The following is a 108,315-nucleotide window of genomic DNA, read 5'->3' as shown; positions in this document are numbered from 1 at the left end:
CCTCGGCGACGACTGCATCGTCGAGGCCGGCCTGTACGTCACCGCCGGCACCAAGGTCGGGCTGCCGGACGGCTCGATCGTCAAGGCGGCCGAGCTCTCCGGGCGGGACTCGCTGCTCTTCATCCGCAACTCGCTCACCGGCGGTGTCGAGGCGCGCGACCGCGATGGTCAGGGCATCGCGCTCAACGACGCCCTGCACACCAACACCTGAGGTGACCGAGCACGACCGGGCCGGCGACGCCCGACCACGGTCGCCGTGGCCACGGGTCGTCGCGGGAGTCGTGGCGCTCGGCCTCGTCGCCGGCGGCACCTGGGCATGGACCGAACGGGACCGGCTGCGCTTCCTCGTCGGCGGCGAGGAGTGCCGCGCCACCGCCCTCGGCGAGGACGTGAGCTTCACGCCCGACCAGATGAACCACGCCAGCACCATCGTCGCGCTCGGGATGCGGCGTGACCTGCCCGCACGGGCCGGCAGCATCGCCGTCGCCACGGCGATCCAGGAGTCGAAGCTGCGCAATCTCACCTACGGCGACCGCGACTCCGTGGGCCTCTTCCAGCAGCGCCCGAGCCAGGGCTGGGGCAGCGTCGAGCAGCTCCAGGACCCGGTCTACGCGACCAACGCCTTCTACGACGAGCTCACCGCGATCGACGGCTGGCAGGACATGCGCGTCACCGAGATCGCCCAGCGGGTGCAGCGCAGCGCCTACCCGGAGGCCTATGCCGACCACGAGCACGAAGGGCGCACCATCGCCTCGGTCGTGGCCGGCCACTCCCCCGCCGGCATGGCCTGTCGCCTCGACGCACCGAGCGAGCCCGGCCGGCCGGACCTGCTGGTCGCAGCCCTGCGGGAGCAGACCGGTCAGCGGGCGAGCATCTCGGGCGACACCGTCGAGGTGACCGCCTCCGACGAGCGTCACGCGTGGGCCGTCGGCGCCTGGGCCGTCGCGCAGGCCGAGGCCCGCAGCATCACGTCGGTGACGGTCGGGGGCCGCACCTGGTCCCGCGGGGGCGGTGACCCGATGTCCTGGGCAGACGCGGACGACCCGGCCCCATCGGGCCGGGTCGTCATCACGCTGCACCGCTGAGGGTGCCTCAGCTCCCGCTCAGCGCTGGTCCATCGGGACGTAGGAGCGCTCGGTGTAACCGGTGTAGACCTGGCGCGGGCGGCCGATCTTGGTCTCCGGGTCCTTGATCATCTCGCGCCACTGGGCGATCCACCCGGGCAGCCGACCGATCGCGAAGAGCACCGTGAACATCTTCGGCTGGAAGCCCATCGCGGTGTAGATCAGACCGGTGTAGAAGTCGACGTTCGGGTAGAGCTTGCGCTCGACGAAGTAGTCGTCCGCGAGCGCGATCTCCTCGAGCTTGCGGGCGATGTCGAGCAGCTCGCCGCCGCCGGTCTTCTCGAGGATGGTGTCGGCGGCCTGCTTCACGATGGCCGCGCGCGGGTCGTAGCTCTTGTACACCCGGTGGCCGAAGCCCATCAGCCGGACGCCGTCCTCCTTGTTCTTGACCTTGCGCATGAAGGACTCGGCACCGTCGTCGGAGGCCTGGATCTCCTCGAGCATCGAGAGAACCGCCTGGTTCGCGCCACCGTGCAGCGGGCCGGAGAGGGCGTGGATGCCCGCGGAGACCGAGTTGAAGAGGTTCGCGTGGGCCGAGCCGACCATGCGCACCGTCGAGGCGGAGCAGTTCTGCTCGTGGTCGGCGTGCAGGATGAAGAGCTGGTCCAGCGCCTTGACGATCTCCGGGTCCAGCTCGTACGGCTCGGCCGGGAAGCCGAAGGTCATCCGCAGGAAGTTCTCGGTCAGGCTCAGCGAGTTGTCCGGGTAGAGGAAGGGCTGGCCGAGGCTCTTCTTGTGGGCGTATGCCGCGATCGTCGGCAGCTTGGCGAGCAGCCGCACGGTGGAGATCTCGACCTGCTCGTCGTCGAAGGGGTCGAGGCTGTCCTGGTAGAAGGTCCCCAGCGCGGAGACGGCCGAGGAGAGCACCGGCATCGGGTGCGCATCCCGCGGGAAACCGTTGAAGAAGGCCTTGAGGTCCTCGTGCAGCATCGTGTGCCGGCGCAGCCGCGCCTCGAAGTCACCCAGCTGGGCGGCGGTGGGCAGCTCTCCGTAGATGAGCAGGTAGGAGACCTCGACGAAGCTCGACTTCTCGGCGAGCTCGGCGATCGGGTAGCCGCGGTAGCGCAGGATCCCGTTCCCGCCGTCGATGTAGGTGATGTCGGACTTGCACGAGGCCGTGTTGACGTAGCCCGTGTCCAGCGTGACGTTGCCGGTCTCGGAGAGCAGCTTGGAGACGTCGTAGCCGTTGTTGCCCTCGCTGGCCTCGACGAGCGGGAACGTCAGGTTCTTGCCGGCGGCGGAGAAGGTGGCGTCATCAGTCATGCGGTATCAAACCCTTCGTTCGGTGCCGTGCCGCGGAGGTGGTGACCTCGGGCATTCGGATCTACCGTCGAAAATACCCCAGCCGTGTGCTGCGTCACCACACCGGGTCCGTGCCCGGAAGCGGGTGACGTCCGACGGCGGCCGGGTCACGCGCGCAGGCGCGCCGCCCCCTTCGCCACCCGCTCGTCGGTGGCCGTGAGGGCCACGCGCACGTGCCGGGCGCCGCGGGGACCGTAGAACTCGCCGGGTGCGACGAGGATCCCCCGCTCGGCCAGCCGATCCACCGTGCTCCGGCACGGTTCGTCGGCGGTGGCCCACAGGTAGAGGCCCGCCTCGGAGTCCTCGATCCGCATCCCGAAGGCCTCCAGCGCCGGGGCGAGCAGCTCGCGGCGGGCCCGGTAGACCGCCTTCTGCTCGGCCACGTGGCCCTCGTCGCCGAGGGCGGCCAGCAGCGCGCGCTGCACCGGCCACGGCACGATCATCCCGGCGTGCTTGCGCACCTCGAGCAGCCGCCCCACGAGGGCCGGGTCGCCGGCGACGAAGGCCGCGCGGTAGCCGGCGAGGTTGGACTGCTTCGACGTGGAGTAGACGGCGAGCAGCCCCTCGTGGGAGCCGCCCGTGACCCGCGGGTCCAGCAGGCTCGGCGTCGTGGGCAGCTGCTCGTAGGACTCACCGCGCTCCTCCTCGGAGCGCCAGTCCAGCTCGGCGTAGCACTCGTCCGAGGCGACGAGCACGCCACGCCCACGTGCCCAGGCGACCACCTTGGCGAGGTGCTCCACGCCGAGCACCTTGCCGGTGGGGTTGCCGGGGCTGTTGAGCCACAGCAGCTTCGGCGCGCTGGACGGGGTCGTCGGGCCGAAGGCGGTCGTCGCATCGGCCGCGAAGGGGGTGGCTCCCGCCAGTCGCGCACCGACGTCGTAGGTCGGATAGGCCACACGCGGCAGGCCGACGACGTCGCCGGCGCCCAGACCGAGCAGCGTGGGCAGCCACGCGACGAGCTCCTTGGAGCCGATCGTCGGCAGCACCCCGGCCGGGTCGAGGTCGGGGACGCCGCGTCGGCGGGCGAACCAGTCGACGACCGCCTCACGCAGGTCGGGCGTCCCCGCTGTCTGCGGGTAGCCGGGCGCGTCCGAGGCCTCGGCGAGCGCCTCCCGGACCACCGCGGGCGTCGGGTCGGCGGGCGTGCCGACGGACAGGTCGACGATGCCCTCCCCGAGCGCGGGGTCCGCGGAGGTGTAGGCACCCGCCCGCTCCTTGGCGGCGGCGAGCGAGTCCCACGGGAAGTCAGGCAGGGACAGCACGGGTGGCCTCCCGGAGGATCATTCGTCGTGCTCCTGCGGGGGCAGCGCCGCGATGATCGGGTGGTCCTTCTCGATCATGCCGAGCTTGGCGGCGCCGCCCGGGCTGCCGAGGTCGTCGAAGAACTCGACGTTGGCCTTGTAGTAGTCGGCCCACTCCTCGGGCGTGTCGTCCTCGTAGTAGATCGCCTCGACGGGGCAGACCGGCTCGCAGGCACCGCAGTCCACGCACTCGTCGGGGTGGATGTAGAGACTGCGCTTGCCCTCGTAGATGCAGTCGACGGGACATTCCTCGATGCAGGCCTTGTCCTTGAGGTCCACACAGGGCTGCGCGATGACGTAGGTCATGTGACCTTTCCTTCTCGGGGCGGGCATGCGTCCCCGGTCCTGGGACGCATCACTGGGATCATCGTATGCCGGGCGCCGCGCCGGGAGACGGGGGCCCCGCGGGGCCGTCGGGACGTGCAGGACCCCGGCGGCACAATGTGTGTCCATGGACGACCTCCCCATCGGCTCCCGCGTCTCCCTCCGTCGGCGGTTGGCGCCGGAGGAGGTGACCCCCGAGTACTCGATGACGGACGTGACCGGCCAGCTGGTCGACGCCGACGAGACCCACCTGTGGGTCGAGACCCGTCGGGGACGGGTGCAGGTGGCCCGGGCCGACCTCGTCGCCGCCCGGGTGGTCCCGCCACGGCCGGCGCGTCGGGGTGCGCCCCACCGTGCCGTCGGCATCGGCGACCTGCAGCGCATCATGACCAAGGGGCAGCCGGGGATCGAGCAGGAGTGGCTCGGCGAGGAGTACCACGGCTGGCTGCTGCGCTCTGCCGGGAGGTGGACCGGCCGGTCCAACTCCGTGCTCACGGTCGGCGAACCGGGGCTCCCGCTCGAGGAGGCCGTCGCCGCGGTCGAGCACTGGTACGCCGACCGCGAGGCACCCGCCCTCTTCATGCTGCCCCGGCCGACCGGGGCGGGCGCCGCCGAGGACCCGCTCGGCGAGCTGCTGCTCGACCGGGGCTTCGTCGAGAGCCCGCCGGTCGACGTGCTCACCGGCCGGGTGAGCGACCTCGTCGTGGCCGGCGGGCAGCCGCCGGGCCTGCGGCTCGCCACCTCCCCCACCCCCGACGAGGACTGGCTGCGCGGCTGCGGGCCGCGGCTGCAGGAGCACCTCGGGACCGCCCGCCGCGTGCTCACGATCCCCCGCCGGCAGGTCTTCCTCACCGCCCACGACGACGAAGGGGGCGTGGTCGGCGTCGTGCGCGTGGCGATGGACGACGCCTGGGCCGGCGTCTTCGGCCTGCACGTGGCGCCGGAGCGCCGCAGGGAGGGCATCGGTCGCTGGCTCACCCGCGAGGCGGCCCTAGCGATCCAGGCCGCGGGGACCGATCTGGTCTACCTCCAGGTGGAGCGGGACAATGCCCCGGCGCGGAGCCTGTACACGGCGCTGGGCATGGAGGTCCACCACGAGTACGCCTACCTGCGCCCGCCGCGGTGACCGCTCAGCCGGTGCAGACGACCTCGTCCTCGGGGACGTAGTGGGTGAAGAAGTCGGAGGTCTTCACGACCTTGCCGTCGTTGATGAACTGCCGCTTGACGGTGATGTCGAAGCCCGGCGTCGGTGACTGGCTCACGCAGTCGGCGGAGTCATCGACGATGCGCTCCGGTTCGGTGATGTTGCGCCGTTCCCCCATGTCGGCCCTGACGTCGTCGTAGGGCGCCCGCCCGTGGAAGGTCACGGTGACGTCGTCGCCCTCGACGTGGGCCTTGATGAGGATGCCGGCACCGGTGTCGTTGGTGAACTTCTGGTCGACCTCGGGCCAGGAGATCGTCGCCTCGCGCCCCTCCGGGTAGCGCGAGATGTACCAGGAGTGGGGGTGGAACTCCTCGATCTTCGCCCCGGAGAAGAAGACCGCGTTGAAGAGCGTCGTCGACAGCTGCGAGATGCCGCCGCCGTAGTCGTCGACGAGGCGGCCGTTCTCGATGACCGGCGCGGCGTTGTAGCCCTTGGCGGCGGTGCGCTCACCGAGCCGGGCGTTCAGCGAGAAGGTCTCCCCCGGCTTGACGTAGGTGCCGTCGAGGCGGCGGGCCGCGGTGTCGATGTTCTCGGTACGCTCGGCGTCGTCGGTCAGGTGGGTCGTGAAGGTGGAGATCTCCTCCTTCGGGAGGGTCTTGCGGGCCTGCGCGGTGGTGAAGTCCGCGGTCGTGACCCGGGAGTCGATGGTGACCGTGCGCTCCTTCGCGCCCCGGTGGGCCATCGCCTCGGAGACGGTGCCTGCCATCCCCTTCGTCTGCAGGCCGAAGCCCTTCGCCGAGGGCCGGACCCGGTAGTCGTCCTCGCCCTCCCAGGTCACGCTCGCGTCCCGCGCGGGCACGAACTCACCGGACTCCTCGGCGGCCACCTCGACGGCCTCCACGAGCTTTTTGTCGTTGATCCGTGCCTGCAGCTCGCCCTTGGTGGAGTGGACTGAGACGGCGTCGGCCAGCTGCTTCGGCGCGACCCGGAAGGAGATCTCGGCAGCCTCCCCCTTCGCCGTGGGGTCGGTGCTGTGGACGGTGATCGGCCCGGAGAGCAGCGGCTCCAGCTCGTCGCTCACGAAGGCCTCGACCTCGGACTGGGTGATGTCGGCCTCGACCTGCTCCGTGGGGGCGGCGAAGGTCCGCTCCTGCGGCCAGTCCTCCTCGATCTGCTCGGCGAGCTCCTCCTGGTCCACCGAGCGGCCCGGCCTGGCCTTGCTCTGCCGGATGTCGGTCCCCTTGAGCGTGACGGTGCCGTCGACGGGCTTGCGGTCGACCTTCGCGGCGGCCTTGCCGATCGCCGCATCGAGGGCCGTCCGGTCCACCTCGGTGCGGATGGGGCGCTCGGAGCCACCCACCACCCGGTCCACGAGGTCCACAGGGTTGGCGCTGAATCCGGTCAGGCCGGCCACGGACGCCTCGTAGTCGTAGGAGAGCCCCGCCTTCTCCGGGTCCAGCCGGACCTTCTTGGAGCCGGCCGTCACGGTGACCGAGCGGTGCTCCTCCTCGCCGAGCCGGTTCTCCAGCCGCTGCCGGGCCGCGTCCTCGGACAGCCCGCCGACGGCCACACCCCCGATCCTGGTGTCCGAAGGCAGCTTGCCGTCCGCCCACAGCACCGTCGCGGCGTAGGCGCCGGCGACGAGCAGCACGAGGACGAGGCCGATGATGATGCCTCGGCCCCGTCGGCGGCCGTCGTCCATGGTGTCCCCCTGTTGCGTCATCGTCACTCCACGCCCGTGTAGCGGCTTCGGTAGTAGATGAGTGGGTCACCGCGCCGCGGGTCGGCACTGGTGGCCACGACCTCACCGACGACGATCGTGTGGTCGCCGGCCTCGTGCATGTCGGCGGTGCGGCACTCCAGGGTCGCGAGCGCGTCGTCGAGGAGGGCGACACCGAGCTCGCCGCGGTGGTGCGGGATGCGCTCGAGCTGCCCCAGCAACGGCCGGCCCCCGGTGCTCAGCCAGGTCGCCGCCGGCCGGCCCGAGGCCGGCAGGATCGAGACACCCCAGATCCCGGCCTCGCCGACCGAGTCCCGCCAGCTGTTGTCGGTCCCGACGCACACGAGCATCATCGGCGGCTCGAGGGAGACCGAGCACAGCGAGTTCGCCGTCATCGCGTGGTCGTGCTCGTCGGCGAGGGTCGTCACGACCGTCACCCCGCTCGCGAAGTGCGCCATCGCGTTGCGCAGCGTGGTCGGCACCAGGTCCTGGCTCATCGCCGCACCACCAGGGCCTCCCGGCCGCCCTGGGGTGCGCCGGGCAGCGGCTCGCCGGTGCCCGGGTCGAGCAGCGCGTAGCCCTCGCGCCCCGGCAGCAGCGCGGCGATCTCGTTGGAGAGGGCGAAGGTGTGCTCCGGGCCGAGGCTGACCTGGGTGCGGTGGTGCCGCAGCGCGGCGACCTGCCGCTCCCGGGCGCTCTCGTCGCGGACCTCGTGGGTGACGACCGCGTCGTCGACGACCGAAGGGGGGAAGTTCCCCGTCGGCAGGCTCCAGCCGAGTCCCGCCAGGTGGCCCTCGCTCTCCAGCTGCGCGATCCGCTCGCGGTCCTCCTGCGCCCAGGAGCGCGGGGTGAACACCCCGTAGAGGGCGGGGCGGCTCCCTTCGGCCACGGCGGCGACGGCCCGCCGGGTCACCTCGTGGGTGCGGATGTGGTCCGGATGGGCGTAGCCGCCGTGGGAGTCGTAGGTGAGCACGGCGTGCGGCGCGATCTCCTCGATGACCGCGCCGACCGCCGCCACGGCCTCCCCGGAGTCGGAGCCCACCCACGCGCGCGGGTCGCGGGCCGAGGGGGTTCCGGCCATGCCGGAGTCGCGCCAGCGCGAGGCGACCCCGGCTCGGGTGTCCTCCCCGAGGACCCGGTGGTGGGCACCGATCGTCTCCATCGCGCCCCGCAGCTCGTCCCGGCGGTACTCCCCGAGGGTGTCCTCGTGGTCGGCGTCCAGGTGGGCCAGCTCCGGCGGGATGACCTCGCCCTGCTCACCGAGGGTGCAGGTGAGCACGTGCACCTCGTCACCGGCCGCGACGTGGTGGGCCAGCGCCACCCCCGTCGCGAGCGTCTCGTCGTCGGGGTGGGCGTGGACGAAGAGCAGCCGGGCGGCGGAGGCCACGGCCGGCGTCCCGGCGCTCACGAGTTGCGGGCGCGGGCGGCCGCGCGTGCCCTCAGGGAGTGGTCCAGCTCGACCTTGCGGATGCGCACCGCGTCCGGGGTGACCTCGGCGCACTCGTCCTCGCGGCAGAACTCGAGGGACTGCTCCAGGCTGAGCCGGCGGGGCGGGACGACCTTCTCGAAGTTGTCGGCCGACGACGCGCGCACGTTCGTCAGCTTCTTCTCCTTGGTGATGTTGACGTCCATGTCGTCGGCGCGGGAGTTCTCCCCGACGATCATGCCCTCGTAGACCTCGGTGCCCGGCTCGACGAAGAGCGTCCCCCGCTCCTGGAGGTTGACCATCGCGTAGCCGGTCACCGGCCCGCTGCGGTCGGCGACGAGCGACCCGGAGACACGGGTGGTGATCGTCCCGGCCCAGGGCTCGTACCCCTCGAAGACGTGGTGGGCGATGCCCGTGCCACGGGTCTCGGTGAGGAACTCGGTGCGGAAGCCGATGAGCCCGCGCGAGGGCACGAGGAACTCCATCCGGACCCAGCCGGTGCCGTGGTTGGTCATCTGCTCCATCCGCCCCCTGCGGGCGGCGAGGATCTGGGTGACCGAGCCGAGGTGTTCCTCGGGGGTGTCGATCGTGAGCCGCTCGACCGGCTCGTGGACCTTGCCGTCGACCTCCCTGGTGACGACCTGCGGCTTGCCGACGGTCAGCTCGAAGCCCTCGCGGCGCATCTGCTCGACGAGGATGGCCAGCGCCAGCTCACCGCGCCCCTGCACCTCCCAGGCGTCGGGGCGGTCGATGGGCAGCACGCGCAGCGAGACGTTGCCGATGAGCTCGCGGTCCAGACGGTCCTTGACCAGGCGGGCGGTCACCTTCGTCCCGCGGGTCGGGCCGCGCCCGACGAGCGGGGAGGTGTTGGTGCCGATCGTCATCGAAATCGCCGGCTCGTCGACCGTGATGACCGGCAGCGGGATGGGGTCCTCCGCGTCGGCGATCGTCTCGCCGATCATGATGTCGGGGATCCCCGCGATGGCGATGATGTCGCCGGGGCGGGCGGTGGACGTCTCCATCGGCACCCGCTCCAGGCCCTCGGTGATGAGCAGCTCGGTGATCTTCACCCGCTGCTGGCTGCCGTCGGTGCGACACCAGGTCACCTGCTGGCCCTTGCGCAGCTGGCCGTTGAAGACACGCAGCAGCGCCAGCCGGCCGAGGAAGTTGCTCGAGTCGAGGTTGGTCACGTGCGCCTGCAGCGGCGCCTCGTCGTCGTAGGAGGGCGCCGGGACGGTCTCCATGATCGTGCGGAAGAGCGGCTCCAGGTCGCTGCCGCCCGGCAGCTCGCCGTCCGCGGGGCGCTCCATGCTGGCCACGCCGGCCTTGGCCGAGGCGTAGACGATCGGGAACTCCAGGGCGGCCTCCGGGTCGGCCGCCTCGTCGCTGAGGTCCATGAACAGCTCGTAGACCTCGTCGACGACGCCCTCGATGCGGCTGTCCGGGCGGTCGACCTTGTTCACGCAGAGGATGACCGGCTTGCCCGCCGCGAGCGCCTTGCGCAGCACGAAGCGGGTCTGCGGCAGCGGCCCCTCGGAGGCGTCCACGAGCAGGACGACGCCGTCGACCATCGACAGGCCGCGCTCGACCTCGCCGCCGAAGTCGGCGTGGCCGGGGGTGTCGATGATGTTGATCGTCACGCCGTCGGGGGCGCCGTGGGCGGCCGCGGAGGGGCCGTTGTAGTGGATCGCCGTGTTCTTGGCGAGGATGGTGATGCCCTTCTCCCGCTCCAGGTCACCCGAGTCCATCGCCCGCTCGTCGACGTGGTCGTGCTCGCCGAAGGCGCCCCCCTGCCAGAGCATCTTGTCCACCAGGGTGGTCTTGCCGTGGTCGACGTGGGCGACGATCGCGACGTTGCGCACGTCGCTGCGAGAAGTCAGGGGCATGATCGCGATTGTCTCAACAGGGTGCCATGTCGCCCAAATGGAGACACCACGGCAGCGCGAAGGGGGTGCCCCACCGGTGATCGGTGGGGCACCCCCTTGCGGAGCGCCGGCTCAGGCGCCGGCGGTGGAGGTGTCCACGGACGGGCCCCCGGGCTCGGTGCCCTGACCGGCGGCGAGGGCGTCATCGTCGTCCCGCTCCCCCTGGCCGGCGAAGAGGCTGTCCCGCTTCGCCCCCGAGACGTCCTCGGTCTCGACGATCGTGCGCGGCTCGGCGAAGTGGCACCGGGAGAGGTGCTCCCCCGCGCCGTGCGGACGCAGGATCAGCTCCGGGGTGGGGTCCTCCTTGCAGATGTCCTGCGCCTTCCAGCAACGGGTGTGGAAGCGGCACCCGGCCGGCGGGTTCGCCGGCGAGGGGACGTCGCCCTGCAGGACGATCTGGTCCCGCTGCCCCCGCAGCGTCGGGTCCGGCACCGGCACCGCGGAGAGCAGCGCCTGGGTGTAGGGATGGGTGGGCCGGGAGTAGATGTCGTCCTCGTCGCCGACCTCGACCATCCGGCCGAGGTACATCACACCGACGCGGTCGGAGATGTGACGCACCACCGAGAGGTCGTGGGCGATGAAGACGTAGGACAGGCCCAGCTCGTCCTGGAGCTTCTCCATCAGGTTGATCACCTGCGCCTGGACGGAGACGTCCAGCGCCGAGACCGGCTCGTCGCAGATGAGCACCTTCGGGTTCAGCGCGATCCCGCGGGCGATGCCGATGCGCTGGCGCTGGCCACCGGAGAACTGGTGCGGGTAGCGGTTGATGTGCTCCGGGTTGAGCCCGACGAGCTCGAGGAGCTCCCGGACCCGGTCCTTGCGCTTGTTCCGCGGGACGACGTCGGTGTGGATCGCCAGCGGCTCGCCGACGATCTCACCGACGGTGTACCGCGGGTTCAGCGAGGTGTAGGGATCCTGGAAGACGATCTGGATGTCGCGGCGCATCCGACGCATGGTCGCGCCGCGCTGGGCGTGCATGTCCACGCCGTCGAACTCGACGCTGCCCTCCGTGGGCTCCTCCAGCCGCATGAGCAGCCGGCCCAGGGTCGACTTGCCGCAGCCGGACTCACCGACGATGCCGAGGGTCTCACCCTTGTAGAGCTCGAAGTCGACGCCGTCGACCGCGCGGACGTGGCCGACCGTGCGGCGGAGCACGCCGCCCTTGATCGGGTAGTGCTTCTTCAGGCCGGTGGCCTTGAGGATGACCTCGTTCTCAGGCATCGAGCACCTCCTTGCTGAAGTGGCAGGCGGACTGCCGGTTCGGCCCCACGTCCAGCAGCTCCGGGTCGTCCGTGCGGCAGACGTCCCGCGCCAGCACGCACCGCGGGTTGAAGGCGCAGCCCGGGGGGATGCGGGTCAGGTTCGGCGGGAGGCCGCCGATCGCCGAGAGCGTCTGGCCCTTCTGGTCCAGCCGCGGGATCGACTCCAGCAGGCCCTTGGTGTACGGGTGGGCCGGCTTGCTGTAGACGTCCTCGACATCGGCACGCTCGACGATCCGTCCGGCGTACATGACCGCGATCCGGTCCGCCACGTCGGCGACGACACCCAGGTCGTGGGTGATGAGGATCAGGCCCATGTTGTGCTCCTCCTGCAGCTCCTGCAGGAGGGACATGATCTGGGCCTGGACGGTCACGTCCAAGGCGGTCGTCGGCTCGTCGGCGATGAGCACCTTCGGGTCCAGGGCGATCGCCATGGCGATCATGATCCGCTGGCGCATGCCGCCGGAGAACTGGTGCGGGTAGGCCTTGACCCGCTCCCGGGCGGCGGGGATGTTGACCCGCTCCATGAGACGGATGGCCTGGTCGTAGGAGTCCGAGCGGTTCATCCCCCGGTGGATGCGGAACATCTCACCGATCTGCCACCCGACCGGGAAGACCGGGTTCAGCGAGGAGAGGGCGTCCTGGAAGATCATCGAGACCCCCGGACCACGCCCCTTGCGGCGCTCCTCGTCCGGCATCGTCAGCAGGTCGCGCCCCTGGAAGAGGACGCGCCCGCCCGTCAGGTGGGCCGGGGGCGTGTCGAGGATGCCCATGATCGCCTGCGCGGTCACGGACTTGCCCGAGCCGGACTCACCGAGGATGGCCAGGGTCTCCCCCTCGTCGAGGGAGAAGTCGACGCCGTTGATGGCCTTGGCCACGCCCTCGGGGGTGCGGAACTCGACGTGCAGGTCCTCGACCCGGAGCAGGCGCTCGTCGTCGGTTGCTTCTGTGCTCATGTGCTCACTCACGTGTCTCACCGCCGCTTCGGGTCGAAGGCGTCGCTGATCGCGTCACCGAACATGATGAACGCCAGGACGGCCAACGAGAGGAAGAGGGCGGGGAAGAAGAGGATGTAGGGCTCGGTGCGCAGCGCGATCTGGGCGTCGGTGATCATCACGCCCCAGGAGACGGTCGGGGGCCGCAGCCCGATCCCCAGGTAGGACAGAGTCGCCTCGACGCTGATGAAGACTCCGAGGTTGATCGTGCTGACCGCGATGACCGGGGCCATCGCGTTGGGCAGGATGTGCCGCCTCGTGATCCGCAGCGGGGAGGCGCCGAGGGCCCGCGCCGCCTGGACGTAGTCGTTGGGCTTGACCTGCAGCACCGAGGAGCGCATCAGACGCATGATGCTCGGCCAGCCGAAGAGCCACAGCACGAGCACGACCTGGAAGATCACCCCGAAGTAGCCCTGGATCGGGATCCCGAGGAAGGTCTCCTCCTCCTGCATCGCGGCGAGGAAGATGATGCCGGCCAGCAGCAGCGGGATGGCGAAGAAGATGTCGCCGAACCGGCTGATGAGGGTGTCGGCCCAGCCGCCGAGGTAGCCGGCGAGCAGGCCGAGGAAGCTGCCGAGGACCATCGTCCCGAGTGCCGCGAAGACGCCGACGAGGATCGAGGCACGCGCCCCGTAGATCACCCGGCTGTAGATGTCGTAGCCCTGCCGGTCGGTCCCGAACCAGTGCTGCGCACTCGGGTCCTGCACGGCGCGGCTGAGGACGCCGTAGTGCGGGTCCTGGTTGGTGAAGAGGGAGGGCCAGATCGCCATGATGACGAAGATGACGACGAGGACGCTGGAGACCCAGAAGAGCGGGTTGTGCCGCAGCGCCCGCAGCGCGTCCGCGGTCAGCGACCGGGCCGAGACGGCGTCGTCGGCCGGGCGCACCAGCCCCTCCCCCGGGGTCTCCCGCTCGGGGCCGGGTGCCTCGGTCTCGAGATCCTGCATGTTCTTCTCAGTCATGGCTGATCCTGGGGTCGAGTACGCCGTAGAGCAGGTCGACGATGAGGTTGACGATGAGGTAGACGATGACCAGCGCGGTCACCGCGCCCACGACGGCCATGCCGTCCCGGTTGTGGATCCCCTCGAAGATGTAGCCGCCGACGCCGTGGATGTTGAAGATGCCCTCGGTGACGATCGCGCCGCCGAGCAGGGCGCCGAAGTCGTATCCCATGAAGGTGATCACCGGGATCATCGAGTTGCGCAGCGTGTGCACCCCGATGATGCGCCCCTGGGAGAGCCCCTTGGCCTTGGCGGTGCGCACGTAGTCGGACTTGACGTTCTCACCGATGTTGCTGCGCATCAGTCGGGCGATGTAGGCCATCGACAACGAGCCCAGGACGACACCGGGCAGCAACAGGCTCATGAAGGTCGGATCGGACCCGACGAGCGCGGGGACGATCTCCAGGTTCAGGCCGAGGACGTACTGCAGCACGAAGCCGGTGACGAAGATGGGCACCGAGATGACGATGAGGGTGCTCACGAGCACGAGGTTGTCGATGAATCCGCCCCGCCGCAGGCCGGCGAGCACGCCCGCGGCGATACCGATGACCCCCTCCACGATCAGGGCCAGGACCGCGAGCTCACCGGTGACGGTGAAGCGGTTCTTCAGGTCCTCGGAGACCGGGATGCCGTACTGGTTCTCGCCGAAGTCGCCCTGGAGCACGTTGCCCATGTACTTGCCGTACTGGATCACCAGCGGGTCGTCGAGGTTGTACTTCTCGTTGAAGGCCGCCACGTAGGCGGGCGGGCAGGGACGTTCACCACACTTGCCGGCCGTGGGGTCCCCCGGCATGGCAAAGACCATGGCGTAGATCAGGAACGTGGCCCCGATGATGACCGGGATCATCTGGAGCAGTCGCCGGATGATGTATTTGCTCACGTTCACCTCCTTGTAAATTCGGGTGCCACCGCTCTGGGGCGCCGGCAGAGGGTAACCCATTGCCTTGTGCGGCAACGGCCCTCTCGTGGGAAGGCCGTCGGCCGGCCACGTGGGTGGCCGGCCGACGGCGGGTGCGCCGGTCCTGGACCAGCGGCTGGATCAGTTGACGGTCACCTCGTTGAGCACCGGGTTGCCGAAGGGGTCGGACTTGACGTTGTCGACGTCGTCGGACCAGCCCATGATGGCCTTGCCGTACCACAGCGGGATGGCGACCATGTCCTTCTCGAGGACCCGCTCAGCCTTCTGGTAGAGCTTGTTGGCCTCCTCCTGGTCGTCCGCCGCTGCAGCCTGCTTCAGCAGCTTCTCGAACTCCGGGTTGTCGTACTGGTAGTAGTTCGAGGACGCGCCCTTGCTGAAGATCGGGGTCAGGTAGTTCTCGATCGAGGGGTAGTCCATGACCCAGCCCATGCGCCACATGCCCTTGAGCTCGTTCTTGCCGAGCTTGGTCAGCATCGTCGCGAAGTCCACCGTCGGGGTGGCGACGCAGTTGATGCCGATGTTGTTCTTGATCTGGTTGCAGACCGCCTCGGTCCACTCCTTGTGGCCGCCGTCACCGTTGTAGGTGAGCTCCAGCTTGCCGTCGTAGCCGCCACCCTTCTTGAGCAGCTTCTTGGCCTTGGCCGGGTCGAAGGTGCAGTACTCGCCGCACTGTCCCTTCTTGAAGCCGTCGACCACGGGGGAGACCACGCCGGTGGAGGGCTCGTAGGCGCCGTCGAAGATCTGCTTGGTGATCGTCTTGCGGTCGATCGCCATCGAGATCGCGCGCCGGACGTTGACGTCGGAGAGCTTCTTGTCGACGTGCGGGTTCATCCCGACCCACTGCGAGGTGGAGTTCGGCTCCTCGAGGTACTTGCCGTCGCCGAGGTCGGACTTGAACTTGTCGCCGACGAGGGCGTTGCTCGGGACCTGGTCGATGATGTCGATCTCGCCGCCGAGGAGAGCGGTGTAGGCCGCCTCCTGGGTCTTGAAGATCTTGAAGGTGATCTTGTCGGCCTTGCCGCCGAACTCACCGGAGTAGTCGTCGAACTTGCTCAGCTTGATCGACTGGTTCTTGGTCCAGGAGTCGAACTTGTAGGGGCCGGCGGCGACCGGGTTCTGGCCGGCCTTCTCCGGGTCCTTGAAGAAGGAGTCCGGCTGCGGGGCGAAGGCGGTGTAACCCAGGCGCAGCGGCAGGTTGGAGACCTTCTCGGTGGTCTCGATGGTGAAGGTGTGGTCGTCGACGACCTTCAGGCCGCTCAGCTTCTTGCTCTTGGCCTTGTTGCCGCTGCCCTTGCAGGGGTCCTCCTCGTCGTCACCGGTGCACTGGGTGTCCGCATAGCCCTTGATGGGCTCGAAGAAGTAGGAGCCCTGCTGCGCGTTCGGGCCGTAGGCGGTGTAGTTCCAGGCGTCGACGAAGTTCTTGGCCTTGACCTCGGTGCCGTCGTGGAACTTGTAGCCCTTCTTGAGCTTGACCGTGAAGTGCTGGTTGTCCTTGGTGTCGATGGACTTGGCGATGTCCATCTCCGGCTCGGCGGTCTTGGAGTCGTAGTGGATGAGCTTGGCTGTGATGGTGTCCAGCACGTTGCCGCCACAGGTCTCGGCCGTGTTGCCCGCGACCAACGGGTTCTCCGGGGTGCAGCCGTTGACGACGACCTCGCCGCCCGAGCCACCCTCGCCGCCGCCACCGTCATCGCTGCTGCCGCCGCACGCGGTCGCGAGGAGCGCGACCGCCGAGATACTGGCAACTGCCATCGAGCGAGACTTCACTCGCATGGATGTCCTCCTACGTCTGCCGCCCGTGGGCGGGTGAACCGGCGTCACCGGCTTCTCCCGGCTCCACCTCCTGGTGAGCAGCGCATCAGCGGCTGCTCGGAACATCTAAGACCCGTTGGGCGTTGAAGACCACGACTAGGTGTGGGGTGAGACACAACTGTGACTCTTTGGTGACCTGACACCGACTCGTCGCAGGAGATGCAGGGTTATCCCTCGAATCGCGAAAACCTTGCGGTCGGGGTACCTCGAGGCGATGGCCGTGAGCCCCAGCGCTCCGGGTGGGTAGCATCGCCGGTGTGAGCGACCTGCAGATCGTGGCGCCGCGGGAGGTTCCCCCGGGACACCCCTCCGGGGTGGCGGCCTCGCGCACGCTCCCTTCGCGCCACCGGCGTCACGTCGGTGCCTGGTGCCTGCTGGACCACTACGGCCCCCACGAGGTCCCCGCCGGCGGCCTCGAGGTGCCGGTCCACCCGCACACCTCGCTGGCGACGGTCTCGTGGCTCTTCTCCGGGGAGCTGGAGCACGGCGACTCCACCGGCAGCCGCGCCCTCGTCCGCCCCGGCGAGCTGGGCCTGACCACCTCCGGCCGCGGGGTGAGCCAGTTCGAGCGCTCCGCGCCCGGCGCCGAGACGCTGCACGGTGTCCGGCTGTGGTTCGTGCTGCCCGAGCACCTCTCCGACACCGAGCCGGGCTTCGTCCACCACGTCCCCGAGCCGATGTACGTGCCGGGTGGCATCGCCTATGTCTTCCTCGGGCGGCTCCTGGACATCGAGTCACCGGTCCTCACCCCCACCCCGCTGCTCGGTGCCGAGCTGCTCCTGGACGCCGATGCCGAGATCGTGCTCGACGTGCCGACGGGCCACGAGCACGCGGTGCTCCTCGACGCCGGCGACGTCACCCTCGCCGGCGACCCGGTCGGTCCCGGCGAGGTCGGCTACCTCCCACCCGGCCGGGAGCAGCTGCGGCTCACCTCGGCCGGAGGCTGCCGGGTGCTCGTGCTCGGCGGCGAACCCCTGGCCGAGCCCATCGTCATGTGGTGGGGCTTCGTCGGGCGCAGCCACGAGGAGATCGTGCTGGCCCGCGAGGCCTGGCTGGCCGAGACCGGACCCGAGCCGCCGGCCGAGCGGCGCTTCGGCCCCGTCCCCGCCGGCGCGCCGGGGCCGATGCCCGCGCCCTCGCTGCCTGGAGGACGGCTGCGACCGAGGAGGCCCGCATGCCGATGATCACCCCCCGCGCCAGGACGGTCTTCATCCACGGGCGGGGGCGCAGCGGCGCCCGGGCCTGGCCGCTGCCGGCGCAGGAGGCCGCCCCGGACCACGTCTTCCTGGAGCGCACCGGCACCTCGGACCAGCCCGAGCGCGACGCCGACCGGGTCATCGACCTGCTCACCACCCCCGGTCACGTCGTCGGGCACTCCTACGGCACCGTGACCGCGGTGCTGGCCGCCCAGCGGCGCCCCGACCGGCTGCGCAGCCTCGTGCTCATCGAGCCCGCCTGCTACGACCTGGCCCGCGGCGGCCGCTACGTCGAGCGGCACGTGCGGGCGATGGCCCCCGTCTTCGCCGTCGCCGACGACCCGGATGTCGACGGGCCGGAGTTCCTCGCCCGCTTCGCGGCCGGCATGGGCGATGCGCCGCCCGACCTGGACACGGACAAGGCCGAGCAGGTCGCCGCCCGGATCCGCACCACACCCGCGCCCTGGGAGGTGGACCTGCGCGGCGACACCCCCAGGATCGTGCCGACGCTCGTCATCACCGGCGAGGAGCGCAGCATGTACGAGGAGGTCGCGGCCGCGCTGGCGGCGAAGGGAGCCGAGCGCCTCGTCCTCCCCCGCGCCGGGCACCGCCCCCAGGACACCGAGGAGGGCATGGCGGCGATGCGGGACTTCTGGGCCCGGCACTGAGCCGCCACCCGCGGCCTCGCCTCAGCCGCGGTGGTGCAGCACCGCCACGGGGCAGGTGGCCAGGGCGAGCACCCGCTGGGTGACCGAGCCGAGCAGCATCCCCCGGAAGCCGCCGCGGCCACGGGAGCCGATGACGACGAGGCCCGCGCCGTCGCCGACGCTCGTGATCGACTCGGCGGCCCGCCCGTGCATGACCCGCACCTCCACCGGCACCTCCGGGTACTGCGCGCGGATCGCGGCGATCGTGTCCTGGGCCATGGCGCCGTAGCGGCGCTCCACCCGCTGCCACTGCTCCGTGTCGGGCTCGGTGACGACCACCCCGTCGACGACCTCGACGTTCCACGAGGTGACGGTCGTGACCGATCCGCCGAGGGCCCGGGCCGTGTCCATCGCGAACTCGAAGGCGAGTCGGCTGTGCTGGCTGCCGTCGACGCCGACGACGATCCGGCCGTCACCCGCGAGCGAGGCCCCCTGCGGGACGAGCACCACGGGGCACGGTGCGTGCGCGACGACGCTGAGCGAGGTCGTCCCGAGGACGACGCGCTCGGCGCGGTTCTTGCGGGCGGACCCCACGACGAGCTCGTGCGCGCCCTCGGACGCCGTGATGATCGCGCCGGCCGGTGACCCGGTCGGCATGGCAGAGGTGAGGGCGAGGTCGGGGTGGTCCCGGGTCACGATCTCCCGCGCGTCCGTGACGACGCGGGTCGACTCCTCCTCGACCTTGTCCACGATGTCGGGGCTGGTGAGCAGCTCCCCGTACGCGGACAGCGGTGTCCCGAGGTCGACGGCGTGCACCAAGTGCAACGGGGCGCCCAGGTCACGCGCCCGGGTGGCCGCCCAGGCCAGGACCGCGGGGTCGCGGTGGCTGCCGTCGAGACCGGCGACGATCGCGCCGGCCGGTGTCGGGGTGTCATCGATGCTCACTTCGTCGACCATGGTCGCAGCATCCCATCCCCCACCGGGCCGCGGAAGGGGAACTCACCAGTCGGTGAGTCCGTGCCGGTCGAAGTCCCCGCCCGGCCACACCGCGCGCACGATCCCCGCCGCCGCCAGCGCCTTCCGGCACCCCGGGCAGGGCTGGTCCGTGATGTAGGCCGTGGCCCCCTTCGTGTCCCTCGTGGCGAAGAGCAGGGCATTGACCTCGGCATGGATGGCGATGCAGAAACCGGGGGTCCCGGGCCGGTCGTAGTCGCCCAGTCCCGGGACCGTGTCGTAGTCCAGCCGCCCACGGGGGCACGCGCCCTCGAGGCAGTCGGGCTCGCCGGGCGCAGCGCCGTTGTAGCCGGTCGCGATGATGCGGTGCTCGATCGTCAGCACCGCACCGACCCGGCGGCGGGTGCACTTGGCCCGGGCCGCGACGGCGTCGGCGATGCCGAGGAAGTACTCGTCCCAGCCGGGGACCGGCGCGGGCGGGACGGCGGGTGCGCTGGTCATCGCCGGTGATCCTACGGGCTGCCCCGCGGGACGGATGTGCCGACCAGTGCCTGTGGGTGATAGACACCGGACGTGAGCAGCCAGGACGTTCCGGGGACGAATCCCCGCTTCGGCGTGTGGCTGACCTTCCTCGCGGTCGCGCTCATCTCGGTCAACCTGCGCCCCGGGGCGACCTCCATCGGGCCGCTGCTGGAGGAGGTCGGCCAGACCCTGGGGATGGGCAGCGCCGCGGCCGGCGCGCTGACCTCGCTCCCCGGCCTGACCTTCGCCGTGGCCGGTGCCGGCGCGGTGGCGCTGGCCCGGCGGGTCGGTCTCTCCCGGGGCATCATGTTCGGCCTCGTGGCGATGGTCCTCACCCTGCTGATCCGGGTCACGACGGACTCCGCGGCGATCTTCCTGCTGCTCTCCACCCTCGGGCTGGCCGGCATGGGGCTGGGCAACGTCCTCGTCCCGGCGTGGATCAAGCGCCACTCGAACGGCCGGCGCGAGGTCCAGCTCATGACCATCTACAGCATGGGGCTGACCGTGGGCGGCGCCGTCGCACCGCTCATCGCCACGCCCGTCGCCCACTCCCTCCCCGGTGGGTGGCGCCCCGCCCTGGGCCTGTGGGGCGTGGTGGCCTTCGTGGCGCTGCTGCCCTGGCTTGTCGTCGCCGCCCGGGACCGGGTGCACCGCCGCACCGACACCGAGACCCCCAGCCTGCGGCTCGGCCGCTCCCCCACCGCGATCGCCCTGACCGCACTCTTCGGCATCCAGTCGGCCAATGCCTACATCCAGTTCGGGTGGCTGCCGCAGATCTACCGGGACGCCGGCATCTCCCAGGCGACGTCCGGGGTCTACATGTCGATCGTGACCGGGATGGGCATCATCGGGGGCCTGATCATGCCGACGATCATCGACCGGTCGCCGGACATCTCCCGGTGGATGATCGCCTTCGGCGGCTTCGCCTCGCTGGGATACCTCGGCCTGCTCCTCGCCCCCGCCTCGGCGCCGTGGCTGTGGGCGATCCTGCTCGGCATCTCGGGCTTCGCCTTCCCGGCGGCGATCGCGCTCATCACCGCGCGCAGCCGGCACTCGCACGTGACCGCGCAGCTGTCCGGCTTCGTCCAGCCGGTGGGCTACCTGCTCGCCGGTGTCTTCCCCTTCATCATCGGCCTGCTGCACGACAGCACCGGCGGCTGGGCCGTGCCCCTCGTCGTGCTGATCCTCCTCGGGCCCGGCATCACGATCTCCGGGCTGCGGGTCTCCCGTCCGGTCTTCGTCGACGACGAGGTCGGCTGAGCCGGATCGGCGCGGGTCAACGGGCGAGCCGGGGCGCTTAGCGGGTCAGCAGGTCCCGCAGCACGACGGCCTGGTTGTGCTCGCGGTCCTTGGCCCCGAAGAGCAGGGTCACCCGGCCGTGCTCCGCCACCAGCTGCTGCAGGGTCCGCCACTCGTCGTTGTCCGCGAGCTCCTGCTCGTAGCGCTTCGCGAACTCCTCGAACTTCTCCGGGTCGTGGCCGAACCACTGTCGGAGGTCGTTCGAGGGGCCGACGTCCTTGAGCCACTCGTCGAGGGCGGCCGCCTCCTTGCTCACCCCGCGCGGCCAGATGCGGTCGACGAGGACCCGGAAGCCGTCCCCGTCGGCGGGCTCGTCACGGACCGACCTGATGTGCACCTGGGTTGTCGTCGCCATGTCCGGACCGTACTCCCCCGGCACCACCCGGCCGGAGCCAGGAACGCGCCATCGAGACCGCCGCGAAGAGCCACGCCGCGGCCCCGACCCACAGCCACGCGGCGCCGATCGACTCCACGAGCGGGAGGGCGTCCGCCCCGCCGATGTACATGCTGGCGACGGCGTACATGCCGAGGGGGAAGACGATGCTCCACCAGGTCGCCTCGTAGGCGAGCGGGATGCGGTGCCACCAGTGCCGCCACAGGCCGATCGCGAAGAGGACCGGGATCAGCCAGGTCGCCCACGCCCAGCCGAGCACGAGCAGCCCGGAGATGAGCCCGGAGGTGGCCGTGACGATCGGTGTCGGGGTCATCTCGACGACCTTCGCCCCGGCGACGACGGTGATGGCCATCGCCCCCATCGACACCCAGTAGGGCGGGTTCAGGTCGGCCGGCGTGATCGGGTACAGCATGACGCGCAGCGAGACGAAGACCGCGCAGGCCGCGTAGAGCACGACACCCACCGCCCAGGCCGCCACCGCGAGGGTGGCCACCTCCGCCCGGCCGGCGCCCACGTGCGGCTCGATGCTGGCGGCGGTGGTCGCCACCGACTGGCTCGCGACGACCCAGATGAACCAGGTGCCGTTGACGTGCCGCAGCACCGGTCGGTCGGCCCGCGAGAGCACGGCCGCCCACGGCACGGCGTACCCGAGCGGGATCCCGACGATCGCGGCGAAGGCGAGCATCACCGCGCTCGTCTGCCAGTGGTGCTCCACGAGCCGGGTCGCGACGACGTCGGTCCCCGCGACGAGGGTGAAGAAGCCGAACGCCACGACGGGGTCGCGCAGGTCGGCCACGACCCGGTCGCGGTGGCCCACCAGGCGCAGCACGGTCGCGACGATCAGGAGCACCCAGGCGAGCACGGCGATGCCCAGCAGGGCGCGCGAGATCAGCGTGAAGCCCTGCTGGCCCATGCCGATCGAGACGATGCCCGTAGCCATGACGAAGGCGAAGGACCCCGGGTGGAGGGCCTTGACCGTCTCGTGGATGCGCCCCATCAGCCCGCCACGTCGTGCACGTGGTGCTCCACGTCGTGCAGCAGGTAGCGGCACAGCTGGGTCACGGTGAAGCGGCGGCCACCCCCGCGCTGCCCCGTACGCTCCCAGTCGGTCACCTCGCCGAGGACCTGGACGGTCTCCGCGGTGCGGGCCGCGACCTGGTCGGCGACCACCGTCGGGTCGGCTCCCCAGAACTCCTGCCGCACGGCCTCGGCCTCCCCGTCGTAGTCGGCGAAGGGAGGGTCCTCCCGGCTCGTCATCAGCGCCACCCGCTCGCCGAGGACCCGCACGAGGTCGCGGGAGTGGCTCGCGTACTCCACCGGCGACCACACCCCCGGCTCCGGGCGCCGGGTCGCGTCGGGACGCCGCAGCACCTCCGCCCAGCGCGGGACGAGTGCCTCGAGCCGGGCACCGGTCTCCCTCGGGTCGTGCGGGCGGTAGCCGCACTGGGAGCACCCCTGGTCGACGACGAAGGTCCAGTCGGTGGAGTCGTGATCTGCGGGAGAGGGTGCGGCGTCCATGTCCACATGGTGCCAGCGTCCGGGCCGGCGTTCAGGGACCGCTCAGCAGCGGGACGAACCGGTAGTGCCCGTGCCGGGTGATCGCGGTCCCCGACGGCCTCCGGGCGACGCGGGTCATCACCCCCGCCACCGGCAGCACCATGACCCCCTCCGGGGCCAGCTGGTCCACCAGCTCCCCCGGCAGCTCGGCGGCCTCCGCGGAGACGAGGACCCGGTCGAAGGGGGCGTGGTCGGGGGCGCCGAGCAGGTCCGGGTCGGCGCGGCGCACCGTGACCCAGGACTGGCCGTGCCGTTCGATCGCGGTGCGGGCGGACGCGACGAGCTCGGGGACGCGCTCCACGCCGAGCACCCAGCCGGCCTGCCCGACGAGGTCACCGAGCAGCACGGTGGTCCACCCGGAGCCGCTGCCCACGTCGAGGACGTGCTGGCCGGGACGCACGTCGAGCAGCCGCAGCATCGCCGCGACCGTGCTCGGTTGGGAGTTCGTCTGCTCGTGGCCGATCGGCACGGGGGCATCACGCTCGGCCGCGGCGCGCTGCGACGCCGGCAGGAAGTCGGTGCGGTCACGCCGGCGCATGGCCTCCGCCACCGGATCGGTCGCGCCCGTCTGCGAGGTCTCGGACATCGGTGCCACCTCCCTGCCACCAGTCTGCCGCGCGCAGCCCACCCGCGGCGAGGATCCCGAGGACCACGGCGAGCCCGTGCTGGTCGTGCGCGGTCAGGAGCACCGCCGCCGCGACGAGCGCGATGCCCAGGGCGGGGAGCGCCGCCTTGGCGGGCACGCGCCCGAGCGTCCCCAGGAGCAGCACGATCACGGCCATCGAGCAGCCCGCCCCGTCGGGGCCACCGAGCGCGATCGTGGCGAGGCCGGCGAGCACGCCACCGCCGACGAGCAACGGCAGCCACGCCCGTGGCCGCAGCCACCGGCGTACGAGCACCAGCGTGACGGCGAGGATCCCGAGGTTGAAGGCGCCGCCGAGCCACCCACCGTCCTGGAGCACCAGGGCGGTGACCAGGCGCCAGACCTCCCCTTCGCCGATCACCGCGGCGTCCCGCCGTCCGGCCCTCAGCAGGCCGGGCGCCACGCCGAGCTGGACCAGGCTCGGCACGGCGACGAACAGCCAGGTGATCACACCGGCGGCGGGAGACACCCGCCGCCGGCGCGGGCCGGGGTCGGTGCGCAGCGAGAGCCAGGCCGGGACGATCACGGCCCAGACGGCGAGGACCGCGAAGGTGGACACGGTCTCACGGTATGCCGCTACGGTGGCTCGGGTGAGGCAACCGACCAGCCAGCAGCAGGCGCCGGGACTGAGCGACGTCGAGGCCGACCGGGTCCGTCGCCGGGTCCGGCTGCTCGTCGACATCACCTCCCGCGTGGCGGAGTACCGCGACGGGCTGCGGAGAGCGGCGGACCGGCTCACCAGGCACGAGGCGACGATCATCGCCGACCTGGAGCAGCACGGTCTCGACGTGACGCAGCTGCGCGAGGTCCTCTGGGGCGGACACGTGCTCGTCGACGACCCGGACCTCTACGAGGCCTGGCGCTTCCCGAAGAGCCGGGAGCGACTCTCCAGCCACCACAAGAGCGTGGACAAGGAGACCTACCCCGATCTGGGGCTGAAGGGTCCGCTGGTGCGCGAGAAGCTGCACGGGCGCACCAAGACCGGCACCTGGGTACAGCTGGAGAAGACCCCCGCCGCGATGGGCGACGGCTTCCGGCTCCCGACGTGGAACGACGTGCTCCACCTGTGCGACTTCGTCGTCTACAAGATCACCAAGAGCAACGTCGGCCCGTGGGGCCTCTCCAAGCAGACCGAGCGTCGCCCGCTGTACCTCTCCCCCTCGCTCGCCGGAAGCGTGCAGGTGCCCGAGGCCGCCCGGCCGGAGCTGGCCCGGGCGCTGCAGCGGACGGAGGCCGCTGACGACACCTCGTCCACCTCGCCCGACCTGGCCGCCCTCTTCCCGCCGCCGGAACGCACCTCGGCCGAGGCCGAGCTCGTGCACCGGCCGGGGACCCGCAACGGGCGCGGTCTCTTCGGCGCCTCGGACGTGCACACCGACGGGCTCGCCGACACCGACGCCGGCCGGGCACTGCGCGACGCGCGCACCACCCCGGACTGGACCCTGCCAGAGGCGGGCCGGACCGAGGCGATCACCCTGCGGGGCAAGGGCAAGCAGATCAGGACCGTGGTGCGCCGGGTGCCGGCCACCGAGCAGCAGGAGGACATGTGACCAGCACGGCAGAGCAGTCCAGCGTCCCGCAGGAGACCCTGGAGGCGATCGTCGAGCTCGTGGGCACCGGCCCGGTGCTCCTCGGCGGCTACACCCTCGCGGAGATCGACGCCGTCGGCGCGATCAGGCACCTGCAGGAGGCCAATCCGGACGGCGCGCTCGTCACGGAGGCCGCCCGCTCGCTCGCCGCGCGCAACCTCATCAGCACCGACCGCGGTTCGGACGCGGTGCAGATCCGTGGCGACCTGGGCATCGCCATCTCCTTCCAGTACCGCTCGCGGGTGACCATCGACGCCCGGGTGACGGGCACCGAGCCGGACGAGCCGTGGCGCTTCATCCTCATGCCGCAGCCCGAGGGCATCACCCTCGAGGTGCTCATCGACGCGCTCGGGATCCACCTGTACTCGCTGCGCACCGCGGAGGAGGCCCTGGAGCGGCTCTGGGAGCGGCTGCCCTCCGGTGATCGCGGCCCGCAGGACGCGGACGCGAAGGCCACTCTGGAGGCGAGCCCGAGGACGGCGCTGATCAGCGTCAACCGCTGGGACGAGCAGGGTGACCTCGACACGGTGGACCTCGCCCTCGCCGAGCAGGACGGGACCTGCCACTCCTTCGTCCGCGACGAGCAGGACCCCTCACGCCTCGTCCCCGCCGCGATGGACGAGGACGAGTGGCGCGACCTGGTCACCGAGCGGGCACGGCCATAGGCTGATTCTCCGACCGGGTCTCCGGCCGGAGAACAGCAGGAGGCAGTCATGGCAGACCGGGTGTACAACATCACCGAGATCGTCGGGACCTCGCCCGACGGCATCGAGGCGGCGGTCTCCAATGCCGTCGCCGAGGCCTCGAAGACCCTGCGCCACCTCGACTGGTTCGAGATGCAGTCGGTGCGCGGCCACCTCTCCGGGGGCGAGGTCGCGGACTGGCAGGTGACGATCAAGGTCGGCTTCCGGCACGACGCCTGAGGCCACCCGGGAGACGGCGCGGAGCCCGCACGCACGATCGGTGCGGGCGGGCTCTGCGCTGCGGGTCAGGCCGGGTTGATCACGCGGCCCCAGGTGGACTTGTTGCCCCAGATGTTCTGCCGCAGCCCCTCCAGCTGGAGGATCTGGCTGTGGTCGACGAAGAGGTTCACCTCGTTGCCGTAGTTCTTGACGTACCACTCGAAGACCGGCCCGTCGGCGGCCTCGAACATGACGTTCTCGATCCCGAGGCCGTTCATGATCGCCGCGGCGGCCCCGGTGTTCCACCGGTGGACGTTCTCGGTGATGCCCTCGGACTCGATCATGATGATGTCGGCACCGGCCTCCAGGGCCTTGCTGCCCCGGTCGATGAGGTCACCGATGTCCTTGGCGCCCTCGGCGGCCAGCTCCTCCTCGGAGGAGTCGCCCCCGGAGCCGATCTGGATGCCCAGCTCGGGCTTGGCCTTCAGGCCGGCCCGCACGACCTTCTCGACGAGGCGTTGCAGCCCGGAGGTGGGCAGCATGATGAAGCCGGTCGAGATCTCGATGGTGTCGAAGCCGACCTCCTTGGCCTCCTTGAGGTAGTGGTCGACCGCGTCGTCGCCGTAGCGCAGCACGGTCTCGATCCAGCCCCCCGAGGAGACGTAGGCGTCGTGCTCGTGGGCGATGTCGCTGAAGGCGCGCACCTGCTCCGGTGGCACGAGGGCGAAGGAGCCGCCCGCCCACTTGATGCCGTCGACCCACTGCCCCGCGACGTCCATGACGTCCTGCAGGTGACGGGTGCCGAAGGTGGAGTAGTACGGCGCGCGGATCTCGGTGATGCCGTGGGTGCGCGGCTTGGTCGGCCGCACCGCCCGGGGCACGAAGTTGAAGCTCACGTCGAAGGGAATCTCGTTGCTCATCGTTCCTTCTCCTTGGTTCTCGTGGTGGTCAGGCCGCGGCATCGCCGCGGGTCGTGGCGACCCGGGCGAGGGCGGCGGTGAGGTCGGCGACGGAGTGGGACTCCAGGTCGCGGACGATCCCGGCGATCTCGTCCCGCAGTGCGGCATCGGCGAAGGGGGCCGCCAGCAGGTCGAACTTGCGCCGGGCGCCGTCCCAGTCCAGCGGGTGGGTGTGGAAGCCCTCGTAGGCCGAGCGGGTGGCGTGGAAGGTCGTGCCGTCGGTGAGGGTGACGGTCAGGTCCGCGGGCATCTCCTCGGGGAAGCGCCGTGAGAAGTCCTCGTCCGGACGCACCGCGACCGTGGTCATCAGCTGCTGCACGTCCTCGGCGAGGATCCGCTCCGGCGCGTACTGCGCGGGGGTGAGCTCACCGTCGAGGAGCACCACCGCGAGCATCCAGGGCAGCGAGTGGTCGGCCTCCTCCTTGGTGCGCACGGTCCGCTTGTCGCCCTCCTCGCCGCCGCCGATGATCGAGTGGGCGACGTCGAACGTGGTCAGCGACACCGACTCGACCGCGCCGGCGTCGAAGCCCTCCCGGTCACGGATCTCCTGGGCGGCGTCGAGCGCGGACTGGGAATGGATCTCGGCGTTGTGCCGCTTGATGATCGAGCGGCGCACGGCCTCGAGGTCCTCGGCCGACCAGTCGAGGGTGAAGTCACCGGCGATGGTCTCCTTGAAGCCCTTGTTGCCCTCGAAGACCGCCTCCGGGCCGGTGAGGTCGCGGCCCGCGAGGAGCGCCGCGAAGGTGCCCTCCTTGGCGACCTGCGGGTAGGCCAGCCCCTTCCAGTGGCTGAGGTTGCCGGTGCGGGTCACCCGCAGCGCGTTGTTCGCCGTACCGGAGATCGCGACGGCATTGGCGATCTGCGCGGTCGGCAGACGCAGCGCCTTGGCGGCCCCGGCCGCCGCGGCGTATGCCCCCTGGACGGTGTGGTCGAAGCCGGCTGCGCGCACCGGCGCCATGTCGGACAGGCGCGACTGGACCTGGTAGGCGACCGCCAGTGCGGTGAGCAGCTCCTTGCCGCTGCCGCCGACGGACTCGCTCGCGGCGAGCACCGCCCCGAGGTTGTCGGAGGGGTGGCCGGTCTCCCCCTTCGCCAGGTAGGAGTCCATGAAGTCCAGGTAGCGCGAGAGGGCGCTGGTGAAGAAGGCGGCACGCTCGGGCGAGGTGCGGCCGCCGCCGATGAGGGTGCTGGAGGGGGCTCCCCCGAGATCGTCCAGGAGTCCTCGGATGGCGCGGATCGGCTCGGCGTCCAGGGCGCCGATGGCGACCCCGAGGGTGTCGAGGACGCGGATGCGCAGCTGCTCGAGGGCCTCCTCTCCGATGTCCTCGAAGCGGGCGCGATCGACGAACTCGGCGAGCTCGAGGACCTCGGTGCGGGCGGTGGAGGTGGTCATGGGATCGTCCTTCCCTTCTCGGTCCGTGGCAACCGTTCCGTCTGGTTAGGCTTACCTAACCCGACACCTCCACTATGCTCCTGATTTATCTTGATGTCAAGAGATATGCGTTCGGCCCCGGCCGGGCACCCCCTTCGCATGACAAACCGCCGGTTCGCAAGAGTGTGAAACCCGTGCGAACCGGCGGTTTCTCGGGGCACCCGATCATCGTCGTCGGGCAACCGGCGGTCACCGGCGCGGCTGGCTCTCCCTGATGAAGAAGGCGCCGATGAAGCCGAGGACGCCGATGAGGCCGGCGACGACGAAGGAGACGTTGGCGCCGTGGATGAGGCCCTCGACGCCGTACTCCTTCGGGTCCCTCGCGGTCGTGGCCATGACGGTGACGAGGACGGCGGTGCCGACCGCCGCCGAGATCTGCCGGAAGGTGTTGTTCAGGGCCGTCCCGTGCGGGATCAGCCGGGGCGGGAGCTGGTTCAGCGCCGCGGTGGTCACCGGCATGATGATCATCGCGGTACCGAACATCCGCACCGCGTTGACGACGGCGATGTAGGTGAAGGAGGTCTCCGGGGAGAGCCGGGCGAACAGCAGCGTCGTCGTGGTGAGCAGGACGAAGCCGGGGATCGCGAGCCACTTGGCCCCGAACTTGTCGAAGATCCGCCCCGTGACCGGGGACATCAGGCCCATGACCGCTGCACCGGGCAGCAGGGCGAGCCCGGACTCCATCGCCGTGAAGTCGGACATGTTCTGCATGAAGAGCGGCAGGATGAGCATGCCGCCGATCATCACCATGAAGACACACATGCCCAGGGCGGTGTTGAGCGTGAACATCGGGTAGCGCAGCACGCGGAACTCCAGGATCGGCTCCTCGAGCCGCAGCTGCCGGCGGATGAAGATGACCAACGTGAGGATGCCGACGATCAGCGGGACGTAGACCCGGGGACTGAACCAGCTGGCGTTGCCCGCCGCGCCGAGACCGAAGAGCAGCCCACCAAAGCCGATCGAGGAGAGCACGATGGAGGCGATGTCCAGGCGCGGGTGGGTCCGCTCGGTGACGTTGCGCAGGATGAAGTACGCGATCGCCAGGTCGAGCACGGCGAAGGGCAGCATCATCCAGAAGAGGGTGTTCCACGGCAGGTGGTCCACGATCCACCCGGACAGGCTCGGGCCGATGGCGGGCGCGAAGGCGATGACCAGACCGAAGGTCCCCATCGCGGTCCCCCGCTTCCCGAGCGGGAAGATCGCGAAGAGGATCGTCTGCATGAGCGGGATGATGATGCCCGCTCCGCTCGCCTGGATGATCCGGCCGATGACGAGCACCGGGTAGGTCGGCGAGACCGCGCAGACCAGGGTCCCCACGATGAACAACCCCATGGCCGTGAAGAACAGGCCCCGCGTCGTGAACTTGTTGATGAGGAAGGCCGTGACCGGGATCATGATCCCGTTGACGAGCATGAAGATCGTCGTCAGCCACTGCGCCGAGCTCGCGGTGATCCCGAAGTCCTTCATGAACGCCGGCAGCGCGGTGTTCAGCAGGGTCTGGTTGAGGATCATCACGAAGGCGCCGGAGACGAGCACCGCCAGCACCACGTTGCGGTTGAAGGGGGCCGGGGCAGCCTCCTCGCCGCCGTCTCGATCGGTGACGGCGGTGGGTCCGGGGGTGTCGTGGGCCAAGCGGGTGTCTCCTTCGTTCCTCTTCAGCGTGGTGGGCCGGCCGGGCGGGTCGGTCAGCCGGGCGGGTCGGTCAGGACGCCGTCGTGGAGCAGGTCGAACGCCCGGGAGATGACCGTGACGAGCGGCTCGGAGCCGTCGGCGCTCCAGCGCCCCATCGCCGCGCGGAGCACGCCCTGGGCCAGCGCGGCGAGCACCGCGGGACGCAGGTCCTCGCCCGCGTCGACGCCCATCCGCTCGGCGAGGACCTCGACGAAGGTCCGCTCGATGACGGCGAACTGGGCCAGCTGGCGCGCGGCGAGCGAGGGGTGGGCCTGGATGAGCCGCTGGCGGGCCAGCGTCTGCTCCCGACCGGACTCCGCCGCGATCATCGAGTCGCTCTCGGTCAGGACCGCGCGAAGGGTGTCCAGCGGCACCTCGTCGAGTGGCCGGGCACGGGCCCTCTCCCGCAGCTGGTCGGCCAGCTCGGTGCCGTCGGCGACGAGTGCGTCCTCCTTGCACCCGAAGTAGTTGAAGAAGGTCCGGGGCGAGATGTCGACGGCCTCGGTGATCTCGGTGACGGTCAGGTGCTCGACGCCGAGCTCGAGGGCTCGCTCGAGCGCGGCGTCACGGATGGCGCGCCGGGTCTCGGCCTTCTTCCGCTCCCGGCGCCCCTGCGATTCGACGGTGGCGGTCTCCTGGGGCACCCGTCGACACTACGCGCATGTTTGCAGTCCCTGCAAAAATGCGCGCTGTGAGGTCAGTCTCCGGTGGCCAGACCCCAGCCGTGCGCCGAGGCGAGCCGCTCGATCGAGGCCTGCAGCCGCCCGGTCGTCGTGCTCCGGGCGCGCTCGAAGCGCCTGGGGTCGGTCAGCCGGGTCCAGTCGTAGGTGTGGGTGACCTCGGTGCTCCCGTCGGCCGTGGGAGACAGCTCCCAGCGCCACAGGTGACCGAGCGGCTCGGCGCCGGGCTCGGCGGGGCACCAGGCGATGCAGCGGCCCTCCTCGAACTCGACGACGTGGTTGTCCCGCCGGACCCCGTCCTTCGTCAGCGTCATGACGAAGACGTCCCCGACTGCCCGCACCCGCTGGCCGGGCGCCGCCTCGGCCAGGTTGTCGTTGCCGTCCCACGCCGGCTGGCGGCTCGGGTCGGCGATCTCCTCGAAGATCACCCCGGTCGGAGCATCGATGACGGCGCTGGCGTGAACGACCGTGGTCTCGTCCATGGGCACTCCTCGGGTCGGGCGGTCGGGCTAACGGCCGGCCTGCGAGGAGCCGACGATGTCGCCGGCCTTCCAGTCCTCCCAGCCGGGCTGGTCGGCCATGAAGCCCTCGATCGTCTCCTTGTCCGCCTCGAGCTTCGGGTCGTGACGCAGGTAGTGCCGCGTCTCGCGGGCCACGAGGCCGGAGAGCACGAGGATGCCGATGAGGTTCGGCAGCGCCATGAGGCCGTTCATCACGTCGGAGAAGGTCCACACGACCTGCAGCTCGGAGGTGCAGCCGACGAAGACGATCAGCGAGAAGATCACCCGGAAGGGCAGCACCGCCCGGCGCCCGAAGAGCCGCTCGATGTTGCGGTCGCCGTAGTAGGACCAGCCGAGCAGGGTGGAGAAGGCGAAGAGCACGATCCCGAGCGTGACCACCCAGTGACCCCACTCCCCGGGCAGGCCGTGGGTGAAGGCCTCACCCGTCATCAGCGCAGCGGAGATCTGCTCGCCGGTCTGGGGGTCGACCTGCTTCCAGGTGCCGGTCGTGATGATCGTCAGGCCGGTGAAGGTGACGACGATGAGGGTGTCGATGAAGGTCTGGGTCATCGAGACCAGGCCCTGGCGGACCGGGTGGTTGGTCTGCGCGGCGGCCGCCGCGATCGGGGCGGAGCCGAGGCCGGACTCGTTGGAGAAGAGGCCACGGGCGACACCGAACTGGATCGTGATGGCGATGGCCGATCCGGTGAACCCGCCGACCGCGGAGGTGCCGGTGAAGGCATCGGTGAAGACGAGCGCGATGGCCTCGGGAATTGCCTCGACGTTCGCGACGAGGATGTAGATGCCGGCGGCGACGTAGAAGACGATCATGATCGGCACGAGGCCGGCGGTGACCCGCCCGATCGACTTGATGCCGCCGACGAGGACCACGAGGGTCAGGATCGTCAGGACGAGGCCGGTCACCCACGCCGGGATGCTCCAGCTGGCCTCGACATTGCTCGCGATCGAGTTGCCCTGGGTCATGTTGCCGATGCCGAAGCAGGCGAGCGTCGCGAAGACGGCGAACATCAGCGCCAGGGTCTTGCCGAAGCCGTTCGGGATGCCGTGCTCGAGGTAGTGCTGCGGGCCGCCGGACTTCTCACCGGCGGCGTCGGTGCGGCGGAAGCGGACGGCGAGGAAGCCCTCGGCGTACTTCGTCACCATGCCGAGGAGGCCGGTCATCCACATCCAGAACAGCGCGCCGGGGCCACCGATGCCGATGGCGGTGGCGACACCGACGATGTTGCCGGTCCCGACGGTGGCCGCGAGCGCGGTCGTGAGCGCCTGGAACTGGGAGATGTCCCCCTCGGAGTCCGCGTCCTTGCGCTTGAGGATGCCCAGGCGCATGGCCGCGCCGAGCTTGGTGAACTGCAGTCCGCCGAGGCGGAGGGTCAGGTACAGCCCCGTACCCAACAGGAGCGGGATGAGGACCCACGGCCCCCAGATGACCTCGCTGATCTCGCCGAGGACCTTGGTGATGGCGTCCACCTTGTCCCTCCCTCTCACGCGTCGGTGGCCCGTGGCGCGGGCCGAAGCGTGTGCAGACTATGACGGGGAGTGGCGGTGGTGCGCGGCGACGCGCCGAGCCGCTGCGGCCCGGATCAGCGCACCGCGGGCTCCGAGACCTCGATGACGATCTTGCCCCGCGCGCTCCCCTCGCGGCTCGCGGCGAAGGCCTCCGGCACCTGCGCCAGCGGCAGCCCGCGGTCGATGTCGACCTCGAGCCGGCCGCCCGCGACCTCGTCGAGCAGCCGAGCGAGGCGCTCACCGTCCGGGCGCACCCACACCCACCGGCCACCGTGATCCTCGACGGTGGGGTCGGCGATGGAGGCGAGGCGGCCCCCTTCGCGCAGCACGGCGAGGCTGACGTCGAGGACGCCGCCGACGAGGTCGGCCACGGCGTCGACGCCCTCCGGGGCCACCTCGCGCAGCCGTGCCTCGAGGCCGTCTCCGTGTGCGACCGGGATGACGCCGACCGCCTCGAGCTTGTCGTGGTTGGTCGGGGACGCGGTGCCGATCACCCGGGCCCCGCCGGCCACCGCCAGCTGGGAGGCGAGGTACCCGACGCCCCCGGAGGCGGCGTGGACCAGGAGGGTCTCCCCCTTCGTCACGGCGAGGGTCTCCAGGACCCGCTGCGCGGTCAGCCCGGTGAGCGGCAGCGCCGCGGCGACGTCGTCGCCCACGCCGCCCGGCACGGCGGCGACGTCCTCGGCCCGCACCGAGACGTACTCGGCGAAGGTGCCGGCGGAGACCACGCCCTTGCGGGCGTAGGAGGCCACCCGGTCACCCGGCGCGAACTCCGGGGTGTCCGGGCCGACCGCGTCGACGACGCCGGCGACGTCCCAACCCGGGACCACGGGGAAGTGGGCGTCCATGAGGGCGTCGAGGCCGCCGGACATGACCTTCCAGTCCACCGGGTTGACCGCCGCCCGGGTCACGCGGATGCGGACCTCGCCCGGCCCCACCTTCGGGGTCGGGAGATCACTCTCGCGGAGGACGTCGTCGCTGCCGTAGGACTCGTAGGTGATCGCACGCATGTCGGGGGCAACGAGCGCGGACGGCGGGGGTATTCCCCCTCAGGGCTTGCGGAAGTGGAAGATCCCCCACGCGAGCAGGCCACCCTCGCCGGCGTCCACCCAGTTCGCCAGGCCCTGCATCATGTGGTCCAGGAAGTCCTCGTCGGCGGCCTGCCGCAGCTCCGCCAGCCGCTCCCGGCTCTCCTGCAGGACCCGTCCGTAGTGGGTGGCGAGCTGCTCGGTGTGGTCCTCGAAGCCGACCTCCTCGAGCCCGGCCGCCTCGGCGTGCGCCCGGTAGGCCGCCGGCGACCCGAGCGAAGGGAGGTGCAGCCGGTCCAGCACCGGCCCCAACTGGTCGGCCGGTGCCCCGTCCGCGGCCATCGGGTCGGTGAAGAGCAGCTCACCGCCGGGGCGAAGCACCCGCGCCGCCTCGGCGATCGCGACCTCGCGCTCGTCGGAGTGGAGGAAGGCGTCCTGGGACCACGCCAGGTCGAAGGAGGCGTCCGCGGCCGGGACGCCGGTGTAGCTGCCCTCGACCACGGTGATCGCGCCGCTCGCACCGGCGGTCTCGTTGAGGCTGCGGGCGCGCTCGTTCTGGGTGCCGCTGACGTTGACGGCAAGGACGTCGGCGCCGAAGCGCTCGTGGAGGAAGCGGGCGGCGCCGCAGTAGCCGGAGCCGAGGTCGACGGCGCGGGCGATGCGCTCCTGCGTCACCTGCTCGGCCATCCGCTCCATCGTGCGATGGCTGGCGGCGGCGATCGACTCGCCGGGGCCCCGGTACAGCCCCAGGTGGATGTCCTGCCCACCCCAGATGCGCGAGTAGAACCAGTCCGCGCCGGGGTTGTCGTAAGTGGCGCGGGCGACGTCCTCGGAATTGGTCGGCACGATGCTCCTTCGCGGTCGGTTCCGGTCCGCCACCAGCCTAGGACCGAAGGGGGCGCGCCTCCCGGCACAATGGGGCGCGATGGAGAGGAGCCCGATGACGCGCGACCCCGCCCCCTTCGAACCCGTCGTCGCCGCGGAGGAGGACGTCGACCGCTACGACGCGGACTACCGCAGGTGGCTGGCCGATGCCATCCGAAGGGTGCGTGCCGATGCCAATCGGTCGGCTGACACCCACCTGGTGCAGGTGCCGCTGCCGACGACGTGGGGCGTGAGCCTGTACCTGAAGGACGAGTCGGTGCACCCGACGGGCTCGCTGAAGCATCGGCTGGCGCGCTCGCTCTTCCTGCACGCACTGTGCAACGGGTGGATCCGGCCCGACCGGCCGGTCATCGAGGCTTCGAGCGGATCGACGGCGGTGTCCGAGGCCTACTTCGCCTCGCTCATCGGCGTCCCCTTCTACGCGGTCATGGCGCGCTCGACGAGCCGGCAGAAGGTGGACCTCATCGAGTTCCGCGGCGGCACCTGTCACTTCGTGGACAACGCCGATCAGGTCTACGCGGTGGCGGCGCAGCTCGCCGAGGAGACCGGCGGGCACTACATGGACCAGTTCACCTACGCCGAGCAGGCCACCGACTGGCGCGGGAACAACAACATCGCCGAGTCGATCTTCCAGCAGCTGGCCATGGAGGAGCACCCCGAACCCGCGTGGATCGTCGCGACCGCCGGCACCGGTGGAACCTCGGCGACCCTCGCCCGGTACGTGCGCTACACCGGCCGGGACACCGGGATCTGCGTCGCGGACCCGGAGAACTCCGCCTTCTTCCCCGGGTGGCGCGACCACGACCCGTCGGTGACGACCTCCATCGGCTCGCGCATCGAGGGCATCGGGCGCCAGCGCGTCGAGTCCAGCTTCATCGCCGCGAGCATCGACCGGATGATGCGGGTGCCGGATGCCGCGGCCATCGCCTCGGTCCGGCTGCTCGAGTCGCTCATCGGGACCCGGGCGGGTGCCTCGACCGGCACGAGCCTCTGGGCGGCGCTGCGCATCGTCTCCGAGATGGTCGCGGCGGGTCGGCGCGGCAGCATCGTCTCGCTCATCTGCGACCCCGGCGAGCGGTACCTGGACAAGTACTACTCGCAGGAGTGGCTGCAGGAGAACGACATCGACATCGAGCCGTACGAGCGGCGGCTCGCCGAGCTCCTGGAGACCGGCCGGCTGCGATGACCGCTGTCGAGGAGCACCTCGCCGCGCTGCGGGCCGGTCGGGTGGTGCGCCTGCCGCTCTCCCCCACCCGCGTCCTGGGCCAGACGCTGCTCGTCGTGCTCGTGTGCGTCGTGGGCGCCCTCTGCGGACTGGGGCTCGTCCTCGACGGGGACGTCCGGAGTGAGCCCTCCCTCGGGCTGACCGTCCTCGGCTGGGTGCTGCTCGCGGGCGGCACCTGCGCGCTCGCTCTCTTCGCGTTCATCGCCGTGTCCCGCCTGAGGGGTCGGGAGGAGCTCATCCTCTCCCCGGACGGGCTCATCGAGGTCTCCCGGACGGGGCGGACGCTGTGGCTCCAGTGGCACGAGATCCAGACGGTGGAGGTCGTGTGGATCGGCGGCAAGTGGCCGGCCAGGGGCACCCCCTTCGTCGTGTGCCGGATGACGGGCCCGCGGACCGTGTGGCTGGGTCGCGACTACACGGTGCGCAAGAAGGCCCTCCTCGAGCTGCTCGAGTCGGCGAGGCGGTGGTACCTGGGGCTGCCGGACTGAGCGGGGACGCCGCACGCACAATGGGCGGGATGCCCCCTTCGCTGCTCTGGTACGTCAGCTACGGCTCCAACATGTCCCGGCGCCGGCTCGGCTGCTACCTCGCCGGCGGTCGACCCCCGGGGTCCGCCGTCTCCTGCGTCGGGGCCCGGGACCGCACCATGCCGGCGGCCGACCACGCGGTCACCCTGCCCGGCAGCCTGTACTTCGCCGGGGAGTCGCGGACGTGGGGTGGTGGCGTGGCCTTCTACGACCACGACTCCCCCGGCAGCACTCCCGCCCGGGCGTACCTGATCACGATCGGGCAGTTCGTCGACGTGGCCGCCCAGGAGATGCACCGCCCGCCCCGGCCGGACGACCCGTTGGAGCAGGTGCTGCGCGAGGGGCTGCCGGGTGATCGGTACGCGGCCGGGCCCGGGGAGTACGAGACGCTGATCGACGTCGGCCGCCGCGAGGGCCGTCCGATGCTGACCTTCACCGCGCCGCACGGCATGGCCGACGTACCGCACACCCGCCCGAGCCCTGCCTACCTGGCGATGCTCGCCGAGGGGCTGCGCGAGGGGCACGGCTGGGACGCGGAGCAGAGCAGCGCCTACTTCGCCCGCGTGACCGGCGGGTGACCCGGGTTCACCTCACGCGGTCGGGCAGTGCACCCGCTCAGGCCGCGTGCTCCAGCTGCAGCAACGTCGTCTTGGCCTCGGGGCCACCGATGTAGCCACCGAGGCTGCCGTCGCTGCGCAGCACCCGGTGGCAGGGCACGACCACCGGCAGCGGGTTCGTCGCGCACGCCGTACCGACGGCGCGGACCGCCTTCGGGTTGCCGACGAGCTCGGCGACCTCCGCGTAGGAGCGGGTGTGTCCGTAGCCGATGTCCGGCAGGTGTCGCTGCACGCGCTGGCGGAAGCCCGAGGACAGCGAGTGGTCCAGGGGCAGGTCGAAGGAGTGCCGGGTGCCGGCGAAGTACTCCTCCAGCTCGGCCGCGACGGCATCCAGTCGGCGGGGCGCCTCCAGCACGCGCGGGCTGATCCGTGTCGCGAGCGAGGCCAGGACCTCGTCGAAACCCTCCCGCTCGAAGGCGACACGCACCAGTCCACGCTCGGTCGTGGCCAGCAGCAGCCGCCCGACCGGGCTGTCGATCGTGCGGTGCGCGACGTCGAGCAGTCCGCTCTCGCCGGCCTGCTCGGTCAGGCGCGAGCGCAGGTCGGCCATGGCGCCGTCCTCGATCGGGAAGAGGTCGGTCGTCTCGCTCATCGGGGTGCTCCCTTCGTGCACTCTGCGGCGCTGTGGGTCCGTCGCAGGCTCTTGATGCCGTCGGCCGCCGCACGCCTCACGGCGTCCGTGCTGCCGCCGATGAGCTCGGCGGTCTCGGCGTGCGGCAGGCCGCCGAGGTAGTGGTAGGCGATCGCCAGGCGTTGCCGCTCCGGCAGGGCCGCCACCGCCGTCCAGACCCAGCGGCCGTCGTCACCGGGGTCGGCGCTCGGGCCACCCGGCGACGTGTGCGCGGGCAATCCGTCGGTGGGGATCGGTTGTCGCGCACGGGTCCTCGTGACGTCGATCGCCTTGCGGTGGGCGACCCGGACCAGCCAGGCCTCGACATTGGTCTCCTCGGGCAGCTCCGGCCAGGCCTGCAACGCGGCGAGGAAGGTCTCGGACCACGCGTCGTCGGCGTCCGGGCCGGGACCGAGGACTGCTCGGCAGACCCGCAGCACGGTCTCACCGTGCTGCTGGACGGCCTGCTCGAAAGGGCGCTTCATCGTCATCACACGGTAGACGCGCCGGAGGGGCCGGACGTGAGATCAGGTCTCAGGGGCGCACCGCCGTCACCCGGCGGTGTACATCGCCCGCGCGGTGTTGATGAGGCCCATGACCTCGCCCTCACCGAGACCGGCCACGCCCGGGACGTAGATCCACTCGTGCCGCTTGTTCCAGAAGGGTCCGTGTGCCGGCGAGATCCGGGAGCGCAGGTGCTCCGGCAGCCCCACGTTGACGTTGTGGAAGCCGGACGGGGTCAGGAGCATGACGGCCCGTCGCGTGTACCCGCTGTCGTGCTCGGCGGGCACCATCCGGTGCTCGGCCGGCCAGAAGTCCCACCACGGGATCGGGCCGACGCCCCGCAGCGTCAGGCCGGACGCGTCGAGCACCACCGGCAGGAGCTCGACCTGCGCGTAGCGGTTCAGGCTCCGACGCCACCACAGCACCAGGGCCATGAGGAGGGTCAGCATGGCAAGCGCCATGGCAAGGCCCAAGATGGTCGCCGCGGTGACCTCGACGGCGCCGGTGGCGATCACGACCACCCCGAAGGCGAGCCCACCGACGGCCACAAGAGCGATGAGCCCGACGAGGACGAGGGTGAGGCCGCGCAGCAACCGGGAGGTCCACGCGGGATGTCCGTGCAACCGCACCCTCCCCGTGGCGCGCAGCTGCTGCAGTGCGCCCTGCATCGTCACGTCCCCCGGCATCGCTGAACGATGCTACCCACGATCACGGGGTCGGCCCACGGCCACCTGCCCGCATGCCTAGGCTGAAACGCATGGATCTGAGGAACAGGGTCGCTCTCGTCACCGGCGGAGGGCGCGGCATCGGGCGGGGCATCGTGGAGGTCTTCCTCGAACAAGGCGCGCGTGTCCTCGTCGCGCAACGCTCCCCCCTCGACGCAGAGCTGGCTGCGGATGCGCGGGTGGCCCACGTCGGAGCGGACTTCTCCCGCGACACGGATTTCACGGGGGTGGTCGACAGCGCGATCGCCGCCTTCGGGCGGCTCGACATCCTGGTGAACTGCGCCGGTGTCATGGTCGAGCGCGATCCCGCCGATGCTGTGCCGGCGGAGTGGGAGCAGACGATGTCGGTCAATCTCCGTGCTCCACTGTTCCTCACTCAGGCGGCGCTGCCCCATCTCGCCGACGGCGGCAGTGTCGTGAACATCGGTTCCATCGAGGGGCTGGGCGCGAACCCCGGCCACGCTGCCTATGCGGCCTCGAAGGGCGGCCTGCACGCGATGACCCGTGCACTCGCCGTCGATCTCGGCGCACACGGGGTCCGCTGCAACGCCATTGCACCCGGGTGGATCGAGTCCGACCTGAGCGAGAAGTACGTCGCGTCGATGGACGACCCCGAGGCCGCCCGAGCGGAGCTGCACCGGCTGCACCCTGTCGGCAGGCTCGGCAGGCCCCGCGACATCGGGCAGGCGAGCGCATTCCTGGCAAGCGACCAGGCGTCCTTCATCACGGGCGAGGTCCTCGTGGTCGACGGCGGTCGCACCGCGAAGCTGCCCACGCCCGCCTGACGGGTCCAGCACCATCCGGCGGGGATCTGCGCGTTCGCACGCACCCGCTGCAGACGGAAGGGCGGCGTTCGAGCTCGCGGGCATGTACGACTCGATGGGATTCGAGGCCGGAGCGGGCGTGCTACCGACCTTCGATGCGCAACTACGCGGCCGCTCTCACCGAGTCGATGACTTCCGGTCATCCTGCTGAACGCTGAAGCGGCGAGGATCGCGTCTGCGAAAGCGGCTCTGACCGGGTCTTGGATCGGACAGCCAACCGCGTCACAAATCATCGCTGCTCGAGGAGAGCAATGAGCGTCTCCGCGATCTCGCCCGGAGCATGAGCAGATGTGTCGAGCTCCAGGACCTCGTCCGACCACGCGGCGTACTCGGCGCGACGGCGCTGCACGTCTGCCCAGGTCGGCTCACCAACCAGGACAAGGCCACGATCCCTGCTGCTGAGCCGCCGCTCGTGCTCCTGCACATCGGAGATCACGAGGTCACGAAGTCGATGTGCGCGCCGGTCCGGGCGGCCGCAGTTCGCCAGGTCTGCCGCGCCTCCTCGCTGTCGTTGACAGCATCGACGACGACATCGTGAGCGAGCCGCAGGTTCTGCTCCGCCATCGCACGCGCCGCCTCGTACGCCGCGACGCCGACCTGCCACCCGGGAGGTAGACCACAGGCAAGGATCGCCTCCTCGACCGCGTCGATGGAGAGGTGGACGGACCCCGTCTGCGCAGCGACGGCCTCAGCGATGCTCGTCTTCCCGACCCCGGGGAGGCCGGAGACGACGATGAGTTGACCGGTCACGCGACCTGCAAGGGCTTGATCGCGTCGATCTGCTCCCCGGCCCGGTCCTGGGCGCGGTCGAGGTCGTAGTGGCTCGGCAGATTGATCCAGAACTCCGCCGACGTGCCGAAGTACTTCGCGAGCCGCAAAGCGGTGTCCGCCGTGATTCCGCGCTTGCCGTGCACGATCTCGTCGATCCGCCGGGGCGGGACGCCGATCGACACGGCGAGCTCGTGCTGGGTGATGCCGAATCCCCCGATGCTTGTAGTCAACGATCTCCACCTCCTTCGGTCCGGCGAGCGTCAATAACGCTAGACGTTGAACCGGAACTCCACCACGTCACCATCGACCATGACGTAGTCCTTGCCCTCCATGCGCACCTTGCCGGCGGCCTTGGCCTCGTTCATCGACCCCAGCCGGTCCAGGTCATCGAAGGAGACGACCTCGGCCTTGATGAAGCCCCGCTCGAAGTCGGTGTGGATCACGCCGGCCGCCTTGGGGGCGGTGTCGCCGCGGTGGATCGTCCACGCCCGCGACTCCTTCGGTCCGGCGGTCAGATAGGTCTGCAGCCCCAGGGTGTTGAAGCCCTTGCGCGCCAACTGGTCCAGCCCCGGCTCGTCGATGCCGACGCCCTCGAGCAGCTCCCGGGCGTCCTCGTCGTCGAGCTCGGCGACCTCCGACTCCAGCTTGGCGTTGAGGAAGATCGCCTCGGCCGGCTCCACGAGCGCCTGCCACTTGGCCTGCAGCTCGGTGTCGGTCAGCTGGCCCTCGTCGACGTTGAAGACGTAGAGGAAGGGCTTGGTCGTGAGCAGCCCGAGCTGTCGTGCGATCTCCATGTCGACCCCGCCGGCGGCCCCCTTCGCAAAAAGCGTGTCGCCGGCCTCGAGCACCTCACGGGCGGCGACCGCGGTGTCGAGGACGGACTTGTCCGTCTTCTTGCCCTTGACCTCCTTGTCGAGCCGCGGGATCGCGGACTCGAGGGTCTGCAGGTCGGCGAGCACGAGCTCGGTGTTGATCGTCTCCATGTCGGAGGCGGGGTCGATCCGTCCGTCGACGTGGGTGACGTCGTCGTCCTCGAAGGCGCGCACCACCTGGCAGATCGCGTCAGCCTCGCGGATGTTGGCGAGGAACTTGTTCCCCAGCCCCTCCCCTTCGCTGGCGCCGCGCACGATCCCGGCGATGTCGACGAAGGAGACGGTGGCGGGCAGGATCTTCTCGCTGGCGAAGATCTCCGCGAGCCGCCCGAGGCGGGGATCCGGCAGCGGAACGACACCGACATTGGGCTCGATGGTCGCGAAGGGGTAGTTCGCGGCGAGGACGGTGTTCTTGGTCAGGGCGTTGAACATCGTCGACTTGCCGACGTTGGGGAGACCGACGATTCCGATGGTGAGTGCCACGGGATCGGGAGTCTACCGCCGGAGCGAAGGGGGCGACGAACCGCCCGAGGGCCGGCCGGGGAGCCGGGTCAGGACGCGACGCCGAGCTGCGCTCGCAGACTGGCCACGTCGTCCTTGTTGATGCCGAGGCCGAGGGAGACGATCCGCTTGTTCGTCGGCACGTGCCGCAACGTCTTGCCGTCGATGACCAGGTCCTGCGGCGAGGTGACCGGGTAGCGCTTGAGGACCATGCCCAGCGGGTTGCGCAGCTGCACCTCCTCCGGAGTGATCCGCACCATCGGGTTGACGAGGGTGAGGATCCCCAGCACGGTCAGCACCGCCCCTGCGGCGAGCGAGATCCACGCCTGGGTGAGCACCGACGTGGCCATGAGGAGGATGCCGACGACGAGCCCGGCAACGGCCATGGCCCGGCTGTACCTGATGTCCAACGACTGCATGCGCCGCATGCTACCCAGCGCGGGCACCTCCGGAGCGCGTCACGAAGGGGGCGAATCGGCCCTGCGCCGACCGGTCACCTGCTCACCTCCCGGATGACGAAGCCGGACCGCGGCAGGGCGGGCATCCGGCGCAGGTCGACGGTGAGGTCCTGGGCGGGCACGCGGTAGTGCATGCGCCGGGTGAGCTGGCGCACCGCCTCCTCCATGAGCGCGATGGTCGCCGGCTCACCGGGGCAACGGTGGTCGTCCTCGTAGCGTCCGCCGCCCTGCGGCACGAGCGACTCGGGATGGCCGGTCCGTCCGCGGAAGCGCTCCGGCACGAAGGCCTCGGGATCTTCCCAGGCGCGGGGGTCGTGGTTGGTCCCGTAGAGGTCCAGGAGCACCCAGTCCCCCGCCGCGAAGGGGTGCCCGTACCACTCGAAGGCCTCGCGGGCCCGTCCTCCGATGACGGGGAAGAAGGGATAGCGCCGGCGCACCTCCTGGACGAAGGGGCGCAGGTCGGTCTCGTCACCCGACGCGAGCTGCTCCCGCCAGCGAGGGTGACGCAGCAGCGCGAGCGCGGCGAAGACGACGAACCGGCTGACCGCCACGACGGGTCGCAGGACGTTGAGCAGCTCGACCGCTGCGGTGTCCGGCTCCAGCCGCTCCCCGCCGAGGTCCTCGTGGTCGGCGAGGACGCGCAGGAAGCTGCCCTCAGGAGGAAGGAGATCCCCCGCGCGCACCCGGGAGACCAGGTCCGCGGCCCAGGTCTCGGTCCGGCGACGGGCCAGCTGCGCGGCCCAGTTCGCCGGGCCGAAGCTGCCCGCCCTGCTCACCATCCCCGCGAGCTCGCGGGTCCGGCGCGTGGCGTCCAGCTCGTCCGCCGGGATGCCGCACCACGACGCGCCGGTCCGGGTGAGCACCTCGGTCATCTCCTCGTGCAGCACCACCTCGTCCGCGACCTGCCACCGGCTCAGGGCCTGGGACCACTCGTGCGCGAACACCTCCGGCAGGCGCGCGGCGGCGGGGCCCTGCAGAGAGTCCAGGAACATCCCCTTGCGCTGCCGGTGGTCCTCGTCGTGGAGCGTCTGGACGCTCCCCTCGTCCTGGAGCAGGTGGACGACTGTCGGGGGCATCGCGCCGGCGCGGGTGAAGCGGCCACCGCCGTAGAACCTCGCGGCCGCCTCCGCACCGCGCAGGCAGGTCACCGGGCGCCCGACCAACCGGGTCCGGAAACCGTCGGTCCCGAGCCGGTCGCACCGCCGGGAGATGAAGGTGTAGCCCTCCCGGAGGAAGCCGATCGTGCTGTCGGCACCGGGCAGCGCGGGAAGCATGGGTCTCCCTTCGTCGGGGTCGTGTCCCAGCCGTCTACCCGCCTGCGACCCCGGTCAACCGCGCCCGGCCGCCACCCAGCGCAGCAGCAGGATCCGCAGCACCCACCAGATCACGACGAAGAGCACGAGCAGCCCGATCAGCCGCCACCAGTGCCCGCCGTCGACCGCGAGCACGAGGACGTAGCAGAGGCACACGATCACGGGGATCGACGCGACGATCAGGACCATGTCCTTGACCGTCTCCCGCCCCCACATCTGGAAGAGCGACGGCGGTGGCGTGCGGCTCATGCCCCACGCCCGGCAGAGTTCTCCAGGTAGGCGACCTGCTCCCGGTGGCCCATCGCGACCTCGCTGATCATCCGTGCGGTGTACGGCGCGACGTTCGCGTCGATGGTCTCGGCGTCGGCCCAGTGGACGGACCGGATCTCCCGCGGCTCGAAGGTCATCTCCTCGACGAGTGCCTCGGGTGCGTGGCCGAGGTCGAAGAGGCACAGGAGGGCGTCGTCCCAGCCCCGGTAGGGCGGCAGCCAGTTGACGGCGAGCAGCCTCCCGACGGTGACCTCGATGCCGAGCTCCTCGCGGATCTCGCGCGCGACGCAGTCGGCGGGCGACTCCCCGGGGTCGACGACGCCGCCGGGCAGGTCCCACGCCTGCTTGTAGGTCAGTCGGCACAGCAGCACCCGGTCCCCGTCCGTGCGCAGCAGGCCCTGGGCGATGATCCGCTTCTTCGGCAGTCGGGAGTTGAGCACCTTGTTGAAGGCCAGTCGGCCGCGCTCGGTGCCGAGATCCGGTGCTGCGGTGACCTCCTTGACCTCGTCCTCGGTCGGCTCCTGCGGGGTCATGCCACCGAGGCTACCCGGCGCGTCCGACACCGCTGACCCCTTGGTCTCGGACGGGTGCGTTGTCGGTGCCGACCACCACCATGGGTACACGTGTTCGAAAAGTCATGAGAGGGGTGGTGACCATGACGGTCACCGACATCGACACCGGAGCGCCGGGAGCGGGGAGCACCCGGCAGGAGGGGGACGAAGGGGGCCCGCCCGCCCCCGAGACCACGAGGGGCCCGTTGGCTATCGCGAAGGGACTGTTCCGGGACACCCGGGAGGACGCCCTGACGGACGCGGTCGCGCTGGACGACGCGGGCCTCGAGGAGATGTTGGTCGCGACCGAGGCCGCGCGTCGGTCCGCCGACGCCCTCGAGCTGGCCCTCGTGGCGGAGGTCGGTCGCCGCGGTGAGGAACGCGGGCCCGACGGGTTCTACCGCGACGTGCGCCTCGAGGCGGGACGGGTGGCCGAGATGGCTCCGGACACGGTCGCGCTGGCCATCGGTGTCCGGCCGAACGAGGCCACGCGGCGGTGCGAGCTGGCGGCCCGCGCTGCGACCGACCTCGCCGACGTCGCGACGCTCATGGCCGAGGGGCAGGTGTGCCGGCGGGCGCTGGAGCAGGTCCATCGGCACACCCGGGACACCGACCCGGGGACGACGGCGGCGATCGTCGCCCACCTGCTCGCCGAGCGGCGCGGGCGCCCCGGCTCGACCCGGATCGCCGAGATGGAGCCGCACGAGGTCGCCAAGACCTGTCGCCGGCTCGTCACCCGCCTCGAGCCGGAGCTGATCCGGCAGCGGGCGGAGGCCAACCGCAGGGAACGGCTCGACGTGCGCACCGAGCCGGGAGCCATCGGCACGAGCGAGCTCTCGGCCACCCTGCCGACGGAGATCGGGGCCGCGCTGAAGTCGGCCGTGGACGAGGCCGCCCGGCTGCGCCGCGAGACGGATCCGGACCTGCCCGTCGGCACCGCCCGTGCCCTCGGTCTGGCCGACCTGGCCCTGCGGGGTGTCGAGGTCCGGGCCGAGGTGCGGCTGGGCATCCCGGTCATCGCCTCGGCGGCCTCGCGGCTGACCTTCGCCCCCGCGGGTGGGGACGAGTGCCGCTGCCACGGCCGGAGCAGTCCCACCTCCCGGATCGTCTTCGGTTCGAGGGCCGACGCGGTGGAGGTGCTTGCCGAGGAGTGGCTCCCCGGTGTCACCTCCCAGGCACTGGGCCTGCTGGGGCCGGAGGGCCCGGCCGCGTGGATGTCGGGGACGATGATCCCGGGCGTCGGCTTCGTCCCGCCGGACGTCGTCGCCGCCATCACGAGCCGGCTCGACACCCGGGTCTCCCGGGCCCTGCTCGACGCCCGCACGGGCACCCTGCTGGAGACGCGCAGCCCGCGGTACGCGGTCCCGACGGCGCAGCGGGACTTCGTCGCGGCGCGCGACGGCACCTGCCGGATGTGGGGCTGCGACCGGCCGGTGCACACCACGCGCCTGGGGTGGAAGGCGGACGTGGACCACGCGACCCCGTGGCCCGCGGGCGAGACGAGCCCGGCCAACCTCTCCGCCCTCTGCCGGCACCACCACCGGGTGAAGCACTCCGGCCGCTGGAGCCACCGCCTCGCCGAGGACGGCAGGACCGAGTGGGTGACCCCGGGCGGGACGGTCGCCTTCACCTTCCCGGTGCACTCGGTGGCCGATGACGGAGGGGGCGGCGCTCCCCCTTCGTCCCCGCCCGTGGGGACCAACGCTTCGTCCCCACTGGTGGGGACGACGGCCGGGTCCCTGCCCGAGGAGCCGCCCTTCTGACCGGCACCCGCAGAGGTCCCGGCGTTGTCGGTGCCTGGTGATTGGCTGACGACATGGACATCACGACCCTGTTGACCGGCCTGGTGCTCGGCGCCCTCGTCGGGGCGCTCGTGGCCTCCCTGGCGACCCGTGCCCGCGTCGTGGGCCTCACGGCCCAGCGAGACGGCCTGCGCGAGCGCGTGACCGACCTCGAGGCGAGCCTCGCCGATGACGCGGAGACCGCCGCGGCGCTGGCCCCGATGGGTGAGACGCTGCGCCGGGTCTCGCGGACGGTCGAGCAGCTGGAGCGGGACCGGGTGGGCCAGTTCGCCACCGTGCGCGATGCCCTGGGTCGGGTCGAGCAGACGACGACCCGGGTGGGGCACGAGGCGGCCTCGCTGGCCTCCTCCCTGCGCGTCTCCTCGGTCCGCGGGGCCTGGGGCGAGGTCCAGCTGCGCCGCGTGCTCGAGGTCTCGGGTCTGCTGGCGCGCTGCGACTTCGAGGAGCAGGCGAAGGGGGTCACCGCCGCGGGCCGGGACGTGCGCCCGGACGTCGTGGTCCACCTGCCCGGGGACAAGCACCTGGTGATCGACGCCAAGGCGCCGATGAGCCACTGGTTGCAGGCCCAGGCGGAGGACATCGACCCCGAGGAGCAGGCCCGCCTCCTCGAGGGCCACGCCGCCTCGCTGCGCGGCCACGTCGCCACGCTGGCGGGCAAGGCGTACTGGAGCGCCTTCGACCCCTCACCGGAGATGGTCGTGTGCTTCGTCCCCTCCGACGCGACCCTGGCAGCGGCGCTGTCGCAGGCGCCGGGGCTGCACGAGGAGGCGATGGCGAGCAAGGTCGTCCTCGCCTCGCCGAGCACGCTGCTCGCGCTGCTGCGCACGGTCGCCTTCACCTGGCAGCAGGACGCCGTCACTCGCGACGCCCGCGAGCTGTTGGCCATCGGCCGGGAGCTCTACACCCGCCTCGGCACGCTGGGTGAGCACGCCACCCGGATGGGTCGGTCGCTGCAGCGCTCGGTCGAGGACTACAACCGGCTCGTCGGCTCGCTCGAGTCGCGGGTGCTCGTCAGCGCCCGCCGGATGGGTGAGATCGGGCTGAGCACCGACCCCATCGACGAGGTCCCACCCGTGACCGTGACCTCTCGGCCGCTGACGGCGCCGGAGCTGCTGGACGCGGTGGCCGCCGACGACGCCCGCCCGGAGCTCGACCTCGGGCTGGCGCACGCGGACGAGCAGGAGGAGGGTGGTCGCAGGACACGCTCGGAGGAGGCCTCATGACCGACGAACCCGACAGCCCCGACTGGGAGTCGCCGCTGACGGGCACCGACGCCGAGCAGGTCGTCGCCGCGCTCGACCGCCAGCGCTCGACCTTCCGGTGGAAGACCGACGGCCTCGATCGCGAGGGCCTCACCCAGCGCATCGGCGCCTCGTCCCTCACCCTGGGTGGCCTGCTCAACCACCTCGCCTTCGTCGAGGACCTCTACTCCGGCCACGAGCTCTCGGGTACCGAGGTGGACGCTCGATGGCACAGCCTCCAGCAGGAGGGCGGGTGGACGGCGCACTTCAGCCCGGACGCGACGCCGGAGGAGCTCTATGCCCTCTACGACGGTGCAGTGACCCGCTCACGCGAGCGCATCGCCGACGCGCTCGAGCGCGGTGACCTCGATCAGGCCACGCACATGGGCATCCCCGAGGTGGGCCAAGCCAACCTGCGCCGGCTCCTGCTCGACCTCCTCGAGGAGTACGGACGCCACACGGGGCACGCCGACCTCCTGCGTGAGGCGGTCGACGGCCGCGTCGGCGAGGACCCGGATCCCACGTGGGTCACGCCCTGGGACCGGGGAGGGTGAGCGCCCCGCCCTCAGACCTCCAGCGCCCTGGCGATCGGCACACCCGCGCGGTAGCTGAGGTGCAGGTGGTTCGGCGCGTCGAGCACCGTCAGGTCCGCCCGGGCGCCGACCTCGATCCGGCCGATGTCTTCGCGCCGCAGCGCACGCGCACCACCTCGTGTCGCGGCGAGCACCGCCTCCGTCGGCGTCATGCCCATCTCCCGGACCGCGAGCGCGATGACGAAGGGCATCGAGGAGGAGAAGCAGGTCCCCGGGTTGCAATCGCTCGCGAGCGCCACCGAGACCCCGGCGTCGAGGAGGGCACGCGCGTCCGGGTACGGCGACTTCGTCGAGAACTCCACGCCCGGCAGCAGCGTCGCCGTCGTCGTGGCCGCACTGTCGACGAGCGCGTCGACGTCATCGGCGGAGAGGTACGTGCAGTGGTCCACGCTCGCAGCGCCCAGCTCGCAGGCGAGCGCCACCCCCGGGCCGTGATCGATCTGATTCCCGTGCACCCGCAGCTCCAGACCCGCCCCGCGCCCGGCCTCGAGCACCCGGCGGGACTCCTCGCCGGTGAAGGCGTGCGGTGAGTTCGGCTCGCAGAAGACATCGACCCACCGCGCATGGGGCGCGCACTCGCGCAGCATCTCGCCGGTGACGAGGTCGACGTACCCGGCGCGGTCCTCGCGCATCTCCGGCGGCACGAAGTGCGCCCCGAGGAAGGTGACCTCCTCGGTGACCTCCGCGGCCAGCCGCAGCGCGCGGGCCTCGTGCGCGACGGAGAGGCCGTAGCCGGACTTCACCTCGACCGTCGTCGTGCCCTGGGCGCGCATCTCGGCGATGTGGGTCGCCAGGCCCTCGCGCAGCTGCTCGTCGCTGGCCGCGCGGGTCGCCTCGACGGTCACCCCGATGCCGCCGCCGTCGTAGCGCTCCCCGGCCATCCGGGCGGCGAACTCCGCGGACCGGTCCCCCGCGAAGACGAGGTGGGCGTGGCTGTCGACGAAACCGGGCAGCACGCACCGCCCCCCGACGTCGAGCACCTCGTCCGCGGCGGGCGCCGAGCCCTGCGGGCCGACCCAGGCGATGGTCGACGGCCCGTCGTCGGCGGGCCGGTCGACGACGACGGCGTGGTCGGTGCGGGCGCCGGCGCCCCCTTCGCCCGTGCCGTCGCAGGTGAGCAGCTCGCCGATGCCGGTGACGAGGGTGCTGGTCATGAGGGGTTCCTTCCGTGATCGGGCGTGGTGGCACCGTCCCACGGGCGAAGGGCGCCCGTCAGGAGCTCGCCGACGTCGCCGAGGCGGTGCCGCCCGTCGGTGACGACCTGCGCGCCGCCGACGACGACATCGGTCACGTCGGCCGCTGCGGCGGCCAGCGGCAGCTGCTCGAGCAGGGTGCCCGCGGTGCGCACGCTGTCGGTCCGCACCGCGACGAGGTCCGCGGGCCGGCCGACCTCGAGCCGGCCACCGTCCCAGCCGAGGGAGGCATACCCCTCCTCGGTGGCGGCGGCGAGCAGCTCGGCCGGGGTGAAGCGCCCGCGGGAGAGGGTGCGCAGGCGCTCCCCGCCCTCGAGCCGCTGCATCTCCGCGAAGGGATCGAGCACCACGTGCTGGTCCGATCCGAGGCACAGCCGACCGCCCGCGTCGTGCAGCTCGCGTGCCGGGCCGATGCCGTCGCCGAGGTCGGCCTCGGTGCTCGGGCAGAAGGCCGCGAAGGCGCCCGCCCCACCGAGCGCCGCGATGTCCTGGCCGGTCAGGTGCGTGGCGTGCACCGCGGTGAAGCGCCCGTCCACGACCCCGTTGCGGCGCAACAGCTCCACCGGCGTGCAGCCGTGCGCGGCGCGGGTCGCGTCGACCTCGCCGACCTGCTCGCTGACGTGGGCGTGCAGCACGTCGATGCCGCAGTCGTCCAGGCTTGCCCGGACCTGCGCCAGCTCCGCCTCCGGCACCGCCCGCACCGAGTGCACGGCGGCACCGGTCCGCGCGAGCGACGTGTCGACGGGCGAGGCGAAGGCGCGCTCCGCCCAGGCCTGGAGCGACCCGTCGGAGTAGCGCTGCTGCACCCGGTCCAGCGGCGCGTGGCCGTCGGCGTCGAGACCACCTGCGAGGTAGAGGGTGTCCAGCAGCGTCAGCCGGATCCCCGCCTCGGCGGCCGCCGTGACGACCGCCTCGCGCATCGCGTCCCACTCGTACGGTCTGCCGTCCGGGCGGTGGTGCACGTAGTGGAACTCCCCGACGACCGTGAAGCCCGCCAGAACCATCTCCGCGAAGGCCGCGCGCGCCAGGTCGAGGTAGTTCTCCGGGGTCACCGTCGCGGCGACCCGGTACATCCGCTCGCGCCAGGTCCAGAAGCTGCCGCCGTCACCGTGGGTGCGCCCGCGCAGCGCCCGGTGGAAGGCGTGGCTGTGCGCATTCGCCAGCCCGGGCAGGACGAGCCCGCCGAGCCGGATGTCCGCTGCGGCAGGGGATGTGCCGGTCTCGACGGCGGCGATCCGCCCGTCCTCGGTCGTGATCCGCACGTCGGCGGCGACCCCCTCCGGGAGCCGGGCGAAGGGGGCGTGCCAGCTCCCCGACGACGTGGGACCGGCGGGGCGGCCTGCTGCCGCGGTCATGCCTTCCCCTTCGTCACGAGGTCCTCGAGCACCGCGGTCAGGGCCTCGACGCCGGTGAGGCAGTCGGCCTCCTCGGCGTGCTCGGCAGGGCTGTGCGAGACCCCGGTCGGGTTGCGCACGAAGAGCATCGCGGCCGGCACCCCGGCGGTCGCGAGCACGCCCGCGTCGTGGCCGGCACCGGTGGAGAGCAGCGGCACGGTGCCGCTCCCGCCACCTGCACCACTGCGCAGCGCGCCGTGCACCCTCGCGGTCAGGTCGTCGGTGAGGGGGGTCGGGCCCGTCCAGGACTGCTCGGCGAGCGTGCCGCCGAGGTCGGTGACACGCCCCTCGACCTGCGCGACCGTCCGCCGTACCTCCGACTCCTCGGGGCCGCGGGCATCGAGCCAGAGCCGCACGTGGCTGGGGACGGCGTTGATCCCGTTCGGGGTGACCTCCACCCGGCCGACGGTCGCGACGCAGCCGTGGGCGCGGGCGGCCTCGCGCACCGCGAGGGTGACCTCGGCGGCGAGCAGCATCGCGTCGCTGCGGTCCTCGAGCGCGGTCGTGCCGGCGTGGTTCGCCACGCCGGGCAGGTCGATCCGCCACCGGCCGTGCGGGTGGATCGCGGTGCCGACGGCGACGGCGCCACCCCAGGCGTCCTCCCCGCGTGGGGCCTCGCGCGCGGAGCCGTCCAGACGCAGCCGGGCGAGCCGTTCGGCGTCGCCGAGGGCCTGCCCCTGCTCGACGTGCAGCTCGACGTATGCGCCGACCCGTCGCAGCGCCTCGGGGTCGGCGCCGTAGGCCCCGGGGTCACGGCCGGTCGACCGGAACGCCTCGGCCATCGAGACCCCGTCGCCGTCGGTCAGCGCGAGCGCCCGCTCCGCCGTCATCGCCCCGGTGAGCACCCGGGATCCGGCGCAGGCGACGCCGAAGCGCGCCCCCTCCTCGTCGACGAAGTTCGCCACCGCCAGCGGGCGGGTGGGGCGGACCCCCTTCGCCCGCAGGGCATCGAGCGCCGCGAAGCCGGAGACCACGCCGAGCGGGCCGTCGAAGGCACCCCCGTCGGGCACGGAGTCCAGGTGGCTGCCGGTGACGACGCCGCCCTCCCCCGTCTCCCGGACGTGGGCGTCGGGGTCACCCCACCAGGCCCACTGGTTGCCGACCCGGTCCTCGACCAGGTCCAGCCCGCGGGCGGCCGCCTCGCCCGCGAACCACTCCCGCAGCGTCGCGTCCTCGGCGGTCCACGCGTAGCGGCGGTAGCCACCGGTCTCCCCGTGGCGGCCGACCCCGGAGAGGTCACGCCACATCGATGCGAAGGGGGTCACTCGCCTCACTCCTGCCCGTCGCGGACCTTCGCCGGCATCGGCACCCGAACGCCCCGCTCGGCGGCGACCTCGGCGGCCCGCGAGTAGCCGGCGTCGACGTGGCGCAGCACGCCCATGCCCGGGTCGTTGGTGAGCAGTCGCTCCAGCTTCTGCGCAGCCAGGTCGGTACCGTCGGCGACGCCCACCTGGCCGGCGTGGATGGAGCGGCCCATGCCCACGCCGCCGCCGTGGTGGATCGAGACCCAGGTCGCGCCGGAGCTGGTCGAGGTGAGGGCGTTGAGCAGCGGCCAGTCGGCGATCGCGTCCGACCCGTCGAGCATCCCCTCGGTCTCCCGGTAGGGGCTGGCGACGGAGCCGGAGTCCAGGTGGTCGCGGCCGATGACGATCGGGGCCTTGACCCGCCCGTCGCGGACGAGCTCGTTGAAGAGCAGCCCCGCCCGGTGCCGCTCGCCGTAGCCGAGCCAGCAGATCCGCGCGGGCAGCCCCTCGAACTCGACGAACTCGCCTGCGGCGTCGAGCCACCGGTGCAGGTGCTCGTTCTCCGGGAAGAGTTCCTTGAGGGCCTCGTCGGTCACCCGGATGTCCTCCGGGTCCCCCGACAGGGCCACCCAGCGGAAGGGGCCGAGGCCCTCGCAGAAGAGGGGGCGGATGTAGGCCGGGACGAAACCGGGGAAGGCGAAGGCGCGGCCGTAGCCCGCGTGCCGGGCCTCGTCGCGGATGCTGTTGCCGTAGTCGAAGACCTCGGCGCCCTCGTCCTGGAACTCGACCATCGCCTGCACCTGGGCGGCCATCGACTCCCGGGCCTTCTTCGTGAAGCCGTCGGGGTCCCCCTCGGCCTCCTGCTGCCAGTCCTCGAGCGGGATCTCGCCCGGCAGGTAGCTCAGCGGGTCGTGGGCGCTCGTCTGGTCGGTGACGACGTCGACCTCGATCTCGCCGGCGCGGTGGCGGCGCAGCAGCTCGGGGAAGACGCTCGCGGCATTGCCGACGAGGCCGACCGAGAGGGCCCGGCGCTCCCGCTTCGCGGCGGTGACGCGGGCGATCGCCTCGTCCAGGTCCTCGGTGACCTCGTCGAGGTAGCGCTTCGCGGCGCGCCGCTCCAGGCGGGCCCGGTCCACGTCGACGATGAGGACCGCCCCGCCGTTGAGGGTGACGGCGAGCGGCTGGGCGCCACCCATGCCGCCGCAGCCACCGGTGATCGTCAGGGTGCCGGCGAGGGTGCCGCCGAAGCGCTTGCGGGCGACCGCGGCGAAGGTCTCGTACGTGCCCTGCAGGATCCCCTGGGTGGCGATGTAGATCCACGAGCCGGCCGTCATCTGGCCGTACATCATCAGCCCCTCGGCCTCGAGGCGGCGGAACTCGGGCCAGGTCGCCCAGTCGCCGACGAGGTTGGAGTTGGCGAGCAGCACCCGCGGCGCCCACTCGTGGGTGCGCAGGACGCCGACCGGCTTGCCGGACTGGACGAGCAGCGTCTCGTCCGGCTCGAGGTCCTGCAGCGTCCGGGTGATGGCGTCGAAGGCGGCCCAGGAGCGGGCCGCGCGACCGGTGCCGCCGTAGACGACGAGGTCATCGGGGCGCTCGGCGACCTCGGGGTCGAGGTTGTTCATGAGCATGCGCAGCGGCGCCTCGGTCTGCCAGCTCTTCGCGGTGATCTCGGTGCCGCGCGGTGCGCGGACGGGACGTGCGCCTTCCATGGTGTTCCACTTCCTTGTGATCGCGGGGTGTCTCTTGTCCGTGCCCGGGGGTTACTCCAGCCGGCCGGTGACGGTCTCGGCGGCGCTCACCACCGTTCCCTCGGTGACGGCGGTGACCGCCCCCTCGATGTCGGGGGCGAGGAAGCGGTCGGGCCCGGGCGCCGTGGCCCCGGCCTCGTCCGTCGCCTCACCGGCCGCATCGATCGCCGCGATGACCGCGGCGGTGGCCGGTGCCGGCTCGAGCGGGGCGCGCAGCCGGACCCCCCTGGCGGCGGTGAGCAGCTCGATGCCCAGGACACGGGTCAGCCCGTCGACACCACGACGCAGCTTGCGCGCGGCGGCCCAGCCCATCGAGACGTGGTCCTCCTGCATCGCGCTGCTCGGGATGGAGTCGGCGCTGGCAGGGGCGGCGAGGCGCTTGAGCTCGGAGACGATCCCCGCCGCGGTGTACTGGGCGATCATCAGCCCGGAGTCGGTGCCGGGGTCACTGGCGAGGAAAGGGGGAAGACCATTCGAGCGCTTGGCGTCGAGGAAGCGATCGGTGCGCCGTTCGCTCATGCTCGCGACGTCGGCGAGGACGACGGCCAGGAAGTCGAGCACGTAGGCCACCGGCGCCCCGTGGAAGTTGCCGTTGGACTCCACCCGACCGTCGAGCGTGACCACCGGGTTGTCGATGGCCGCGGCGAGCTCCCACCCGGCGACGCGGGCGGCATGGTCGAGGGTGTCCCGGGCCCCACCGTGCACCTGCGGCGAGCAGCGAAGGGAGTAGGCGTCCTGCACCCGCGTGCAGGCCTCCGGGTCCCGGTGGCTGTCCCGGATCGGGCTGCCGGAGATGACCTTCCGCATGTTCTGCGCCGCAGCGGACTGGCCCGGGTGCGGGCGCAGCGCCTGCAGGTCGGCGGCGAAGACGTCGTCGGTGCCGAGCAGGCCCTCCACGCTCATCGCCGCGGCGACGTCGGCGGTGACGAGCAGCCGGCGCAGGTCGTGGACGGCGAGGCACAGCATGCCGAGCATGCCGTCGGTGCCGTTGATGAGGGCCAGACCCTCCTTCTCCTCCAGCTGCACAGGGGCCAGGCCGGCGGCGGCGAGGGCGGCGGCGGACTCCCCCTTCGTCCCGGTGGCGTCGCGGACCACGCCCTCGCCCATGAGGACCAGCGCGCAGTGGCTGAGCGGGGCCAGGTCGCCGGAGCAGCCGAGCGAGCCGTACTCGTGCACGACCGGGGTGATCCGCTCGCCCAGCAGCGCGAGGTAGAGGCGCAGGGTCTGCTCGCGGATGCCGGTCCGGCCGGTCGCGAGGGTCTGGATGCGCAGCAGCATCAGCGCACGCACGACCTCCTCCTCGACCTCCGGCCCGCTGCCGGCGGCGTGGCTGCGCACCAGCGAGCGCTGCAGGCGGGTCCGCTTCTCGGTGGGGATGTGGGTCGTGGCGAGGGCACCGAAGCCCGTGGAGACGCCGTAGTGGGCGACGGTGTCCTCCGCGAGCCCGTCGATGATCGCGCGGGACTCGCGGACCCGCCCCCACGCGGCGTCGCTGATCGAGACCGGCGCGTGGTGACGCGCGACGGCGACGACCTGCTCGACGGTCAGCGGCTGGTCGCCGAGGGTGACGGCGGTGGTGCTGGTGTCGGTCTGGGTGCTCATGACCCCATGCAACCGGCTGCGTCACCCCTGCGGGAGAGCCCTCGCAGCGTTAGTGTCTGGGATACGAGACGGACTCGGTTGCTGAGGTGCAAGGAGCTCTGCGACGAGCCTCGAAGCACGAAGGGGAGTGCCATGGCCAATGCCACCGCCGCCGGGCACGCCCTGCGCGCCCTGACCCACCTGGCCAGCCGGGCCGAGCCGGTACCGGCGGCCCACCTCGCCCGCGAGCTCGGCCTGCCGCGCAGCTCGACCTACCACCTGCTCGCGGTCCTGGTCGAGCACGGCTACGTCGTGCACTACCCGGAGGACCACGCCTTCGGCCTCGGCACCGCCGTCCACGAGCTCGGTGCCGGCTACCAGCGCCAGGACCCGCTGACCCGGCTCGCCCGCCCGCACGTGGAGCGCCTCGTGGACTCCACCACCCACAACGCGCACCTGGCAGTGCTCTCCGGGCGGGACGTCCTCTACGTCATCGAGGAGCGGGCGGCCGGGCGCCCTTCGCTCGTGACCGATGTCGGGGTGCGCCTGCCGGCGAGCCTCACGGCGAGCGGGCTGGCGCTGCTCGCGGCCCTCTCACGCCGGCAGGTGACGGCGCTGCACCCCTCCGCGTCGGTGCTCCCGCCGGGGGGCCCGCGGACGCCGTCCGCACTCCGGCGCGAGCTCGTGGACGTGCGGGCACGGGGCTTCGCCGTGGAGGAGGGCAGCATCTCCCCCGAGCTGTCCTCGGTCGCCGCGGCCGTCCTGGACCGGGACCAGCACCCGGTCGCCTCCGTCGCCGTCACCTACCGCCACGACGACGTCGGCGAGGCGGAGCGCACCGGCATCGAGGAGGCCGTGCGCGCCACCGCGCGGGCGATCGGGGCCCGGCTGTGACGAGGGCCCGTCTCTCAGCCCTTGATCTCGGGGAACATGTCGTCACGCCACTCGGTGCCGTCCCCGTAGGAGGCGACGTCGCCGCGGCCGGCGGCCAGGCCCTCCTCGCGCTCGCGCAGCTCGACCCGGCGGATCTTGCCCGAGATGGTCTTCGGCAGCTCGGCGAACTCGAGGCGGCGCACCCGCAGCCACGGCGAGAGGCTCTGGCGGGCGTGGCGCAGGATCTCCTTGGCCGTCTCCTCGCTCGGCTCGTACCCGGGAGCGAGCATCACGTAGGCCTTCGGCACGGTCAGCCGCACCTCGTCCGGGGCCGGCACGACCGCGGCCTCCGCGACGGCGGGGTGCTCGATGAGCGCCGACTCCACCTCGAAGGGCGAGACCTTGTAGTCGCTGGACTTGAAGACGTCGTCGGTCCGGCCGATGTAGGTGATGTAGCCGTTCTCGTCCCGCTCGGCGACGTCACCGGTGTGGTAGACGCCCCCGGCCATCGCCTCGTCGTTGCGCTCCGGGTCGCCGAGGTAGCCGGTCATCAGGGGCATCGGGGCGTTCGTGAGGTCGATGCAGACCTCACCCTCGCCCACACCGTCGACCCGCTGGCCCGACACCGGCTCCACGAGGACGACGGGGACGCCGGGCAGCGGCTTGCCCATCGACCCGGGGTGCAGCTCCGACCCGGGCGGGTTGCCGACGGAGGCCGTGGTCTCGGTCTGGCCGTACCCGTCACGCAGCTCCATGCCCCACAGCTCGCGAACCTTGTCGATGACCTCGGGGTTCAGCGGCTCGCCGGCGCCGACGACCTCGCGCAGCGTGCCCGGCCCGGCCGAGAGGTCGGCGTTGATGAGCATCCGCCACACCGTCGGGGGCGCGCAGAAGGTGGTCACCGAGCGCTCCCGGATCTGCTCGAGCAGGGAGGGCGGGTCGAAGCGGGAGTAGTTGTAGATGAAGATCGTCGCCTCGGCGATCCACGGCGCGAAGAAGCAGGACCACGCGTGCTTCGCCCAGCCGGGGCTGGAGATGTTCAGGTGCACGTCGCCCGGTCGCAGCCCGATCCAGTACATCGTCGACATGTGCCCCACCGGGTAGGAGACCTGGGTGTGCTCGACGAGCTTCGGGCGCGAGGTCGTCCCCGAGGTGAAGTAGTACAGCAGCGGGTCCGAGGGCGCGGTGCCCGGGTGCTCGGCCGGTGGCACGTCGCGGTCCTGGGCCTCCCGCAGGTCGCTCCAGCCCTCCGCCGGCCCGACGCTGATCCGGCCGTAGTCCCCCGACACGTCGGCGAAGGTGGGCGCGTCCGCGGCATTGGCGATGACGAAGCGCGCGCCGCTGCGAGAGATCCGGTCCTGCAGGTCCGAGCCGCCCACGGCCGTCGTCGTCGGCACGATGATCGCCCCGAGCTTCATCAGGCCGAGCATCGTCTCCCAGAGCTCGACCTGGTTGCCGAGCATGAGCACGACCGGGTCCCCCTTCGCGACCCCCCGGCCGGCGAGCCAGGCGGCGACGCGGTCCGAGCGCGCCGCCATCTGGTCGAAGCTGATCTCCTGGGAGGAGCCGTCCTCCTCGCGCACGATCAGGGCGGGGCGCTCGGTCCCCCGCGCGATGGCGTCGAACCAGTCGATCGCCCAGTTGAAGCGCCCGCCGAACTCCGGGAAGGAGAAGGTCTCCCGGGCGCGGTCGGGCTCGCCCCGGAGGTCGAGGAGCTGGTCGCGTGCGGTGCGGTAGGTCTCGGTGGCTGCGTCCATGACCTCAACGTGTCACGGATCACTTCCGGGCGCCAGAGGCTCAGTGCAGCTGGCCGGCGTCCGTGGTCGAACCCGCGTCGTGCTTCATCTTGTCGCTCATCCCGGCGGCCTTGAGGTCCTTGCGCAGCTCGTTCGGCAACGCGAAGAGCAGGCTCTCCTCGGCGGCCGTGATCGGGTGGACGTCCTCGAACCCTCGCTCGGCGAGGTAGTCGAGCACGCCGCGCACGAGGATCTCCGGCACGGAGGCGCCGGAGGTGACCCCGACGGTGCGGACCCCCTCGAGCCAGGTGTCGTCGATCTCGTCGGCGTAGTCCACGAGGTGCCCGTCGCGGGCACCGTGCTCGATCGCGACCTCGACCAGCCGCACGGAGTTGGAGGAGTTGCGCGAGCCGACGACGAGCATCAGGTCGCAGTCGGTGGCCATCTGCTTCACGGCGGTCTGCCGGTTCTGCGTCGCGTAGCAGATGTCGTCGCTCGGCGGGCTCTGCAGGTTGGGGAAGCGCTCCTTGAGCCGGCGCACCGTCTCCATCGTCTCGTCGACCGAGAGGGTGGTCTGGGAGAGCCAGACGACCTTGTCCGGGTCACGCACCTCGACGTTGTCCACGTCGTCGGGGCCCTCGACGAGGGTGATGTTCTCGGGTGCCTCGCCGGAGGTGCCGACGACTTCCTCGTGCCCCTCGTGGCCGATGAGCAGGATGTCGTAGTCGTCGGAGGCGAAGCGCACCGCCTCACGGTGGACCTTCGTCACCAGCGGGCAGGTGGCGTCGATGGTCTTCAGCGTGCGGGCCTTGGCCTCGTCGTGGACGACGGGCGCGACGCCGTGGGCGGAGAAGACGACGGTGGCACCCTCGGGCACCTGGTCGGTCTCCTCGACGAAGATCGCGCCCCGCTTCTCCAGCGTGGAGACGACGTGCTTGTTGTGCACGATCTGCTTGCGGACGTACACCGGCGGACCGTAGAGCTCGAGTGCCCTCTCGACGGCGACCACGGCCCGGTCCACACCGGCGCAGTACCCGCGGGGGGCGGCCAGCAGCACCCGCTTGGCGTCCTGCCTGGCCTCGGTGTCGGGGGTGGAGGTCGTACTGGTGGTCATGCCCTCCATCGTAGGCGAGAGGGCCGCGGAAACCCATGTCCGCTCGAGTACCGCCGCGGGCCGGCTCGTCCCCGTCCCGCCCTACGATGACGGGCATGAGCGTGCCCCTGCCGGAGAAGGCCGCCGAGACCACCGCCGAGGCGCCGTGGCCGGTCCGCGTGCTGAGCATGAAGATCGCCGAGTACGTCGAGAGGATGTCGGTCACCTGGGTCGAGGGCCAGGTGGTCCAGCTCAACGTCCGTCCCGGCGCCCGCACCGCCTACCTCACGCTGCGCGACCCGGACGTGAACATGTCCCTCTCCTGCTCCATCCGGGTCACCGCCCTCGACGCGATGCCGAGCCCCCTCACCCAGGGCGCGCGGGTCGTCGTGCAGGCCAAGCCGGACTACTGGACCCAGCGTGGCTCGCTGATGATGGACCTGCGCCAGATCCGCCCCGTCGGGGTGGGCGAGCTGCTGGCCCGGATCGAGTACCTGAAGCAGCACCTGCGCTCCGAGGGGCTCTTCGAGGCCTCCCGCAAGCGGGTTCCCCCCTTCCTCCCCCGACGGGTGGGGTTGGTCTGCGGTCGCGGCAGCGCCGCCGAGCGCGACGTGGTCGAGAACGCCCGGCGCCGCTGGCCTGGCCTGCCCTTCGACATCCGCCAGGTCGCGGTGCAGGGGAGCAACGCCGTCTCGGAGGTCTCCGGTGCCGTCGCGGCCCTGGACTCGGTCGAGGACGTCGACGTCATCGTCGTCACCCGCGGCGGCGGGTCGGTGGAGGACCTGCTGCCCTTCAGCAACGAGACGATGGTCCGGGCGGTGGCGAATGCGCGGACCCCCGTGGTCAGCGCCGTCGGGCACGACGTGGACACCCCGCTGCTGGACCTCGTCGCCGACGTGCGTGCCTCCACCCCCACCGATGCGGCCAAGCTCATCTGCCCCGATGCCGCCGCCGAGCGGGCCACGATCGTCGAAGGGAGGTCCCGCCTGCGCGCGAACCTCACCCAGCGCCTGGCGCGGGAGCGAAGGGGGCTGCGCGAGCTCACGTCGCGCCCGGTGCTGGCGGACCGGACCGCCTTCGTGCGGGCCCAGCGCGAGGCCGTCACGTCGCTGCGGCGCCGGGCCCGACACCACGTCGGGGCCCGGCTGCAGCGCGAGCAGGACCGGGTGGGGCACCTACGGGCCCAGGCCCGGGTGCTCTCCCCCGTCTCGACGCTGGAGCGCGGCTACGCGATCGTGCAGCACCCCGACGGTGAGGTGGTCTCCGAGCGCGGCGACGTGGCCGTGCACGACCTGCTGCGGGTGACCGTCGCCGACGGGGACTTCGCGGTGCGGGTCTCCGACGGGCAGGACGGGCGTCCGGACGCCGACTAGGGTGTGCGCCATGCCTGAGGAGAGCGCCGAGACCGACCACGCCGCCGACGTCGCCGACCTCGGCTACGAGGAGGCCCGGCAGCAGCTGGTCGACCTCGTCGCCCGACTCGAGAGCGGACAGGTCGGCCTCGAGGAGAGCATGGAGCTCTGGCAGCGCGGCGAGGCCCTGGCCGCGCACTGCGAGGCGTGGTTGGACCGCGCCGAGGCGAACCTCGCGCAGGAGACACCCGAGGACGCCTCGTCAGCCGACTCCTCCGGGGCCGCCGCCGACTGAGCAGAGGCCGGCTCCTCACCTCACGAGGCGGCCGGGGCGCTCTCCTTCTTCGACGGGCGCTCGGCGTCCACGAGGTGGTTGGCCAAGGTCTCGACCTGGTCCCAGTCGCCGGTGCCGAGCACGATGGTGGTCAGCCGGCCCTTCCCCTTCGGGTCGGTCACGAGGGAGCGCTGGGTCTGCCCGTCCGCGTTCGAGACGTACCGGTCCCACGTGCGGCCGTCCTCGGTCTCGAAACTGCCCTTCCGCTGGCCGTCACGGACCTGGTCGCCCACCCACGCCCGGGGCCCGTCGACCGCCTGGCGCACCGAGACGTACTCCTCGTCGGGAGTGGTGTAGCCGGCATTCCACATCATGACGTCGCCGTCGGTGCGGGCGTACCGGGCGCTCGTCGCGAGCCAGCCGTCCGGCAGCCCCTCGGCATAGGCGAAGGGCTCATCGGCCTGCCCGCCACGGTCGACGGCGACCTCCTGGACGTCGACCTCCTGCGGCGTCGAGGTGTTCTGCCGGCCGGTCATGAAGAACAGCGCCAGGGTGATCGCCACGATGACCGCCATCGAGCGCACGATGTTGGCCGCGGTGCCCTTCGCGTAGTGGCTCGCACCCCGGGCGGGGACTCCCTGCTGCTTCGCCAGCTCCTCGGGGGTGGGCTCGGAACTCATGGGGCACATGGTCGCACGCGTCCCCGAGCGCCCCACGCGCACCCGAGTGGCTACGGATAGGCTCGGGCCCGATGACAGGCGATGCCGGAGGAGAAGCAATGAGCCAGACCCAGCCGTCCAGCAGCGGGGTCATGCACCCAGACCGGAACCTGGCGATGGAGCTGGTCCGGGTCACCGAGGCCGCCGCGCTCGCCGGCGGCCGCTGGGTGGGCCGGGGCGACAAGAACAGCGCCGACGGGGCCGCCGTGGACGCGATGCGCTCGATGATCTCGGGCGTGCGCATGGACGGTGTCGTCATCATCGGCGAGGGCGAGAAGGACGAGGCCCCGATGCTCTACAACGGCGAGGAGGTCGGTGACGGGCAGGGCCCCGCCTGCGACGTCGCGGTCGACCCCATCGACGGGACCACCCTGACCGCGAAGGGGATGACGAACGCCGTCTCCGTCATGGCCGTCGCCGACCGGGGCACGATGTACGACCCGAGCGCGGTCTTCTACATGGACAAGCTCGTCACCGGGCCGGTCGCGGCGGACGTCGTGGACATCCGGCTGCCGGTCGGGGAGAACATCCGTCGCATCGCCAGGGCCAAGGAGGAGCTGCCCGAGGACGTCACCGTCGTCATGCTCGACCGCCCCCGTCACGCCGACCTGGCCGACGAGGTGCGCGCGGCCGGGGCACGCATCCGCTTCATCTCCGACGGCGACGTGGCCGGCGGCATCATGGCCTCCCGCCCCGGCACCGGCATCGACCTGCTCCTCGGCGTCGGCGGCACCCCCGAGGGGATCATCACCGCCTGCGCGATCAAGAGCGTCGGTGGCGTGATCCAGGGGCGGCTGTGGCCGCGCGACGACGACGAGCGCCAGCAGGCGATCGACGCCGGGCACGACCTGGACCAGGTGCTCACGACGGACGACCTCGTCGCGACCGACAACTGCTTCTTCGTGGCGACGGGAGTCACCGACGGCGAGCTGCTGCAGGGCGTGCGCTACCGCGCCGGCGGCGCCACCACCCAGTCGCTGGTCATGCGCAGCAAGTCCGGCACCATCCGCGTCGTCGAGGCCCACCACAACCTCTCCAAGGTCCAGCGGGTCTCCCCGGCCCACGGCGGCTGATGGCACCGCTCCCCCGCCGCCGACAGGACCCGCGCAGGACCCTCGTCATCGGCGAGGCACTCGTCGACGTCGTGGTCGCCCCCGACGGCTCCCGCACCGAGCACGTCGGCGGCTCACCGCTGAACGTCTCGGTGGGCCTGGCCCGGCTCGGTCACCCGGTGACGCTCGCGACCCACATCGGCCGCGACGAACGCGGCGCGGACATCGGCGCCCACCTCTCCGAGGCCGGCGTGCTGCTCGTCCCGGGCAGCGACTCCGCCGAGGACACCTCGGTGGCCACGGCGACCCTCGACGAGCACGGCGTCGCCGACTACGGCTTCGACATCACCTGGCGGGTGCCGGCGCTGCCCGACCGCAGCGACCACGTGCACACGGGATCGATCGGGGCGCTGCTGCGACCGGGCGGGGTCGACGTGCTCGCCGCCATGGACGGCGCCCGGGCGCGGGCGACGACCTCCTACGACCCGAACATCCGGCCCGCGCTGCTCGGTGAGCGCGCGGAGGTGATGACCGAGGTGGAGCGCCGGATCGCCGTGAGCGACGTGGTCAAGGCCAGCGAGGAGGACATCGCCTGGCTGCTCGGCCACGAGCCCGACGAGGACGAGCTGGAGGAGGAGCTGGCACGCTGGCTGGACCTCGGACCCGGCCTCGTCGTCGCCACGCTCGGGGCGAAGGGGGCCCTCGCGCTGCACTCCTCGGGCCGGCGGGTGCGGATGCCCGCCCCCTCGGTCGAGGTCGTCGACACGGTCGGGGCGGGCGACGCCGCCATGGCAGGGCTGCTGTCCGCACTGCTCGACGAGGGGCTGCTCGGGGGCGCCCCCGGCGTCCGCAAGCGGCTGCGCGGCGCGAGCCGTGAGGCGATCGAGAAGGCCGTGCGTCGCGCAGTCACCGCGGGCGCCGCGACGGTCACCCGCGCCGGTGCCCAGCTGCCGACCCGCGATGAGCTCCGGGGCCGGCGGGCCGGTTAGGTCCGCAGCCCGTCCGGCCGGGGCTCAGCCGACGGGCCGCTCCTCCCGCACCCGGGCGCGCTCCAGCGCCCGCTTGCGGTCCGCCTCGGACTGCTGCGCGATCTCGGCCGCCTTGGCGTCGTCGCGGGTGAGGCAGTCCCCGCCCTCCGGGTCGAAGACGTGCATGACGGCCGGGTCGAAGACGAAGTCGGCCTCGTCGCCCTCGAGGATGCGCGAGCGCGGGTCGAGGTTGACCACCATCTGGGTGCGCATGCCCTCCCCGTCCAGGTCGCGGTCCAGCTCCTCGAGCTTGTGCGCGACGTCGCCCTCGACGGAGAAGGGGACGTAGGCGTACTGCTCGTTACCGAGCCACTCGGTGACGTCCACGACCGCCGAGAAGGCGGCGGCCTCCTCCGGGCGGTCGCCCAGGCGGGCGTCCTTGATGTGCTCGGGGCGGATCCCGACGATGAGCAGGTCCTTGCCGGCCGCCCGCTCCTTGACGGCCGGCGGGATCGGGACCGTGCTGAAGGGGAGCACGAGCTCGTCACCGCGCACCTCGGCGGGCAGGAAGTTCATCGGCGGGGTGCCGATGAAGCCCGCGACGAAGAGGTTGACCGGCTGGTCGTAGAGCTCGCGCGGGCTCGCGCACTGCTGCAGCACGCCCTTCTTCAGGACCGAGACCCGGTCCCCGAGGGTGAGGGCCTCGGTCTGGTCGTGGGTGACGTAGATCGTCGTCGTCCCCATCCGCCGCTGCATCCGGGCGATCTCGGTGCGCATCTGCCCGCGCAGCTTGGCGTCGAGGTTCGAGAGCGGCTCGTCGAAGAGGAAGGCGTCCGCGTCCCGCACGATCGCCCGGCCCATCGCCACCCGCTGGCGCTGCCCACCGGAGAGGTTGCCCGGCTTGCGCTCGAGGTGCTCGCGCAGCTCGAGCATGTCGGCGGCGTTCTCGACCTTCGAGCGGATCTGGGCCTCGTCGTGCTTGCCCTTGGCCAGCCGCAGCGGGAAGGCGATGTTCTCGAAGACGCTCAGGTGCGGGTAGAGCGCATAGTTCTGGAAGACCATCGAGAGGTTGCGGTCCTTGGGCGAGAGGTCGTTGACCTTCGACCCGTCGATGAGCAGGTCGCCGCTCGTGATGTCCTCGAGCCCGACGACCATCCGCAGCAGGGTCGACTTCCCGCAGCCGGAGGGGCCGACGAAGATCATGAACTCCCCGTCCCGGATGTCCAGGCTCACGTCGTTGACCGCGGGGAAGCCGTCGCCGTACTTCTTGACGATGTTCTGCAGGGTGATCTCAGCCATGGTTCCTTAGCTCCTGGTTTCTCCGGGCGGGCCTCAGCCCTTGACGGCACCCGAGGTCAGACCGGCGACGATCCGGCGCTGGAAGAACAGCACGAGGATCACGACGGGGATGGTGACGACGACCGCGGCGGCCATGATGGCGCCGGTCGGCTGCTCGAACTGGCTGGCTCCGGTGAAGAAGGCCAGGGCGGCAGGGACCGTGCGGGCGTTCTCCGAGGTCAGCGAGATCGCGAAGACGAAGTCGTTCCACGCGACGAAGAAGGTGATGATCGCCGTGGTGAAGACACCGGGCGCCGCGAGCGGCACGATGACCTTGCGGAAGGCCTGCCAGCTGCTCGCGCCGTCCACCTGGGCGGCCTGCTCCATCTCCCAGGGGATCTGCTGGAAGAAGGCGGAGAGGGTCCAGATCGACAGTGGCAGCGTCAGCGCGAGGTAGGGGATGATCAGGCCGGGGATGGTGTCGAAGAGCCCGATCTTGCTCCACACCTCGAACAGCGGGGTCACCATCGCCACGACCGGGAAGAAGCTGACCGCGAGCGCGGTCACGAGGATCATCCGCTTGCCCTTGAACTCCAGCCGCGCGATCGCGTAGGCGCAGAACATCGCCAGGACCACCGAGATGAGCGTCGCGAGCACGCACACGATGATCGAGTTGCGCAGCGCCGGCATGAACAGGTCGCTCGCCCCACCGGTGAAGATCAGCTCGTAGTTCTCCATCGTGGGGTTCTTCGGCCAGAAGTTGCCCAGGACGCTCGCGTCCGGGTTGGCCAGGTCCTCCGCGGTCTTCAGCGACAGCGAGAGCATCCACAGCAGCGGCAGCGCCGTCCAGAGCATGATCGGGACGGCCAGCACGGTCCACAGGCCGTTGCCCTTGCCATTGGTACCCATCGTCAGCTCCTCCCCTGGGCCAGGTCGACCTTGAAGCCCCGCACGAAGATCGCCGCGATGATCAGCACGCAGACGAAGAGGATGACCGAGAGCGCGGACCCGAGCCCGATCTCCGTGCGGTCGATCGTCTGCCGGTAGATGAGCATCGACAACGAGCTCGTGTCGTTGGCGCCACCGGTCATGATGAAGATGTTGTCGAAGATGCGGAAGGCGTCCAGGGTCCGGAAGAGCAGCGCGACCATGATCGCTGCCTTCATGTTCGGCAGGATCACCCGGAACATCGTCTGCATCCAGCTGGCCCCGTCCACCTTCGCCGCCTCCTCCATCGAGGTGTCCACCTGCGCCAGGCCGGCCAGCAGGAGCAGCGACATGAAGGGGGTCGTCTTCCAGATCTCCGAGAGGGAGATGACCACGATCGAGGTCCAGAAGCCGCCGAACCAGTCGAAGCCCGGGTCGATCCCCGGCAGGAAGGACAGCCACCGGTTCACGAAGCCCGGCCCGGTCTGGAACGCGTAGAGCCAGGTGAAGCCCGAGACGACCGTGATGATCGAGTACGGGATGAGCACCAGGGTGCGCAGCGTCTTGCGCGGGATGACGATCCGGTGCATGACCAGGGCGATGATGAACCCGAGGACGAGCTCGAAGACGACCGTGATGACGGTGATGAGCAGCGTCGCCCACATCGACTTCCAGAAGACGATGTCGGAGAAGGAGACGAGGTAGTTGTCCAGGAAGACGAAGCGCTTGTTCTCGGGGTCGGTCAGCCGGTAGTTGAAGAAGCTGTTCCACACCGCCTGCAGGATCGGGTAGCCCGTCACGAGCACCATGACCACGAAGGCGGGCATTGCCAGCTTCCACCCCAGGCGCTGCTCGGCCCTGGATCGCTGCGACATCACAGCAACGCATCTCCCTTCAGCACGTCCTGCAGCAGCGACGTGGCCTGCTGCGGGGTCCGGCCCGGGTCGACCGAGCCGGGCGGGCTGTAGACCCGCTGGATCCCCGAGGAGACGTCACCGTAGTACTGGGTCTGCGGCCGGGGGCCGCCCGCGTTGAGCGACTCACGGATGAGGGGCGCCATCGGGAAGACCTTCTTGATCTCCGGGTCGTCGTAGACCGCCTCGTCGGCGGCGGGGTTGCCGGTGCCGAGCATGTAGGTCTTCTGGCTCTCCTCGGAGGTGATGCAGGAGATCGCGTCCCAGGCCTGCTCCTGCTTCGTCGAGGCCTGGTTGACGCCCAGCTCGATGCCGCCCAGCGGCGGTGCGGCGTCCTCCCCTTCGCTCGTCGCCGGGTAGGTCGTCCAGGCGAGGTCGTCCATCCACGGCACGTCTGCCCCCTTCAGGGCCGCGTAGACGTAGGGCCAGTTGACCATGAACGCGGACTTCTCGTTCTGGAACATGTCCAGCGAGGTCGTCTCGTTCGTCGAGCCGAGGGCAGGGCCACCGACCTTGTCCTTGGCCACGGAGCGGATGATCTCGGCAGCCTTCTTGCCGCCCGGCGAGGTCAGCCCGAACTGCAGGGCCTCGCCGTCGGCGCCGGGGTTCTCGATGATGTGGTCACCGCCGCCCTCGATGAGGGCGTTGATCCAGACCATGTACCCCTCGTAGCGGGAGGCCTGCACGCTGATCTCGGTGTCGTTCTTCTTCGCGGCCTCGATCAGCTGGTCCCAGGTGACCGGCTTGCTCATGTCCAGCCCGGCCTCCTTCGCCACCGACTTGCGGTACCAGAGCAGCTGGGTGTTGGCCCAGAAGGGCGCCGCATACAGGTCGCCCTTCCACTTCGCGGTCTTCACGATCGGGTCGACCATGCCCTTGGTGTAGTCCGCCCGACGATCCTTCGGGACCTCCTGGAGGAAGCCGGCCTCGGCGAACTCGGGGACGAAGACCGGGTCGATGGACATCAGGTCCACGCCCGTGTCGTTGGAGGCCAGCCGCCGCAGCAGCTGCTGGCGCTGGTCGGTGGCCTCGTTGGGCAGCTGCTCGATGGCGATCCGGTAGGCGCCGCCGGACTTCTTCGTGCACTCCTTGGCCAGCTGCGCCTGTCCCCCGCCCTCCGGGTCCGCGCCGCCGCCGTCGGGGTTGATGTACCAGTGCAGGGTCACCGGGCCACCGCCCGAGCCGTCGCTGCTGCCGCAGGCGGCCAGGCCCATGGAGCCGACCAGGGCAGCCGCGGCGATGCCGGCGATGCGGCGCCGTCGTCGCGAATCCACGTCGCTCGTCCTTTCGTCCAGAGCAGCCGCGTGATACACGTCACGCACCCGTAGACGAATGTCTACACCCGAACCGACCGGAAAGGGCCGCGGCGCGCTGACGATTTCACCAAGGATTGATCTGCGGCACCCGGCCGGCGCGAAGGGGGAGCCTCCCCCGCGGACGTATGGTCAGGGAAGACGGCGCCCGCCGCCTCCCACGAAAGGACGGTTCCCCCTCATGCCAGCATCCCTGAACACCGAGGACTTCAGCGACCTCATCGATGCCAATGCCCGCTACGCGGAGAGCTTCGGCATGGCCGGTTTCGACGGCATCGCCAATGCCGGCGTCGCCATCGTCACCTGCATGGACAGCCGCATCGACCCGCTCGGCCTGCTCGGCCTCAAGCCCGGCGATGCCAAGATCTTCCGCAACCCGGGCGGCCGGGTCACGCCGTCGGCCCTCGAGGCGATCGTCCTCGGCGTGCACCTGCTCAACGTCGACCGTGTCCTGATCATCCCGCACACCAAGTGCGCGATGGGCAAGATGAGCGAGGAGGAGCTGCGCAAGGCGGTCGGTGACTCCGCGGGCCAGGACGCCTCGTGGCAGGGATTCCACGTCGTCGCCGACCAGATCGACGCGCTGCGCCAGGACGTCGCCGCGCTGCGGACCCACCCGCTCATCGCCGACCGTGCCAAGATCGGCGGCTTCCGCTACGACGTGGACACCGGGCTGCTCACCCAGCACTTCTGAGGAGGTCTAGGAGACCGGGGCACCGATCGAGAGCTGCTCCCGGACCACGGCGGCCAGGCGCTCGGCGCTGGCCCGGGCGCGCTCGGCGGTGTCGGCCTCGACCATGACCCGCACGAGCGGCTCGGTGCCGGACTTGCGCAGCAGCACGCGCCCGGCGCCGGCCAGCCGCTCCTCCTCCTGCTGGACGGCCGCGCGCACGCCCTCGTCGTCGTCGACGCCCTGCTTGTCGACGTTCGTGACGTTGATCAGCTCCTGCGGCATCCGGCGCATGACCCCGGCCAGGTCGGCCAGCGACCGGCCGGTCTCGGCCACGCGGGCCGCGAGCATCAGCCCGGTGAGCACCCCGTCGCCGGTCGTCGCGTGCCGGGAGATGATGACGTGGCCGGACTGCTCGCCGCCGAGGGAGTACCCGCCGCGGCGCATCTCCTCCAGGACGTAGCGATCCCCCACACCCGCCTGCACGACGCGGATGCCGGCCGCCTCCATCGCCTGCAGCAGCCCGAGGTTGCTCATCACCGTCGCGACGAGGACGTCGTCGACCAGCTCGCCGTGCTCCTTGAGCGCGACGGCGAGGATCGCCATGATCTGGTCCCCGTCGACGACGGTGCCCGAGGCGTCGACCGCGAGGCACCGGTCGGCGTCGCCGTCGTGGGCGATGCCGAGGTCGGCACCGCGCTCGCGGACCGCCTGCTGCAGCAGCTCGATGTGGGTGGAGCCGTGCGCGTCGTTGATGTTCAGCCCATCGGGCCGGGCGCCGATCACGTGCACGCTGGCGCCGGCCAGGCGGAAGGCCTCCGGGGAGACCTCGCTCGCGGCGCCGTGCGCGGCGTCGAGGACCACGGTGAGCCCCTCGAGGCGCTGCTCGAGAGCGTCCAGCAGGTGGCGGACGTAGCGGGTCCCCCCGTCCCCCATCGGGAGCACCCGTCCGACCTCGGGGCCGGTGGGACGCAGCGGTTCCTCGACCATCGCCGCCTCGATCCGGTCCTCCACCGCGTCGGGGAGCTTGTGGCCCCCCTTCGCGAAGAACTTGATGCCGTTGTCCGGCATGGCATTGTGCGAGGCGGAGAGCACGACGCCGAAGTCGGCGTGCAGGTCCGCGGTGAGGAAGGCCACCGCCGGCGTCGGGACCACCCCGGCGTCGTGGACGTCGATGCCGCTGCTGGCCAGACCGGCGACGACCGCGGCGGAGAGGAACTCCCCGGAAGCCCGCGGGTCCCGGCCGACGACCGCGACCGGGCGTTCACCCTCGTGGTCGGGCAGCGGCAGCACGCGTGCCGCCGCCTGGGCCAGACGCAGTGCGGTGCCGGCGGTGATCTTCTCGCCGTTGGCGAGGCCGCGGACACCGTCGGTGCCGAACAGTCGGGTCATCGTGAATCAACCTTCCGTGGAGGTCCTGCCCACCGTGGCGCCATGGGCAGGACCCGGCCGAGGATACCGGGTGCAGCCGCGCTTCCCCGGGAGGACGACGCCACGACGAGGGCGGCCCCCACCACGTGGGAGCCGCCCTGGTCGGTGCTGCGAGGGTGTGCCCCGATCAGCGCTTGCTGTACTGCGGTGCCTTGCGGGCCTTCTTCAGACCGGCCTTCTTGCGCTCCGGGACGCGGGCGTCACGGGTGAGGTAACCGGCCTTCTTCAGGGTCGGGCGGTTGGTGTCCGGGTCCACGCCGTTCAACGAACGGGCGACGCCGAGGCGGACGGCCCCGGCCTGGCCGGAGGGGCCACCGCCGTGGACGCGCACGAGCACGTCGTAGGCGCCGTCGAGCTCGAGCGCGACGAGCGGCTCGTTCACGACCTGCTGGTGGACCTTGTTCGGGAAGTACTCCTCCAGCGAGCGGCCGTTGACCTGCCACTCGCCGCTGCCCGGGACGATCCGGACGCGGGCGACGGCCTGCTTGCGGCGGCCGGTGCCGGAGCCCGGCGCGGAGGCCGAGGGGCGGGCCACGGGCGCGGCGTCGCCGACCGGGCCCTGGGACTCGGAGGTGTAGGAGGACAGCTGGGGCTCCTCGCCCTCGAGGTCCTGGGTCTGCGGTGCGTTGTCGGTGGTGTCAGCCACGATAATTGCCTCTGGTTCCTTCTCGGCGGCGCTTACTGCGCGACCTGCGAGATCGTGTAGGGGGTCGGCTGCTGGGCACCGTGCGGGTGCTCGGCCCCGCGATAGACCTTCAGCTTGCCCAGCTGCTGGCGGCCGAGGCTGTTGCTCGGCAGCATGCCGCGGATGGCCTTCTCGACGGCGCGCTCGGGGTTCTTCTCGAGCAGCTCGGCGTAGCTGGAGGACGACAGTCCGCCGGAGAATCCGGAGTGGCGGTAGGCGCGCTTCTGCTCCGCCTTCGCGCCGGTCAGGGCGACCTTCTCGGCGTTGATGACGATGACGAAGTCGCCGCAGTCCAGGTAGGGGGCGAAGTTGGTCTTGTGCTTGCCGCGCAGCAGCGTCGCCGCCTGCGTCGCGAGACGACCGAGGACCACGTCGGTGGCGTCGATGACGTGCCACTGACGGGTGATCTCACCGCCCTTGGTTGTGTGGGTGCGCATGTGAATGCCTCTGCTAGTCGTGGTGCGGGTTCCCTCGCGGGAGCGAAGGGAGGCGCCGTGCACATGGCGTGGACGGCGCTGCTGCACTCCATTCTACGGAGCGTCCGGAGCGGCTCGAAATCGCTGCCGGACCTCCGGAAAGCCCGGCATGGCAAGGGTTTTCGGCCCCTGCGCAGCTTCGCCACCCAGCCCCTCGGCGACGATTGCACAAAACTTGTGCAATCATCCGGGGGTGAGTGAACCCACCCCGGCACCCTCCGCGCAGGCCTGGCGACTGCTGTCCCACCCCCTTCGCTCCCGCATCCTCGCCCACCTGCGACTGCACGGCGGCGCCACCGCGGCCGACCTCGCCCGGGCGCTCTCGAGCAACACCGGGGCGACGAGCTACCACGCCCGGGTGCTCCAGAAGGCCGGGCTCATCACGGACACCGGGCTCGGCGACGGGCGCAGCCGGGTCTGGGCCGCGGCCGAGGTCGAGGAGGAATCGGGACCGGACACCGGGGTGGCGGTGAGCACGATCGACGACGCCGAGGAGCTCGCCGACGCGCTGTGGCTCGCCCACGACCACGTGGACCACCACGCCGGCCGGTTGCACGGCTGGATCGACCGCCAGGTGGGCTGGCCGCTCGTCTGGCAGGAGGAGTGCGGTCTCGAGGAGCGCGAGGTGCTCGTCGACGAGGCGCAGCTGGCCGCGCTGCGGGCCGAGCTGGACGCGGTGCTGGAGCGTTACCGCCGGCGCGGTGCCGGCACCCCGGGCGCCCGCCGGGTTTCTGCGGCCGTCGGGCTCATCCCGCTCCCTCGACGTCCCTAGGCTGGCCCCCGTGGTCAGGACCGAGCAGCGGGGCGTGCGCCCCTGGTACGTCGATGTGGGCGTGCGCGTGGTGCTCGGTCTCGTCCTGCTGGGCCTGCTGTGCCACTTCGTCGTGCGGCCCTTCGTCATCCCGAGCGAGTCGATGGAGCCCACCCTGCTGACCGGGGACCGGGTGGCGGTGCGCGTCATCGGCGTGGACACCCACGACCTGGACCGGGGCGACGTCATCGCCTTCGCGCACGGACGCACGTGGGAGGAGGAACGACTCGAGGAGCCCCGGCCCCTGAAGAACCTCGTGCGCTACGGGGGCGACCTGCTCGGGGTGGGGCCGAGCCACCACTCCTACACCGTCAAGCGGATCATCGGGTTGCCCGGCGAGACCGTCTCCTGCTGCGGCTTCGACGGCAGGATCCGGGTCGACGGCGAGCCGCTGGCGCAGCCCTACGTCAAGAATCCCCACCCCTTCGAGCACGGGACCTCCTGCGACCGGGCGGTCGAGGGCCGTGCCCCGTCGACCCGTTGCTTCCCCGAGGTCGCGGTGCCCGAGGACTCCTACCTCGTCCTCGGTGACAACCGGGCGAACAGCTCGGACTCGGTGGCGGCCTGCCGTGGTCGCCCGGCCGACGAGACGTGCGTTGCCCGCTTCGTCCCGGCCGACCAGGTCGTGGGGATCGTGCAGTGGCGGTGGTGGCCGCTGCCGCCCGGCGGCGCGCTGCGCACCTCCTCGTAGGCCTCAGGAGGGCCGCCGCGCCCGGGTGGTCGCCGCCCGCTCGGCCATCCGCGCCGCGTCGGGGTAGGTCACCTCGACGAGGGAGAGCCCGTGGGCGGGCATGACCTTCACCCGCGGGTCGCGCACGCCGGCGCCGAGGACCTCCAGCGGCCACCGCAGGTCCCGCTGCCCGGTCCCGACCGGCACGAGGGCACCGATGAGGGCGCGGACCATCGAGTGGCAGAAGGCGTCGGCGACGACGGTCGCCTCGATCAGCCCGTCCGGCGTGCGGCGCCAGTCGTAGCGCAGCAGCGTCCGGGTCGTCGTGGCCCCCTCCCGCCGCTTGCAGAAGGCGGCGAAGTCTCGCAGCCCGAGCAGGAGCGCGGAGGCCTCGGTCATCGCCCCGGGGTCCAGCGGGGTGCGCAGCGCCACCACGTCCCGACGACGAAGGGGGTCGAACCCGGCCGGGTCGTCGCTGATCAGGTAGCGGTAGCGCCGCTGCAGCGGCGAGAAGCGGGCGTCGAAGCCCTCCGGCGCCCGGGCCACCCGGTGCAGGGCGATGTCGGGCGGCAGCACCCCGCGCACCCGGGTGAGCAGGGCGTCGAGCGGGTCCCGGTCGGACCGGCCGGCGGCTCCGGCGAGCACCTCCTCGGCCAGGTCGAGGTGGACCACCTGCCCCGCGGCGTGCACGCCGGCGTCGGTGCGTCCGGCCACCGTCACCGACGGGTCCTGCGGGAGACGCAGCACCCGCCCGAGGGCGGCAGTCAGCTCCCCCTCCACGGTGCGCAACCCCGGCTGGGCGGCCCAGCCGTGGAAGTCGGTGCCGTCGTAGGCGAGGTCGAGGCGCAGCCGCATGTGGCCCAGCGTAGGCGGCGTGCTCCGCCGCCATCGGGAAACCCGGCCACGGGCGGCCGGCCCCGACACGGCGAAGGGCGCCGCTCCCCTGGTGGGGTGCGGCGCCCTTCGTCCGGCGCTGGGCCGCGCGGGAGGCTCAGGCCTCCTCGTCGGACTCCTGCTGCTTGCTCTCGCCACCAGCCGGCTCGAAGCCGGCCGCCTTGGCCTCGTCGGCGGTCTTGAACCAGACCTCGGCGACGGTCGAGTCGAACCACTGCGAACCGGCGACGTGGTACTTCTGCGAGTCGAGGTTGCCCTTGACGGTGTACTCGTCACTCGGCGCGGCACCATCCTCGAGCGCCTTGACGGCACCCTCGGGCAGGTCCTCGGCCGGGGCCTCGGTGGCCTCCTGCTCGGCAGCCGCGTCCTTGGCGGAGCGCTTGGCGGCGCCCTCCGCCTCCTTGACGACCGCGCGCTTCGGCTTGGCGTCGACCGGCTCGCGGACGAGCTCGATGACGCACATCGGGGCGTTGTCGCCCTTGCGCGGGGCGATCTTGGTGATCCGGGTGTAGCCACCGGGACGGTCGGCCACGTCGGGCGCGATCTCCACGAACAGGCGGTGGACGACGCCCTTGTCCTTCACGACCGTCATGACCCTGCGGCGCGAGGCCAGGTCACCGCGCTTGGCGAAGGTGATCAGCCGCTCGGCCAGCGGGCGCAGCCGCTTGGCCTTGGCCTGGGTGGTCGTCAGCTGGTCGTTCTCGAAGAGGGACGTGGCCAGGTTCGCGAGGATCAGCCGCTCGTGAGCCGGACCTCCGCCGATACGGGGACCCTTGGTGGGGGTGGGCATGATGTTCTCCTTGGGAGCTGTCAGACCTCACCGCGGCAGCGGTCAGGTCACTCGAGGTGGTTCAGAGCTGCTCGTCCTCGGCGAACGAGGCATCCTCGTCACCGGGCTCGTCGTACTCTTCGTAGTCCGCGGTGCTCGGGTCGAACCCGGGCGGGCTGTCCTTGAGGGCCAGGCCCATGTCGTGCAGCTTCGCCTTGACCTCGTCGATCGACTTCGCGCCGAAGTTGCGGATGTCGAGCAGGTCCGCCTCGCTGCGCCCGACGAGCTCACCCACGCTGTGGATGCCCTCGCGCTTGAGGCAGTTGTAGGAGCGGACGGTCAGGTCCAGGTCCTCGATCGGCAGGGCCATGTCGGCGGCCATCGCGGCGTCCGTCGGGGACGGGCCCATGTCGATGCCCTCGGCCTCGATGTTCAGCTCGCGTGCCAGGCCGAAGAGCTCGACCAGGGTCTTGCCGGCGGAGGCCAGCGCGTCCCGGGGAACCATGGAGTTCTTCGTCTCGACGTCCACGATCAGCTTGTCGAAGTCGGTCCGCTGCTCCACTCGCGTGGCCTCGACCTTGTAGGTCACGGCCAGCACCGGCGAGTAGATCGAGTCGACCGGGATCCGGCCGATCTCCTGGTCGCCGCTCTTGTTCTGCTGTGCGGAGACGTAGCCACGACCGCGCTCGACGGTCAGCTCCATCTCGACGGAGCCCTTGTCGTTGAGCGTGGCGATGTGCAGGTCGGGGTTGTGCACCTCGACACCGGCCGGCGGGTTGATGTCCGCGGCGGTGACGGCACCGGCGCCGGACTTGCGCAGGTACATCACGACCGGCTCGTCGTTCTCGCTGGAGACGACCAGCCCCTTGAGGTTGAGGATGATCTCGGTGACGTCCTCCTTCACCCCCGGGATGGTGGAGAACTCGTGGAGGACGCCGTCGATGCGGATCGAGGTGAGCGAGGCACCCGGGATGCTCGAGAGCAGGGTGCGACGCAGGGAGTTGCCGATGGTGTAACCGAAGCCCGGCTCGAGGGGCTCGATGACGAACCGCGAACGGTTGTCGGCGAGGACCTCTTCGCTGAGGATCGGGCGCTGTGCGATGAGCACGGTGATCTTCCTTCCCACGGGCGACCGCTATATGACGCCTCGTGAAAGTGCCGGGGCGCGACCCCGGCGGTGGCCCCCGCATCGGTCCGCGGGGGCCACCCTGGGTGGAACTGACTCAGTTCTTGGAGTAGAGCTCGACGATCAGCTGCTCGGTGAGCGGCGTGTCGATCTGCTCGCGGGTCGGGAGCTGGTGGACCAGCACCTTCAGGCTGCCCGGGACGACGTGCAGCCACGCCGGGACGGGGCGCTCGCCGAAGGTCTCGCGGGCCAGCTGGAAGGGGAAGGCCTCCACCGACTGCTTGCGGATCGTGATGATGTCGTACTGCTCGACGCGCTGGCTGGGGACGTTGGTCCGCTTGCCGTTGACCTCCAGGTGGCCGTGGGTGACCAGCTGGCGGGCCTGCCGGCGGGTGCGGGCCAGGCCGGCGCGGTAGACGACGTTGTCCAGGCGGGACTCGAGGATGGTCAGCAGGTTGTGACCGGTCTGGCCGGGACGGTTCGCCGCCTCCTTGTAGTACCGGAGGAACTGCTTCTCCATGACGCCGTAGGTGAAGCGGGCCTTCTGCTTCTCCTGCAGCTGGGTCAGGTACTCCTTCTCCTGGATCCGCCGACGGCCGTGCTGGCCGGGCGGGAAGGGGCGGAGCTCGAAGTTCTTGTCGCCGCCGACGAGGTCGAGCTTGAGCCGACGGGACTTCTTGGTGATGGGGCCGGTGTAACGAGCCATGTCTTATCTATCTCCCGTGTCTAGCTGCTCAGACGCGACGGCGCTTGGGCGGGCGGACACCGTTGTGCGGGCTGGGCGTGACGTCCTGGATCGCGCCGACCTCGAGGCCGGCAGCGGTCAGGGAGCGGATCGCGGTCTCGCGACCGGAACCGGGCCCCTTGACGAAGACGTCGACCTTGCGCATGCCGTGCTCCATGGCGCGGCGGGCGGCGGCCTCGGCGGCCATCTGGGCGGCGTACGGGGTGGACTTGCGCGATCCCTTGAAGCCGACCTGGCCCGCGGAGGCCCAGGAGATCACGGCACCGGTGGGATCGGTGATCGAGATGATGGTGTTGTTGAACGTGCTCTTGATGTGGGCCGCGCCCACGGACACATTCTTCTTGACCTTGCGACGCACCTTGGTGGCGCGGGTCTTGGGGGGCATGTTTCTCCTACGAAGTTCTTCGGTGGGTCGTGCTCACCGGTGGCGGCGGGGCCGCGTCGCCGGTGGGTGGGTCAGGCCTTCTTCTTGCCTGCGACGGTGCGCTTCGGACCCTTGCGGGTACGCGCATTGGTCTTGGTGCGCTGACCGCGCACCGGCAGACCACGACGGTGGCGCAGGCCCGTGTAGGTGCCGATCTCGACCTTGCGGCGGATGTCGGCGGCGACCTCGCGGCGGAGGTCTCCCTCGTGCTGGACGTTGGCCTCGAAGTAGTCACGCAGGGTGACGAGCTGCTCGTCGGTCAGGTCCTTCACCCGCGTGCTCGGGTCGATCCCGGTCGCGGCCAGGGCCTGCTGCGAAGTCGTGCGTCCCACACCGAAGATGTAGGTCAGGGCGACCTCGACGCGCTTCTCGCGCGGGAGATCCACTCCAACAAGACGTGCCATGTGCTGGCTTCCATTCTCTTCTGCTCGGAGGTCTGGTGCACCACCAGTCCGGCGGGTGGTCCCGCGCTCCGGGCGGGCCGCTGCGGTCCCCGGCCTCCGAGACCGGGGGTGACGTCCTGCTCCGCGAAGGGGGCAGGGGCCGGGTGGTGCTTCTCTTCAATTGGCGTTGCTCGAGGATCTGGGCTGGTGCCCGGTTCCCCGCCTCACCGGTCCTGGTGGACCGCGATCAGCCCTGGCGCTGCTTGTGGCGCAGGTTGTCGCAGATCACCATGACCCGGCCGTTGCGGCGGATCACCTTGCACTTGTCACAGATCTTCTTGACGCTCGGCTGAACCTTCATTGCCGTCTCGCATCTTTCTCGATCTTCCCGCCCCCGGTACGTGGCGACGGGTCGTGCTCGGGTGCTGCTCTCGTCGGCCACCGTCGGTGGCCGCGTCGATCAGCGGTAACGGAAGACGATCCGGCCGCGGGTCAGGTCGTACGGGCTGAGCTCGACGACAACCTTGTCCTCCGGAAGGATCCGGATGTAGTGCTGCCGCATCTTGCCCGAGATGTGGGCGAGAACCTTGTGACCGTTCGTCAGCTCGACCCGGAAGTTCGCATTCGGGAGCGCTTCGACGATCGTGCCCTCGACCTCGATGACACCGTCCTTCTTGGCCATACCCTCTCAATCCGTCGATGGCGGCCACCTGTGTGGCGACCCCCGTGAGTCGGTCACGCATGGATCCCGCCTCCCCGGTACGGGAAGGCGGAGCACACACAGACCGACACTCGAGGATACGCCATGCAATCTGCCGGGGCGAAATCCACCCTGTGGTCGCCGCACGGTGCCACACTCACGGGTGTCCCTTGCCCCCCATTGGGAGGGCGAGGCGGTCTCGACGGAAGGACAGCGACATGGACGCACTCGCCCGCAGGCTCCGGTTGCGCACGCAACCGACGATCTTCTTCGTCTCGGCGGGGTTGATGATCCTCTTCCTCATCGTCCTGCTACTTTTCCCCGCCCAGCTGAACAGCTCCTTCAGCACCGGGCGCGAGTGGGTGGTCACCAACCTGGGGTGGTACTTCATCTTCGGCGTCACCGCGTGGGTGATCATGCTCCTCGGCGTGGCCTTCAGCCCCTACGGCCAGGTCCAGCTCGGCCGCAAGGACGAACCACCGCAGTACAGCTTCCCCTCGTGGTTCGCCATGCTCTTCGCCGGCGGCATCGGCACCATCCTGATGTTCTGGGGCGTGGCGGAACCGATCTCCCACTACACGACGCCCCCGAAGGCGGACGTGCAACCGTTCACCCCCCAGGCGGCCACCGAGGGCATGAACTTCGCCCTGTACCACCTGAGCCTCCACACCTGGGCGATCTTCTGCCTGCCCGGCCTGGCCTTCGCCTACTTCATCCACCGCTACGAGCTCCCGGTGCGCGTGAGCTCGGTCTTCTACCCGATCCTCAAGGACGGCATCTACGGGCCGATCGGCCGGGCCATCGACATCACCGCCATCCTCGGCACCCTCTTCGGCGTCGCCGTCTCGATCGGTCTGGGCACCTCCCAGATCGGCGCCGGCCTCGGTGCTCTCTTCGGGTGGGACAACAACACCGTCCTGCAGGTGCTGATCATCGTCGTCCTCGAGGCCGTCGCGGTCACCTCGATCGTCCGGGGCATGGACAAGGGGGTGAAGTTCCTGTCCAACATCAACATCGCCATGGCGATCGGCCTGATGATCTTCGTCTTCCTCACCGGCGGAATGACGCTCTTCCTGCTGCGGGAGATCTTCGAGACGACCGGGAACTTCGTCTCCTCGCTGCCCGAGATGATGCTCTGGAACGACTCGCTCGCCCCGGTGACCAAGGACGAGGGCTGGGGCTGGCAGGGCGGCTGGACCGTCTTCTACTGGGCGTGGACGGTCAGCTGGGCCCCCTTCATGGGGATCTTCCTGGCGCGCATCTCGAAGGGCCGCACCGTTCGTGAGTTCGTCCTCGGCGTCCTCTTCGCCCCGACGATCTTCACGATCATCTGGTTCGTGGTCTTCGGCTGGTCGGCCATGCGCATCGACGGCATGAACGGGTCCGAGGGAGAGATCGCCTCGGCCGTCTCGGACTCCATCCCGCTGTCGATGTTCGCCTTCTTCGAGCACTATCCCCTGACCACCTTCATCCAGGGCTTCGCCGTGGTGATCGTCGCGATCTTCTTCGCGACGAGCTCCGACTCCGCCTCCCTCGTCGTCGACATGCTCTGCACCGGCGACGGCGACGCCGGACCGACCCACCAGCGCGTCTTCTGGGGCGTCAGCGAGGGCGTGCTCGCCGCGCTGCTCATCGTCCTCGCCGGCGACCAGGGACTGGACGCGCTGCAACAGGTCATCACGGTCGTCGGGCTACCGATGTTCACGCTGATGTTCCTCGCGGGGATCAGCTTCATCATCGCCCTGCGCAAGGAGAGGTTGCAGTTCGTCACGAAGGTGCGGGGCATCCCCGAGGAGGCCGTCTTCGCCGGGCGGGAGGCGCTCAACCGGGGCGAGGTCACCGGGGAGCTCCCGGTGACCGAGCAGGAGGAGGAGGGCTCGAAGGCCGAGACCCGCACCTGATCAGGACTCCTCCCACCGTGGGCGGCCGGAGGCTCCCCCGTGGCCCGGGGGTCTCCGGCCGCCCACGTACGATCGGGCCATGACCGGCCCGCGCATCGCCCTCGTCGGCCCGCCCGAGCACCCCGGCGCCGACCGCGCCCGCCGGGCGTTGGCCGTCCTGCTCCCGGAGGCCGAGGTCCTCGGTCTGCCCGACGGCACCGCCCCGACCCCGGATCTGGACGGCCTCTGGCTGCTGCCCGCCCCGATCGGCTCACCGGCCGACGTGCACGACACGACGATCGCCCACGCCCTGGGTGCGGGCCTGCCGCTCGTCGGCCCGGCAGCCGCGGACGACTCCGCGCCCGAGATGCTCGTGGCCGCCCCCGGTGGCCGGCTGGCCCTCCTGCTCGGCACCGCCCCGACGCGACTGCCGGTGCAGCCCGCCGGCGGCCGCCCCGCCGACGACTACGCCTCGGCCGCGGGCACCGTCTGGTCCGCGCAGGCCCACCGCGGAGGCCGCCCCGCCGTGGTCGCCGCCGCCGGTCGGTCACCGGCCACGCTGATCGACCACGCCCTCGCCACCGACGACGGGGTGCACCCGCTGCTCATCGACTTCGCGCAGGCGGCCCGGGAGCACCACCGGCAGCGGTGGTCCGGGAGGCAGGCCCCCTTCGCCCCTCCCCCGGCACCGACCGGAGGCGGCTCGCTGCGCCCGCTGCCCGACGACGAGCCCCGCAGCTACGTCTCGCAGATGCGGGTGCGGGGGTACCACTGGTGGCGACCGCTTGTGGCACTGCTGCTGGCGGTGGGGGTCTTCTTCGTCACGAGCATGGTGCTGGGCATCATCCTCTACGCGCTGAGACCCGACCTGCTCACGACTCCGGACGCGGTCGAGTCGATGGCGACCGACCCGGTCTCGATGCTGATCAACAATCTCATGCTCGCCGCGCTCATCCCGGCGACGCTCGTCGCGACGCGGCTTGGGCACTGGCGCCCGATGGGAGCACTGTGGTCGGTCGCGGGGCGGATCCGGTGGGGCTGGCTGCTGCGGGCCTTCGTCGTCACGCTCGTGCTCTGGGGCGCCTACCTCGCCGGGTCGTGGGTACTCTCCGGGGAGTCACCCGGCGACCGGCCGGAGCACTGGCAGTGGCTCGTGGTCGTCACGCTGCTCACCACCCCCCTGCAAGCGGCCGGGGAGGAGGTCGCCTTCCGTGGCGGTCTGCTCCAGGGGGTGGGTGCGTGGATCCGGAACCCGGTCCTGGCCCTGGTCGTCGGGACGATCCTCTCGACCCTCCTCTTCGCGCTCGCGCACACCTCGCTCGACCCGTGGATCATCATCGACCTCGGCGGCATGGCGCTCGCCTGCTGCTACCTCACGTGGCGCACCGGCGGCCTGGAGGCGGCCATCGTGCTGCACGTCGTCAACAACCTCGTCATCACGGTGGGCCTGAGCGTGCTCGGCGGGCTGCAGGATGCCTACGTCGGCACGGACACGACGAGCACGGGGGCCGCGGCCGGCACGAGCGTGCTCGCCACCGCCGTCATGACCGCGGTGCTGCTCCTCCTCGCGCGCCGCTCCGGCATCGCACCGAAGAGGATCGGGGCTCCGGCGCGCGGCTGAGCGCCGGGATCAACGCTCGCCGAGGTCCCGGGCGAAGGCGTCGATGACCCGTCCGGCGCCCTCCACGGCGCTGGTCTCCCCCGAGCGCACGGCCGCGGTCAGCTCGGCCAGGTGCTCGCGCACCCCGGGTGAACGGCGCACGAGGTCGTGCAGCTCGGCGTCGACCATCGCCCACATCCACTCCTGCTGCTGCTCCGCCCGGCGGGTGGCGAGCGACCCCTGCGCCTCGAGGTGGCTGCGGTGATCGAGGACGGCCTGCCAGACCTCGTCGAGGCCGGCGCCGGTCTGCGCGCTGCACGTCAGCACCGGGGGGCGGCGGGCCTCGGGGTCCGGGTTCATCATCCGCATCGCCCCGGAGAGCTCGCGGGCGGCCACCCGGGCATCGCCCTCGTAGGGGCCGTCGGCCTTGTTGACCGCGATGACGTCGGCGATCTCGAGGATGCCGCGCTTGATCCCCTGCAGCTGGTCCCCGCCCCGGGCGAGGGCGAGCATGAGGAAGGTGTCGACCATCTCGGAGACCGCCACCTCGGACTGGCCCACCCCGACGGTCTCGACGAGGACGACGTCGAAGCCCGCGGCCTCGAGCACGAGCATCGACTCGCGGGTCGCCCGGGCGACGCCGCCGAGGTGGTCCCCCGAGGGCGAGGGGCGCACGAAGGCGTCGTCGCTGGCGGTCAGCGCCGCCATCCGGGTGCGGTCGCCGAGCACCGACCCGCCGGTGCGCGAGCTGCTCGGGTCGACGGCGACGACCGCGACGCGGTGGCCCGCCTCGATCAGCCGGGTGCCGAGGGCGTCGATGAAGGTCGACTTGCCCGCGCCCGGGATCCCGGAGATGCCCACGCGCACGGCGTGACCGGTGTCGGGCGCGAGCAGCGCGAGCAGCTCCTTGGCCCGGTCGCGGTGGGCCGGCCGGGAGGACTCGACGAGCGTGATCGCCCGGGCGATCTGCCCCCGGGAGCGCTCCCGGACGCCGGCAGCGAGATCGGCGACCGACTCAGCCATCGGCAGCGGAGGCGCGCTCGACGAGCGTGTCCACGAGCCGGCCGGCAGCCTGCGCGATGACGGTGCCGGGCGGGTAGATGTCGTCCGCTCCCGCCGCGCGCAGCTCCTCGAAGTCCTGGCTGGGGATGACCCCGCCCACGACGATCAGCAGATCGGTGCGGCCCAGGGCGTCCAGCTCCTCGCGCAGCGCCGGCACGAGGGTGAGGTGCCCCGCGGCCAGCGAGGAGACGCCCACGACGTGCACGTCGGCCTCGACGGCCTGGCGGGCGACCTCCGCGGGGGTCTGGAAGAGCGGGCCGACGTCGACGTCGAAGCCGAGGTCGGCGAAGGCGGTCGAGATGACCTTCTGCCCGCGGTCGTGCCCGTCCTGGCCCATCTTGGCCACGAGGATGCGCGGCCGGCGGCCCTCCAGGTCGGCGAACTGCTCGACCTTCTGCTGGACCTCCTCGACGGCCCCGCCCGGGCCGGCCTCGTCGCGGTACACACCGGAGATGGTACGGATCGAGGCGGTGTAGCGACCGAAGACCTCCTCCAGCGCCGAGGAGATCTCCCCGACGGTGGCCTTGGCCCGGGCGGCGTCGATCGCCAGGGCCAGCAGGTTGGTCTCCATGGTGCCGCCGTCCCCCTTCGCCGCCTCGGTGAGGGCGGCGAGCGCTGCGCGGGTCTCCTCCTCGTCGCGCTCGGAGCGCAGCCGCTCCAGCTTCTCCAGCTGCTGGGCGCGCACGGAGGCGTTGTCGACCTTGAGGATCTCGATCGGCTCGTCCTCGTCGACCGGGTAGGTGTTGACGCCGATCACCGGCTGCTGCCCGGAGTCGATGCGCGCCTGGGTGCGGGCGGCGGCCTCCTCGATACGCATCTTCGGGATGCCCGCCTCGATCGCCTTGGCCATCCCGCCGGCCTTCTCGACCTCCTGGATGTGGCTCCACGCCCGCTCGGCGAGGTCGTGGGTGAGCCGCTCGACGTAGGCGCTGCCGCCCCAGGGGTCGACGACGCGGGTCGTGCCCGACTCCTGCTGCAGCACCAGCTGGGTGTTGCGGGCGATGCGCGCCGAGAAGTCCGTCGGCAGCGCGATCGCCTCGTCCAGGGCGTTGGTGTGCAGGCTCTGGGTGTGCCCCTGGGTCGCGGCCATCGCCTCGACGCAGGTGCGCACGACGTTGTTGTAGACGTCCTGGGCCGCCAGGCTCCAGCCGGAGGTCTGGCTGTGGGTGCGCAGCGAGAGCGACTTCGGGTTCTCCGGGGCGAAGCCCTCCTTGACCAGCCGGGCCCACAGCAGGCGGGCCGCGCGCAGCTTGGCCACCTCCATGTAGAAGTTCATGCCGATGGCCCAGAAGAAGGACAGCCGCGGCGCGAAGGAGTCCACGTCCAGCCCGGCCTCCCGGCCCGCGCGGATGTACTCGATGCCGTCCGCGAGGGTGTAGGCCAGCTCGAGGTCCTGCGTCGCCCCGGCCTCCTGCATGTGGTACCCGGAGATCGAGATCGAGTTGAAGCGGGGCATCCGCTGGCTCGTGAAGGCGAAGATGTCGGAGATGATCCGCATCGAGGGGCCCGGCGGGTAGATGTAGGTGTTGCGGACCATGAACTCCTTGAGGATGTCGTTCTGGATGGTGCCGCTCAGCTGCTCCGGGCTCACCCCCTGCTCCTCGGCGGCGACGACGTAGAGCGCGAGCACCGGCAGCACGGCGCCGTTCATCGTCATCGACACGCTCATCCGCTCCAGCGGGATGCCGCTGAAGAGAGTGCGCATGTCCAGGATGGAGTCGATCGCCACACCGGCCATGCCGACATCGCCGGCGACGCGGGGGTGGTCGCTGTCGTAGCCGCGGTGGGTGGCCAGGTCGAAGGCGACCGAGAGCCCCTTCTGCCCCGCGGCGAGGTTGCGCCGGTAGAAGGCGTTGGACTCCTCCGCGGTGGAGAAGCCGGCGTACTGGCGCACCGTCCACGGCTGGTTGACGTACATCGTCGGGTAGGGCCCGCGCAGGTACGGGGCCGCGCCGGGCACCGTCCGGAGGAAGTCCAGGTCCTCGGTGTCGGCCTCGGTGTAGACCGGCGCGACGGTGATGTGCTCCGGGGTCCGCCAGCCGTCGGCGGCGCCCGGCGTGCGCGCGAGGGCCTCCTCCCAGCGGTCGGTGGCGCCCGCGGAGGGCACCCCGTCGCCGAGGTCGATGGTCTCGAAGGTGGGGATCTGGTCGGTCATCAGCGTGCTCCTGCCGGCTGCTGGCGGGTACCGAGGCGGTCGATGAGGTCCTCGAGGAAGGCCAGGACGTCCATGCCCGCCTGCGCGGAGTCATCGACCGACGTGCCCTCGGCCTCGGTCGGTGCGCCGGCGATGACGACGTGCTGCACGCCGGCGGCGCGAAGGGCGGCGACGGTCGCCTCCGCGTGGGCGGCGTACCCCTTCGGCGAGGAGGCGATGATCGCGACGGGCGCACCCTCGAGGCCGGAGAGGTCGACCCCCTCGGGCCCGTCGAGGAGCTCGTGGAGCTCCGGGTGGATGCCGGCGACCCCGAGGAGGTTGCCGACGAAGCTGACCCGGGCGGTGTGCTCCTTGACGGCACCCAGCCCGAGCACGGGGACGGTGAGGTCGGAGCCGGCCCGCTCGCGCAGGGCCTCGAAGGCCTCGGAGTCCCGGCGGCGTGGCAGCCCGTCGCGGGTGACCTCCGCGCGCGGCTCCCGCTCGAGGAGCGTCTCCCCGGCCAGCGGGAAGGTCGAGGTACCGGTGAGCGGCAGCTCACGGGTGGCCAGCGCGGCGTCGCGCCGTGCGCGGGTGGCGGCGAGTCGGTCCGCGATGCGTCCGTCGGCGAGCGCGACCGCGGTGCCCCCGGCCCCGTCGAGCTCACCGAACCACTGCCACGCGGCGCGGGCGATCTCGTCGGTCAGCGACTCGACGTAGGCCGAGCCGCCGGCCGGGTCCGCGACCGCGGCGACGTGGGACTCGGCGGAGAGCAGTGTCTGGGTGTTGCGGGCGATGCGCCGGGCGAAGGGGGTCGGCAGCCCCACCGCGACGTCGTGCGGCAGCACGGTGATCGCTTCGGCCCCGCCGGCGGCGGCGCCGAAGCAGGCGATGGTGTCGCGCAGGATGTTCACCCACGGGTCGGTGCGGGTCTGCATCCGCCAGGAGGTGACGGCGTGCACCCAGGCCCCGCGGTCGGCCTCGGGGACCTCGAGCACCTCGCCCACGCGGGCCCAGGTGCGCCGCAGCGCCCGCAGCTTGGCGATGGTGGCGAACTGGTCGGCCGTCGCGGCCACCCGGAAGTCGATGCGCCGGAAGGCCTCGGCCGGCTCGATGCCGTCGGCGTGCAGGCGCCGGACGTACTCCAGGGCGGTGGCGAGGGCCAGCGCGATCTCGTCGGCGTCGCCGGCGCCCGCGTCGTGGTGGACCCGGGTGTCGACGGTGACGGCGCGCACGCCGGTCCAGCGCTCGGTGCAGGAGCGCACCGCGTCGGCGAGCGGCGCCAGGTCCGGCGCGGTGCCGAGCGCGGCCGCCGCGCCGATGGGGTCGTGGCCGAGGCTGCCGCGCACGGTGGCGGGGTCGGCCCCCTTCGTCTCCCAGAAGGCGAGCAGGGCCGCGGCGGCGCCGGTCTGGTCGGTCAACGAGCTGACGGTGACCGATGCGAGGTCGACCATGACGTCCTGGAGGACCGTCGCGACATCCTCGGTGGCGATGCCGTCCTCGCCGACGTGCAGCCACACCGAGGTGGCTCCCTGCTCGAGGTCCTGGAGCACGGCCGCGCGGGTGCGGGCGGCGTCGGGGTCCTCGTGCAGCGCCCGGACGTCCCAGGGCTGCTCCGGGTCGCGGGGGCCGCGGCCGCGGGTGAAGGGCATCGCCCCGGGCAGCCCGAGCGCGCGGCCCGGCTCCGGCCAGTAGATCGGCTCGACCTCGAGGCCGCCCGGCAGCTCGCTGGTCAGCGCGGCGACGGCGCCGGCCGGGTCCAGGTGATCGTCCTCCGGCCGGGAGCGGTTGAGGACCTTCGCGGCCATCGCGGCCCAGTCCTCGTCGCCCAGCTGCGGGAAACCCTCCGCCAGGCGCATCGTGCCTCCGTCGGCGGAGGGGCTGTCGGGCAGTGTCATGCTGTGGCGCTCCTGGGGTCGACCGGCCGTCCCGGGGGACGGCATGACTGGCTTCGCAGCCTACCGACCGGCCTCACCTGGCACAGGTCCGTCCCACGTCGCGTACACCACATCCGCCGGGCCTCCCCGCACGTCGTGAGGCGGGTTCAGTCCAGCGAACCGACCGCCACGCCGCGGGGCACCAGTTCCGAGTGACCCTGGTCGAGCGCGGTGAGCACGACGACGCCGTCCTCGGTGAGGGCGACCGAGTGCTCCCAGTGCGCCGCGGCCAGGCCGTCGCTCGTGACGACGGTCCAGTCGTCGGGCAGGACGTGGTTGGCCTGGTCGCCGAGGGTGACCATCGGCTCGATCGCCAGGGTCGCCCCGACGGGGGTGCGGGCGACCCGGCCGCGCACCCGGTAGTTGCACACGCTCGGCGGCAGGTGCATCGACTCCCCGATGCCGTGGCCGGTGTAGTCCTCGACGATTCCGTAGTCGATGCCGTCATCCCGGCCGTCGGCGACGATGCTGTCCTCGACGGCCCCGCCGACGTCGTTCAGGTCCCCACCGGGACGAAGGGCGGCGATCCCCGCCCAGAGCGAACGCCGGGTGACCTCGCTGAGGCGCACCTGCGCGGGGTCGCCCGCGTCATCCCCACCGACGACCACGGTCATCGCGGCGTCGCCGTTCCACCCCTGCACCTCGGCGCCGCAGTCGATGCTCAGCAGGTCACCGGGGGCCAGCACCCGCTCCCCCGGGATCCCGTGCACGATCTGCGAGCCGATCGAGGTGCACAGGGTGTGGCTGTACCCGGGCACGAGCTGGAAGTTGGGGATGCCCCCGTGGTCCCGGATGAAGGTCTCGGCGAGCTCGTCGAGCCGGCCGGTGCTCACCCCTTCGCGCGCCTCCTCCCGGAGCATCGCGAGGGTGCGGCCGACGAGCAGCCCCGCCACCCGCATCGCCCGGAGCTCGTCCGGGGTGCGGGAGGGCAGGCGCTCGCGGCCGAAGAGGGACATCGCCGGGTCAGTCGTCCAGCGCGTCGATGATGCGGCGGCCGATCTCGTCGACCTCGCCGGCGCCGTCGACCTGGACCAGCAGACCGCGCTCGGCGTACTCGGAGGCCAGCGGCTCGGTCTCCCGGTGGTAGAGGGCCATGCGCTCGCGGATGACCTCCTCGGTGTCGTCCTCCCGGCCCTCGACCTCGGCACGCTTGAGCAGCCGGGCGATCACCATCTCGTCGTCGACGACGAGCTCGAGCACCTTGTCCAGGGAGGCACCCTGCCGCTGCAGCATGCCGTCGAGGGCCTCGACCTGCGCCGGAGTGCGGGGGTAGCCGTCGAGCAGGAACCCGCCCGCGGCGTCCTCCTGGGCGAGGCGGTCCTCGACGATGGCGTTGGTGATCTCGTCCGAGACGTAGCCGCCGGAGGCGAGGATCTCCTTGACCTGCTTCCCGAGCTCCGTTTCGTTCTTGATGTTGGAGCGGAAGATGTCCCCCGTGGAGATCGCGGGGATGGCGTAGTGCTCGGCGATACGGCCGGCCTGAGTGCCCTTACCGGCACCGGGAGGACCGAGGATGATCAGACGCATCAGCGCAGGAACCCTTCGTAGTGACGTTGCTGGAGCTGGGACTCGATCTGCTTCACCGTCTCCAGGCCGACTCCCACCATGATGATGATAGAGGCGCCGCCGAAGGGGAAGTTCTGGTTGGCCCCGACGAGCACGAAGGCGATGAGCGGGATCAACGAGACCACAGCCAGGTAGATCGACCCGGGCACGGTGATGCGGGTCAGGACGTACCGGAGGTACTCGGCCGTGGGTCGCCCGGCGCGAATACCGGGGATGAAGCCCCCGTACTTCTTCATGTTGTCGGCCACGTCCGTGGGGTTGAACGTGATCGAGACGTAGAAGAACGTGAAGAAGATGATCAGGGCGGTGTAGACCGCCATGTAGATGGGGTTGTCGCCCTGGACCAGGTAGGTCTGGACCCACTGCACCCACGCCGGCGAGTTGCCCTGGGGGTCGGTCTGGAACTGGGCGACCATCTGCGGCAGGGCGAGCATCGAGCTGGCGAAGATGACCGGGATGACGTTGGCCATGTTCACCTTGATCGGGATGTACGTCGAGGTGCCGCCGTACATCCGCCGCCCGACCATCCGCTTGGCGTACTGGACCGGCACCCGTCGCTGGCTCTGCTCGACGAAGACGACCGCGGTGGTGATGAGCAGCCCGATGGCGATGACGATGAAGAAGATGTCCCAGCGGCCGTCGCGCTGCTGGATGGCCCACAGCGAGCTGGGGAAGGTCGCCACGATCGAGGTGAAGATCAGCAGCGACATGCCGTTGCCGACGCCCTTGTCGGTGATGAGCTCACCGAGCCACATGATCAGGCCGGTCCCGGCGGTCATCGTCAGCACCATGAGGCCGATGTCGAAGATGCCCTCGCGGTAGATGATCGGGCCGCACTCGGCATTGGCGAAGAGCTGCGCGGGGTTGCGCGCGAAGGTGATGAAGGTCGAGGACTGCAGGACGGCCAGGCCGATCGTCAGGTAACGCGTGTACTGCGTCATCTTGGCCTGACCCTGCTGGCCCTCCTTCTTCAGCTGCTCGAAGTGCGGGATGACGACCGTGAGCAGCTGCACGATGATGCTCGCGGTGATGTAGGGCATGATCCCGAGCGCGAAGACCGACAGCTGCAGCAGCGCGCCGCCGCTGAAGAGGTTGGCCATGCCGAGGAAGCTGCTCCCCGAGTCATCCCTCGCACCCGCGATGCACTGCTGCACCGCGGAGTAGTCGACATTCGGGGTGGGGATGGAAGACCCGATGCGGAAGAGCACGAGGATGCCCAGGGTGAGCAGCAGCTTGTTCCGCAGTTCGGGCGTCGAGAACGCCCGGGTGAAGACGGAGAGCACGGGTTGGTTCCTCCAGGATGGTCCGGGTGGTGCGCCCCGGGCCGATGGACCGTGCGGGCACAACCCGTCCGACGATACCTGTCATCGGTGGCGATGCCCGACCCGACCGGCCGGAACGGCGTGAGGCCGCCCCGGGGACGGGACGGCCTCACGACCTGGTGCGAAGGGGGTCAGCGCAGCGTGATGCTGCCGCCGGCCGCCTCGATCTTCTCCTTGGCGCTGGTGGAGAAGGCGTCGACCGTGAGGTCCACCTTCGCCGACACGTCGCCGGAGCCGAGCACCTTCACGGGCTGGCCCGCGCGAACGGCGCCCTTGGCCACGAGCTCCTCGACGCCCACGGTGCCCCCCTCGGGGAAGAGGGTCGCGATGCGCTCGAGGTTCACGACCTGGTACTCGGTCTTGAACGGGTTCTTGAAGCCACGCATCTTCGGCAGCCGCATGTGCAGCGGCGTCTGGCCACCCTCGAAACGCTCCGGCACCTGGTAACGGGCCTTGGTGCCCTTGGTGCCGCGACCGGCGGTCTTGCCCTTCGAGCCCTCACCGCGACCCACGCGGGTACGCGCGGTCTTGGCGCCGGGCGCCGGGCGCAGGTGGTGCACCTTCAGGGCGCGGGCGCCCTCCTCCGGCGTGACGTCAGCCTTGCTGTCAGCCATGATCAGTCAACCTCCTCGACGGTGACCAGGTGGTCGACCGTCTTGACCATCCCGCGGATCTCGGGACGGTCCTCCTTGACGACGACGTCGCCCATGCGCTTCAGGCCGAGGCTGCGCAGGGTGTTGCGCTGGCTCTCCCGGCCACCGATCTCGGAACGGGTCTGGGTCACCTTCAGCTGGGCCATCATGCACCCGCCTTCGCCGTGTCGGCGGCCTCGGCGCGACCAGCGGCCTGGGCGCGCAGCATGGCGGCCGGGGCGACCTCGTCCAGCGGCATGCCGCGGCGCGCGGCCACGGCCTCCGGACGCTCGAGGCCGCGGAGGGCCTCCACCGCCGCGTGGACGATGTTGATCGCGTTGTCCGAGCCGAGAGACTTGCTCAGCACGTCGTGGATGCCGGCGCACTCGAGCACGGCGCGCACCGGGCCACCGGCGATGACACCGGTACCGGGCGAGGCCGGACGGAGCATGACGACACCCGCGGCGGCCTCGCCGACGATCGGGTGGGGGATGGTGCCCTGGATGCGGGGGACGCTGAAGAAGTTCTTCTTCGCCTCCTCGACACCCTTCGCGATCGCGGAGGGCACCTCCTTGGCCTTGCCGTAGCCGACACCGACGGTGCCGTCGCCGTCACCGACGACGACCAGGGCGGTGAAGCTGAAGCGACGACCACCCTTGACGACCTTGGCGACGCGGTTGATGGTCACGACCCGCTCGAGGAACTGGCTCTCGTGACGGTCGCGGCCGCCGTCGCGGCGGTCTCGGCGGTTGTTGTTGGAGCGCTCATTGGTGCCGGCGGCACCGGCGCCTCGACGCTGGGGTCCGGGCATCAGATGTTCCTCTTCTCGACGTTGTGGGCCTGCATCACAGTGCCAGGCCCCCTTCGCGGGCACCGTCGGCCACCGCGGCGACGCGGCCGTGGTACCGGTTGCCACCACGGTCGAAGACGACCGCGGCGACGCCCGCCTGCTTGGCGCGCTCTGCGACGAGCCCGCCGACCTTCTGGGCCTGCTCGGTCTTGTCGCCCTCCATCGCCCGCACGTCGGCCTCCATGGTCGAGGCCGAGGCGACGGTCTTGCCGACGGTGTCGTCGACGACCTGGACGAAGACGTGCCGGGAGCTGCGGGTGACGACCAGCCGCGGACGGCTCGCGGTCCCCGTGATCTTCTTGCGGACGCGCAGGTGGCGACGACCACGAGCGGCGCTCTTGCCCTTGGCTCGCTTGACGATCATTGCCATGGCTTACTTACCAGCCTTTCCGACCTTGCGACGGATCTGCTCGCCCTCGTAGCGCACGCCCTTGCCCTTGTACGGGTCGGGACGGCGCAGCTTGCGGATGTTGGCGGCGACCTCACCGACGAGCTGCTTGTCGATCCCCTGGACCGCGAAGCGGGTCGGGTTCTCGACGGCGAAGGTGATGCCCTCCGGCGCCTCGATGACGACGGGGTGGCTGAACCCGAGCGCGAACTCGAGGTTGCCGCCCTTGTTCTGGACGCGGTAACCGGTGCCGTGGATCTCGAGCTTCTTCTCGTACCCGGTGGTGACACCGACGACCATGTTGTTGATGAGGCTGCGGCTCAGGCCGTGCAGCGAGCGGGACTCCCGCTCGTCGTCCGGGCGCGCGACCTCGACGCCCTCGTCGGTCCTGGCGACCGTGATGGGCTCGGCCACGACGGTCTGCAGCTCACCCTTGGGGCCCTTGACCTTCACGGTCTGGCCCTCGATGGTGACGTCGACACCGCTGGGGATGGCGACCGGCCTCTTTCCGATGCGCGACATGGTGCTCCCCCTTACCAGACGTAGGCGAGGACTTCCCCGCCCACACCCTTGGTTGCGGCCTGCTTGTCGGTCAGGAGGCCCGAGGACGTGGAGATGATCGCCACGCCCAGGCCGCCGAGGACCTTCGGCAGGTTGGTGGACTTCGCGTAGACGCGCAGACCGGGCTTGGAGACCCGGCGCACGCCCGCGATGGAACGCTCCCGGGTGGGGCCGTACTTGAGCGCGATGGTCAGCGTCTTGCCGACGGTCGCGTCCTCGACCTCCCACCCGGAGATGAAGCCCTCCGCCTGGAGGATCTCCGCGATGTTCGACTTCAGCTTGGAGTACGGCATGGACACCACGTCGTGGTACGCCGAGTTGGCGTTGCGCACGCGGGTGAGCATGTCCGCGATCGGGTCGGTCATTGTCATGGGCTCTGCCTGCCCTCTCTCATCGCGGTTTCACCTCGGGCACGAGGCGACCTTCGATGTAGGAGTGATGTGGAAGTTGTTGGGGTCGCTGCTTACCAGCTGGACTTGGTCACGCCGGGCAGCTCACCGCGGTGAGCCATGTCCCGGAGGCACACACGGCACAGACCGAACTTGCGGTAGACCGAGTGCGGCCGACCACAGCGCTGGCAACGCGTGTAGCCCCGGACCTTGAACTTCGGCTTCTTGTTCGCCTTGTTGATCAGGGCGGTCTTGGCCATCTCAGTTCTCCTTGAAGGGGAAGCCGAGCTGCTTGAGCAGGGCCCGGCCCTCGTCGTCGTTCGTCGCCGTGGTGACCACGGTGATGTCCATGCCCCGGACGCGGTCGATCTTGTCCTGGTCGATCTCGTGGAACATCGACTGCTCGGTCAGCCCGAAGGTGTAGTTGCCGTTCCCGTCGAACTGCTTGCCGTTCAGCCCGCGGAAGTCGCGGATGCGCGGCAGCGCGATGCTGATCAGCCGGTCGAGGAACTCCCACATCCGGTCGCCCCGCAGCGTGACGTGGGCGCCGATCGGCATGCCCTCACGCAGCTTGAACTGGGCGATGGAGCGGCGCGCCTTGGTCACCTGCGGCTTCTGACCGGTGATGGCGGTCAGGTCGCGGATCGCGCCCTCGATGAGCTTGGAGTCCTTCGCCGCGTCGCCGACGCCCATGTTGACGACGACCTTGACGAGGCGCGGGACCTGCATCGGGTTCTCGTAGCCGAACTGCTCCGAGAGAGCGCCCTTGATCTCACCGGTGTACCGGCTCTTCAGGCGCGGTGCCTGGGTGGTCTCGATGGTGTCGGTCATCTCAGAGGTCCTTGCCCGAGCGCACGCCGACGCGGGTGCGGCTCGTCTTCTTGCGACCGTCGCGCTCGATGGTCTCGACGCGGGTCCTGGTGCGGGTGGGCTTGTTGTCCTCGGGGTCGACCACGGCCACGTTGCTCACGTGGATCGGGGCCTCGGTCGTGACGAGGCCACCGGCCTGACCGCCGAAGCCGGCCCGGGTGTGCTTGGTGACGCGCTGGACGCCCTCGACGACGACGCGCTCCCGCTCGACGTCGACCGAGATCACCTTGCCCTGCAGGCCCTTGTCACGGCCACTGAGGACCTGGACGAGGTCGCCCTTCTTGATCTTCAGCTTTGCCATCTCAGATCACCTCCGGTGCCAGCGAGACGATCTTCATGAACCGCTGGTCGCGCAGCTCGCGACCGACCGGGCCGAAGATGCGCGTCCCGCGCGGCTCGCCGTCGGCCTTGAGGATGACGGCGGCGTTCTCGTCGAACTTGATGTAGGAACCGTCGACGCGACGGCTCTCCTTGGTGGTGCGGACGATGACCGCCTTGACGATGTCGCCCTTCTTGACGTTGCCACCGGGGATGGCGTCCTTGACGGTGGCGACGATCGTGTCGCCCACGCCGGCGTAGCGACGGCCGGAGCCGCCGAGCACGCGGACGCACAGGATCTCCTTGGCTCCGGTGTTGTCGGCGACTCGCAGTCGCGACTCCTGCTGGATCACTTCTCACTCCTGTCGTCGTGCTGGTTCTCGCCTCTCGCGAGCCTGGCCGAACTGGACTTTTACGGCTGTGGGGACGAAGGGGGCGTGACGCCCCCTTCGTCTCCGAAGAGGATTACTTGGCCTTCTCGAGGATCTCGACGAGGCGCCACCGCTTGGTGGCCGACAGCGGCCGGGTCTCCATGATCTCGATGAGGTCACCCACACCGGCCTGGTTCTGCTCGTCGTGGACCTTGACCCGCTCGCTGCGGCGCATGACCTTGCCGTAGAGCGCGTGCTTGACGCGGTCCTCGACCTCGACGACGACCGTCTTGTCCATCTTGTCGCTGACGACGTACCCGCGGCGGGACTTGCGGTAGTTCCGCTCCTGGGGCTCGCTGGCGCTGCTCACGGTCTCTTCCTTCACGTTCTCGCTCACTTGCTCTCACCGATCCCGAGCTCGCGCTCGCGCATCTCGGTGTAGATGCGCGCGATGTCCTTGCGGACCGCGCGGAGGCGGCCGTGGTTCTCCAGCTGGCCGGTGGCCGACTGGAATCGGAGGTTGAACAGCTCCTCCTTGCCCTTGCGCAGCTCCTCGACGAGCTTGTCGTCGGCCAGCTCACGCAGGTCCGCAGGAGTCAGGTCCTTGGATCCGACTGCCATCAGTTCTCACCACCCTCACGCGCGACGAAGCGGCACTTCATCGGCAGCTTGTGCATCGCCAGGCGCATGGCCTCGCGAGCGACCTTCTCGTCGACACCGGAGATCTCGAACATGACCCGGCCCGGCTTGACGTTCGCGACCCACCACTCGGGCGAGCCCTTGCCGGAACCCATCCGGGTCTCGGCCGGCTTCTTGGTGAGCGGACGGTCCGGGTAGATGTTGATCCAGACCTTCCCGCCACGCTTCATGTAGCGCGTCATGGCGATACGCGCGGCCTCGATCTGCCGGTTGGTGATGTACGCGGCCTCCAGCGCCTGCAGGCCGTAGTCGCCGAAGGAGACGGTGGTCCCGCCCTTCGCCATGCCGCCACGCCTGGGGTGGTGCTGCTTGCGGTGCTTGACCCGTCGGGGGATCAACATCTCAGGACTCTCCCTCGGTCTTGGCCGGCGCCTCGGCGGCGGGGGTCTCCGCAGCAGGGGCCTCGGCCTTCTTGGCCGGGGCCGCGTTGCGGTCGCCACCACCGCGGCGGGCGCGGGCGGGACGGTCGTCGCGGTCGCGACGCGGGCCACGACCACGCGGAGCGGCGGACGCCTGCTGCGCCGCGAACTCCTTCTCGGTCATGTCGCCCTTGTAGATCCAGACCTTGACGCCGATGCGCCCGAAGGTCGTGCGGGCCTCGTAGAAGCCGTAGTCGATGTTCGCGCGAAGGGTGTGCAGCGGCACCCGACCCTCACGGTAGAACTCGGAACGGGACATCTCGGCGCCGCCGAGACGACCGGAGCACTGGATCCGGATGCCCTTGGCGCCGGCACGCAGCGAGGACTGCAGGCCCTTGCGCATGGCGCGACGGAAGGTGACGCGGGCAGCCAGCTGCTCGGCGATCCCCTGGGCGACGAGCTGGGCCTCGATCTCGGGGTTCTTGACCTCGAGGATGTTCAGCTGGACCTGCTTGCCGGTGAGCTTCTCGAGCTCACCGCGGATGCGGTCCGCCTCGGCGCCGCGGCGGCCGATGACGATGCCCGGACGAGCGGTGTGGATGTCCACCCGCACGCGGTCCCGGGTGCGCTCGATCTCGACGCGGGCGATGCCGGCGCGCTCCATCCCCGTGGACAGGAGCTTGCGGATCGCCACGTCCTCCTTCACGTAGTCCCGGTAGCGCTGACCCTTCTTGTTGGAGTCGGCGAACCAGCGGCTCTTGTGGTCGACGGTGACGCCCAGCCGGAAGCCGTGCGGGTTGATCTTCTGACCCATCAGCGGGTCCCTCCCTTCGCGGCCTTCGCAGGCTTGGTCGTCACGTGGATGGTGATGTGGCTGGTGCGCTTGTTGATCCGGCCGGCGCGGCCCTGGGCCCGCGGACGGAAGCGCTTCATGGTCGGTCCTTCGTCGACGTAGGCGGCAGCGACGACCAGGTTGCGCTCGTCGAAGGGCTCACCCAGCTCGTCGGACTTCACGCGCAGGTTCGCGATGGCGCTCTGCAGGACCTTCAGGGTCTGCTCGGAGGCGCCCTGCGGTGCGAACTGCAGCGTGGCGATCGCGGTCTGGGTGTCCTTGCCGCGAATGAGGTCGACCACTCGGCGCGCCTTCATCGGCGCGATCCGGGTGTGGCGCGCGGACGCCTGGGCGACCAGGGCCTCCTGCTCGGTGGTGTCGTTGGCGGCCATCAGCGACGACGTCCCTTCTTGTCATCCTTCACGTGACCGCGGAAGGAGCGGGTCGGTGCGAACTCGCCGAGCTTGTGGCCGACCATCGCCTCGGTGACGAACACCGGGACGTGCTTGCGGCCGTCGTGGACGGCGAAGGTGTGGCCGAGCATGTCCGGGCTGACGACCGAACGGCGCGACCAGGTCTTGATGACGTTCTTCGTGCCCGCTTCGTTCTGGGCGTCCACCTTCTTCTGGAGGTGGTCGTCGATGAAGGGGCCCTTCTTCAGGCTACGAGGCATGTTCCTTCTTCGCTCCTATCAGCGCTTCTTGCCGGTACGGCGGCGACGGACGATGAGCTTGTCGCTCGCCTTCCCGGGACGCCGGGTGCGGCCCTCGGGGGTACCCCAGGGCGAGACGGGGTGGCGGCCACCGGAGGTCCGGCCCTCGCCACCACCGTGCGGGTGGTCCACCGGGTTCATCACGACACCGCGGACGGTGGGGCGCTTGCCCTTCCACCGCATGCGGCCGGCCTTGCCCCAGCTGATGTTGATCTGCTCGGAGTTGCCGACCTCACCGATGGTGGCGCGGCACCGGGCGTCGACCCGACGGACCTCGCCGGAGGGCATGCGCAGCGTGGCGTAGGGGCCCTCCTTCGCGAGGAGCTGGATGCTCGCCCCGGCGGAGCGGGCCATCTTGGCCCCGCCCCCGGGACGCAGCTCCACGGCGTGGACCGTGGTGCCGTTCGGGATGTTGCGCAGCGCGAGGTTGTTCCCGACCTTGATGTCGGCCGAAGGGCCGTTCTCGATCCAAGCGCCCTGGTTCAGCTTGCTCGGGGCCAGGATGTAACGCTTCTCGCCGTCGGCGTAGTGCAGCAGCGCGATGCGTGCGGTGCGGTTCGGGTCGTACTCGATGTGCGCGACCTTGGCCGGGACACCGTCCTTGTCGTGGCGACGGAAGTCGATGACGCGGTAGGCGCGCTTGTGACCGCCGCCGATGTGGCGGGTGGTGATGCGGCCCGAGGTGTTGCGACCGCCGGACTTGCTCAGCGGGCGGACCAGCGACTTCTCCGGCGAGTCACGGGTGATCTCGACGAAGTCGGCGACGGAGCTGCCGCGGCGACCGGGAGTGGTCGGCTTGTACTTGCGGATGGCCATGTGCTTCTTCCTTGTCCTCTCCGTCAGCCCTGGCCGCCGAAGATGTCGATCGTGCCCTCGCGGAGAGTGACGATCGCACGCTTGACGTCCTTGCGCTTGCCGGTGCCGAACCGGGTCCGCCGGGCCTTGCCGGGGCGGTTCATGGTGTGCACGGAGTCGACCTTGACGTCGAAGATCTGCTCGACGGCGATCTTGATCTGGGTCTTGTTGGCCCGCGGGTCGACGATGAACGTGTACTTGCCGTCGTCGAGGAGCCCGTAGGACTTCTCGGAGACGACCGGACGGATCAGGATGTCGCGCGGGTCGGTCAGCTGCGATGCGGTGCTCACTTGCCGGCCTCCTCGGTCTTGTTCGCGCGGCCGGCGAGGAAGGCCTCGAGGGCCGCCTGGGTGAAGACGATGTCGTCGGCGCAGAGCACGTCGTAGGTGTTGAGCTGGTCGGCGAAGAGGACGTGGACCTCGGTGAGGTTGCGCACCGACTTCCACGCGGTCTCGTTGCCGCGCTCGAGCACCACGAGGTGGTTGGCGCGCTCGCTCAGGCCGGAGAGCACGGAGAGGACCGCCTTGGTGGAGGGGGTCTCCCCCGCGACCAGGTCGCTGAGCACGTGCACGCGCCCGTGACGGGCCCGGTCCGAGAGGGCACCGCGCAGCGCGGCGGCCTTCATCTTCTTCGGGGTCCGCTTGGAGTAGTCCCGCGGGACCGGGCCGTGGACGGTGCCACCGCCGGCCCACTGGGGCGAGCGGACCGAGCCGTGGCGGGCCCGGCCGGTGCCCTTCTGGCGCCAGGGCTTGCGGCCACCGCCGCGGACCTCGCCGCGGGTCTTGGTCTTGTGGGTGCCCTGCCGTGCGGCGGCGAGCTGCGCCACGACGACCTGGTGGATCAGCGGGACGTTGACCTGGACGTCGAAGACCTCACCGGGCAGCTCGACGGTGCCGGCGGACCCACCCTGCGGGCTGATGATGTCGATGGTCGGCACGTCAGGCTCCCTTCACGGCGTTGCGGACGAGGACGATCCCGCCGCGCGGGCCGGGGACGGCGCCCTGGACGAGCAGCAGCCCCTTCTCGGCGTCGACGGCGTGGATCTTCAGGTTCTGGGTGGTCTGGCGCACGCCGCCCATGCGGCCGGCCATGCGCATCCCCTTGAAGACGCGGCCCGGGGTGGCGCAGCCACCGATGGCGCCGGGCTTGCGGTGGTTGCGGTGCGCACCGTGGGAGGCGCCAACACCGGCGAACCCGTGGCGCTTCATGACGCCGGCGAAGCCCTTGCCCTTCGTGGTGCCGGTGACGTCGATGCTCTGTCCGGCCTCGAACAGCTCGGCGGTCACCTCCTGACCCACGGTGTACTCGGAGGCGTCCGAGGTGCGCAGCTCGACCAGGTGGCGGCGCGGGGTCACGCCGGCCTTGGCGAAGTGACCGCTCGCCGGCTGGTTGACCTTGCGCGGGTCGATGCCGCCGAAGGCGATCTGGACGGCCTCGTAGCCGTCGGTCTCGAGGGTGCGGACCTGGGTGACGACGCACGGGCCGGCCTGGACGACGGTGACGGGGACGAGGCGGCTGTCCTCGTCCCACACCTGCGTCATGCCGAGCTTCTCGCCGAGCACGCCCTTCACGGTCTTGGTGGTGGTAGTAGTCATCGTCAGCCTCAGAGCTTGATCTCGATGTTGACGTCAGCCGGCAGGTCGAGGCGCATCAGCGAGTCGACGGCCTTGGGCGTCGGGTCGACGATGTCGATGAGTCGCTTGTGGGTGCGCATCTCGAAGTGCTCGCGGCTGTCCTTGTACTTGTGCGGCGAACGGATGACGCAGAACACGTTCTTCTCCGTCGGCAGCGGCACCGGGCCCACCACCGTCGCGCCGGCACGGGTCACGGTGTCGACGATCTTTCGCGCCGAGTTGTCGATGACCTCGTGGTCATACGACTTCAACCGGATGCGGATCTTCTGTCCCGCCATCTGTGCTTCCGTCTCTCTCTCGCCTGCTTTGCCTGGTCTGTGGGCCGATCGGACCTCCGACCCACGCGGTCGGGTGTGTCGCACTCGACCCGCGCCACGACGACGTGCCCGAAGGCAGATCGTGCGTCTGGTCCTCGATCCGTCGGCCGGATCGCGCTCTCCTCCGGTGTGTCGCCCCACGCCGAAGCGCGGTTCGATGCGTTCTCACCGGGAGACGGCGACTCCGGGACCGTGGCAATGGCCGGTCACGGCGTCGCCGTCAACAAGCAACCTGAACAGTGTGCCAGAGCCCGCTGGAGCAATCCAAATCGAGCAGGGAGTGCCCTAGTCCTGCTCCTGCGGGGCCGCCTCCGCCGTGGAGAGCCCCTGCTCCTGCAGGCCCTTGATCCGTAGCGTACGCGCCTCCTCCTCGGCGGCGGCCTCCGCCTCGGCCGCGGCGTCGGAGGTCGTGGTGTCACGCACCGGGACCAGTCGGCCGGACTCGGCGGCCATCCCGCCCTGGAGACGGCGGGAGCGCTCCAGCTCGGCGTCGAACTCGGCCCCGAAGAGGAGCACGTTGTTCAGGATCCACAGCCACAGCAGGACCACGACGACGCCGGCCAGGGAGCCGTAGGTCTTGTTGTAGGAGCCGAAGTTGCTCACGTAGAAGCCGAAGCCGACGGAGGCCACGACCGCCACGACGAGCGCCACGGCCGCACCGGGGCTCAGCCAGCGGAAGGGCCGGCGCACGTTCGGGGTGGCGAAGTAGAGCAGCCCGATCATGAAGATGACGAGCAGCAGGATGACCGGCCACTTCGCGAGGTTCCACGCCGTGACGGCGGCCTCCCCCAGCCCGATCGTCTCGCCGATCGCGCGGGCGAGACCGCCGCTGACCGCGACCGCGAGGATGATGACTGCGGCCAGGACGAGCAGGACCAAGGTCACGAGGACCTGCATCGGGCGACGCTTGAGGAAGCCCCTGCCCTCGGCGACCCCGTAGATCTGGTTCAGCGCCCGCCCGAAGGCCCCGACGTATCCCGAGGCCGACCACAGGGCACCGCCGAGACCGGCGATCAGGCCGATGCCGGCGGCCGGGGAGTTGACCATCTGGTCCAGCGGGCCGGAGAGGGTCTCCACGGCCTTGCCCTGCCCGAGCTGCTCGAGGACATCCAGGACCGTCTGCTTGGTCTCCTCGGGTTCGCCGACGAGCCCGAGGATGGAGACCAGCGCCAGCAGGGCCGGGAAGATCGAGAGCACCGAGAAGTAGGTCAGTGCGGCCGCGAGGTCGGTGCACCCGTCGCGGCCGAACTCCCTGGCCGCACCCTTCCCGGCGAAGACCCAGCCGCGCGGCTTCAGCCGGTGCAGCGGCGCCGGCTCCAGGCCACCGTTCCCGTCGGAGCCATCGGGGCCGGTCTGGGTCTCGGCGCTCTCGGTAGATGCCATGGGGACGTCATCCTCGTCTCGGGTACGGGGGTCGGCCCCACCCTATGGCGAAGGGGGCGGCCACGCCCTTCGTACACGCGAGAGGCCCGGTGCCGATCGGCACCGGGCGCCTCGGAGTCGGGGCGATCAGCCCAGGCCGCAGATGGCCACGGACAGGCCGGCCACCGAGATGATGGTGTAGCCCTGCGTCGCAGACGCGCCCGCGATCGTCAGGGTGACCCGCTGCAGGGCGGAGACTCTCGCCAGTCCGCGGGGGAAGACCTGGACGTCCATGCTCTCGCCCGGCCCGAGGTCCTCGGTCAGCTCCCCCTGGTTGGCGGTGTTGAAGATGACGTTCGCGTTGACATTGAGGGAGTTCAGGTCGCCGACGGCGACACCGGCCAGGCCACCACGGTCCACGGTGAACGTGGTCCCCGCCGGGACGCTGCAGGTGTCATCAGGGTTCGTGATCGTGAAGTAGAGCTGCTTGGTGCTCAGCAGCGGTGGGCAGCTGACCGTCACCCGCAGGGTGCCCGCCGGGCAGGCGGTCGTGGAGGCGGCCAGGGCCGGGGCGACGGCCGCGACCGAGACGGCCGGGAGTGCCCAGGCGGCACCCTTGGCGATGGTGCGGCGGGAGGGGGCGGGGTGGTGGCGTCCTTGCTCACGTGGCGTTTCCTTCTGCGGACAGGCGCGGTGTCCTGCGCCGTGCCTGGATGCAGCGGCGCTGGCTGGAGACCCCTCTCCCCAGGCGCTCTAGCAACCCCCTGTCAGGCCGCTGTGCAGAACCCTACGGTCTGCTGGGAGTTCACTGACCGGATGCCACAAGAAGGACTAGGGCAGCAGTCCGTGGGCCCGCAGGGCGTGCCGCAGCCCCTCTCTCGTACCGGCGTCGGCGGTGGCCACCCACTCCCGGACGTTCGCGATGTGTGCCTTGAGGGTGCGTTCGCTGATGCCGAGGTCGGCCGCCACCTCACGACGGGTCCGATCCGCACCGGTGACGAGGTAGGCACGAACCACCTCGTGCTCCCGGGCGGTCAACCGGGTTCCGGCCACGTGGGGCGCCTCAGGGGTGCTGTGGCCACCGCGGACCCGGCGGACCGTCGCCACGAGCTCGCCCGGCCGGCACAACGCCGAGAGGTACGCACTCGCCCCCGCCGAGCGCAGGGCGGTCACGCGGGGCGCCGACAGCGTCCCGCCCCACACCACGGTCTCCCGCCCCGCGGCCCGTCGCCGCTGGAGCACACGGATCAGGTCGGGGGCCGCCGCCCCGGCCACGAGGAGGTCCGGCGGCAGCGGGTCGGCCACCACGTCGGCGGGCTCGCTGCGCGCCCCGAGTGCGACCACGAGCGCATCGGCGTGCAGACGTCACCGCGACCACACGGCGACCGGGGGCGCAGCAGGCATGTCACCATTGTCGCGCATGAGAGCTCCCGTCCCTCGCCTCGACGTGGTGCACACGTCCCCCGTCGTGACCTCCGCGCTGCGCCGCGAGCTGGCACGTCGGGCACCCCGGCTGCGGCTGGACACCGTCGTGCACTCCTGGGACGACTTCCGCTCCGAGTGGGACTTCGCCGGTGACGTCGTCCTCCTCGACCCGTTCATCGTGGACCACGTCCCCCTCCCCCTGAAGATCCGGGCCCTGCGCCGGCTGGGATCGCGGGTGGTGGTCCTCGGGCCGGGGCGGGACACCCCCTTCGCCCGCCGGTGCGGAGCGGAGGGGGCCATCGCCTGGGTGGGGCCCGACCACGGACTGGCCGGATGTGCGGAGCTGATCCTCGACGCGAGCCGGGGCACCGCCCCGGCCGGCACCGACATCGCGTGCGCACCGGCACCCACCGCGCGGCTCACGGACCGGGAGCTGCAGGTGCTGGGCCTCTACGTGATGCCCGGCGGGTACTCCCCCGCCTTCCTGGCCCGCCTGCTCCGGCTGCGCACCACCACGGTGCGCAGCCACCTGGAGCGGGGTCGCGCCCGCTACCGGGCTGCGGGGGTGCCCACCCGTGGACGGGCAGCGCTGCGGGCCGCCATGGTCGCGGACGGCTGGGTGCCCGAGGAGACCCTGACGGAGGCCGCCGCCCCTGCCTGAGCGGACAGGCGAAGGGCCCGCCTCCCCGAGTGGGGAAGACGGGCCCTTCGCGGCTGCTGACCAGTGGTCAGCCGCAGATCACTTGATGATCTTGGTGACCTTGCCGGCACCGACGGTGCGGCCGCCCTCGCGGATGTTGAAGCTCAGGCCCTCCTCCATGGCGATCGGCTGGATCAGCTCGACCGACATCTCGGTGTTGTCACCGGGCATGACCATCTCGGTGCCCTCGGGCAGGCTCACGACACCGGTGACGTCCGTGGTCCGGAAGTAGAACTGCGGACGGTAGGAGTCGTAGAACGGCGTGTGACGGCCGCCCTCCTCCTTGGAGAGGATGTAGACCTGACCCTCGAACTGGGTGTGCGGGGTGATCGAGCCCGGCTTGCAGACGACCTGCCCGCGCTCGACGTCCTCACGCTTGGTACCACGCAGGAGCAGACCGACGTTCTCACCGGCCTGGCCCTCGTCGAGGAGCTTGCGGAACATCTCGATGCCCGTGACCGTGGTGGTCTGCTTCTCCTCGCGGATGCCGACGATCTCGACCTCCTCGTTGACCTTGAGGACGCCGCGGTCGATGCGGCCGGTGACGACGGTGCCACGACCGGTGATCGTGAAGACGTCCTCGACCGGCATCATGAACGGCTTGTCCAGGTCGCGGTCCGGGGTCGGGACGTACTCGTCGACCCTGTCCATCAGCTCCATGATGGAGTTGGCCCACTTCTCGTCGCCCTCGAGGGCCTTGAGCGCGGAGACCTTGATGACCGGGGCGTCGTCGCCCGGGAACTCGTAGGAGGACAGCAGCTCGCGGACCTCCATCTCGACGAGCTCGAGGATCTCCTCGTCGTCGACCATGTCGCACTTGTTCAGCGCCACGACGATGTAGGGGACGCCGACCTGGCGGGCCAGGAGGACGTGCTCCTTCGTCTGCGGCATCGGGCCGTCGGTCGCCGCGACCACGAGGATCGCGCCGTCCATCTGGGCGGCACCGGTGATCATGTTCTTGACGTAGTCAGCGTGCCCGGGAGCGTCGACGTGGGCGTAGTGACGCTTTTCGGTCTGGTACTCCTGGTGGGACACGTTGATCGTGATCCCGCGCTGCTTCTCCTCGGGCGCGTTGTCGATCGTGTCGAACGCCGCGACCTGGTTCAGGTCCGGGAGCTTGTCCGCGAGCACCTTGGAGATGGCAGCCGTCAGCGTCGTCTTCCCGTGGTCGATGTGACCGATGGTTCCGATGTTGACGTGCGGCTTGCTCCGCTCGAACTTTGCCTTCGCCACTTGCTTGTCCTCCTCAGGACTTCTTCTTGGTTACGCCTTGGCCCGGGCAGGGTGGCGTGGATTTGCTGGTGTGTGTCGAGTCTGCGTGGTGGAACGGGGTAATGCTACCCGTCACTCACCACGGGTCTTCGCGATGATCTCCTCGGCGACCGACTTGGGCACCTCGGCGTAGGAGTCGAACTCCATGGTGAAGTTCGCGCGGCCCTGGGTCTTGGACCGCAGGTCACCGACGTAGCCGAACATCTCCGAGAGGGGGACGAGTCCGGTGACGACCTTGGCGCCGCTCACGTCCTCCATCCCCTGGACCTGGCCACGACGGGCGTTGATGTCACCGATGACCTCACCCATGAACTCCTCAGGGGTGCGGACCTCGACGGCCATCATGGGCTCCATCAGGACCGGGCTCGCCTTGCGCGCGGCCTCCTTGAAGGCCATCGAGCCGGCGATCTTGAACGCCATCTCCGAGGAGTCGACGTCGTGGAACTGGCCGTCCAGGAGGACGGCCTTGACCCCGACGACCGGGTAGCCGGCGAGGATGCCGTACTGCATGGCGTCCTGGATGCCCGCGTCGACGCTGGGGATGTACTCCTTCGGGATGCGGCCACCGGTGACCTTGTTCTCGAACTCGTACAGCTCGCCGCCCTCCTGGGTGTCGAGCGGCTCGAAGGTGATCTGCACCTTCGCGAACTGGCCGGAGCCACCGGTCTGCTTCTTGTGGGTGAAGTCGTACTTCTCGACCGTCTTGCGGATGGTCTCGCGGTAGGCGACCTGCGGCTTGCCGATGTTCGCCTCGACCTTGAACTCACGCTTCATCCGGTCGACGAAGACGTCCAGGTGCAGCTCACCCATGCCGGCGATGATCGTCTGGCCCGTCTCCTCGTCGAAGCTGACCTGGAAGGTGGGGTCCTCCTGGACCAACCGCTGGATGGCCGTGGAGAGCTTCTCCTGGTCACCCTTGGTCTTCGGCTCGATGGCCACCTGGATGACCGGCTCGGGGAAGCTCATCGACTCCAGGACGACCTGGTCCTGGATGTCGGTGAGGGTGTCACCGGTGGTGGTGTCCTTCAGCCCGACGACCGCGTAGATGTGCCCGGCCATGGCCTCCTCGACCGGGTTCTCCTTGTTCGCGTGCATCTGGAAGAGCTTGCCGATGCGCTCCCTCTTGCCCCGGGTGGAGTTCACGACCTGGGTGCCGGAGGTCAGCTTGCCCGAGTAGACCCGGATGAAGGTCAGCGTGCCGAAGAAGGGGTGCGCGGCGATCTTGAACGCCAGGGCCGAGAAGGGCTCCTTGGTGCTCGGCTTCCGGTAGACGACCTCGTCCTCGCGACCGGGCGCGTGGCCCTCCATGGCGGCGACGTCGAGCGGGCTCGGCAGGTAGTCGCGCACCGCGTCGAGGATCGGCTGGACACCGCGGTTCTTGAAGGCGGAGCCGCAGAAGACCGGGTAGAGCTCGGAGTTCACCGTCAGCTTCCGGATGCCGGCCTTGAGCTCCTCGATGCTCAGCTCCTCGCCACCGAGGTACTTCTCCATGAGGCCGTCGTCGGACTCGGCGACCCGCTCGACGAGCTGCTCGCGGTACTCCTCTGCCCTGGCCTGCAGGTCCTCGGGGATCTCGCGGGTCTCGTACTGCGCACCCAGGCTGACGTCACCCTTGGCATCCCCCGGCCACACGAGCGCCTTCATGCTCAGCAGGTCGATGACACCGATGAAGTCGTTCTCGGCGCCGATCGGCAGCTGCATGACCAGCGGCTCCGCGCCGAGGCGGTCCTTGATCGTCTGCACGGTGAAGTAGAAGTCGGCACCGAGCTTGTCCATCTTGTTCACGAAGGCGACGCGCGGCACGTCGTACTTGTCGGCCTGGCGCCACACGGTCTCGGACTGGGGCTCGACGCCCTCCTTGCCGTCGAAGACGGCCACCGCGCCGTCGAGCACGCGCAGCGAGCGCTCGACCTCGACCGTGAAGTCGACGTGGCCGGGCGTGTCGATGATGTTGATCTGGGTGTCGTCCCAGAAAGAGGTGACCGCGGCGGAGGTGATCGTGATGCCGCGCTCCTTCTCCTGCTCCATCCAGTCGGTCGTGGAGGCGCCGTCGTGCGTCTCGCCCAGCTTGTGGTTCACGCCGGTGTAGAAAAGGATGCGCTCAGTCGTCGTCGTCTTGCCGGCGTCGATGTGCGCCATGATGCCGATGTTGCGGACCTTGGTGAGGTCCGTCAGGACGTCCTGTGCCACTGAAAAATTCTCATCTCGCTCGTTGCGGTCTTGGGGTGCCCCCGTCTCCGGAGGCGGTTCGGTCGGGGCCGGCCATGGTCGGCCCCGACCGTCGCTGTCACCAGCGGTAGTGCGCGAAGGCCTTGTTCGACTCGGCCATCTTGTGGGTGTCCTCGCGACGCTTCACCGCGGCCCCGAGGCCGTTGCTCGCGTCGAGGATCTCGTTCATGAGGCGCTCGGTCATCGTCTTCTCGCGACGCTGCCGGGCGTAGCCGACGAGCCAGCGCAGCGAGAGCGTCGTCGCGCGGCCGGGCTTGACCTCGATCGGGACCTGGTAGGTCGCACCACCGACGCGGCGGGACTTGACCTCCAGGGACGGCTTGACGTTGTCCAGTGCGCGCTTGAGCGTCTGCACCGGGTCGGTGCCGGTCTTCTCGCGGCAGCCCTCGAGGGCGTCGTAGACGATGGACTCGGCGATGGACTTCTTGCCCTCGATGAGGATCTTGTTGACCAGCTGCGTCACCAGCGGGGACTGGTAGACGGGGTCGATGACGAGAGGGCGCTTCGGAGCGGGACCCTTGCGAGGCATTACTTCTTCTCCTTCTTGGCGCCGTAGCGGCTGCGAGCCTGCTGGCGGCCCCGGACACCCTGGGTGTCGAGGGAGCCGCGCACGATCTTGTAGCGGACGCCGGGAAGGTCCTTCACTCGGCCACCGCGCACGAGCACGATGGAGTGCTCCTGCAGGTTGTGGCCGACGCCCGGGATGTAGGCCGTGACCTCGATGCCCGAGGTCAGCCGCACACGGGCGACCTTGCGCAGGGCGGAGTTCGGCTTCTTGGGGGTGGTCGTGTACACGCGGGTGCACACGCCGCGGCGCTGCGGAGAGCCCTTGAGGGCAGGGGTGGCGACCTTCGTCGTCTTGTCCTGCCGGCCCTTGCGCACCAGCTGGTTGATGGTAGGCAACCTGATCTCCGTACGTGTGGTGATGTTGTCAGCGGCCGACCGGGTCCTCCCGGACGGTCCTCCTTGGATGCCGCCGCGGCCCTCCGACATCGGACGACCTGCGGTCGGTGCTCTCCCCTGCACTCCCTTCCGGGCCCTCCTCGGGTCCCGGCCGGGCGCCCGGCGAGAGGGGGCGGAGAGCCGACCCGGCCCTCCTTCGTGCGCGCCACGGCACAGCCGTACCACGCACGCTGGTCCACGATACCGGGGCGGGGCGGAGCCCCACAAATCGATGGCGGAGGGGCGGCCGCCCTCAGGCGAGGCGCTCGAAGGCGGCGGCGTACCGGAAGGGCCCGGCCATCTCGGCCCGCCAGGCCCGCAGCGGCAGCACCTGGAAGGCCTCCTCCCACGGTCCCGGTGAGCCGATGCCGTGCGCGGAGGCCGGCACGAAGCCGAAGAAGCCGTAGTACTCCGGGTCGCCCAGCAGCGCGATGAGCGACTCGGCGTCGCGGTCGGCGCTGGCCACGACGGCCATGAGCAGCGCCGCGCCGATCCCCTGGCGCTGCAGCTGCGGGGTGACCGCGATCGGCCCCAACCCCACGGCCGGATGCGTCCCCACGCTCCCCCGGCTGCACACGACGTGCCCGACCACGTGCCCGTCCAGCTCGGCGACGAAGGTCAGCCCGGGCAGCACGTCGCCGTCCTCGCGCAGGGCGGCCGTCAGCTCACGCTCGAGCGAGCGCTCCCGCTCCTGCGGGATGCCGAAGGCCGCGTCGTGCAGCAGTCCGGTGGGCTCGGCGTCGGCCGGGCCCTCGGGGCGGATGATGAGGTCCTCGCGCATTCAGTACCTGTCCGTGATCCATTCGCTGTTGCCCGTGACGAAGGCGAAGAGGAAGAAGGCGGCCACGGCGAGCAGCACCACCGAGATGATCGCCGCGTCGCTGCGGGAGCGACGGGCGAACATCGCCACCGCGCCACCTGCGAGCACGAGGGCCAGCAGCTTGCTGATGCCGCCCGGCTTCAGCAGCAGCGCCACGGCCCCGACGGCGAGCAGCCCGCCGAGCACCCACCTGCCGATCGTGGCGCGCAGCCCCATGGGCCGGCCCTGCTCCTCTCGCCGCATGCGCACATCCTGCCGCAGAGCCGCCTCCGCCACGCGCGAAGGGGGCCGGCCACCGATGTGGTGGCAGGCCCCCTTCGTCACGCGGCGGTCGGGACTCAGCCCTTGGCGGCGTTCTTCAGCGCGCTGCCGGCGGTGAGCTTCGCGGCGTACCCACCGGGGATGACCATCTCCTCGCCGGTCTGCGGGTTGCGACCCTTGCGCTCGGAGCGCTCGACGCGCTCGAGGCTGAAGAAGCCGGGAACCGTGACCTTCTCGCCCTTCGCGACGTTCGCCGAGAGGACCGCCTGCAGGGCAGTGATGACGTCGGACGCCGTGGACGCGGTGACGTCGGCCTCCTTGGCGACGGCGCTGGCGAGCTCGGACTTGTTCATGGGGTTCTCCATCTGTCGTGGTTCGTCTCTTTCAACAACAGACAATCAACCACGAAGTGGGGCCCCGAGTCGACACGAGGCACGGCGTGTTTCCCTTGATTTTCCGGCCTTCTGCACCCTCTTTGCCCCACCACGGCGAAGGGGGCCACGCCGCGAGCTCGCGGCGTGGCCCCCTTCGG

The 108,315-nt window shown here is 70.9% G+C and carries 125 protein-coding genes (1 of these 125 only partly in view); 27 read left to right on the top strand and 98 right to left on the bottom strand.

All coding sequences use genetic code 11. The features are described 5' to 3' along the window. Positions 1-211: the end of a 2,3,4,5-tetrahydropyridine-2,6-dicarboxylate N-succinyltransferase gene (dapD, locus tag JCO01S_RS01775; protein ID WP_068249857.1), read on the top strand. The gene continues 725 nt to the left of window position 1, outside the view; only the last 211 of its 936 coding nucleotides appear in the window; its start codon lies off the left edge, out of view; the stop codon is at positions 209-211. Between the two features lies 1 nt (position 212). Continuing rightward, positions 213-1,085 carry a hypothetical protein gene (locus tag JCO01S_RS01770; protein ID WP_068249855.1) on the top strand — a complete coding sequence of 291 codons (873 nt, stop codon included), beginning with the start codon at positions 213-215 and terminating at the stop codon, positions 1,083-1,085. An 18-nt stretch (positions 1,086-1,103) separates the two neighbouring features. Here JCO01S_RS01770 and JCO01S_RS01765 read toward each other — a convergent pair whose 3' ends face one another. The 3 genes from JCO01S_RS01765 to fdxA all read right to left on the bottom strand — a co-directional run bounded on the left by JCO01S_RS01765 (position 1,104) and on the right by fdxA (position 4,033). After that, a complete protein-coding gene (locus JCO01S_RS01765) occupies positions 1,104-2,387 on the bottom strand; it encodes a citrate synthase (protein WP_068249850.1) in 1,284 nt (427 codons plus the stop codon). 146 nt (positions 2,388-2,533) lie between these two features. Next, positions 2,534-3,688, bottom strand: a complete 1,155-nt coding sequence (gene dapC, locus JCO01S_RS01760) for a succinyldiaminopimelate transaminase (protein ID WP_068249848.1) — start codon at positions 3,686-3,688, stop codon at positions 2,534-2,536. Between the two features lie 18 nt (positions 3,689-3,706). Continuing rightward, positions 3,707-4,033 (bottom strand): ferredoxin, encoded by a 327-nt coding sequence (fdxA, locus tag JCO01S_RS01755; RefSeq protein ID WP_068249846.1) that lies wholly within the window; start codon positions 4,031-4,033, stop codon positions 3,707-3,709. 145 nt (positions 4,034-4,178) lie between these two features. Between fdxA and JCO01S_RS01750 the strand changes: the two genes are divergently transcribed. Further along, positions 4,179-5,177, top strand: a complete 999-nt coding sequence (locus JCO01S_RS01750) for a GNAT family N-acetyltransferase (protein WP_068249845.1) — start codon at positions 4,179-4,181, stop codon at positions 5,175-5,177. A gap of 4 nt (positions 5,178-5,181) precedes the next feature. Here JCO01S_RS01750 and JCO01S_RS01745 read toward each other — a convergent pair whose 3' ends face one another. The 9 genes from JCO01S_RS01745 to JCO01S_RS01705 form a co-directional block, all read right to left on the bottom strand. Continuing rightward, positions 5,182-6,918 carry a VanW family protein gene (locus JCO01S_RS01745; RefSeq protein WP_068249841.1) on the bottom strand — a complete coding sequence of 579 codons (1,737 nt, stop codon included), beginning with the start codon at positions 6,916-6,918 and terminating at the stop codon, positions 5,182-5,184. A gap of 2 nt (positions 6,919-6,920) precedes the next feature. After that, positions 6,921-7,412, bottom strand: coding sequence for a flavin reductase family protein (locus JCO01S_RS01740; protein ID WP_068249840.1), 492 nt, complete (start codon positions 7,410-7,412; stop codon positions 6,921-6,923). After that, positions 7,409-8,302 carry an N-acetyl-1-D-myo-inositol-2-amino-2-deoxy-alpha-D-glucopyranoside deacetylase gene (gene mshB / locus JCO01S_RS01735; RefSeq protein ID WP_245634301.1) on the bottom strand — a complete coding sequence of 298 codons (894 nt, stop codon included), beginning with the start codon at positions 8,300-8,302 and terminating at the stop codon, positions 7,409-7,411. The genes JCO01S_RS01740 and mshB overlap by 4 nt, the downstream gene beginning before the upstream one ends. Positions 8,303-8,319: 17 nt before the next feature. After that, positions 8,320-10,227 (bottom strand): translational GTPase TypA, encoded by a 1,908-nt coding sequence (typA, locus tag JCO01S_RS01730; protein WP_068249836.1) that lies wholly within the window; start codon positions 10,225-10,227, stop codon positions 8,320-8,322. 111 nt (positions 10,228-10,338) lie between these two features. Then, positions 10,339-11,487, bottom strand: coding sequence for an ABC transporter ATP-binding protein (locus tag JCO01S_RS01725; protein WP_068249834.1), 1,149 nt, complete (start codon positions 11,485-11,487; stop codon positions 10,339-10,341). Next, positions 11,480-12,481, bottom strand: a complete 1,002-nt coding sequence (locus JCO01S_RS01720; RefSeq protein ID WP_068249832.1) for an ABC transporter ATP-binding protein — start codon at positions 12,479-12,481, stop codon at positions 11,480-11,482. The genes JCO01S_RS01725 and JCO01S_RS01720 overlap by 8 nt, the downstream gene beginning before the upstream one ends. Positions 12,482-12,498: 17 nt before the next feature. Continuing rightward, positions 12,499-13,482: an ABC transporter permease gene (locus tag JCO01S_RS01715; protein ID WP_068249830.1), complete on the bottom strand. Its 984-nt coding sequence runs from the start codon at positions 13,480-13,482 to the stop codon at positions 12,499-12,501. Continuing rightward, positions 13,475-14,401, bottom strand: a complete 927-nt coding sequence (locus JCO01S_RS01710; RefSeq protein ID WP_068249949.1) for an ABC transporter permease — start codon at positions 14,399-14,401, stop codon at positions 13,475-13,477. Before JCO01S_RS01710 ends, JCO01S_RS01715 begins: the two co-directional genes overlap by 8 nt. Before the next feature lie 159 nt (positions 14,402-14,560). After that, a complete protein-coding gene (locus tag JCO01S_RS01705) occupies positions 14,561-16,192 on the bottom strand; it encodes a peptide ABC transporter substrate-binding protein (RefSeq protein ID WP_245634300.1) in 1,632 nt (543 codons plus the stop codon). A gap of 317 nt (positions 16,193-16,509) precedes the next feature. Between JCO01S_RS01705 and JCO01S_RS01700 the strand changes: the two genes are divergently transcribed. Both JCO01S_RS01700 and JCO01S_RS01695 read left to right on the top strand, forming a co-directional pair. Further along, positions 16,510-17,436 carry a pirin family protein gene (locus tag JCO01S_RS01700; protein WP_068249826.1) on the top strand — a complete coding sequence of 309 codons (927 nt, stop codon included), beginning with the start codon at positions 16,510-16,512 and terminating at the stop codon, positions 17,434-17,436. Beyond that, entirely contained in the window at positions 17,427-18,116 is a 690-nt protein-coding gene (locus tag JCO01S_RS01695) for an alpha/beta fold hydrolase (protein WP_068249825.1), read from the top strand. The genes JCO01S_RS01700 and JCO01S_RS01695 overlap by 10 nt, the downstream gene beginning before the upstream one ends. A 21-nt stretch (positions 18,117-18,137) precedes the next feature. Here the strand turns inward: JCO01S_RS01695 and JCO01S_RS01690 are convergent, their stop codons facing one another. Together JCO01S_RS01690 and JCO01S_RS01685 are read right to left on the bottom strand one after the other, a co-directional pair. Continuing rightward, positions 18,138-19,052, bottom strand: coding sequence for a universal stress protein (locus JCO01S_RS01690; RefSeq protein WP_068249823.1), 915 nt, complete (start codon positions 19,050-19,052; stop codon positions 18,138-18,140). Between the two features lie 42 nt (positions 19,053-19,094). After that, positions 19,095-19,550 carry a deoxycytidylate deaminase gene (locus JCO01S_RS01685; RefSeq protein ID WP_068249821.1) on the bottom strand — a complete coding sequence of 152 codons (456 nt, stop codon included), beginning with the start codon at positions 19,548-19,550 and terminating at the stop codon, positions 19,095-19,097. 72 nt (positions 19,551-19,622) lie between these two features. Here JCO01S_RS01685 and JCO01S_RS01680 point away from each other — a divergent pair, with 72 nt between their 5' ends. Beyond that, positions 19,623-20,831 (top strand): MFS transporter, encoded by a 1,209-nt coding sequence (locus JCO01S_RS01680; protein ID WP_068249820.1) that lies wholly within the window; start codon positions 19,623-19,625, stop codon positions 20,829-20,831. A 37-nt stretch (positions 20,832-20,868) separates the two neighbouring features. On the opposite strand, the gene JCO01S_RS01675 is transcribed toward JCO01S_RS01680, so the two are convergent. Genes JCO01S_RS01675 through JCO01S_RS01655 form a run of 5 tightly spaced genes read right to left on the bottom strand, consistent with a single transcriptional unit; the run spans position 20,869 to position 24,023 of the window. After that, entirely contained in the window at positions 20,869-21,225 is a 357-nt protein-coding gene (locus JCO01S_RS01675) for a DUF488 domain-containing protein (protein ID WP_068249818.1), read from the bottom strand. Continuing rightward, positions 21,185-22,261: a tellurite resistance/C4-dicarboxylate transporter family protein gene (locus JCO01S_RS01670; RefSeq protein ID WP_084342538.1), complete on the bottom strand. Its 1,077-nt coding sequence runs from the start codon at positions 22,259-22,261 to the stop codon at positions 21,185-21,187. Before JCO01S_RS01670 ends, JCO01S_RS01675 begins: the two co-directional genes overlap by 41 nt. After that, positions 22,261-22,782 carry a DinB family protein gene (locus JCO01S_RS01665; RefSeq protein ID WP_068249816.1) on the bottom strand — a complete coding sequence of 174 codons (522 nt, stop codon included), beginning with the start codon at positions 22,780-22,782 and terminating at the stop codon, positions 22,261-22,263. Before JCO01S_RS01665 ends, JCO01S_RS01670 begins: the two co-directional genes overlap by 1 nt. Before the next feature lie 31 nt (positions 22,783-22,813). Continuing rightward, entirely contained in the window at positions 22,814-23,407 is a 594-nt protein-coding gene (locus JCO01S_RS01660) for a protein-L-isoaspartate O-methyltransferase family protein (RefSeq protein ID WP_084342537.1), read from the bottom strand. Further along, positions 23,346-24,023 carry a hypothetical protein gene (locus tag JCO01S_RS01655; RefSeq protein ID WP_068249814.1) on the bottom strand — a complete coding sequence of 226 codons (678 nt, stop codon included), beginning with the start codon at positions 24,021-24,023 and terminating at the stop codon, positions 23,346-23,348. Before JCO01S_RS01655 ends, JCO01S_RS01660 begins: the two co-directional genes overlap by 62 nt. A 31-nt stretch (positions 24,024-24,054) precedes the next feature. Between JCO01S_RS01655 and JCO01S_RS01650 the strand changes: the two genes are divergently transcribed. From JCO01S_RS01650 to JCO01S_RS01640, 3 genes are read left to right on the top strand one after another with little or no spacing between them, the layout of a single operon-like run. Next, positions 24,055-25,014, top strand: coding sequence for a hypothetical protein (locus JCO01S_RS01650; RefSeq protein WP_068249813.1), 960 nt, complete (start codon positions 24,055-24,057; stop codon positions 25,012-25,014). Then, a complete protein-coding gene (locus JCO01S_RS01645) occupies positions 25,011-25,718 on the top strand; it encodes a hypothetical protein (protein ID WP_068249812.1) in 708 nt (235 codons plus the stop codon). Before JCO01S_RS01650 ends, JCO01S_RS01645 begins: the two co-directional genes overlap by 4 nt. A 48-nt stretch (positions 25,719-25,766) precedes the next feature. Further along, complete coding sequence (locus JCO01S_RS01640; RefSeq protein WP_068249811.1) at positions 25,767-25,976, top strand: dodecin; 210 nt, start codon at positions 25,767-25,769, stop codon at positions 25,974-25,976. Between the two features lie 65 nt (positions 25,977-26,041). Here the strand turns inward: JCO01S_RS01640 and JCO01S_RS01635 are convergent, their stop codons facing one another. The 8 genes from JCO01S_RS01635 to JCO01S_RS01600 form a co-directional block, all read right to left on the bottom strand. Further along, positions 26,042-26,875 carry a phosphosulfolactate synthase gene (locus JCO01S_RS01635; RefSeq protein ID WP_068249810.1) on the bottom strand — a complete coding sequence of 278 codons (834 nt, stop codon included), beginning with the start codon at positions 26,873-26,875 and terminating at the stop codon, positions 26,042-26,044. Between the two features lie 28 nt (positions 26,876-26,903). Further along, positions 26,904-28,307 (bottom strand): MmgE/PrpD family protein, encoded by a 1,404-nt coding sequence (locus JCO01S_RS01630; protein ID WP_068249808.1) that lies wholly within the window; start codon positions 28,305-28,307, stop codon positions 26,904-26,906. A 228-nt stretch (positions 28,308-28,535) separates the two neighbouring features. Next, complete coding sequence (locus JCO01S_RS01625) at positions 28,536-29,978, bottom strand: MDR family MFS transporter (RefSeq protein ID WP_068249806.1); 1,443 nt, start codon at positions 29,976-29,978, stop codon at positions 28,536-28,538. A 53-nt stretch (positions 29,979-30,031) separates the two neighbouring features. Continuing rightward, positions 30,032-30,661: a TetR/AcrR family transcriptional regulator gene (locus JCO01S_RS01620; protein ID WP_068249804.1), complete on the bottom strand. Its 630-nt coding sequence runs from the start codon at positions 30,659-30,661 to the stop codon at positions 30,032-30,034. A 53-nt stretch (positions 30,662-30,714) separates the two neighbouring features. Continuing rightward, the gene (locus tag JCO01S_RS01615; RefSeq protein WP_068249802.1) at positions 30,715-31,179 is read right to left on the bottom strand and encodes an SRPBCC family protein; all 465 of its coding nucleotides are present in this window, start codon (positions 31,177-31,179) and stop codon (positions 30,715-30,717) included. A 27-nt stretch (positions 31,180-31,206) separates the two neighbouring features. Further along, positions 31,207-32,685 carry an alanine/glycine:cation symporter family protein gene (locus tag JCO01S_RS01610; protein WP_068249801.1) on the bottom strand — a complete coding sequence of 493 codons (1,479 nt, stop codon included), beginning with the start codon at positions 32,683-32,685 and terminating at the stop codon, positions 31,207-31,209. Between the two features lie 113 nt (positions 32,686-32,798). Continuing rightward, positions 32,799-33,734, bottom strand: a complete 936-nt coding sequence (locus JCO01S_RS01605) for an NADP-dependent oxidoreductase (RefSeq protein ID WP_068249800.1) — start codon at positions 33,732-33,734, stop codon at positions 32,799-32,801. 39 nt (positions 33,735-33,773) lie between these two features. Then, positions 33,774-34,598 (bottom strand): SAM-dependent methyltransferase, encoded by an 825-nt coding sequence (locus JCO01S_RS01600; RefSeq protein ID WP_068249798.1) that lies wholly within the window; start codon positions 34,596-34,598, stop codon positions 33,774-33,776. A gap of 94 nt (positions 34,599-34,692) precedes the next feature. Here JCO01S_RS01600 and JCO01S_RS01595 point away from each other — a divergent pair, with 94 nt between their 5' ends. The 3 genes from JCO01S_RS01595 to JCO01S_RS01585 are packed head-to-tail and all read left to right on the top strand — an operon-like array spanning position 34,693 to position 36,967. Further along, positions 34,693-35,823 carry a PLP-dependent cysteine synthase family protein gene (locus JCO01S_RS01595; protein ID WP_068249796.1) on the top strand — a complete coding sequence of 377 codons (1,131 nt, stop codon included), beginning with the start codon at positions 34,693-34,695 and terminating at the stop codon, positions 35,821-35,823. Then, positions 35,820-36,350: a hypothetical protein gene (locus JCO01S_RS01590; RefSeq protein ID WP_068249793.1), complete on the top strand. Its 531-nt coding sequence runs from the start codon at positions 35,820-35,822 to the stop codon at positions 36,348-36,350. The genes JCO01S_RS01595 and JCO01S_RS01590 overlap by 4 nt, the downstream gene beginning before the upstream one ends. A gap of 29 nt (positions 36,351-36,379) precedes the next feature. After that, complete coding sequence (locus JCO01S_RS01585; RefSeq protein ID WP_068249946.1) at positions 36,380-36,967, top strand: histone deacetylase; 588 nt, start codon at positions 36,380-36,382, stop codon at positions 36,965-36,967. A 37-nt stretch (positions 36,968-37,004) separates the two neighbouring features. Here JCO01S_RS01585 and JCO01S_RS01580 read toward each other — a convergent pair whose 3' ends face one another. From JCO01S_RS01580 to JCO01S_RS01570, 3 genes are all read right to left on the bottom strand, one after another. Continuing rightward, positions 37,005-37,598: a methylated-DNA--[protein]-cysteine S-methyltransferase gene (locus tag JCO01S_RS01580; protein ID WP_068249791.1), complete on the bottom strand. Its 594-nt coding sequence runs from the start codon at positions 37,596-37,598 to the stop codon at positions 37,005-37,007. Next, positions 37,595-38,101, bottom strand: a complete 507-nt coding sequence (locus JCO01S_RS01575) for an RNA polymerase sigma factor (protein ID WP_084342550.1) — start codon at positions 38,099-38,101, stop codon at positions 37,595-37,597. Before JCO01S_RS01575 ends, JCO01S_RS01580 begins: the two co-directional genes overlap by 4 nt. A gap of 66 nt (positions 38,102-38,167) precedes the next feature. Continuing rightward, complete coding sequence (locus JCO01S_RS01570; protein ID WP_068249787.1) at positions 38,168-38,806, bottom strand: hypothetical protein; 639 nt, start codon at positions 38,804-38,806, stop codon at positions 38,168-38,170. A 71-nt stretch (positions 38,807-38,877) separates the two neighbouring features. Here JCO01S_RS01570 and JCO01S_RS01565 point away from each other — a divergent pair, with 71 nt between their 5' ends. Beyond that, complete coding sequence (locus JCO01S_RS01565; RefSeq protein WP_068249785.1) at positions 38,878-39,630, top strand: SDR family NAD(P)-dependent oxidoreductase; 753 nt, start codon at positions 38,878-38,880, stop codon at positions 39,628-39,630. A gap of 268 nt (positions 39,631-39,898) precedes the next feature. Here the strand turns inward: JCO01S_RS01565 and JCO01S_RS15840 are convergent, their stop codons facing one another. The 8 genes from JCO01S_RS15840 to JCO01S_RS01525 all read right to left on the bottom strand — a co-directional run bounded on the left by JCO01S_RS15840 (position 39,899) and on the right by JCO01S_RS01525 (position 44,387). Further along, the gene (locus tag JCO01S_RS15840) at positions 39,899-40,105 is read right to left on the bottom strand and encodes a hypothetical protein (RefSeq protein WP_068249784.1); all 207 of its coding nucleotides are present in this window, start codon (positions 40,103-40,105) and stop codon (positions 39,899-39,901) included. Continuing rightward, the gene (locus JCO01S_RS01555; RefSeq protein WP_068249783.1) at positions 40,102-40,419 is read right to left on the bottom strand and encodes a P-loop nucleotide/nucleoside kinase family protein; all 318 of its coding nucleotides are present in this window, start codon (positions 40,417-40,419) and stop codon (positions 40,102-40,104) included. Before JCO01S_RS01555 ends, JCO01S_RS15840 begins: the two co-directional genes overlap by 4 nt. Beyond that, complete coding sequence (locus JCO01S_RS01550) at positions 40,416-40,670, bottom strand: HigA family addiction module antitoxin (RefSeq protein WP_068249781.1); 255 nt, start codon at positions 40,668-40,670, stop codon at positions 40,416-40,418. The genes JCO01S_RS01555 and JCO01S_RS01550 overlap by 4 nt, the downstream gene beginning before the upstream one ends. Before the next feature lie 39 nt (positions 40,671-40,709). After that, positions 40,710-41,795, bottom strand: a complete 1,086-nt coding sequence (gene ychF, locus JCO01S_RS01545) for a redox-regulated ATPase YchF (RefSeq protein ID WP_068249779.1) — start codon at positions 41,793-41,795, stop codon at positions 40,710-40,712. Positions 41,796-41,863: 68 nt separating this feature from the next. Next, on the bottom strand, positions 41,864-42,232 hold the full coding sequence (locus JCO01S_RS01540; RefSeq protein ID WP_084342536.1) for a hypothetical protein: 369 nt from the start codon (positions 42,230-42,232) through the stop codon (positions 41,864-41,866). A 74-nt stretch (positions 42,233-42,306) separates the two neighbouring features. Beyond that, complete coding sequence (locus JCO01S_RS01535) at positions 42,307-43,545, bottom strand: cytochrome P450 (RefSeq protein ID WP_068249775.1); 1,239 nt, start codon at positions 43,543-43,545, stop codon at positions 42,307-42,309. Between the two features lie 54 nt (positions 43,546-43,599). After that, complete coding sequence (locus tag JCO01S_RS01530; protein WP_157074431.1) at positions 43,600-43,833, bottom strand: hypothetical protein; 234 nt, start codon at positions 43,831-43,833, stop codon at positions 43,600-43,602. Further along, the gene (locus JCO01S_RS01525) at positions 43,830-44,387 is read right to left on the bottom strand and encodes an NUDIX domain-containing protein (protein WP_068249944.1); all 558 of its coding nucleotides are present in this window, start codon (positions 44,385-44,387) and stop codon (positions 43,830-43,832) included. Before JCO01S_RS01525 ends, JCO01S_RS01530 begins: the two co-directional genes overlap by 4 nt. A gap of 122 nt (positions 44,388-44,509) precedes the next feature. Between JCO01S_RS01525 and JCO01S_RS01520 the strand changes: the two genes are divergently transcribed. From JCO01S_RS01520 to JCO01S_RS01510, 3 genes are read left to right on the top strand one after another with little or no spacing between them, the layout of a single operon-like run. Next, positions 44,510-46,168, top strand: a complete 1,659-nt coding sequence (locus JCO01S_RS01520) for an HNH endonuclease signature motif containing protein (RefSeq protein WP_169796880.1) — start codon at positions 44,510-44,512, stop codon at positions 46,166-46,168. A gap of 53 nt (positions 46,169-46,221) precedes the next feature. Beyond that, positions 46,222-47,430: a DNA recombination protein RmuC gene (locus tag JCO01S_RS01515; RefSeq protein WP_068249768.1), complete on the top strand. Its 1,209-nt coding sequence runs from the start codon at positions 46,222-46,224 to the stop codon at positions 47,428-47,430. Continuing rightward, a complete protein-coding gene (locus JCO01S_RS01510; RefSeq protein ID WP_068249765.1) occupies positions 47,427-48,002 on the top strand; it encodes a mycothiol transferase in 576 nt (191 codons plus the stop codon). The genes JCO01S_RS01515 and JCO01S_RS01510 overlap by 4 nt, the downstream gene beginning before the upstream one ends. An 11-nt stretch (positions 48,003-48,013) precedes the next feature. Here the strand turns inward: JCO01S_RS01510 and hutI are convergent, their stop codons facing one another. From hutI to hutH, 5 genes are read right to left on the bottom strand one after another with little or no spacing between them, the layout of a single operon-like run. Then, positions 48,014-49,195, bottom strand: coding sequence for an imidazolonepropionase (gene hutI / locus JCO01S_RS01505; RefSeq protein WP_068249763.1), 1,182 nt, complete (start codon positions 49,193-49,195; stop codon positions 48,014-48,016). Further along, entirely contained in the window at positions 49,192-50,589 is a 1,398-nt protein-coding gene (locus JCO01S_RS01500; protein WP_068249762.1) for a formimidoylglutamate deiminase, read from the bottom strand. Before JCO01S_RS01500 ends, hutI begins: the two co-directional genes overlap by 4 nt. Beyond that, complete coding sequence (locus JCO01S_RS01495; protein WP_068249942.1) at positions 50,586-51,875, bottom strand: allantoate amidohydrolase; 1,290 nt, start codon at positions 51,873-51,875, stop codon at positions 50,586-50,588. The genes JCO01S_RS01500 and JCO01S_RS01495 overlap by 4 nt, the downstream gene beginning before the upstream one ends. Before the next feature lie 23 nt (positions 51,876-51,898). Further along, positions 51,899-53,584: a urocanate hydratase gene (gene hutU / locus JCO01S_RS01490; protein ID WP_068249760.1), complete on the bottom strand. Its 1,686-nt coding sequence runs from the start codon at positions 53,582-53,584 to the stop codon at positions 51,899-51,901. A gap of 51 nt (positions 53,585-53,635) precedes the next feature. Beyond that, the gene (hutH, locus tag JCO01S_RS01485) at positions 53,636-55,225 is read right to left on the bottom strand and encodes a histidine ammonia-lyase (RefSeq protein WP_068249758.1); all 1,590 of its coding nucleotides are present in this window, start codon (positions 55,223-55,225) and stop codon (positions 53,636-53,638) included. A gap of 132 nt (positions 55,226-55,357) precedes the next feature. Between hutH and JCO01S_RS01480 the strand changes: the two genes are divergently transcribed. Then, positions 55,358-56,098: an IclR family transcriptional regulator gene (locus JCO01S_RS01480; protein WP_068249756.1), complete on the top strand. Its 741-nt coding sequence runs from the start codon at positions 55,358-55,360 to the stop codon at positions 56,096-56,098. Between the two features lie 14 nt (positions 56,099-56,112). Here JCO01S_RS01480 and JCO01S_RS01475 read toward each other — a convergent pair whose 3' ends face one another. Both JCO01S_RS01475 and JCO01S_RS01470 read right to left on the bottom strand, forming a co-directional pair. Beyond that, positions 56,113-57,834 (bottom strand): AMP-binding protein, encoded by a 1,722-nt coding sequence (locus JCO01S_RS01475; protein ID WP_068249754.1) that lies wholly within the window; start codon positions 57,832-57,834, stop codon positions 56,113-56,115. A gap of 40 nt (positions 57,835-57,874) precedes the next feature. Then, a complete protein-coding gene (locus tag JCO01S_RS01470; protein ID WP_068249752.1) occupies positions 57,875-58,927 on the bottom strand; it encodes a 4-hydroxy-3-methylbut-2-enyl diphosphate reductase in 1,053 nt (350 codons plus the stop codon). 95 nt (positions 58,928-59,022) lie between these two features. Here JCO01S_RS01470 and xseA point away from each other — a divergent pair, with 95 nt between their 5' ends. Next, positions 59,023-60,279, top strand: a complete 1,257-nt coding sequence (gene xseA / locus JCO01S_RS01465; RefSeq protein WP_068249750.1) for an exodeoxyribonuclease VII large subunit — start codon at positions 59,023-59,025, stop codon at positions 60,277-60,279. Positions 60,280-60,289: 10 nt separating this feature from the next. Beyond that, entirely contained in the window at positions 60,290-60,553 is a 264-nt protein-coding gene (locus tag JCO01S_RS01460) for an exodeoxyribonuclease VII small subunit (RefSeq protein ID WP_068249940.1), read from the top strand. A gap of 20 nt (positions 60,554-60,573) precedes the next feature. Here JCO01S_RS01460 and JCO01S_RS01455 read toward each other — a convergent pair whose 3' ends face one another. Further along, positions 60,574-61,212 (bottom strand): DUF4245 domain-containing protein, encoded by a 639-nt coding sequence (locus JCO01S_RS01455; RefSeq protein ID WP_068249748.1) that lies wholly within the window; start codon positions 61,210-61,212, stop codon positions 60,574-60,576. 98 nt (positions 61,213-61,310) lie between these two features. Here JCO01S_RS01455 and glpX point away from each other — a divergent pair, with 98 nt between their 5' ends. Together glpX and JCO01S_RS01445 are read left to right on the top strand one after the other, a co-directional pair. Further along, complete coding sequence (gene glpX / locus JCO01S_RS01450; protein WP_068249746.1) at positions 61,311-62,324, top strand: class II fructose-bisphosphatase; 1,014 nt, start codon at positions 61,311-61,313, stop codon at positions 62,322-62,324. Further along, a complete protein-coding gene (locus tag JCO01S_RS01445) occupies positions 62,324-63,292 on the top strand; it encodes a PfkB family carbohydrate kinase (protein ID WP_068249744.1) in 969 nt (322 codons plus the stop codon). Before glpX ends, JCO01S_RS01445 begins: the two co-directional genes overlap by 1 nt. Before the next feature lie 24 nt (positions 63,293-63,316). Here JCO01S_RS01445 and JCO01S_RS01440 read toward each other — a convergent pair whose 3' ends face one another. The 4 genes from JCO01S_RS01440 to JCO01S_RS01425 are packed head-to-tail and all read right to left on the bottom strand — an operon-like array spanning position 63,317 to position 67,664. Continuing rightward, a complete protein-coding gene (locus tag JCO01S_RS01440; RefSeq protein ID WP_068249742.1) occupies positions 63,317-64,570 on the bottom strand; it encodes an ABC transporter ATP-binding protein in 1,254 nt (417 codons plus the stop codon). A gap of 33 nt (positions 64,571-64,603) precedes the next feature. Beyond that, positions 64,604-65,458, bottom strand: coding sequence for a carbohydrate ABC transporter permease (locus JCO01S_RS01435; protein WP_068249740.1), 855 nt, complete (start codon positions 65,456-65,458; stop codon positions 64,604-64,606). 2 nt (positions 65,459-65,460) lie between these two features. Then, positions 65,461-66,351 carry a carbohydrate ABC transporter permease gene (locus tag JCO01S_RS01430; RefSeq protein WP_068249738.1) on the bottom strand — a complete coding sequence of 297 codons (891 nt, stop codon included), beginning with the start codon at positions 66,349-66,351 and terminating at the stop codon, positions 65,461-65,463. Further along, entirely contained in the window at positions 66,351-67,664 is a 1,314-nt protein-coding gene (locus JCO01S_RS01425; RefSeq protein WP_068249737.1) for an extracellular solute-binding protein, read from the bottom strand. Before JCO01S_RS01425 ends, JCO01S_RS01430 begins: the two co-directional genes overlap by 1 nt. A 220-nt stretch (positions 67,665-67,884) precedes the next feature. Here JCO01S_RS01425 and JCO01S_RS01420 point away from each other — a divergent pair, with 220 nt between their 5' ends. Further along, positions 67,885-68,397 carry a beta-class carbonic anhydrase gene (locus JCO01S_RS01420; protein WP_068249736.1) on the top strand — a complete coding sequence of 171 codons (513 nt, stop codon included), beginning with the start codon at positions 67,885-67,887 and terminating at the stop codon, positions 68,395-68,397. Positions 68,398-68,403: 6 nt separating this feature from the next. On the opposite strand, the gene glmM is transcribed toward JCO01S_RS01420, so the two are convergent. The 3 genes from glmM to rplM all read right to left on the bottom strand — a co-directional run bounded on the left by glmM (position 68,404) and on the right by rplM (position 70,926). Next, positions 68,404-69,765, bottom strand: coding sequence for a phosphoglucosamine mutase (gene glmM / locus JCO01S_RS01415; RefSeq protein WP_068249734.1), 1,362 nt, complete (start codon positions 69,763-69,765; stop codon positions 68,404-68,406). Positions 69,766-69,931: 166 nt separating this feature from the next. Continuing rightward, a complete protein-coding gene (gene rpsI / locus JCO01S_RS01410) occupies positions 69,932-70,450 on the bottom strand; it encodes a 30S ribosomal protein S9 (RefSeq protein ID WP_068249731.1) in 519 nt (172 codons plus the stop codon). A gap of 32 nt (positions 70,451-70,482) precedes the next feature. After that, a complete protein-coding gene (gene rplM, locus JCO01S_RS01405; protein ID WP_068249729.1) occupies positions 70,483-70,926 on the bottom strand; it encodes a 50S ribosomal protein L13 in 444 nt (147 codons plus the stop codon). A gap of 232 nt (positions 70,927-71,158) precedes the next feature. Between rplM and JCO01S_RS01400 the strand changes: the two genes are divergently transcribed. Further along, positions 71,159-71,737, top strand: coding sequence for an ArsR/SmtB family transcription factor (locus JCO01S_RS01400; protein WP_068249727.1), 579 nt, complete (start codon positions 71,159-71,161; stop codon positions 71,735-71,737). Between the two features lie 10 nt (positions 71,738-71,747). Then, entirely contained in the window at positions 71,748-72,467 is a 720-nt protein-coding gene (lepB, locus tag JCO01S_RS01395) for a signal peptidase I (protein WP_169796879.1), read from the top strand. A gap of 3 nt (positions 72,468-72,470) precedes the next feature. On the opposite strand, the gene truA is transcribed toward lepB, so the two are convergent. The 8 genes from truA to infA all read right to left on the bottom strand — a co-directional run bounded on the left by truA (position 72,471) and on the right by infA (position 77,469). Further along, positions 72,471-73,301: a tRNA pseudouridine(38-40) synthase TruA gene (gene truA, locus JCO01S_RS01390; RefSeq protein WP_068249723.1), complete on the bottom strand. Its 831-nt coding sequence runs from the start codon at positions 73,299-73,301 to the stop codon at positions 72,471-72,473. Positions 73,302-73,437: 136 nt separating this feature from the next. Next, the gene (gene rplQ / locus JCO01S_RS01385; protein ID WP_068249721.1) at positions 73,438-74,130 is read right to left on the bottom strand and encodes a 50S ribosomal protein L17, sunset domain variant; all 693 of its coding nucleotides are present in this window, start codon (positions 74,128-74,130) and stop codon (positions 73,438-73,440) included. A gap of 61 nt (positions 74,131-74,191) precedes the next feature. Then, a complete protein-coding gene (locus JCO01S_RS01380; RefSeq protein ID WP_068249719.1) occupies positions 74,192-75,217 on the bottom strand; it encodes a DNA-directed RNA polymerase subunit alpha in 1,026 nt (341 codons plus the stop codon). 115 nt (positions 75,218-75,332) lie between these two features. Next, on the bottom strand, positions 75,333-75,941 hold the full coding sequence (gene rpsD / locus JCO01S_RS01375; RefSeq protein WP_068249717.1) for a 30S ribosomal protein S4: 609 nt from the start codon (positions 75,939-75,941) through the stop codon (positions 75,333-75,335). A 28-nt stretch (positions 75,942-75,969) separates the two neighbouring features. Beyond that, entirely contained in the window at positions 75,970-76,365 is a 396-nt protein-coding gene (gene rpsK / locus JCO01S_RS01370) for a 30S ribosomal protein S11 (RefSeq protein ID WP_068249715.1), read from the bottom strand. Positions 76,366-76,436: 71 nt separating this feature from the next. Then, on the bottom strand, positions 76,437-76,808 hold the full coding sequence (gene rpsM, locus JCO01S_RS01365; protein WP_068249713.1) for a 30S ribosomal protein S13: 372 nt from the start codon (positions 76,806-76,808) through the stop codon (positions 76,437-76,439). 226 nt (positions 76,809-77,034) lie between these two features. After that, a complete protein-coding gene (gene rpmJ, locus JCO01S_RS01360) occupies positions 77,035-77,148 on the bottom strand; it encodes a 50S ribosomal protein L36 (protein WP_007928044.1) in 114 nt (37 codons plus the stop codon). A 99-nt stretch (positions 77,149-77,247) separates the two neighbouring features. Beyond that, entirely contained in the window at positions 77,248-77,469 is a 222-nt protein-coding gene (gene infA, locus JCO01S_RS01355) for a translation initiation factor IF-1 (protein WP_068249711.1), read from the bottom strand. A gap of 236 nt (positions 77,470-77,705) precedes the next feature. Here infA and JCO01S_RS01350 point away from each other — a divergent pair, with 236 nt between their 5' ends. Both JCO01S_RS01350 and JCO01S_RS01345 read left to right on the top strand, forming a co-directional pair. Continuing rightward, on the top strand, positions 77,706-79,388 hold the full coding sequence (locus JCO01S_RS01350) for a BCCT family transporter (RefSeq protein WP_084342531.1): 1,683 nt from the start codon (positions 77,706-77,708) through the stop codon (positions 79,386-79,388). 79 nt (positions 79,389-79,467) lie between these two features. Beyond that, entirely contained in the window at positions 79,468-80,988 is a 1,521-nt protein-coding gene (locus JCO01S_RS01345; RefSeq protein ID WP_068249709.1) for a CPBP family intramembrane glutamic endopeptidase, read from the top strand. 9 nt (positions 80,989-80,997) lie between these two features. On the opposite strand, the gene meaB is transcribed toward JCO01S_RS01345, so the two are convergent. The 30 genes from meaB to JCO01S_RS01195 form a co-directional block, all read right to left on the bottom strand. Continuing rightward, a complete protein-coding gene (meaB, locus tag JCO01S_RS01340; RefSeq protein ID WP_068249707.1) occupies positions 80,998-81,990 on the bottom strand; it encodes a methylmalonyl Co-A mutase-associated GTPase MeaB in 993 nt (330 codons plus the stop codon). Further along, entirely contained in the window at positions 81,983-84,184 is a 2,202-nt protein-coding gene (scpA, locus tag JCO01S_RS01335; protein WP_068249705.1) for a methylmalonyl-CoA mutase, read from the bottom strand. Before scpA ends, meaB begins: the two co-directional genes overlap by 8 nt. After that, positions 84,184-86,058, bottom strand: a complete 1,875-nt coding sequence (locus JCO01S_RS01330) for a methylmalonyl-CoA mutase family protein (protein ID WP_245634299.1) — start codon at positions 86,056-86,058, stop codon at positions 84,184-84,186. The genes scpA and JCO01S_RS01330 overlap by 1 nt, the downstream gene beginning before the upstream one ends. Before the next feature lie 146 nt (positions 86,059-86,204). After that, the gene (gene map, locus JCO01S_RS01325) at positions 86,205-87,053 is read right to left on the bottom strand and encodes a type I methionyl aminopeptidase (protein ID WP_068249703.1); all 849 of its coding nucleotides are present in this window, start codon (positions 87,051-87,053) and stop codon (positions 86,205-86,207) included. Positions 87,054-87,060: 7 nt separating this feature from the next. Beyond that, positions 87,061-87,624 (bottom strand): adenylate kinase, encoded by a 564-nt coding sequence (locus tag JCO01S_RS01320; protein WP_068249700.1) that lies wholly within the window; start codon positions 87,622-87,624, stop codon positions 87,061-87,063. Beyond that, positions 87,624-88,946: a preprotein translocase subunit SecY gene (gene secY / locus JCO01S_RS01315; RefSeq protein ID WP_068249698.1), complete on the bottom strand. Its 1,323-nt coding sequence runs from the start codon at positions 88,944-88,946 to the stop codon at positions 87,624-87,626. The genes JCO01S_RS01320 and secY overlap by 1 nt, the downstream gene beginning before the upstream one ends. A gap of 170 nt (positions 88,947-89,116) precedes the next feature. Beyond that, complete coding sequence (gene rplO / locus JCO01S_RS01310) at positions 89,117-89,599, bottom strand: 50S ribosomal protein L15 (protein ID WP_068249693.1); 483 nt, start codon at positions 89,597-89,599, stop codon at positions 89,117-89,119. A 2-nt stretch (positions 89,600-89,601) separates the two neighbouring features. Next, positions 89,602-89,784, bottom strand: coding sequence for a 50S ribosomal protein L30 (rpmD, locus tag JCO01S_RS01305; RefSeq protein WP_068249691.1), 183 nt, complete (start codon positions 89,782-89,784; stop codon positions 89,602-89,604). Further along, positions 89,784-90,428, bottom strand: a complete 645-nt coding sequence (gene rpsE / locus JCO01S_RS01300; RefSeq protein ID WP_068249689.1) for a 30S ribosomal protein S5 — start codon at positions 90,426-90,428, stop codon at positions 89,784-89,786. Before rpsE ends, rpmD begins: the two co-directional genes overlap by 1 nt. A gap of 34 nt (positions 90,429-90,462) precedes the next feature. Beyond that, complete coding sequence (gene rplR, locus JCO01S_RS01295) at positions 90,463-90,837, bottom strand: 50S ribosomal protein L18 (protein WP_068249687.1); 375 nt, start codon at positions 90,835-90,837, stop codon at positions 90,463-90,465. A gap of 3 nt (positions 90,838-90,840) precedes the next feature. Further along, positions 90,841-91,377, bottom strand: coding sequence for a 50S ribosomal protein L6 (rplF, locus tag JCO01S_RS01290; protein WP_068249685.1), 537 nt, complete (start codon positions 91,375-91,377; stop codon positions 90,841-90,843). Positions 91,378-91,388: 11 nt separating this feature from the next. Continuing rightward, the gene (rpsH, locus tag JCO01S_RS01285) at positions 91,389-91,787 is read right to left on the bottom strand and encodes a 30S ribosomal protein S8 (protein WP_068249683.1); all 399 of its coding nucleotides are present in this window, start codon (positions 91,785-91,787) and stop codon (positions 91,389-91,391) included. Positions 91,788-91,879: 92 nt separating this feature from the next. Next, positions 91,880-92,065 (bottom strand): type Z 30S ribosomal protein S14, encoded by a 186-nt coding sequence (locus JCO01S_RS01280; protein WP_068249681.1) that lies wholly within the window; start codon positions 92,063-92,065, stop codon positions 91,880-91,882. Position 92,066: 1 nt separating this feature from the next. After that, positions 92,067-92,636, bottom strand: a complete 570-nt coding sequence (gene rplE, locus JCO01S_RS01275) for a 50S ribosomal protein L5 (protein WP_068249679.1) — start codon at positions 92,634-92,636, stop codon at positions 92,067-92,069. 1 nt (position 92,637) lies between these two features. Next, positions 92,638-92,976 carry a 50S ribosomal protein L24 gene (rplX, locus tag JCO01S_RS01270; RefSeq protein ID WP_068249676.1) on the bottom strand — a complete coding sequence of 113 codons (339 nt, stop codon included), beginning with the start codon at positions 92,974-92,976 and terminating at the stop codon, positions 92,638-92,640. Position 92,977: 1 nt separating this feature from the next. Further along, complete coding sequence (gene rplN / locus JCO01S_RS01265; RefSeq protein ID WP_068249675.1) at positions 92,978-93,346, bottom strand: 50S ribosomal protein L14; 369 nt, start codon at positions 93,344-93,346, stop codon at positions 92,978-92,980. Positions 93,347-93,458: 112 nt separating this feature from the next. Further along, positions 93,459-93,734, bottom strand: a complete 276-nt coding sequence (gene rpsQ / locus JCO01S_RS01260; protein WP_281189163.1) for a 30S ribosomal protein S17 — start codon at positions 93,732-93,734, stop codon at positions 93,459-93,461. Between the two features lie 23 nt (positions 93,735-93,757). Continuing rightward, a complete protein-coding gene (gene rpmC / locus JCO01S_RS01255) occupies positions 93,758-93,985 on the bottom strand; it encodes a 50S ribosomal protein L29 (protein ID WP_068249672.1) in 228 nt (75 codons plus the stop codon). Next, positions 93,985-94,404: a 50S ribosomal protein L16 gene (gene rplP, locus JCO01S_RS01250; RefSeq protein WP_068249667.1), complete on the bottom strand. Its 420-nt coding sequence runs from the start codon at positions 94,402-94,404 to the stop codon at positions 93,985-93,987. Before rplP ends, rpmC begins: the two co-directional genes overlap by 1 nt. 1 nt (position 94,405) lies before the next feature. Next, entirely contained in the window at positions 94,406-95,236 is an 831-nt protein-coding gene (gene rpsC / locus JCO01S_RS01245; protein ID WP_068249665.1) for a 30S ribosomal protein S3, read from the bottom strand. Continuing rightward, on the bottom strand, positions 95,236-95,646 hold the full coding sequence (gene rplV / locus JCO01S_RS01240) for a 50S ribosomal protein L22 (RefSeq protein ID WP_084342530.1): 411 nt from the start codon (positions 95,644-95,646) through the stop codon (positions 95,236-95,238). The genes rpsC and rplV overlap by 1 nt, the downstream gene beginning before the upstream one ends. Beyond that, positions 95,646-95,927, bottom strand: a complete 282-nt coding sequence (rpsS, locus tag JCO01S_RS01235) for a 30S ribosomal protein S19 (RefSeq protein WP_068249663.1) — start codon at positions 95,925-95,927, stop codon at positions 95,646-95,648. Before rpsS ends, rplV begins: the two co-directional genes overlap by 1 nt. Positions 95,928-95,945: 18 nt before the next feature. Beyond that, a complete protein-coding gene (gene rplB / locus JCO01S_RS01230; RefSeq protein ID WP_068249661.1) occupies positions 95,946-96,782 on the bottom strand; it encodes a 50S ribosomal protein L2 in 837 nt (278 codons plus the stop codon). A 23-nt stretch (positions 96,783-96,805) separates the two neighbouring features. Then, entirely contained in the window at positions 96,806-97,111 is a 306-nt protein-coding gene (gene rplW / locus JCO01S_RS01225; RefSeq protein WP_068249659.1) for a 50S ribosomal protein L23, read from the bottom strand. Further along, a complete protein-coding gene (rplD, locus tag JCO01S_RS01220) occupies positions 97,108-97,758 on the bottom strand; it encodes a 50S ribosomal protein L4 (RefSeq protein ID WP_068249658.1) in 651 nt (216 codons plus the stop codon). Before rplD ends, rplW begins: the two co-directional genes overlap by 4 nt. Before the next feature lies 1 nt (position 97,759). Further along, positions 97,760-98,416: a 50S ribosomal protein L3 gene (gene rplC, locus JCO01S_RS01215; RefSeq protein ID WP_068249656.1), complete on the bottom strand. Its 657-nt coding sequence runs from the start codon at positions 98,414-98,416 to the stop codon at positions 97,760-97,762. A gap of 8 nt (positions 98,417-98,424) precedes the next feature. Next, positions 98,425-98,733, bottom strand: coding sequence for a 30S ribosomal protein S10 (gene rpsJ / locus JCO01S_RS01210; protein ID WP_068249654.1), 309 nt, complete (start codon positions 98,731-98,733; stop codon positions 98,425-98,427). A 324-nt stretch (positions 98,734-99,057) separates the two neighbouring features. After that, complete coding sequence (locus JCO01S_RS01205) at positions 99,058-100,155, bottom strand: YihY/virulence factor BrkB family protein (protein ID WP_068249653.1); 1,098 nt, start codon at positions 100,153-100,155, stop codon at positions 99,058-99,060. 126 nt (positions 100,156-100,281) lie between these two features. Next, positions 100,282-100,656, bottom strand: coding sequence for a hypothetical protein (locus tag JCO01S_RS01200; RefSeq protein WP_068249651.1), 375 nt, complete (start codon positions 100,654-100,656; stop codon positions 100,282-100,284). Between the two features lie 309 nt (positions 100,657-100,965). Then, complete coding sequence (locus tag JCO01S_RS01195; RefSeq protein ID WP_068249649.1) at positions 100,966-101,478, bottom strand: LuxR C-terminal-related transcriptional regulator; 513 nt, start codon at positions 101,476-101,478, stop codon at positions 100,966-100,968. Positions 101,479-101,554: 76 nt separating this feature from the next. Here JCO01S_RS01195 and JCO01S_RS01190 point away from each other — a divergent pair, with 76 nt between their 5' ends. After that, on the top strand, positions 101,555-102,220 hold the full coding sequence (locus JCO01S_RS01190) for a helix-turn-helix transcriptional regulator (protein ID WP_157074430.1): 666 nt from the start codon (positions 101,555-101,557) through the stop codon (positions 102,218-102,220). Positions 102,221-102,298: 78 nt separating this feature from the next. Here the strand turns inward: JCO01S_RS01190 and tuf are convergent, their stop codons facing one another. The 7 genes from tuf to JCO01S_RS01155 all read right to left on the bottom strand — a co-directional run bounded on the left by tuf (position 102,299) and on the right by JCO01S_RS01155 (position 108,136). Next, positions 102,299-103,492: an elongation factor Tu gene (gene tuf / locus JCO01S_RS01185; protein WP_068249645.1), complete on the bottom strand. Its 1,194-nt coding sequence runs from the start codon at positions 103,490-103,492 to the stop codon at positions 102,299-102,301. 111 nt (positions 103,493-103,603) lie between these two features. After that, complete coding sequence (gene fusA / locus JCO01S_RS01180; protein WP_068249643.1) at positions 103,604-105,721, bottom strand: elongation factor G; 2,118 nt, start codon at positions 105,719-105,721, stop codon at positions 103,604-103,606. 97 nt (positions 105,722-105,818) lie between these two features. Continuing rightward, entirely contained in the window at positions 105,819-106,289 is a 471-nt protein-coding gene (gene rpsG / locus JCO01S_RS01175) for a 30S ribosomal protein S7 (protein WP_068249642.1), read from the bottom strand. Further along, positions 106,289-106,663 carry a 30S ribosomal protein S12 gene (gene rpsL / locus JCO01S_RS01170; protein ID WP_068249640.1) on the bottom strand — a complete coding sequence of 125 codons (375 nt, stop codon included), beginning with the start codon at positions 106,661-106,663 and terminating at the stop codon, positions 106,289-106,291. The genes rpsG and rpsL overlap by 1 nt, the downstream gene beginning before the upstream one ends. Before the next feature lie 292 nt (positions 106,664-106,955). After that, a complete protein-coding gene (locus JCO01S_RS01165) occupies positions 106,956-107,483 on the bottom strand; it encodes a GNAT family N-acetyltransferase (protein ID WP_068249637.1) in 528 nt (175 codons plus the stop codon). Further along, positions 107,484-107,765 carry a hypothetical protein gene (locus tag JCO01S_RS01160; protein WP_157074429.1) on the bottom strand — a complete coding sequence of 94 codons (282 nt, stop codon included), beginning with the start codon at positions 107,763-107,765 and terminating at the stop codon, positions 107,484-107,486. It abuts the gene before it with no gap. A gap of 95 nt (positions 107,766-107,860) precedes the next feature. Next, complete coding sequence (locus tag JCO01S_RS01155; RefSeq protein WP_068249633.1) at positions 107,861-108,136, bottom strand: HU family DNA-binding protein; 276 nt, start codon at positions 108,134-108,136, stop codon at positions 107,861-107,863. Positions 108,137-108,315 lie beyond the last annotated feature (179 nt).

This window comes from Janibacter corallicola NBRC 107790 (assembly GCF_001570965.1).
In the GTDB taxonomy this organism is placed as follows: domain Bacteria; phylum Actinomycetota; class Actinomycetes; order Actinomycetales; family Dermatophilaceae; genus Janibacter; species Janibacter corallicola.
Note: the sequence above shows the minus strand (reverse complement) of the source record. Positions and strands in the feature narration are given on the sequence as shown.

Bases quoted from the DNA above. Each gene is read 5' to 3' on its own strand.
- JCO01S_RS01660 (WP_084342537.1), bottom strand. From the start codon at position 23,407: ATGTCCGAGACCTCGCAGACGGGCGCGACCGATCCGGTGGCGGAGGCC.
- JCO01S_RS01580 (WP_068249791.1), bottom strand. From the start codon at position 37,598: ATGAGCGAGACGACCGACCTCTTCCCGATCGAGGACGGCGCCATGGCC.
- JCO01S_RS01280 (WP_068249681.1), bottom strand. From the start codon at position 92,065: ATGGCCAAGACCGCCCTGATCAACAAGGCGAACAAGAAGCCGAAGTTC.
- JCO01S_RS01500 (WP_068249762.1), bottom strand. From the start codon at position 50,589: ATGACCGCGGCAGCAGGCCGCCCCGCCGGTCCCACGTCGTCGGGGAGC.
- glpX (WP_068249746.1), top strand. From the start codon at position 61,311: ATGAGCCAGACCCAGCCGTCCAGCAGCGGGGTCATGCACCCAGACCGG.
- rplC (WP_068249656.1), bottom strand. From the start codon at position 98,416: ATGACTACTACCACCACCAAGACCGTGAAGGGCGTGCTCGGCGAGAAG.
- glmM (WP_068249734.1), bottom strand. From the start codon at position 69,765: ATGACCCGACTGTTCGGCACCGACGGTGTCCGCGGCCTCGCCAACGGC.
- JCO01S_RS01575 (WP_084342550.1), bottom strand. From the start codon at position 38,101: ATGAAGCGCCCTTTCGAGCAGGCCGTCCAGCAGCACGGTGAGACCGTG.
- rpsM (WP_068249713.1), bottom strand. From the start codon at position 76,808: ATGGCACGTCTTGTTGGAGTGGATCTCCCGCGCGAGAAGCGCGTCGAG.
- JCO01S_RS01690 (WP_068249823.1), bottom strand. From the start codon at position 19,052: ATGGTCGACGAAGTGAGCATCGATGACACCCCGACACCGGCCGGCGCG.
- JCO01S_RS01350 (WP_084342531.1), top strand. From the start codon at position 77,706: ATGGACGCACTCGCCCGCAGGCTCCGGTTGCGCACGCAACCGACGATC.
- JCO01S_RS01540 (WP_084342536.1), bottom strand. From the start codon at position 42,232: ATGCAGTCGTTGGACATCAGGTACAGCCGGGCCATGGCCGTTGCCGGG.
- JCO01S_RS01455 (WP_068249748.1), bottom strand. From the start codon at position 61,212: ATGAGTTCCGAGCCCACCCCCGAGGAGCTGGCGAAGCAGCAGGGAGTC.
- rplQ (WP_068249721.1), bottom strand. From the start codon at position 74,130: ATGCCCACCCCCACCAAGGGTCCCCGTATCGGCGGAGGTCCGGCTCAC.
- JCO01S_RS01715 (WP_068249830.1), bottom strand. From the start codon at position 13,482: ATGACTGAGAAGAACATGCAGGATCTCGAGACCGAGGCACCCGGCCCC.
- JCO01S_RS01440 (WP_068249742.1), bottom strand. From the start codon at position 64,570: ATGGCTGAGATCACCCTGCAGAACATCGTCAAGAAGTACGGCGACGGC.
- JCO01S_RS01165 (WP_068249637.1), bottom strand. From the start codon at position 107,483: ATGCGCGAGGACCTCATCATCCGCCCCGAGGGCCCGGCCGACGCCGAG.
- JCO01S_RS01475 (WP_068249754.1), bottom strand. From the start codon at position 57,834: ATGGACGCAGCCACCGAGACCTACCGCACCGCACGCGACCAGCTCCTC.
- rplX (WP_068249676.1), bottom strand. From the start codon at position 92,976: ATGGCAAAGCTGAAGATCAAGAAGGGCGACCTCGTCCAGGTCCTCAGT.
- rpsG (WP_068249642.1), bottom strand. From the start codon at position 106,289: ATGCCTCGCAAGGGTCCCGCTCCGAAGCGCCCTCTCGTCATCGACCCC.
- typA (WP_068249836.1), bottom strand. From the start codon at position 10,227: ATGCCCCTGACTTCTCGCAGCGACGTGCGCAACGTCGCGATCGTCGCC.
- JCO01S_RS01570 (WP_068249787.1), bottom strand. From the start codon at position 38,806: ATGCCGGGGGACGTGACGATGCAGGGCGCACTGCAGCAGCTGCGCGCC.
- rpmD (WP_068249691.1), bottom strand. From the start codon at position 89,784: ATGGCCCAGCTGAAGGTGACCCAGACCCGTTCCGAGATCGGTGGCCGG.
- rpsK (WP_068249715.1), bottom strand. From the start codon at position 76,365: ATGCCCCCCAAGACCCGCGCCACCAAGGTGCGTCGCAAGGTCAAGAAG.
- JCO01S_RS01670 (WP_084342538.1), bottom strand. From the start codon at position 22,261: ATGGGGCGCATCCACGAGACGGTCAAGGCCCTCCACCCGGGGTCCTTC.
- JCO01S_RS01530 (WP_157074431.1), bottom strand. From the start codon at position 43,833: ATGAGCCGCACGCCACCGCCGTCGCTCTTCCAGATGTGGGGGCGGGAG.
- map (WP_068249703.1), bottom strand. From the start codon at position 87,053: ATGTCCCTCTTCGGCCGCGAGCGCCTGCCCTCCCGCACCCCGGACGAG.
- rpsJ (WP_068249654.1), bottom strand. From the start codon at position 98,733: ATGGCGGGACAGAAGATCCGCATCCGGTTGAAGTCGTATGACCACGAG.
- JCO01S_RS01495 (WP_068249942.1), bottom strand. From the start codon at position 51,875: ATGTGGCGTGACCTCTCCGGGGTCGGCCGCCACGGGGAGACCGGTGGC.
- JCO01S_RS01480 (WP_068249756.1), top strand. From the start codon at position 55,358: ATGGCCAATGCCACCGCCGCCGGGCACGCCCTGCGCGCCCTGACCCAC.
- JCO01S_RS01740 (WP_068249840.1), bottom strand. From the start codon at position 7,412: ATGAGCCAGGACCTGGTGCCGACCACGCTGCGCAACGCGATGGCGCAC.
- meaB (WP_068249707.1), bottom strand. From the start codon at position 81,990: ATGGCTGAGTCGGTCGCCGATCTCGCTGCCGGCGTCCGGGAGCGCTCC.
- hutI (WP_068249763.1), bottom strand. From the start codon at position 49,195: ATGACCAGCACCCTCGTCACCGGCATCGGCGAGCTGCTCACCTGCGAC.
- JCO01S_RS01615 (WP_068249802.1), bottom strand. From the start codon at position 31,179: ATGGACGAGACCACGGTCGTTCACGCCAGCGCCGTCATCGATGCTCCG.
- JCO01S_RS01640 (WP_068249811.1), top strand. From the start codon at position 25,767: ATGGCAGACCGGGTGTACAACATCACCGAGATCGTCGGGACCTCGCCC.
- rplP (WP_068249667.1), bottom strand. From the start codon at position 94,404: ATGTTGATCCCCCGACGGGTCAAGCACCGCAAGCAGCACCACCCCAGG.
- rpsD (WP_068249717.1), bottom strand. From the start codon at position 75,941: ATGGCTCGTTACACCGGCCCCATCACCAAGAAGTCCCGTCGGCTCAAG.
- JCO01S_RS01565 (WP_068249785.1), top strand. From the start codon at position 38,878: ATGGATCTGAGGAACAGGGTCGCTCTCGTCACCGGCGGAGGGCGCGGC.
- rplB (WP_068249661.1), bottom strand. From the start codon at position 96,782: ATGGCCATCCGCAAGTACAAGCCGACCACTCCCGGTCGCCGCGGCAGC.
- JCO01S_RS01190 (WP_157074430.1), top strand. From the start codon at position 101,555: ATGAGAGCTCCCGTCCCTCGCCTCGACGTGGTGCACACGTCCCCCGTC.
- rplF (WP_068249685.1), bottom strand. From the start codon at position 91,377: ATGTCGCGCATCGGAAAGAGGCCGGTCGCCATCCCCAGCGGTGTCGAC.
- rpmJ (WP_007928044.1), bottom strand. From the start codon at position 77,148: ATGAAGGTTCAGCCGAGCGTCAAGAAGATCTGTGACAAGTGCAAGGTG.
- JCO01S_RS01725 (WP_068249834.1), bottom strand. From the start codon at position 11,487: ATGCCTGAGAACGAGGTCATCCTCAAGGCCACCGGCCTGAAGAAGCAC.
- JCO01S_RS01460 (WP_068249940.1), top strand. From the start codon at position 60,290: ATGCCTGAGGAGAGCGCCGAGACCGACCACGCCGCCGACGTCGCCGAC.
- infA (WP_068249711.1), bottom strand. From the start codon at position 77,469: ATGGCCAAGAAGGACGGTGTCATCGAGGTCGAGGGCACGATCGTCGAA.
- rplR (WP_068249687.1), bottom strand. From the start codon at position 90,837: ATGGCAATGATCGTCAAGCGAGCCAAGGGCAAGAGCGCCGCTCGTGGT.
- JCO01S_RS01665 (WP_068249816.1), bottom strand. From the start codon at position 22,782: ATGGACGCCGCACCCTCTCCCGCAGATCACGACTCCACCGACTGGACC.
- JCO01S_RS01705 (WP_245634300.1), bottom strand. From the start codon at position 16,192: ATGGCAGTTGCCAGTATCTCGGCGGTCGCGCTCCTCGCGACCGCGTGC.
- rplV (WP_084342530.1), bottom strand. From the start codon at position 95,646: ATGGCCGCCAACGACACCACCGAGCAGGAGGCCCTGGTCGCCCAGGCG.
- rpsC (WP_068249665.1), bottom strand. From the start codon at position 95,236: ATGGGTCAGAAGATCAACCCGCACGGCTTCCGGCTGGGCGTCACCGTC.
- rplO (WP_068249693.1), bottom strand. From the start codon at position 89,599: ATGGCTGACAGCAAGGCTGACGTCACGCCGGAGGAGGGCGCCCGCGCC.
- rplE (WP_068249679.1), bottom strand. From the start codon at position 92,636: ATGACCGACACCATCGAGACCACCCAGGCACCGCGCCTGAAGAGCCGG.
- JCO01S_RS01160 (WP_157074429.1), bottom strand. From the start codon at position 107,765: ATGCGGCGAGAGGAGCAGGGCCGGCCCATGGGGCTGCGCGCCACGATC.
- JCO01S_RS01345 (WP_068249709.1), top strand. From the start codon at position 79,468: ATGACCGGCCCGCGCATCGCCCTCGTCGGCCCGCCCGAGCACCCCGGC.
- JCO01S_RS01430 (WP_068249738.1), bottom strand. From the start codon at position 66,351: ATGTCGCAGCGATCCAGGGCCGAGCAGCGCCTGGGGTGGAAGCTGGCA.
- JCO01S_RS01330 (WP_245634299.1), bottom strand. From the start codon at position 86,058: ATGACACTGCCCGACAGCCCCTCCGCCGACGGAGGCACGATGCGCCTG.
- JCO01S_RS01720 (WP_068249832.1), bottom strand. From the start codon at position 12,481: ATGAGCACAGAAGCAACCGACGACGAGCGCCTGCTCCGGGTCGAGGAC.
- JCO01S_RS01445 (WP_068249744.1), top strand. From the start codon at position 62,324: ATGGCACCGCTCCCCCGCCGCCGACAGGACCCGCGCAGGACCCTCGTC.
- JCO01S_RS01585 (WP_068249946.1), top strand. From the start codon at position 36,380: ATGCCCCCTTCGCTGCTCTGGTACGTCAGCTACGGCTCCAACATGTCC.
- JCO01S_RS01525 (WP_068249944.1), bottom strand. From the start codon at position 44,387: ATGACCCCGCAGGAGCCGACCGAGGACGAGGTCAAGGAGGTCACCGCA.
- JCO01S_RS01635 (WP_068249810.1), bottom strand. From the start codon at position 26,875: ATGAGCAACGAGATTCCCTTCGACGTGAGCTTCAACTTCGTGCCCCGG.
- scpA (WP_068249705.1), bottom strand. From the start codon at position 84,184: ATGACCGACCAGATCCCCACCTTCGAGACCATCGACCTCGGCGACGGG.
- JCO01S_RS01765 (WP_068249850.1), bottom strand. From the start codon at position 2,387: ATGACTGATGACGCCACCTTCTCCGCCGCCGGCAAGAACCTGACGTTC.
- JCO01S_RS01155 (WP_068249633.1), bottom strand. From the start codon at position 108,136: ATGAACAAGTCCGAGCTCGCCAGCGCCGTCGCCAAGGAGGCCGACGTC.
- rpsS (WP_068249663.1), bottom strand. From the start codon at position 95,927: ATGCCTCGTAGCCTGAAGAAGGGCCCCTTCATCGACGACCACCTCCAG.
- JCO01S_RS01435 (WP_068249740.1), bottom strand. From the start codon at position 65,458: ATGGGTACCAATGGCAAGGGCAACGGCCTGTGGACCGTGCTGGCCGTC.
- hutU (WP_068249760.1), bottom strand. From the start codon at position 53,584: ATGGAAGGCGCACGTCCCGTCCGCGCACCGCGCGGCACCGAGATCACC.
- JCO01S_RS01520 (WP_169796880.1), top strand. From the start codon at position 44,510: ATGACGGTCACCGACATCGACACCGGAGCGCCGGGAGCGGGGAGCACC.
- JCO01S_RS01675 (WP_068249818.1), bottom strand. From the start codon at position 21,225: ATGGCGACGACAACCCAGGTGCACATCAGGTCGGTCCGTGACGAGCCC.
- JCO01S_RS01470 (WP_068249752.1), bottom strand. From the start codon at position 58,927: ATGACCACCAGTACGACCTCCACCCCCGACACCGAGGCCAGGCAGGAC.
- fdxA (WP_068249846.1), bottom strand. From the start codon at position 4,033: ATGACCTACGTCATCGCGCAGCCCTGTGTGGACCTCAAGGACAAGGCC.
- rpsE (WP_068249689.1), bottom strand. From the start codon at position 90,428: ATGCCCGGACCCCAGCGTCGAGGCGCCGGTGCCGCCGGCACCAATGAG.
- JCO01S_RS01510 (WP_068249765.1), top strand. From the start codon at position 47,427: ATGACCGACGAACCCGACAGCCCCGACTGGGAGTCGCCGCTGACGGGC.
- rpmC (WP_068249672.1), bottom strand. From the start codon at position 93,985: ATGGCAGTCGGATCCAAGGACCTGACTCCTGCGGACCTGCGTGAGCTG.
- JCO01S_RS01320 (WP_068249700.1), bottom strand. From the start codon at position 87,624: ATGCGTCTGATCATCCTCGGTCCTCCCGGTGCCGGTAAGGGCACTCAG.
- JCO01S_RS01695 (WP_068249825.1), top strand. From the start codon at position 17,427: ATGCCGATGATCACCCCCCGCGCCAGGACGGTCTTCATCCACGGGCGG.
- rpsH (WP_068249683.1), bottom strand. From the start codon at position 91,787: ATGACAATGACCGACCCGATCGCGGACATGCTCACCCGCGTGCGCAAC.
- JCO01S_RS01205 (WP_068249653.1), bottom strand. From the start codon at position 100,155: ATGGCATCTACCGAGAGCGCCGAGACCCAGACCGGCCCCGATGGCTCC.
- JCO01S_RS01605 (WP_068249800.1), bottom strand. From the start codon at position 33,734: ATGCGTGCGATCACCTACGAGTCCTACGGCAGCGACGACGTCCTCCGC.
- JCO01S_RS01630 (WP_068249808.1), bottom strand. From the start codon at position 28,307: ATGACCACCTCCACCGCCCGCACCGAGGTCCTCGAGCTCGCCGAGTTC.
- JCO01S_RS01535 (WP_068249775.1), bottom strand. From the start codon at position 43,545: ATGCTTCCCGCGCTGCCCGGTGCCGACAGCACGATCGGCTTCCTCCGG.
- truA (WP_068249723.1), bottom strand. From the start codon at position 73,301: ATGCGGCTGCGCCTCGACCTCGCCTACGACGGCACCGACTTCCACGGC.
- JCO01S_RS01420 (WP_068249736.1), top strand. From the start codon at position 67,885: ATGCCAGCATCCCTGAACACCGAGGACTTCAGCGACCTCATCGATGCC.
- xseA (WP_068249750.1), top strand. From the start codon at position 59,023: ATGAGCGTGCCCCTGCCGGAGAAGGCCGCCGAGACCACCGCCGAGGCG.
- JCO01S_RS01590 (WP_068249793.1), top strand. From the start codon at position 35,820: ATGACCGCTGTCGAGGAGCACCTCGCCGCGCTGCGGGCCGGTCGGGTG.
- JCO01S_RS01595 (WP_068249796.1), top strand. From the start codon at position 34,693: ATGACGCGCGACCCCGCCCCCTTCGAACCCGTCGTCGCCGCGGAGGAG.
- JCO01S_RS01750 (WP_068249845.1), top strand. From the start codon at position 4,179: ATGGACGACCTCCCCATCGGCTCCCGCGTCTCCCTCCGTCGGCGGTTG.
- JCO01S_RS01515 (WP_068249768.1), top strand. From the start codon at position 46,222: ATGGACATCACGACCCTGTTGACCGGCCTGGTGCTCGGCGCCCTCGTC.
- hutH (WP_068249758.1), bottom strand. From the start codon at position 55,225: ATGAGCACCCAGACCGACACCAGCACCACCGCCGTCACCCTCGGCGAC.
- JCO01S_RS01685 (WP_068249821.1), bottom strand. From the start codon at position 19,550: ATGACCAGCGCACCCGCCGTCCCGCCCGCGCCGGTCCCCGGCTGGGAC.
- rplM (WP_068249729.1), bottom strand. From the start codon at position 70,926: ATGCGCACCCACACAACCAAGGGCGGTGAGATCACCCGTCAGTGGCAC.
- JCO01S_RS01745 (WP_068249841.1), bottom strand. From the start codon at position 6,918: ATGACGCAACAGGGGGACACCATGGACGACGGCCGCCGACGGGGCCGA.